This is a genomic window from Variovorax boronicumulans (assembly GCF_029892485.1).
GTDB lineage: Bacteria > Pseudomonadota > Gammaproteobacteria > Burkholderiales > Burkholderiaceae_C > Variovorax > Variovorax boronicumulans_B.
In genome coordinates this window covers 452993-544095 of record NZ_JARXVG010000003.1, presented here as the reverse complement: position 1 = coordinate 544095, position 91103 = coordinate 452993, and the positions used below count along the sequence as shown (strand labels likewise).

The following is a 91103-nucleotide window of genomic DNA, read 5'->3' as shown; positions in this document are numbered from 1 at the left end:
GGGTCGCAGACAGTGGGGTCGCCTTTCTTTTGCCTACTTTTCTTTGGCGAAGCAAAGAAAAGTAGGTCGCCCGCCGGGGCGAGACCCGGCCTCGGAAAACAAAACAAATCAATGCGAACGAAGCCCAGCAGCCCGCTTCTCCCCACGCGCCAAAGCCAACTCCTCCACAGCCATCCCCAAAGCCCGAACCCCAGCCGGAATCTGCGAAGCAGCAATAGAAGACAACCGCAGCCGAAAGAACGGACAAGGATACGGAGGCCGAGCAAAGAACACGTCACCCGCCTCGATCAGCACCCCGTGGTTGCGAGCCATAAGAGAAAGCTCGTTCGCATCGACCCAAGTAGGCGCCTGCACCCAGATCGAAGCCCCCCCAGAAGGCAACCGAAACTCGAAATCCGGCAAATGATCCCGCAGCGCCTGCGCAGCAATAGCCAACCTCTCCTGCATCGCATGATTCACCCGCCGCGCATGCGACTCGTGATGCCCCAACGAAAGAAACAACGCATACGCATGCTGCAGGAACGCACTCGGATGCCGCACCATCGCATGCCGGATCAGCCGCAGTTCCTTGATCAACGCCCGAGGCGCCACGATGAACCCCAGCCGCAGCGCAGGCGACAGGCTCTTCGACACCGAGCCCACGTAGATCACCCGCCCCGTCTTGTCGAGGCTCTTCAACGCAGGCATCGGCGCCCCTTCGTACAGGTTCTCCGCCTCGTAGTCGTCTTCGATGATCACGAAGTCCTGCAGCTCGGCCTTGCGCAGCAGCCACTGCCGCCGCTCCAGGCTCAGCGTCGCGGTGGTCGGACTCTGGTGCGAGGGCGTGACGAACATGTAGTCGGCCGCGGGCAACGCATCGACCACGAGGCCGTCTTCATCGACATCCACCTCCACCCACTTGGGCTGCCGCAATGAGAAGCTGTTGCGCGCATGCGGATGCCCGGGCTCTTCGAGACCGACGCGCGTCTGCTCGTCGAACAACGCCTCGGCCAGCAGGTAGTAGGCGTGCTGCGCGCCCATGGTGACGAGGATCTCTTCCTTCAGCGCGAACACGCCGCGCCGGGGCAGGAGGCGGGTGCGGATCTGCTCGATGAGGTCGGGCACGTCGTCGGTCTCGAAGTCCGGCGTCCAGTGCGGCAGCTGCGAGCGGGCCAGGCTGCGCGCGCAGCATTCGCGGAAGTCTTCGGTCGGAAAAAGCTGCGGGTCGTAGTTGCCGTAGACAAAGGGGTAGGGGTAGTCGCGCCATCGGTCGGGCTTGGAGAGCGTGGGCTTGTCGACCAGCGAGCGCAGCACGCGGCCCGGCCAGTCGGGCGGCTGGCTCGCCTGCCCGCTGCGGCCGACCAGCGGCTCCGCATGCACGGCGGACAAGGGGCGCGCATCGAGCGCCACGAACACGCCGCTGCGCGGACGCGCTTCCAGAAAGCCTTCGTCGATCAGTTGCAGGTACGCCGAGGTGACGGTGTTGCGGCTCAGCCCGAGCAGCGCCGCCAGTTCGCGCGACGAGGGCAGCGGCGCGCCGGGCGCCAGGTGCTCTTCGAGGATCGCCTGCACCACGGCGGTTCGCAGGCGCGCCTGCAATGGCAGTGCCGGCTGGTCGGGCAACGCGAACAGCTGCGCCCACTGGGTGGATCGCGGATTCGGGGGCATGGTGCGCCGCAGTTTAGGGCAGGCATCCGCCGGCGTGGCGCTTTGACGGCCTTCTGGCTCGGTCGAATCCCCCCATCTGGACCTATCGCGCCGGCACCCCGCTGCCTAGGCTTGTGCCATTCATTTTTCCGCCCGGAGCTCCCGCGTGACCGACCCGTCTTCCCCTTCAGTGACCACCGACACCCTCGCCGCCTTCAGCGACGCCTGGAACCGCCACGACATCGATGCGCTGATGGGCTTCATGACGCCGGACTGCATCTTCCAGACCGCCGCCGGCCCCGATGCCTGCGGCACGCGCCACACCGGCACCGAGGCCGTGCGCAAGGCCTTCGCGGGCGCGTGGCAGGCGGTGCCCGATGCGCAGTGGGTCAACGGCCGGCACTTCGTGCACGGCGACTTCGGCACCTCGCAATGGACCTTCACCGGCACCGCCGCCGACGGCAGCCGCATCGAGACCGACGGCATCGACGTCTTCACCTTCAGGGACGGAAAGATCCACCTGAAGAACGTGTTCCGCAAGGCCCGGCCGAACCTGCCCGCGGCGAATGCGGCCTAGGCGATACGGCCTTTCTCCTTCACCTGGAGCGCTCTCATGACCAATGCAGCAGGGACCGCCCGATTCACTTCTTCATCTTCCGCCGCCAGCGCCGCATCGATCGACGGCGCCGCCCCCATGCAACCGCCGCAATCCCCTTTTCGCCCCTACGACCCGCAATACGACCCGCTGCTCGCATCCGACCCGGGCGCCGGCCGCGCCTACGCGCCCACGTGGTGGGTGGCGAGCGCGGGCACGCCGCCGGAGGACGACGGCCCGCTGCTGAACGACATCGACGTGGACGTGGCGATCATCGGCTCGGGCGCCACGGGCATGGCGACCGCGCTGTACCTGGCGCAGGAGCACGGCATCCAGGCCACGGTGCTCGAGGCCAACCAGGCCGCCTGGGGGTGTTCGAGCCGCAGCGGCGGGCAAGGCCAGAACGCAAGCGGGCGGCTCAAGCGCTCTCAGTGGATCGAACGCTGGGGCCTGGACACCGCGAAGAAACTCGATGCGGAAATCCGCAGCGGCTTCGAGAACTTTCGCCACCTCACCACGCAGATCGACTGCGATGCCTTCGACGGCGGCCACCTCTACCTGGCACACCGGCCCGAGAAGCTCGTGGGCTTGGAGGCCGAGGCCCGGCTGATGCGCGAGACCTTCGGCTACGCCACGCGGATGATGGGCACCGAGGAACTGCGGCGCGACTACTGCGACGAACGCGAAGCCAAGGGCGCGATGTTCGAGGCCGAGGGCATCGGCATCCATCCGCTGAAGTTCACCTTCGGGCTCCTGCGCCGCGCGCGCGCGCTGGGGGTGACGGTGCACACATCGAGCCCGGTGCAGGGCTGGCACACCATCGACGGCATACACCACCTGCAGACGCCGGCCGGCACGGTGCGCGCGCGCCGCGTGGCGGTGTGCACAGGCGGCTATACGGGGCAGGCGCTCAGCCCGATGCTCAAGAACCGGATCATGCCGATCCTCTCGAACTCGGTGGTGACGCGGCCGCTCAGCGATGCGGAGCTGGCGGCGACCAATTTCAGGTCGCACACCTTCCTGACCGACACGCGCACGCTGCGCTTCTACTACCGGCTGCTCAAGGGCAACCGGCTGCAGATCGGCAGCCGCAGCGCGGTGAGCGGCGCCGATGCCGAGCACCCGGTGCACCTGAAGCTGCTCACCGATGCGATCGCGCGCAAGTTTCCGCCGCTCGCGGGCATCCGCATCGACTACTCGTGGTGGGGCTGGGTCGACATGAGCCACGACATGATGCCGCGCATCACGCAGCCCGATGCGGACAAGAAGATCTGGTACGCGGTGGGCTACGGCGGCAACGGCGTGTCGTTCTCGACCTGGGCCGGCAAGCGGCTGGCCGAGCGCCTGGCGGGCAAGGACGCGGGCAAGGACGTGCTCGAGCTGCCGATCTACCGCTCGCCGCTGCCGTTCCCGAACGTGATGGGGCTGGTCGAGTCGCGCGCGTTCGCGCCGTTCCGGCGCATCGGGCAGCGCGCGCTTTACAAGTGGTATTGGCTGCGCGACGAGAAGTAGTTGATTGAAGGCACCGGCCGTGTCGTGTTGCAATCCGGTGCATGACGACGACCTCTTCTTCTTCTCTCCTCATCCGCCCACCGGTACCCGAAGACTACGCAGGCTGGAAGCCGCTCTGGGACGGCTACAACGCCTTCTACGGCCGCGAGGGCGAAACCGCGTTGCCCGATGCGATCACGCAGGTCACATGGCAGCGCTTCTTCGATGCCTACGAACCGCTGCATGCGCTGGTCGCGGAGCGCGATGGCCAGCTCGTGGGGCTGGCGCACTACCTCTTTCACCGAAGCACCACGCGCATCGAGCCGACCTGCTACCTGTCGGACCTGTTCACGCTGTCATCGGAGCGCGGCCAGGGCGTGGGCCGCCAGTTGATCCAGGGCGTGTACGCGCATGCGCAGCGCGTGGGCGGCCACCGCGTCTACTGGCAGACGCATGTGACCAATACGGCGGGGCGCACGCTCTACGACAAGGTGGCCACGCACGACGGGTTCATCGTGTACGGCACGTTGGTCTGAAGGCTAGGACAGCGATGAAGCCGCCTGCAGCATCGCGCCCATCTTCTCGTGGATCAGGTTCACGGCCTTCAGGGGCCGCAGCATCACCTTGAACTCGGTGATCAGGCCTGCGTCGTTCCACTTGATCATGTCGACGCCGTTGACCGAGATGCCGTCGATCTCGACCTCGAATTCGAGCACCGCATCGCGCTCGCCCTTGAGCTCGCGCACATAGCGGAAGCTGTCGTTGAAGAAGACATGGAAGGCCGCGCCCAGGTACTTTGCGGTGATGGCCTTGCCCAACTGCGGCTTGTGCACCACGGGCGAGAGGAAGACGGCGTCGTCGTCCAGCAAATCGTCCAGGCCTTTGGCGTCGTGCGCCTTGACGAGCCGGTGCCAGGTGGCGAGGGTGTCGATCGACATCAGGGGTCTCCTCAAGCGGTGGTGCGCAAGAGTCTAGCCGCCACGCCGGATCAGTACTTGATGTTGACCCCGGCCTTCACCCCGTTGTTGGCCTTGCCGTCGGAAGACACCCCGCCCGTGAGCGACACGTTGCCGCCCGTGCTGGCGCCCAGCGAGTACACCGGCTTGGGCATGGAGGTGTCGGTGCCGATGTACGTGCCGCTGCCGTCGGGCCGCTGCACGCCGACGGTCGCACCCTTGGTGTAGGCCGAGGTTTCGGTCGAGTTGACGTTGGGCGCCACGTAGACGGTGCCCTTCTCGCTGCTTTCGATGGGCACCTTCACGGGTTCGGCCGTGGCGAAGGAACACCACGCGGCCACGCTCACGCCTACAAGGATCAGTTTGTTCATGCCGCGATCCTGGGGCCAAGCCGCGCGGTGCATGTAGGACGGGAGGAAGCATGCCCGCCGGAGGAAGGGGCCGATGTCGCCCGGCGGCGGTGTAGCCTCGGCGCCCATGGATTCCCTGATCGCCGCCTCCGCCCGCGCCCTGGCCGCCGGCGATGCGCTCGGCGCCCTCAAGCGGGTCGCGCTGCGCGACGATCCGCCGGCGCTGGCTTTGCGCGGCATTGCCATGGCCCAGCTCGGCGAACACCCGCGCGCCCGCGAACTGCTGCGGCGCGCGGCGCGCGGATTCGGCACGCACGAAGAACTGGCACGTGCGCGCTGCGTCGTCGCGGAGGCGGAAGTTGCGATGGCCATGCGCGACCTCGGCGGTTCGCCGCGCGCGCTCGCGGCCGCTGCGGCCACGCTCGAAGCGCATGACGATCTCGCCAACGCGTTGCAGGCGCGGCTGATCGCGGCGCGCAGGCTTCTGCTGCTCGGGCGCCTCGACGAGGCCGCTGCTGCGCTGGCGCTGCTCGATGGACACGCGCTGTCGCCGCCACTCGCCGCCGTGGCCCACCTCACCGCCGCCGAGTTGGCATTGCGCTCGCTGCGCGTCGGCCCTGCGCGCGCATCGCTGGCCCGCGCCCACGAGGCCGCCGGGCGCGCCCGCGTGCCGGCGCTCGCGGCCGAGGTGGAAGAGGCGCAGGCCGCACTCGACCGCCCCGCCGCACGGCGGCTCTTTCCCGGTGGCGAAACGTCGCTGGGCCTGGACGAGGTGGCCGCGCTCCTCGCCTCGGACGCGCTGGTGGTCGATGCGTGCCGCCGCGGCGTGGGGGCCGGCGATGCGTGGCGACCGCTCGCGCGCCGGCCGGTGCTCTTCGCGCTGGCGCGTGCGCTCGCGGAGGCCTGGCCCGGCGATGTCGAGCGCGAAGCCCTGATCGCCAGCGCCTTCAACACCCGCCACCCCGACGAGACACTGCGCGCGCGCCTGCGCGTCGAGATCGGCCGGCTGCGCGCGCTCGTTGCGGCAGAGGCCGGCATCGAGGCCACCGCGCGCGGCTTCGCCCTCAAGCCGCGCGACGGGCGCGAGGTGGTCGTGCTGGCGCCGCCCATCGACGGCGACCAGGCCTCGCTGGTGGCGCTGCTGTCCGACGGCGCGGCCTGGTCGACTTCGGCCCTCGCGCTCGCGCTGGGCGCCAGCCAGCGCACCGTGCAGCGCGCACTGGCTGAGCTGGAGTCCGAGGGACGCGTGCGCGCCATCGGGCGGGCGCGGGCGCAGCGCTGGCTCGCGCCACCGCTCGCGGGATTCACGACGATCTTGTTACTCCCCGCCGCGCTGCCGATTGAATAGAGTTGTCTCCAAGGCGCCGATCCGCGGTGCCTCCCCACAAGGAGCCAACGATGACCAGCAAGACAGACAGCCAGCCCGCCTCGCGCATCGCCGAGATCGTGCGCGAGTACGGTCCCTTCGACGGCGTCGACAAGGTCGGCGGCCTGACGCACGACGGCCAGCGCGTGTGGGCCGCCACAGGGGCCCGGCTGATCGCCTTCGACCCCGGGAGCGGCGAGCACACCCGCACGCTGGACCGCGCCGCCGACGCCGGGACCGCCTTCGACGGCAAGCACCTCTACCAGATTGCCGAGGAGCGCATCGACAAGATCGACCCCGCGACCGGCGACGTGCTGGCGTCGATTCCCGCACCCGGCCACGGCGCCGACTCGGGCCTCACCTGGGCCGAGGGCAGCCTGTGGGTGGGCCAGTACCGCGACCGCAAGATCCACCAGATCGACCCCGCCACCGGCGCGGTGCTGCGCACCATCGAGTCGAACCGCTTCGTCACCGGCGTGACCTGGGTCGACGGCGAGTTGTGGCACGCCACCTGGGAAGGCGACGAGAGCGAGCTGCGCCATATCGACCCCGAGAGCGGCGCCGTGCTCGACCGGCTGGAAATGCCACGCGGCGTGCACATCAGCGGGCTCGAGTCCGACGGGGCCGACCTCTTCTATTGCGGTGGCGGCAACAGCGGAAAAGTCCGCGCCGTGCGACGCCCCAGAGCCGCGCGGGCCTGAGCCCAGCACCCTCGGTGCGCAGGGCAGCGATGCCTTCGCGCTGACAACCCCCTTTCGGTCTGTCGACCGGAGACGAGCGCGCCGACCGCCCGGCGGGTGGCGCCGCGCATGGAAGAACCTCGAACGGCCCATTGGGCCAAGGAGAAATGCATGACCACCACAACCGCCGCCGCAGAAACAGGCACCCTCAAGAACCACCCCGTCGTGTCGAAGGACCGATGGCTCGTCCAGCGCAAGGCGCTGCTGGCGCGCGAGAAAGAGCTGACGCACCTGCGCGACCAGATCGCCAGCGAGCGCCGCGCATTGCCGTGGACGCGCATCGCGAAGGGCTACACCTTCGACGCCCCCGAGGGCCGGCGCACGCTCGCCGATCTTTTCGAAGGCCGCCGCCAGCTGGTGGTGCAGCACTTCATGCTCGGCCCGGAATGGGAACAAGGCTGCCCGAGCTGCTCGTTCATGGCCGACCACATCGAAGGCATGCAGGTGCACCTGGCGAACCGCGACATCACGATGCTGGTCGTCTCGCGCGCGCCGCTGGCCGAGATCGAGCGCTTTCGCCAGCGCATGGGCTGGCGCTTCAAGTGGGTGTCGGCGCACGACAACGACTTCAACTACGACTTCGCCGTGAGCTTCAAGCCGGACGAGTGGGCCGAGGGCCAGGGCGAGGTCTACTACAACTACAGCGTGCGGCCCTTCCCGGCGCAAGAGGCGCCCGGCGTGAGCGTGTTCTGCAAGGACGACGCAGGCGAGGTCTTCCACACCTACTCGACCTACGAGCGCGGCGTCGAAGTGATGATGGGCACCTACAACCTGCTGGACCTCACACCCAAGGGGCGCGACGAGCACAACCCGGTGTATGCGATGGACTGGGTGCGGCACCACGACCGCTACGAACCCGCGCCGGATGTTGCGAAGGCGGCAACGGGTTCTTGCTGCCACGGCGGCGACTGAACGCGCGGGAATGTCATGGCAGACACAGCCTTTTGGCCATGGCTCGCCGTCGCGGGGGTCGGCGCACTTCACGGGCTGAACCCTGCGACCGGCTGGATGCTGGCCGCCGCGTGGGGCGTGCGTTCCGGTGATCGGGCACATGCGCTGCGGGCCCTGATGCCGATTGCGGTCGGGCATGTGGCATCGATTGCGCTAGTCGCTGGGACAGTGGCTTTCGGCCTCTCGATGGATCGCCTGGCGGTGCAGGTGCTCGCGGCCGTGCTGTTCGTCGCTGTCGCGGTGCTTCACCTGTGCGGCCGCACGCCCAAGGCTGCGCATGCGCCGACAGGGCACGCCGGGCTCGCGCTCTGGTCTTTCATGATGTCCACCGCGCACGGTGCAGGGCTGATGCTGGTCCCGGCGCTGATCCCGCTGTGCACGGGCGATGGGCCGGGCCGGGAGGTCACCGCATCGGGGTCATTGATGCTGGCGCTTGCGGCGGTGGGTATTCACACGGCAGCGATGCTCGCCGTGACGGGCCTGATCGCCAGCGGGGTTTGCCGGGGCTTCGACGTGGGCGCCGGCTGGCTTCAGCGATTCATGCCGCCTTCGGCTCCGGCAATATCGCTGTCAACGCAAAGTCGATCAGCCGCAGCCACGTCTCTTCGAGCCCCATGATGTTGTAGTGGTCCGACGCGGGCACGGTCTCCACGGACACCGGCGTCGGCCATGCCGCGATGAGCTTCTGCGAGCGCTCGGGCAGCACCACGTCGTCGCGCTCGGCCAGCAGCACCTGGGTCTTCGCCGCGACTTCCACGCAATGCGTGAGGGAGTCGAAGCGGTTGCGCAGCAGCAGCGACAACGGCACGAGCGGGAAGCGCTTCTTCGCCACTTCCAGCATCGAGTCGTAGGGCGTCACCAGTTGCAGGCTGGCGAACTCCTGCCGCGCCACGAGCTGGATGGCCACTCCCGTGCCCAGGCTGCGGCCGACCACGTGCAGGCGCGCATTCGGGAAGGCCCGGCGCAGGTGCTTTGCGAACTGGGCGCCGTCCTCGACTGAGGCGATCTCCGACGGGTGCCCCTCCGAGTCGGCGACGCCCCGGTAGTTAATCGCGGCGAAGCCGAAGCCTTCCGGCAGCCAGTGCAGCGCCTGCGCGGTGGCGCGAACGTCTTCGCTGCGGCCGGCGAAATAGATGAACAGGTCGCGCACCGCGTCCTCGCCCTGCGGGTGATAGACATACCCGCGGACCATGCCGCCCGGCACCGTGTGCGAGTAGGTGGAAAAGTCGTCCGACAGATGAACGACGGGGTGCTTGCGGGCGTTGAAGAGGATGTGTCCCTGGCGTGTTGCAAGGAGGGTCCAGTAGGCTGCGAGGCTGCCGATGGCAGCCGCCGAAGCGGAGAGCGCAATGCGGGCGACTTTGGATGACAAGATTGATTTCCCTGAGCGGAGGCAAGGCACCAGTGTATGAAAGCCCTCCAGTTTCGCCTCGTTCCTCGGTGTCCTTGTGTCAGGAATTAGTGCCCCGGTGGGTGAGTCGGGTTCTTCTTTCGCGCGCTGGAGGCGCCGGTGACTACTCCGCCGCCTTGCCCCGCAGCTGCGTCTTGAAGCCGCGGTTGTTCTCGAAGGCCACGTCCACCCGCTGCCCGTCGAATCGCAGGGTGTACATCGTCACCTCGTCTTCGCCCAGCACGCGCGAGTCGATGCGAAAGCTCTGCGCGTCGAGCCAGGTGCCCTTGACGGCAACCGGCGCGTTGGTGGCCTTGTCGTTGATGCGGTACAGGCCATCGAGCCCGATCGGTCCGGTGAAAGGCGGCGCGGCCGCGCCGGCATCGCGGCCGTCGAACACGATCTCGTAGCTCGGCGTGGCCGCCTTCAGGTCGAGCATCAGGCGACTCACGCCCAACGCATTGCGATCGAACTGCCAGGCCTTGCCGGAAATCGCTGCCGCCAGCTCGGGCGTGGGACCGACGGCACTGGGCTTCTCGACGGATGCATCGCGAATGCGATCGGCCAGTTGCGCCTGTGCAGCGGTGTCCGCGGGCAGTGGCTCGGCCGAGCGCGCGGCCGCGGTGATCGTGTCGATGAGCGGCACCATCCGGAAGTTCTGCCGGCTCGTGGTCACGGCGACCACGTCGACCTCGGGCAGCACGATGATCAGTTGCCGGTTGTAGCCCGCCGCAATGTAGGCGCGCTTCTCCGGAATGGTCCACCAGCCATTGGCGTAGCTGTGGGCCGGCGTCGCGCCGAAGCCCATGTCGACCGATGCCTTGAACACCTGCTCCACCCATTCGGCAGGCAGCAGCTGCCGGCCTGCCCACTGGCCCTTGCGCAGGTAGAGGTAGCCGATCTTCGCCATGTCGCGCGGCTGCAGGTAGAGGCCGAAGCCGCCGGCCTCGATGCCCTGCGGGTCCTTGATCCAGCGCACGTCGGCAATGCCCAGCGGCTCGAACAGGCGCTTGTGCGCATAGGCCAGCGTGCTGCCGCCGGTCTTCTTCGCGACGATGGCCGACAGCAGGTGCGAGTTGCCGCTGTTGTAGTTGAAGCCGCTGCCGGGCGCCTGCGCCATCGGGCGGTCGAGCACGAAGCCCTGCCAGTCGCGGCTGCGGCGCATCTGGATCAGGCTTTCGGGCACGCTGGCGTCGAGCTTCTCTTTCCAGTCGAGGCCGGAGGTCTGGTCGAGCAGGTGGCCGAGGGTGATCGACTTCTTGGCTGCATCGGCGTTGGCCACCGTGCGATCGGAAAAGAACTCGAGCATGGGCTGGTTGCGCGAGGCCAGCAGGCCGTCTTGAATTGCCATGCCGGTGAGCGTTCCGACGACGGCCTTGGTGACGGAGTTGACCGCATGCTTGAGGCCTGCGCGGTACGGCGCGTAATAGGCCTCGGCGACAAGCTTGCCGTGGCGCGTGATGAGGATGCTGTCCAGGCCGTTTGCCTCGCCACGTTCGACCAGCCTGGCGAGCGCCGCCGAGTCCATGCCTTGTGCTTCGGGCGTGCTGGCGGCCCAGCCTGCGGTGGGCTCGTCGGCCAGCGCGGCCTTCAGCGGCAGGGCTGCGAGCAGCAAGGCGGTTGCGAGGTGGGCCAGTGAAGAAACTGTCTTTCCGTGCACGCGCATCGCCGGTCTCCGCAGTTGTTTGGCGCCGATCATATCGACGCGCTACCTGCCCGGCCTCTCGGCCATCGCCATGCGCGCGGCCGCGCCCGATCAATGCCGCGATTCGTTGCAGCGCCTCAGTTCGGTGCAAGCGGCGTCGAACTGCACGTAGTACGCATCGATGAACGCTTCCTCGTCCGCCGCCATGTCGAGCAGCGCCGAGAGCACGCCGATTTTTTGTGCGCGGGCAAAGGCCGCAAGGTCTTCGATCGCGGTCTCGTGCACGTCTTCCAGCGCATCGAGAGAACCCGCGTTCTTCACGGCGTAGTCGAGGGCCCACATGCAATAGATCGCATGCTCGGAGGCCGAGAGCGAGGCCTCGCCTTGCTCCGTTCTCTTCTCGATGATTTCGTCACCCGCCTCCAGCAACCAGGTTTCCATATCGTCCATATCGTCCGCAGCGCTCATGGCCTCATTTGTCCTTCTTGTCGATGGCCAGGGACAGCGCCATGCCCAGCGCGAGCCCCATGCCGATTTCCATGCCGATGTTGTCCATCACCAGACCGATGGCAACGCCCCCGACCAAGCCCGTGCCGATGCCCAGGCTCTTGGGTTTCACCGACGCAGTTTATTCACTGGCGCCGCGCGAAAAACGTATTCTTTGGCAACAGACCTCCGTCGCAAAGGGCCATGACGCGCCGACAGCGTCCTAGAGCTCCTGCTCGGGAATGAACGGCGCGAGCAGGCGCAACCGCAGGCGCTGCCACGCGGTGGTTTCGGGCGGCACGTCGTACACCGTCTGCTTGCCGTCGTCGTCTTGCTCGACCCATTCGACCTTGTGGCCATCGGCGCCCAGGCGCAGCGTGTAGCCGCTGCCCGCATCGGCAAAGCTGTCGAGCTGCCGCGCCATTTCCTCGCTCTGGATGATGATGCCCAGTTCGGTGTTGAGCTTCGCCGAACGCGGGTCGAGATTCATCGAGCCGAGGAACACCTCCTTGTGATCGAGGATCGCGTTCTTCATGTGCAGCGCGCCGGTGCGGTGCCCGAAGATGCCGAGCTTGCGGCGCTTGACGCTCAGCGACGGGCTGATCTCGTAGATGGTGACGCCCGCGGCCAGCAGCGCCTTGATGTGCGGCCAGTAGCCCACATAGACCCAGGGCTCGTCGGTCGATGCCAGCGAGTTGGTCACCAGCTCCACGCCGAGGCCGGCCTTGCGCGCCCGCACCAGGTTGGACACCGCGTCCTCGCTCGGCACGAAATACGGCGACACCAGCTTGATGTTCCTGTCGGCCCCCATGAGCCACTGGATCACGCCTTCGGTGACGGTGCCCTTGATCGAGCCTTCGCGTTCGTTCAGCCCTTGTGTCTTCGAGAGCGGATCGAACAGCACCCGCGCGTTGGCCCACAGCAGCGGGCTCAGCTGGGCCTTCGCCAGCTTGAACGGAAGGTTGAGCATGGGCACGAACTCGAGCGGCACCAGCGCCGGATCGCCCGCACTCGGATGCAGCGGCTTGCCGTCCTGCGGCATCTCGGTGGCTTCGGGGGGTCTGGCGGTCGCGGTCTGGCGCTCGAAGTTGTCTTGCAGCTGCGTGCGGTTCAACGTGCTGTGCGCGATGCGCTCCAGCGGATACACGACCTCGCTGTTCCAGTAGTGGTCGAACTCGGCGGACAGCTCGCGCACCACCGGCCCGGCCACGAAGGTGTCCATGTCGATGAAGTTGCTGCCCTCGGCATTCATCACGTACTCGTCGGCCATGTTGCGGCCGCCGGTCACGGCCGCCGCGTTGTCCGCGACGAAGAGCTTGTTGTGCATGCGCCGGTTCACGCGGCGAAACTCCAGGCCGGAACTGATGAAGCGGGTGGCCTGGCTGCCGCGGCCACCCGGAAACGGGTTGAACAGGCGCACCTCGACGTTGGGATAGCTGGCAAGGCCCAGCAGCAGATCGTCTTCGCCGGAGGTGTAGAGGTCGTCGACCAGCAGGCGCACGCGAACGCCGCGCGCTGCCGCGTCGCGCATCGCGCGCATCAGGGTGCGGCCAGTGTTGTCGCCCTGCAGCAGGTAGTACTGGAGGTCGAGGCTGCGAGTGGCGAGTTTCGTCAGCGCGATGCGCGTGGCGAAGGAATTGGGTCCGTACGGCTGCAGGCGGAAACCCGAGCGGCCATCGGTGGGGAGCACTTTTGCGTGATGGCGGCCAGCGGCGTCTGTGCGTAGTCGCCGATGGCGGTGGTCGGCGGTGTGGAGGTCTGCGGAGGCAGGCTGGAGCACGCTGCAAGCACGACCGCGAAGACCAGGGCCACGGTCGAACGAAGCACCGACCGGGCGTGAATTCGCGACAGAGCCGATGCGCGGCCACGAGCGAGGAAATCCGGAAGCATCTTGATCGCCATACTTTTTCCTTTCCCGTGCCGGAATCGCGAACTACGCGGCCGTCTCGAAGAAGGCGAGCTTTCGAGTCCGGGGCAATGCCTTGACCTTGAGTTCCGCCCGCAATGCAGCCCCCTTGTCAGGATAGACGCGGGCGGCAAGCACGCGCAACGGTGGACGCGCACGCGTGAACTTCGCGCCCAGCCCGAAGACATGCTGGAAGAAGCGCTGCTCCACATCGATCGCGATGCCCGCGTAGTACACGCCGCCTTCGCACTCCAGCAGATAGAGCCAATACGGCACGGGCGTGGGTGCGGGCTGAGGGTCTGGCAAGGTTCGGGGCACGGCCGGATTGTGCAGCGACAATCTTGGCATGGCTCAAGGCAAACGCATCTCGGCAGACATCGACAGCGACGCCCTCCAGGCGATCAGGCACATGGGCGCACAGGCCAAGCTGGCGCGCACGCGTGCCGGCGAAGGCCAGTCGGCCGCCGCCGCACGACTGGGCGTGCACGTGCAGACGATCGCGCGGATCGAATCGGGCGAGCCGGGCGTTGCCATCGGGCACGTGCTGGGCATGCTGGCGCTCTATGGCATCGGGACGAAGCTGCTGCTGGCGGACGGCGACCTGCCCGCACCGTGAGCTCGCGGGGGAAGTCTCAGGCCTCGCCGCAGAGCGCTCCCGTCACTGCCGAATGCTAGGCTCGCGCTCCTGCATACACACACCAGCATGGGAGTTCGAACATGGGCACGTGGTCTACCGAAAGCTTTGGCAATGACGATGCATTGGATTGGTTCGGCGAATTGCAGGAAGCCCCGAGCGCCCTGCCCTTCATCCAGGAAACGCTGACTTCGGGCTCGACGGAAAGCGTCATCGCCGCCGGTGCGGTTCTGGCATTGCTCGACGGAAAAGACAGCGCCGACGTTCATCCGGACGTCATCGCCTGGTGCGCTGGAAAGGAAACACCGCCGGCCTCGCTGAAGCAAGCCGCCATCGATGCGATCCAGGCCGTCATCGACGACCCGGAAGCGGATGGGCACGACACCTGGGCGGAGTTGGGCGAAGACGATGAAGACTATCTTGCGTGGCTCTCGAGCCTGAAGAGCATTCAGGCCCGGCTTCGGTAGGGGCCCGCTCGTCCGGCCCGATTCACGACGATCTTGTTACTCCCTCCTCGCGCCCCCGCTCGAATAGATTGGCCATCACGCCACACGGCACCAGGCCAAGGCGACCACGGCCATGAAAGGACAAGACACATGAACCAGGCTTACACCGGCGGTTGCGCATGCGGCGCGATCCGCTTCGAGGTATCGGGCGAGCCGATCTTCCAGAACCACTGCCAGTGCCGCGACTGCCAGCGCAAGAGCGGCACCGGCCACGGCTCTTACCTCACCTTCGCTCGCGGCGGCGTGAAGCACAGCGGCGAGGCGACGCTGTGGGACATGGTGGGCGACAGCGGCAACGTCAAGACCCGCGCGTTCTGCCCGACCTGCGGGTCGCCCGTGTACATGACCTTCGCCGCGATGCCCGACGTGTTCACCGTGCATGCCGCGAGCCTGGACGACCCCGGGCGCTATCGGCCCCAGGCCGTCACCTACGGCGTGCACGGGCATGCATGGGATTTTCTGGACCCGGCACTGCCGAAGTTCGACCGGATGCCACCGATGTGAAGTTGCCCCGGTATGCCTGCGTTGTCGAGCGCGGCATATCGATCGCACGCAGCGGCGCCCATCGGTCGACCTTCACGGCCAGCCATGAAATGGCAAATCCCATGCTTCTTTCTGGGTGTGTTCAGGCCATCGGCTTGGCGGTGGGGTCGCTGTCGTTCGCAAGTTGCGCTTCGATGGCCGCCTTGTCGATGACGGACCAGACGTTCGCAATCCTTTCATCGAGGAATTCATAGAACACGTTCTCGGTGAAAAAGATTCTTCGGCCGTTCACGGGCAGCCCGAGAAACACGCCTTTCGGGGAGCAGTCGAACTGCAGCCGGCTGGCGATATGCGGCGGCTCGGCGACGAGCAACCGGATGTCGAAGTGCAGATCGGGGATCTCGTCGCAGTCTCTCTCCAGCATCTCGCGATAGCCGGACAGGCCGATGCGCCGGCCGTTGTAGTGGGCCTCGGCGTGAACGAAGCTGCCAAGACTCGGCCAATCCCGCGCGTTCAGGCAGGCGATGTAGCTTCGGTAGATGCTGGGCAGGTCGGACCCGGTCATGGCGATTCCTTTCTCGAGCGGGTGTTCGGCACGGCAAAAGAATGGCCGATTGCGGCCGCCGCGGCAAGTGCATCGGCCAGCCGCACGTCGGCGCGCGTTGCCCGATGCGGCATACTCCCACCCCCCAAACCCGCCACGAACCCACCCGCATGGACAAGGAAGTCGACCCCCACGTACTCACCGTCATCGATGAGATGCGACTCTCAGGACCCCGGCTCACGCCGGTCGAGATCGTCGCCAAGATGGGGGTGTTCGACGCGCGGGACAAGCCGTTCGACCAGGCCTGGCTGGCGACCGGCGACAACGTGATCGCCACCATCTGGGCGGAGTACGTGAGCATCGGCGCCGGCGGCCGCTGGTTCTGCCTCGAATCGCTCGATACGCAGCTTCGCGCCGGCGGCGGCGCACGCACCGCCTTCCAGGTGCAGCGCGCCAAGGATCGCCTCGCCCTGCTCAAGCGGACCTTCGACGCAGGCCAGGGCTTCCGCGCCGTGCTGCAGACCAACCGGGTCGCCATTGCCGAACTGGAAAGCAACAAGGCCGCGAAGGTGTCCACCCGCGTGCGCGACGACGCCGAATGGCACGTTGCCAGCTGGGAGCCCGAGCAGCAACTCGCGGTGCTGGTCCGCGGCCCGCGCGGCTGGGTTCCCGATGAGGCGGAGGTGAAGGCGGCCATGGCGAAGGGCAGCGTGCCGGTCGTGGCCGAGGCCGAGCCGGACGTCGCGGCGCCTCCTGCGCCGGCTTCGAGCGAAGAGGTCCAGGCCGCAGCCATGGACTACGTGATGCGCCACTTCAAGGGCTACGGCTACAACGCCGAAGACCTGACAGGCAAGAACATCGGCTACAGCGTCGAGGTGTCGAATGCAAAGGGCGCAACGCTGCTGCGCGTGGTGGTGAAAGGCACCTCCACCGGGTCACCCAGGTTCCAGCTCACGAGCGAAGAACAGGCCTGCTCGGTGCGCGAGCCGCTCTGGCGGCTGCTGGTGGTCGCCGATGCGGGCACCCCGATTGCGCAGCACAAGATCTACAAGCCTTCGGAAATGAGCCAGGCGCCTGGGTTCGAGGCGTTGGGTTAGACGTTCTCAGAGCGTCTCCCAGACCTGCACCAGCCCCAGCAGGTGCACAAGGCCGAACACGAGGCAGATGGCCGAGCTCCACACCCAGAAGGCGCTCAGGCGCCGCCGGTCGAACACGAACAGTGCCACGGCCACGAGCCCGCGCAACAGGTAGACGGCGGTGATCGCGGGCAGCACGAAAACCAGCAATGGCAGCGGCTGCAAAACCCCAGCACCGGAGAGCGCATAGGCGGCCCAGGTCGCCAGCACGCCCGCGATCAGCAGCGTGAGGACGGGCGGATACCAGTGCCCGGCCGCCGCGCCCGCAGCCATGCGCTCGCCCGCTCCGAAGAACCGGTACCACGCAGGCCCGCCGAAGATGACGCAGATGTGCAGCAGCGCGGCGATGGCGCTAAGCGCTGCGCCGACGATCAGAAAGATGTTGGGCGTCATGTGGGATTTCCGATGTGTTCGCGTGCACGCACGGTATCGCGTGTCGGGCCGAAGGCGCCGAAATGCACCGGCAGGCCGCCGAGTTCTTCGACGTGCTCTACCCACGCCTGCGCGGTGGCGACAGGGTGCGGCTCATAAAGCGGCTGCGCGGCTTGCAGCAATTGGGTCAATGCGTGCTGATGGTCGAGATCTGGCGCGTCACTGACCGGCAGTGATGCGACGCTGGCGCCGCCGATGGTGCGGTAGCCGGTGCACCAGCGCAGGTCCGCGCCCTCGACGGCATCGAGGTGACTCACCACCAGTCCGTCCAGCGATCCGGCCGCAGCGAGCGCATAACGCAGCAGCACCGCATCGGGATGCCCGCGGCGGAACGCGCCCTGCCAGCCTTCGTCTGCGTTGTGCGGTTCGGCGAATCGCGCATCGAGTGCCCGGTCGTGCGTGGGCAGCGGACCAGGGCCGTGGCGCGTGAGATAGCTGCGCAGCACGCCGAGGTGCTGCACAGTCGCGTTGATGCCCGCGTCATGCAGCACGGCTTCGACAGCGGCTGTGGAAATGGTGCTCCACGTGGTGTGCGGATGAAAGCCGCGCCATTCGTCGAGCAACACGCCTTGCGCGCCTTCGAACAGCACGGTGCCGGGCCGCGCGAGCCTTGCAGCGATGGCATCGGCGCTTGCGGGCGGCGACAGGCGGACACAAGGCTCTGCGACGTCGAGCCAGCGCCCGGCGAGCGAGTCGTCATCGAGCAACGCCAGCTCCTGCGCGGCCTCGGGATGCAATGGCGCCATGTTCGCGAACTCGCGACGCAGTGCCGTGCGCGAAGCCTCCAGCTTTTCCAGCGCACGCGCGCGATGCGGCAGGTCGCCGTAGCGCAGGGCATCGCCGGGCGCAGCCAGCGCCTGCCGCACCGTCTCGCCGACGCCCACCCCGCAGCTGCCATGCGCCGCCGCGCCCCTCGCCCATTCGCGCAGCCGGCCCGCAGCCTGATGGAACGGCGTGGTCACGCGGCAGCGCGCATCGATCAACAAACGCGCAAACGCATCGGCCACGCCCACGCGGCGCAGCGCCTCTTCCTCGACACGCAGCGCCGTCGGATGCACCACCACCGGGCTCGCAAGCACCGTCGCCACGCCCGCACGAAAACTGCCGGCACCGAATTGCGAGAAGGTGTGGTGCCGCCCATCGGCCAGCACCACGTTGTGGCCGGCCTGCGCGCCGCCGTTGAAGCGCACCACCGTGTGCGCCTGCCACGCGCCGCACAGGTGATCGGTGAAGAGGCCCTTGCCGCAGTCCCCGAAGCCCAGGCCCAGCAGCGAGACGTAGCGCGTGGCCGCGGTGGTGGTCACACGCCGTTCAGCCGAAGAGCCGCTTCCACCACGAAGACCGCGGCCCGCTCGCGGCCGGTGGCGCGCGGCGCGGCGCGGTCGGGTCGAGCAGCGCGGCATACGCATCGAGCGCGTGCAGCACACCACCGACACGCTCCTTGGCCATGCCGGTCGCGCTCATCACCCTGGCAAGGCCATCGAGGTTGGGCACGGCCTTCTCGGTCAGCGCGACGATGCCAGCCGCCACGGCGCAGGCGTCGTCGGGCGAGTCCATGCAGATGACGTGATCGCCAAGCAGTTCGCGCCAGCGCGGCTCGCAGCGGCGGCGGCGCTGGGCGTCGGGAATCAGAAAGAACAGGTTCGTGGTCTCGGCCGCGGCGGCGATGACTTCCTCGATGGGAATGTCCTCGTCGAGCTTCTCGCCGATGAGGCCTTCGATCTGGTGGCGCGAGACGGCGGGGTACGGCAGCTCGTCGCCGGTCACGAACAGGTAGCCGCGCTTCTTGCGCTTGACCCAGCAGTCCATGTCGGTGTGCTGCGCCATCACGTAGAAGGCCAGCTCGTAGCTCTCTTCGCCGCTGCCGCCCCCACCGCCTTCGAGGTAGCTCCAGGTAAGCCACTGGTCCATGAGGTTGGCGGTCGATTCGAACTGTCCCACCTGCAGCGGCGCGCGGTCAGAAGTCGCGTCGCCGATGGCCATGAACATGAGCTGGGGATCGGCCACGCCGCAGTCCGTCAGCAGCTTCATGAAGGTGGGCAGCTCGCGGCGCGCGAGGGTCTGCGGAATGTCGCCCATCGAGCCGGTGACATCGAGCGCGAACACGATGCCCAGCGAATTGGGATGGTCCGCGTTGTCGCGCGATTCGCGCACCTTCAGGCCGTGCGGGTTCATCAGCGCATGCGTGGCCGTTTGCGTGAACACCTCGGCGCCGGGCTTGGCGGCGCGGTCGGCGATCAGCGCCGTGTGGGCGGCGTGCGAGTAGTTTCCGTAACCCATGAATGGCTCCTTGGCGTGTCAGGCGCCGACGCGCGGCGCGGGATCGAAGTGAACGAACTGCGGTGCGCCGAAGGCTTCGCGCGATGCAGCAGAGAGGGCCTGCTCGATGCCCTGCGCGCCGAGGCGTTCGCAGAAAGCAGTGTCTTCGCTGCACTGGCGCAGCAATGCGGCGAGCGGCGCGGGCGTGCGCGCGCCGAAGCCAGGGTCACCGGCCGCGCCGCCGTGCAGCACTGCGCGCACGGTCCAGGCGGTCTGCGCGAGGTCACGCGCCGCGGCGGCGGCATGCGCGAAGCCCGAGGCCTGCCGCGCCTGCGACCAGCCGATGATCAGCACGCCATGGTCGCGCGGATGCACGAGCGCATGCGCGGGCGAAAGATCGCGGTGCGCCCATCCTGCCCCGTGCACGAAGGCCAGCACCTCGAGCATGCGGCGCCAGATCCAGACGGCGTGGCGCGCGTCGATGCCTTGCGGGTTGGCTTGCTGCACGTCCTGCAGGCTGCCCCAGAAACCGGTCGGATGACGCAGCACCAAGGCCTGTCGCTTGCCGTCGCCAAGGCCTTCGGCGATGCCCGTGCCCAGCGGCTGCGGCAGGCGGCGCGTGAAGTAGGCGGCGCCCGGAATGGACAGGCTTTGGAGTGCCTGCAGCACCGCACCCTCGCGCAACAACACATCGTTGTCCGATGCCTCGCGCGCGAGCTTCAAGGTGACGCGTTCAGGCACTGCGCCGAGCCGCTCGGCGAACAGCACTTCGCTGTGTTCGCCGATGCCCAGCGGCGCCAGCACGCGGTAGCGCGTGCCGCGCCATTGCACGATGCGCCCCCCGCCCACATCCGCATTGGCACGCCGCAAGGCCGCGCGGAAGCTCTCGCGCTCCACCGTTTCCTCGCCGCGCGTGATGGTGGCGCCGCAGTAGCTGCAGTTGACGGTGCGCCAGCGCGCGGCGCGCGGCAGGGGCGCGGAGCATTGGGGGCAGCTCAGTGCGAGCAACGACAGCATGGCCGTGCCCGGCTAGTCTTCGCTCGGCGCCGCGGGGTCGGGCAAAGCCAGCACGCGGTCGATGCGGCGGCCTTCGAGCGCGGCGATCTCGAAGATCCATCCCGCGCAATCGATGCGTTCGCTCACCGCAGGCAGGCGGCCCGACACCGACATCAGCAAGCCGGCCACCGTGTTGTAGCGGCCACGGTCCTCTTCGGGCAGCTCGCGGATGCCCAGGCGCGCGCGCAGCTCCGACACGGGCATCAGGCCATCGAGTTCCCACACGCCGTCGGGGCGCTCGCGCGCCCAGGCGTCGGTCTGCATGCCGGGCTGCAGTTCGCCGGTGATGGCTTCGAGCAGGTCGCGCGGGGTCATGAGGCCCTGCACCACGCCGTATTCGTCGACCACGAACACCAGGCGGCCGGCGCGGGCGCGGAACTGTTCGAGCAGCTCCATGCCGGTGAGCGTCTCGGGCACGAACACGGCGGGCGTGGCTTCCTGGCCGAGCACGCCCTTGTGGGCGGAACCCAGGCGCAACAGGTGCGCCACGCTGATCACGCCGACCACGTCGTCGAGCGAGTTGCGGCAGACCGGATACCACGAGTGCACGAGGTTGAGCGCCGCCGCATCCGCCACCTTCTGCAGGGCCTGCGACACGGTGTTGGAGGCGTCGAGCCATTCGATGTCGGCGCGCGGGATCATCAGTGACGAGAGGCGCCTGTCATCGAGGTGAAACACGTTGCGCACCATCTGGTGCTCGTGCTGCTCGATCACGCCGGCGTCCACGCCTTCTTCGAGGCTGGCGGAAATTTCTTCTTCGGTCACCGAGCGCGCCGCGTTGGCATCGATGCGCAGCACCTTGAGCATGGTGGCGGTGGCGCCGGCCAGCAGCCACACGAAGGGCTTGGCGCCCTTGGCCAGGCCGCGCATCGGGCGCGACACCCAGCGCGCCACCGGCTCGGGATACAGCTGGCCGATGCGCTTGGGCACCAGCTCGCCGAAGATGATGGTGAAGAAGGTGATGCAGGTCACCACCACCGCGGTGGAGACGATGCTGGCGGTGCCCGCGCCCGTGCCCATTTTTTCCATCCAGACGGCGAGCGGCGCGGCAAAGGCCGCTTCGCCCACGATGCCGCTCAGCATGCCGATCGAGGTGATGCCGATCTGCACCGTCGAGAGGAATTGCGTGGGCGACTCCATCAGCTTGAGCGCGGCGGCGGCGCCGGTGTCCCCCGTTTCGGCCAAGGCTGCGAGGCGTGCGCGCCGGCTGGTTGAAAGGGCCATTTCGGACATTGCGAACACCGCATTGAGGGTGGTCAGCAAGGCCAGCAGGAGGACATCCATGAACGGGGGGAGAGAATGAGGGAATGTCACTTTACTGTATCGGCGACGTGCAGGGCTGCGACCCTGCCCTCGGGCGGCTGCTCGGCGAGATCGATTTCTCCCCCAGCCGCGACACCCTCGTGCTGCTCGGCGACCTGGTCAACCGGGGCCCAGACTCGGCCGCCGTGCTGCGCCGCGTGCAGGGCTACGGCGCCTCGGCGCTGAGCCTCCTGGGCAACCACGACCTGCACCTTCTGGGCGTGGCGCACGGCGCGCGCAAGGCCGGCCGCAAGGACACGCTGGCGGACCTCCTGGCCGCGCCCGACAGCGAGGCCATGCTCGACTGGGTGCGAAACCAGCACATGGCGCTGCACATGCAGATCGGCCAGGGCGACAAGGCAGGCGACCTGCTGATGGTCCATGCCGGCGTGCTGCCGCAGTGGTCGGTCGGCGACACGCTCGCGCTGGCGTCGGAAGTCGAATCGGTGCTGCGCGGGCCTGCGCTCGGCGACTTCCTGCTCACCATGTACGGCGACGAACCGGCGCAGTGGAGCGACACGCTCACCGGCAGCGCGCGCCTGCGCGTGATCGTCAACGCGCTCACGCGCCTGCGCTACTGCACGCCCGTGGGCCAGATGGAATTCGAGACCAAGGACGGCGCGATCCCCGCGCCCGAGGGCCTCTTGCCGTGGTTCGACGTGCCGGGCCGAAAGACCGCCAGGGCCACCGTCGCCTTCGGCCACTGGTCCACGCTCGGCTGGCTGTCGCGGCCCGACCTGCTCTCGACCGACACCGGCTGCGTGTGGGGCGGGTGCCTGAGCGCGGTGCGCATCGGCGCGACGCTGGACGAGCGCGAGCTGATCCAGGTCAAGTGCGAAGCGGCGCAGAAGCCCGGCAAGCAGGCGTGACGGACGCCGCTTCCTCGGGGCTCAGAACCCGTGCGTCATCAGCGCGTAGACCGTCTGCACGCCGGTCACGTAGTTGCCCATGCGCAGGTTTTCGTTCGCGGCATGCTGGTTGTTGTCGGCGTTGACCAGCGGAATGATCGCAAAGGGCACCTGCAGCACGCGCACGATCTCCGCCGTCGGCACGGTGCCGCCCATCATGCGGATGCGCACCGGCGCGGGCGTGGCGCCGAAGGTGTCGGTCAGCGCCTTGTAGGCCCATTGCCCGATCGGTGAGTTGATCGGCGAGCCCGCCGCATCGGCGCCCTCGCTGCGGTAGGAGAAGCTCGCGATCTTGTCGTAGCGGGCGCGTTCCTCGTCCGTCGGCGCGCCCTTCACGAGGTGGTAGCCCTGCTTGACGATGTGCGCCTCGATCAGCTTGCCGAGGTAAGGCGCGTCGGAATCGGGCGTGGTGCGCAGGTCCATCTCGGCCTCGGCCTTGTCGGGTACGATATTCGCCACCTTGTCGCCCACTGCTGCCGAAGCCATGCCGCGCACGTTCAGCGAGGGGTACTGCATCGCCTCCTGGTAGTTGGCGCCGACCTTGTCGGTTTGCGCGATGCCCAGGCGCCGCTTGAGCGCCACCTCGTCGTCGGGCACGGCGGCCATGATCTTGCGGTCGGCCTCGCCGATCTTCACGCGGTCGTAGTAGCCCGGAACGGTCACCCGACCCGTGTCGTCCTTCATTGAGGCCAGCAGGCTGGCCAGCCGCTGGGCCGGGTTGGGTGCGTAGTTGCCGTAGTGCCCGCTGTGCAGCGGCACCTTGGCGCCGTATACCGTGAGCCGGGCATCGGCCGCGCCGCGGTTGCCGAACACCAGCGTGGGCCGGTTGGTCGCGTGCATGGGGCCGTCGTGGATCACGATGGCGTCGCTGCGCAGCAACTCGCGGTGCGCCTGCATGACCTGGCTGATCGAGGGCGACCCCTTTTCTTCCTCGCTGTCCAGGATCACCTTGACGTTGACCGCCGGCTGCCCGCCGCCAACCTTCAGCGCATCGATGGCGGCCAGCAGCATCATGATCGGGCCCTTGTCGTCGGCCGAGGCCCGGCCGAACACGCGCCACTCGGGGTCCAGCGGGCCGCTGAAAAGCGGGGCTGAATCGATCTCTTCCCAGTCGCCCTTGTCCGTCTTGCGCTTGAGCACGGGCGTCCACGGGCTCTTTTGCGCCCACTGCGCGGGAATCACGGGCTGGCCATCGAGGTGCATGTAGAACAGCACGGTCTTTCGGGCGGGATCGCTGCCCGGGAACTCGGCGTAGAGCATCGGCTTGCCGTTGTTGGGCAACTGCTGCGTCGTGAAGCCGCGCTTGCGGAAGGCCTGCTCCAGCCAGTCGACGTTCTTGCGGATGTCCTCCGGCACGGTGGCATCGTTGGGCAGGGCCAGCAGTTCGAAGTATTCGCGGTAGGTGGCCTGCGCATGCCGCTCGGCGAGGGCCGGCGAGAGTTCGGCGGCCTGCGCGAGGCCGTGGCCCAGGAAAAGAAAGGCCGCGGGCACCAGCGCGAACATGCGGTGGCCACGACGGATTGGACGAGGGGAAAGGGAGGGTGTGAAATCGATGGACATGGGTGGCAAAAGGGGGAAGAGCAGAACGGCGAAAAATGCGGGATGTCCGCCCAGCATAGAAAGCTGCGGGGATTTCAACAATCGCCGATTTCCTCAACCACTCGCATTTCCTGTGCCTGCGGCGGCCTCTCAGTTCGCGCGAGGCAGCCGGAACTTGTCCAACGCCATGCGCTGCCTGCCCTCTGCATCGAAATTCTCCGGCGCGAGCCAGCGATCGAACGCCTTGCGCAAAACAGGCCATTCGCTGTCGATGATCGCGAACCACGCTGCGTCGCGGCTGCGGCCCTTGTAGATGCTGTACTGCCGGAACAGGCCCTCGGCCTGGAAGCCCAGGCGGCCTGCCGCTCGCTTGGAGGGCTCGTTGAAGTTGTCGCACTTCCATTCGTAGCGCCGGTAGCCCAGCACCTCGAAGACGAGCTTCATCAGCAGGTACTGCGCCTCAGTGGACATCGGCGTGTGTTTCAGCAGCGGCGAGAAATTGACATGGCCGACCTCGATCACGCCGTTGGCGGCGTCGATGCGCATCAGCGACAGCGTGCCGACGGCCTGCCCGCTCTGCCTGTCGATGACGGCGAAGTGCAGCGGGTCGGTGCTTTGCGCAAGGCGCTCGACATGGGCGCGCATGGCGCTCAGGTCGGCGGGCCGCTCGACGCCCAGGTAGGTCCAGTCGCGGCCGTCGGGGGCCTGCGCGTAGGCGGCGTGCAGGTCGTCGGCGTGCTTCCCGGCGTTCACCGGCTCGAGCGTGCAGTAGCGGCCTTCGACGGGCTCGCGCGGCGGCAGCGGGCGGGCGCTCCATCCGGGCATGAGAGGGCCGAGGGACTGGCCGAATTCGTTGTGGCGGGCTGGCATGGAGTGAAGAGTCTTTCAGGCGCAAAGAGTCGGCGATGCCGGAGACCGGTAAAGTACGCCCGCCGTGGTGCCATGAAAAGCACCACGGCGTGTTCATTTCATGGTGCCACGCCCGACGCCATCGCCTCATGCCCAACCCGCCAGACCTCGCCGCATTGCTCGAATCCCCGCTCCAAAGGGACCGCGACGCCGGCTCCATGCAGCGCCAGCTGCACGAGCGCCTGAAGCGCGCCATCCTCGACGGCAGCCTCGCCCCGGGCAGCCGGCTGCCCGGCTCGCGCGCACTGGCCGAGGCGCTCGCCATCTCGCGCAACACCGTCACCGCCGCCTACGAGCACCTGGCCGCCGAAGGCTATGTGCAGCCCGACCGGCAGGGCACGCGGGTGACCGAGCTGTCGCCCCCGGCCCTGCCCCGACGCACGGGCAAGTCCGCCGGCATGCCTGCCACCGCGCTGCGCCTCGCCACGATCAAGCCCGGCACCGTGTTCACCGAGCCCGATGCCACCTTTCGCCCCGGCGTGCCCGCCCTGTCGCACTTTCCCGCGGCCGCCTGGCGGCGCGCGCTCGACCGCGCCATCCGCACCGCGAGCCCGGCGACGCTCGGCTATGGCGATCCGCTGGGCGAGCCCCAGCTGCGCGCGGCCATCGCGCGGCACCTGGCGATTGCGCGCGGCGTGCGGTGCACGCCGCGGCAGGTGGTCATCGCCGAGGGCGCGCAGGAAGCCATCTCGCTGTGCGTGCGGCTGCTCTCGAACCCGGGAGACATCGGCTGGATCGAAGATCCGGGCTATCGCGGCGCGAAGTCGGCCATGCGCGCCGGCGACATGCACATGGTCCCGATCCGCGTCGACGCCGAGGGCCTGTGCGCCAACGCGGACGACTGGCAGAAGCACCCGCCCCGCCTGATCTACACGACGCCCTCGCACCAGTACCCGGCCGGCGCGGTGCTGAGCATCGCGCGCCGTCTCGCGCTGATCGCAGAGGCCCGCCGGCACGGCGCCTGGATCATCGAAGACGACTACGACAGCGAGTTCCGCCACACCGGCGAGCCCATCGGCGCGATGCAGGGGCTGGTGCCCGATGCCCCCGTGCTCTACGTCGGCACCTTCAGCAAGACGATGTTCCCGTCGCTGCGGCTGGGTTTCATGGTGCTGCCCGAGCCTCTCATGGCGGCCGTGGAGGCGCCGCTGCACGAAATGCTGCGCGGCGGCCACCGCCACGAGCAGTTGGCGATGGCCGACTTCATCGAGAGCGGCCAGTTCAGCCGGCATCTGGGCCGCATGCGGCGCCTGTACCGCGACCGGCAGCAGGCGCTGCGGCTGGCGCTCGCGCGGCATCTGAAAGTGCCGCACGAGATCGACGGCGGCTACTGCGGCCTGCACCTGACCGTGCGGCTGCCGCCGCGCTTCGACGATCGCCAGATCGCCACCGATGCACTGCGCCACCATCTGGCGCCCGCGGCTCTGTCGGGCTTCGCCGTCGCGCCGCAGCCGACGGACAACGGGCTGGTGCTGGGCTACGGCAACACCTCGGCGGAGCGCTTCGAGCCGCTGGTCAAGCGCCTGTCGCAACTGGCGCGTGCCGCGGAACTCGGGGGCATCTGAGAAGGTGCGAACCTTCCGAGGGCGCTATTGCGGACTGCCGGCGTCCCAGCGCAAGAGTCCGAGCTCCATGGCCTTGTGGACCGCCTGCGTCCGGGAGTTGACGTCGAGCTTGCGGTAGATGCTCTTGATCTGCGTGTCGATGGTGTTGGCCGACCGGCTGAGCGCCTCGGCGATCCTGCGGTTGCTCGACCCTTGCGACACCAGCTGCAGCACCTGCAGCTCCCGTGGCGACAACGGCAGGCCCGCGGGCAACACGTTTTCTGCGTGCGGCCGGACCTCGATGGCGGCGGGCCGGGATTTCGCAGCCGCGGCGATCAGCGCGAGGATGCGGCGCGCGATGCGCGAGGCCCCTGGGGCACCGCCGCGCTCCATCGAAAACATCAGCACCGCCAGTTCGTCCTCGTTCGCCGCGTTGAAGAGATGACCGACAGCACCGGGGGAGATTTCGGGATCGGCTTTTCCTGTGGACATGGGCTACTCGCTCAAGAAATCGGATTCGTTCGGCCATGCGGCCGGGCGAAGACAAGCGTGGTGGCGCCGCTCCGGCAGGCTTGACCGTCCGTCTCACTTATTGAGAGAATTCCCGCGGTTTTGCGCCTTTTTTAACGGTTTTTTCCATTCATTGGCGTCGCGACCTCGCTGCGCATCCCGCCATCGCCCTCGCGACTTTCACCTCTCCAATGAACCTTCGCGCCCTTCGAGGCGACCCCCAGGCCGCGCCCGTGCACGGCGGCGTGGCGCGCAGCCACTTCAGCGTGCAGGGCGAGCCGCCGCACCGGCAGTTGCTGGCTTGGCGCGAGCGGGTGGGCCACGTGATCGACGTGCTGCCGTCGAAGGCCGACATCGAGAAGCCCTTCCGGGCGGAGATCGACCGCTACAAGGTCGACGGCCTCCTGTTCACCGATTGCCGCTCCGATGCGATGCTGCTCGAGCGCTCGCTGGCCCGCATCTCCACCGACAGCGTGCGCGACTACGTCTTCCACGTGTTCACCGAAGGCGGCGTCGAGGACATCGCGCTGCGCGCCTCGCCGCGCCACGCTGCCGCGTCCACCGCAATCTCCACCCCCACCACGAAGATCCTGGCGCTGGACATGAACCAGCCGGTGCGCATGCGGCGCAGCCACTGCCGGGTGCTCACCCTCTTCGTGCCGGGCGCGCTGGTGCAGGAAGTCTTTCCCGACCCCGAAGCCATCCACGGCCGCGCGATCCAGGACGCGACACCGCTCACCCGGCTGGCCCTGGAGCACGTGACGGCGCTGGGCGCCAACATCGGCGGCATGAGCGCCGCGGCGGCCGACAGTGCCGTGCGCACGGCTGCGCACCTCGTGGTCGCGGCCTTCGGCAAGCAGGCGGGCCTGAGCGGCAATGCGCGCTCGGCAGCGCGGGCGGCGTTGTTCGGCCGGGTGCGGCGCCATATCCAGGCCAACCTGCATCGCGCCGAGCTCACGCCCGAAGGGGTGATCAATGCGCTGCACCTGACGCGCCCGACCGTCTACCGCATGTTCCAGCACGAAGGCGGCCTGGGCGCCTACATCCGCCACCTGCGGCTGCGCCAGGCGGCCGACGAACTCGCCCGCTACCCGCACATGATGGTGACCGACGTGGCCTACGCGGTCGGCTTCAAGAGCGCGTCGGACTTCACCCGCGCGTTTCGCCGGGCCTACGGCATGGCGCCGCAGGAGTTCCGGGCGCTGTCGCAGACATTCCGGGCCGATCCCGCCCCAGGCATCGGCATCTCCTGACTAACCCGCGACGCCGAAACCGGTGTCGAAGGTGCCCTTCACATCGAGCGGCTGCTTGATGAGCCCCACATGACGATAGAAATCCGCCGTGCCCTGCTGGTCGGCGATGACCTTCGCGTCGATGGCCACCCACTTCTGCTGGCGGCGCTCGAACTGCAGCTTCGCCGCCTCGGGCGGAATGCCGATGATGCGGGCCAGCGCGGCCGAGTAGGCATCGACATTGCGGTACGACCAGAGCTGCGCCTTCACCACGCGCTGCAGAAAGTCCTGCAGCACCGGCCGCTTGGCGGCGATGGCCGCATCGGTCGCGGCAAGGTAGCTCAACCCCGGCAGCAGATCGCGCCCGCTCACGAGAACGCGTGCATGGTGGCTCACCTCGGCCAGCGCGGTGTAGGGCTCCCAGGTGGCCCAGGCATCGACCGAGCCCTGCGTGAGCGCGAGCTTGGCATCGGCCGGGGCGAGGAAGCGGATGTTCACCTCCTCGGGCTTGAGGCCCGCCGCGGTGATTGCCTTGAGCGTCACGTAGTGGCCGATGGAGCCGCGGTTGGTGGCGATGCTCCTGCCCTTGAGGTCGGCCGCGGTCTTGAGCGGCGAATCGGGGCGCACCAGCACGGCCGTGCCGTAGGAGTCTGAACGGTTCGCGCCGATGGCCTTGACGCGCGTGCCGGCGGCCAACGCGAAGATCAGCGGCGCATCGCCGATGGGCCCCGAATCGACCGCTGCCGCGTTCAACGCTTCGGCCAGCGGCGCGGCCGCGGGGAATTCGGACCACTGGATGTCGTAGCCGAGGCCTTCGAGTCCGTTGGCCGCTTCGAGCAGCGCGCGCAGCCCGCCCTTCTGGTCGCCGGCCTTGAGCACCGGGCGGCCCTGTGCGCGGGCTTGCAATGAGAAGGCCGGCACGGCAACGGCTGTGGCGGCGGCGAGGCCTTGAGTAAGAAGCTTGCGGCGTGAGAGGTCGAGGTGTGAGGTCATGGGTTCTCCGTGTTCGGTCGAGGTCAAGAAAAAAATCAGTGGATGAAGCCGCCCTTGACGAAGCGCACCGGCTCCGCGTCCATGCGGGCGATGAGTGCGCCGAGGCCGTCAGCGGGCAGTGCGGTGTTCTTCGCCGAGGCAGCGGGCGCGCGTTCGCTGCGGCACAGCAGGTCGTCGTCGGACCAGCCCGCCTTGCCGGGCTCGCCGCGTGCGCGCAGCCAGCCGTCGCGGTCGGCGATGAGTTGCGTGCCGGCGAGGCGGTCGGTGCCGGCGATCAGCGCCAGCGCCTCCCACGCGGCGGGCGAGTCGGCCATGCAGTCGGCAGCGGCCGGTGCGATCGTGGAGGAAGGCACGAGCAGCACGGTGACGAGGCGCGGGTCTTCCGTGGGTACGGCATTGCCCGCCACGATGCGCACGCGCTGCCCGCGCCAGCTCGCAAGCGGCCTTGGCGGCTGCGCGCCGCAGCGCACCGCCATGTCGGGCAAGCCGATGGGCTGCGCCCAGTTGCCGAGCGCGCGCAGGCTCTGGCCTGCGCCCTGCGCCTTCATGTAGTCGATCAGCGCCCAGGCATCGCCTTCGTCCAGCCGCGCTGCGAAGCCGGGCATCGTCGGCTGATGCTGCGCATCGCGCGTGCCGTGCAGGATGCGCCAGAGCAGGTCGCCATCGGCGCGCCGCCACAGCAGCGGGCCGCTGAGGTTCGGCGGCCACACCGCGAGCGAAGCGGCGAGCGGCCCTTCGCCCTTGCCGTCCGCGCCATGGCAGGCGACGCAGTTCTGCGCGTAGAGCACACGGCCTTTGGCAATGGAGGCGGCCGTGAAGCCTGTCGGCGACGACTGGAAGCTTGTCGGCGTCGCGGGCACCAGCACCACATGGGCGTCGGGCCACGGCGCTGCGATCAGCAACATAGGCACCAGTGCGAGCGCGTAGAAACGCCGACGCCGCCAGAGCAGTGCGACAAGCAATGCAAGGACGGCCAGGGCCACGCACACCAGCGTCCACGCGAGATTGCGCGCCTGCCCCAGGTCGATCAGCAGGTTTTCGCCCGACAGCCGGTGCGCCCACGGCCACGCCGGCTGGCCATGCACATGCGCCGCGAGTCCGAGCCCATCGAGCACCCGCAGCAGTTGCAGTTGCGCGCCCTGGAGCAGGCCGATCAGCAAGTTGAGCCAATCGGCCTCGGGCGTGCTGTTCATCTCACCACGTAGCGTCGAGCCCCAGGTGCCGGAGCGCTTCATGACGGAGTTCGGCCAGCCGCGCATGGCCGCGATGACGCGGATACGGCAGGTCGACCACGATCTCCGCCGCGATGCGCGCCGGCCGGTCGCTCAGCACGATCACGCGGTTGGCGAGGAACAGCGCTTCTTCCACGTCGTGCGTTACCAGCAGCGCCGAGAAGCCCGCGCGCTGCCACAGGTTGACCAGTTCGCTCTGCATCGCGATGCGCGTGAGCGAATCGAGCTTGCCGAGCGGTTCGTCGAGCACCAGCAGCTGCGGGTCGTTGACGAGAGCACGCGCCAGCGCCACGCGCTGCGCCATGCCGCCCGAGAGCTGGTGCGGAAAGGCCTTCGCAAAATCGGTGAGGCCCACGAGTTTCAGCGCCTCGTCGACCCGCCCGCGCTGCGCCTTGAGCACGCCGCGCGCCTGCAGGCCGAGCGCCACGTTGTCCCACACGCTGCGCCACGGATAGAGGGTCGGGTCCTGGAAGACGACGATGCGCGACGGGTCGGGCCGGGTGATCGGCACGCCGTCCTGCGTGATGCGGCCGGCGGTGGCGGGCTCCAGGCCCGCGACCAGCCGCAGCAAGGTCGACTTGCCGCAGCCGCTCGGGCCGAGCAGCGCGACGAACTCGCCGGGCTTCACCGTGAGGTCGATGTCGTCGAGCACCTGCAACGGGCCCGCCGGCACGTCGAACCAGTGGCTCACGCCGCGGATGTCGATGTGCGCGCCGGCCTGGCGCACGCCTGTTTCAGCAATCGCTACCACTTCACGGTTCCCTTCTGCCACGACAGCACGCGGTCGCGCACCTTGAAGAGCAGCGTGATCAGGCCCGAGCACAGCACGGCCATCACGATCAGCGCGGCGTACATGTTCGAGTACGAAGCCCAGCCCTGTGCCCACGACAGGTAGAAGCCCAGGCCCGCCTTCACGCCCATCATCTCGGCAGTCACGAGCACCGAAAACGCGGCGCCCAGCCCCATGAAGAGGCCCACGAACACCTGCGGCAGCGCGGCGGGAATCGCCACGCGCAGCACCAGGAAGCGCTCGCTCGCGCCCATGGTTCGCGCCACGTCGTAGTAGTTGCGGTTGACGCCGGCCACGCCCGACCAGGTGAGCACCGCCACCGGAAAGCCCGTGGCGAGCGCGATCAGGAACACCGCCGCCGCATAGCTCGACGGAAAGAAGAAGAACGCGAGCGGCAGCAGCGCCGATGCCGGCACCGGCCCCACGAAGCGCAGCACCGGATGCACCCAGTAGCCCGCGATGCGCGACCAGCCGATGGTCACGCCCGTGAGAAAGCCCGCGAGCGCGCCCAGCACGAAGCCGTGCGCGAGGAGGCGGGTCGAATGCAGCAGGCTTTCGCCGAGGCGGCGCCAATCGTCGATGTAGGTCTCGACCAGGCTTTGCGGCGGCGCGAAGAAAGGCGTGGGAAGCAATGCAAGCTTGGCCGTCGCGATCTCCCAGATGGCGAACAGCACCGGCAGCGCGACGAGCCACGGGCCCGCGGGCCGCAGCACGCGCGCCACACGGCCGGCGCGTGGACCTAGCAACGCAACGACCAGCAACAGCGCACCCACGGCGATGGCGGCGATGCCGAACTCGTCCGTGTACGCCCAGTCGCTGAAGCCCACCGCCTTGTTCGGCCAGTAGATCGTGAGCAGGCCCAGGGCGAGCCATGCAACCGTGGCGGCGAATCCGCTGCGCCATACGGGCAAGGTTGCCGAGGCGCGGGGCAGTGTCGTTGCGGGAACTGCTGCGCGCCCGGGCGCCGCAGCCCCCACCCTGGCCCTCCCCCGGAAGGGGAGGGAATCGAAACCCAAAGCGGGGTCGGGAGTGCTCATGCCAGTGGGTCGAACGAGACGTGATCGGCGAACTTCACCGGGTCGGTCGTCTTCTTGAGCACGCCGACGCCGCGGAAATCGCGTGCGTAGAACTCCACCTCGTCGCGCAAGTTCTTGCCCAGCGGATGGTGGTTGTGCGTGAGCGTGCCCAGCAGCGCGCGCAGGTCTTCGATCGGCACCTTGGGCGAGTACTTGGCGAAGAGCTTGGCCGATTCGTTCGGGTTCTCCGCCACGTAGGCCGACGCCTGCGCGATGGAACGCACGAGCGCCGCGACGGTCGGCTTGTCCTTGCGCACCAGTTCGCCGCGCGCGCCGACGATGCAGCAGACCTTGTCCTTGTATTCGCCCGAGAGGTTGCTCGCCACCTCGACGAATGCGCCCTTGTTGCGCTTCTCGATCAGGTAGACGTTCGGGTCGCCGTCGGCAATGGCGTGGATCTCGCCCTTCTGCACTGCGATGTCGAGCAGGTCGGCCGGGTACTGGCGCCAGGTGACGTCGCGGTCGGCATCGATGCCATTCTTGGCAAGCAGGATCGAGAAGAAATTCTTGCCCGGGCTCGCGATGTCCGACACGCCGATGATCTTGCCCTTCAGGCTCGCAAGGTTGGTCACGCCCGCGGCCTTGGCGCCCACCAGGCGCACGCAGCCGCCGTGCGAGCTGCCGACGATCTTCACGTCGAAGCCCGACTCCAGCGGCTTGAGCCAGCGGTGGATCATGCCCACCGCCGCGTCGGCCTTCGCGGTGGCGAGCGATTCGAGCAACTGGTCGGTAGAGCCGGTGTAGTTGATCAGCTCGACCTGCAGCCCGTTGCGCTCAAAGTAGCCGCGCTCCTGCGCCACTACCACCGGCGAGAGGCAGAACGCCGCGGCGTTCCATGCGAAGGTGAGCTTGCGCGCCTGCTGCGAGAACGCCTGCGAGGCGATCAGGCCGCCCGAGGCGACCACGGCGGCAGCGGCGCCTGTGCGCAGGACGCTGCGGCGTGAAAGGGATGCGGTCATCGACGACTCCGGTGGTTTTTCTTCATTCAGTCCAGCAGCTCGGGTTCCGCTTCCACAAGACCTTCGTAGAGGCTGTAGAAGGAATGGATGGCCCCCTCCGGGCCGCCGATCTGGCTGTGCGTGTGGCGCGCGGTTTCCTCGTCGATGGGCTGCGGCTTGCCGGCGGCTTCGGCGAGGAGTTGCGTGTGGCAGGCGTTGTCCAGCGCGATGTACCACCACGCGGCGGCCTCCACCGTCGGGCCCGCGGTCAGGATGCCGTGGTTCTTGAGGATCGCGCCCTTCTTGTCGCCCAGCGCCTGGGCGATGCGGTCGCCCTCGCTGGTGTCGACCACCATGCCGGTGAAGTCCTCGAACAGCGCCACGTCGTCATGGAACACGCAGCTGTCCTGCGTGATCGTGTCGAGCTTGCGGCCGAGCGTCGACCAGGCCTTGCCGTAGGTCGAGTGCGTGTGGGCGGCGGCGACGATCTTCGGGTTGTGCTCGTGGATCGCGGCGTGAATGGCGAAGGCGGCCTTGTTGAGCGGCCGGTCGCCGATCACCGTCTCGCCCTTCGCGTTGACCAGCAGCAGGTCGGACACCTTGATGCGCGAGAAATGAATGCCCAGCGGGTTGACCCAGAAGTGGTCGCTGAACTCGGGGTCGCGCGCGGTGATGTGGCCGGCCAGCCCCTGCGCGAAGCCGAAGCGCGCGAACAGGCGGAACGCGCCCGCCAGGCGCTCCTGCCGGTGGCGGCGCTCGGCCTGCACGCTGGTGCGCGGCGGGACCGGGTCGAACCAGTACTTCTGCTGCGGGTTCGGATTGAGCTTGAGCGGCTGGGGGGCGTTGCGGTCGATGGAAAGAACGGCGCTCATGGGGGATTCCTCGTATTCGGTTTCTGGTTTTGCTCCTTCCCCTTCTGGGGGAAGGCTGGGATGGGGGCACGCGCGGCCTTCAACGCTGCGCGGCGTTGAAGGCCGCTGCCCCCACCCCTGCCCTCCCCCGGAAGGGGAGGGAGAAAGTCGGGGTCAGGCCGCTTTTCGAACGGAAGCCGCGCGCTGTGCGACGAGTTCGCGCGTGCGCGGGATCAGCTCACGCCCGTAGTCCGTCGCGTCTTCCAGCGGATCGAAGCCACGAATGAGGAAGGTGGTCACGCCCAGGTCGTAGTAGTCGAGCAGCGCATCGGCCACCTGCTCGGGCGTGCCGACCAGTGCGGTGCTGTTCGAGCGGCCGCCGATTTCCTGCGCCACCGCAGTCCACAGGCGCTTGTCCACACGCGGACCCTTGTCGGCCGCGGCCAGCAGGCGCTTGGCACCTTCGCTCTGCTGCGGGCCGCCACGGTTGTAGCCCTGCACCACGCGCAGGCGTTTCGTCTCGGCCAGGATGTTCTCGGCGCGCGCCCATGCGGCCTCTTCGGTCTCCGCAAGGATCGGACGGAACGACACAGAGAAGCGCACGCTGCGCCCATGCTTGGCAGCTTCGGCACGCACGCGCGTCGTGAGTTCGCGCGCCTGGTCCAGCGATTCGCCCCACAGCGCGTACACATCGGCGTACTTGCCGGCGACCGGAATCGCAGCCTCCGATGCACCGCCGAAATACACCGGCACATGCGGCTTGCCGTTGCGCGTCTGCAGCGGCTTCACTTCGGAGAAGGCATTCACGGCACGGTAGTGCGCGCCCTCGTGGTCGAAGGGCTTGTCGGCGGTCCACACCTTGTGGAGCACCTCCAGGTATTCGTCGGTGCGGGCGTAGCGCTGGTCGTGGTCCAGCCAGTCGCCGTCGCGGCGCTGCTCTTCGTCGGAGCCGCCCGAGATGTAGTGCACGCCGAGCCGGCCGCCGCTGAACTGGTCGAGCGAGGCGAACTGCCGCGCCGCGAGCGTGGGTGCCACGAAGCCCGGGCGGTGCGCGAGCATGAAGTGAATGCGCTCGGTGACCGAGGCCGCGTACGCCACGGTGAGCGTGGCATCGGGGCCGGTCGAATGGTGCGGCACCAGCACACGGTCGAAGCCGGCGTTCTCGTGCGCCTGGGCGAAGGCGCGCACGTAGTCGCGGTCGATGGCCGGGCCCTTGGCGGCGTGGATCTCCGAGACCTTCTGGCCCTGGATCATGCCGATGAATTCAACGTCGTTCTGGGTGTTCTGGCTCATGGGAGTCCTTTGTTCGTTGTCGAGGCGTGGGGTTGATCAGGCGGCCGGCAGGCGCAGTGCGCTTTCGAAGCTGCGGTCCCACAGCGGCTTCACATCGGCGGGGCCATCGAGCACGCCGATCTTCAGGAAGGTGTCGGCCACGTCCTGGTGGCTGCGCACCACCGCATCGCTGACCGGGCCGAGGCTGTAGTCGCCGCTGCGGCGGTTGAAGAGTTCGACCAGGTCGCCGACCGGCACGCGCGTCTCGGCCGACTGCGCGCGCGCATAGGCCAGGAAGTTGCCGTTGACCCATGCGAACGAACGCTGAAAACGCTGCAGCAGGTCGCTCAGCGCCGCGCGGCGCAGCGCGTCGTCGAGCGCGCGAGGGTTGGCGTAGATCGGGAAGTTGCCAGAGAGGTAGCCCACGCCGGTCTTGATGACCCGCGCGCCGTACTGGGTGCGCGCGATCTGGCCGTTGTAGCCATAGATGGCCCAGGCATCGAGATCGCCGCGCGCGAAGGCCGAGAGGCCGTCGGAGGGCGTGAGGCTGATCGCCTGGATGTCGCTGAACGACAGCCCCACCTCGGCCAACTGCTTGGCCAGGTAGTAGTGGGAAGTGGTGGCCCGCACATAGCCCACGCGCTTGCCCTTGAAATCGGCGATGGTGCGGATCGGCGAGTCCTTGCGCGCGAGCGTGGCCTGGTTGTTCAGGTCTTCATGGGTCACGGCCACGAGCCGCACGCTGGATTTCTGGCGCGCCGCGAACACCGGCGGAATCTCGCTGCCCGAGCCCAGGTCGAGCGCATCGCCGTTGATGGCCTCGATGTGCAGCACGCCGTTGTTGAGCTCGCGCCAGTCGATCTTGTAGGGCGTGTCGGCCTGGCCCGCGGCCTGCAGCAGCGGGCGCCACATGCCCTTGTAGGTGCCCACGCGCAGGGTCACGCCCGAGAGATCGCGCGAGGGGGTTGCGGCCTGGGCGCTGGCACCCCAGCCGGCCGTGGCGGCTGCGCCCCATGCGGCGGCCGCCTGCAGCAGGCTGCGTCGATCGAGGGGGAAATCCGGTTTCATGCGTTCGTTCTTTCTTCTTCTCCGCCCACGGAAGTCACGGGACAGAGGCGAGACCGTACCGAGGCAGCCCGCAAAAGCGAACGCAGAAAAACGAGTTTGCATATGCAGGATGCGTCGTTTTCTGCCCGGCGCCGGGCGCGTACCGTGCGGGAACCATGAGTGCACTCCCCCTGCGCCGCCCGTCGGCCACGCCTGAAGAAATACCGTCAGCCACCGTCGATGCCGCGTTGCTGGCACGGCTGACGGCCCAGTTCGCGGCCACCGCGGCCGACCACGACCGCAGCGGCGCCTTCCCGCGAGAGAACTTCGAGGCGTTGCAGGCGCATGGCCTGATCGGCCTGGTGGCGCCCGCTGCCCACGGCGGCGGCAGCGCCACACTGGCGACGGCACGGCGCGTGATCGCGGCCGTGGCGCGCGGCGAGCCTGCCACCGCGCTGATCCTCACCATGACTTACCTGCAGCACCATGCGCTCACGCGCGGCGACAACCGCTGGCCGCCGCAACTGCGCGAACGCGTGTCGCGCGACGCGGTGGAGCGCGGCGCGCTCATCAACGCGCTGCGCGTGGAGCCCGCGCTGGGTTCGCCGGCCCGCGGCGGTTTGCCCTCTACCGTTGCACGGCGCGACGGCAACGGCTGGAAGATCGACGGCCACAAGCTCTACACCACCGGCATTGAAGGCCTCGCATGGCTCGCCGTGTGGGCCCGCACCGACGAAGCCACACCGCGCACCGGCGTGTTCCTGGTGCCCCGCAATGCCCCTGGCGTGCGCGTGATCGCCAGTTGGGACCACCTGGGCCTGCGCGCCTCGGGCAGCCACGAAGTGATCTTCGAGAACGTCGCCATCGACCTCGACCACGCGGTCGACCTGCGCGCGCCGGCCGACTGGGCGCCCGACGCCGGCAGCCAGACCGACATCGACGCGCACGCCACCCAGCAGGCCTGGATGACGGTGCTGCTCGGCAGCCTCTACGACGCGGTGGCACAGGCCGCGCGCGACTGGCTCGTGGGCTTCCTGAACCAGCGCGCGCCCGGCAGCCTGGGCGCACCGCTCGCCAGCCTGCCGCGCGTGCAGGAGCACGTCGGCGAGATCGAGGCGCTGCTGCGCACCAACCGCGTGCTGCTCGACGATGCGACCACGGCCGTCGACAACGGCCATGCACAGCCGGCCACCGACAGCGGCCTCCTCAAGTACACGGTGACGAACAACGCGATCCGCGTGGTCGAACTCGCGCTGCAGCTGAGCGGCAACCACGGCCTCACGCGGCAGAACCCGCTGGAGCGCCACTACCGCGACGTGCTGTGCAGCCGCATCCACACGCCGCAGAACGATGCGATCCTGGTCGGCGCGGGAAAGCGCGCGCTGCTGTCTTCTTCCGGAGTTGCCGCATGAGCGGTCCGCTGTTCTCCAGGACCTCGCGCCGCAGCTGGCTCAAGCAGGGCGCCGCGCTCTCGCTCGCGGCAACCGGTTCGCTGCGCGCCTGGGCGCAGCCGCAAGCCACGCTGATCCTCGGCGACCAGGCCGGCGGCCTGCGTTCGCTGTTCGAGGCGTCGAAGGCGCTCGAGGGCGCGCCGTTCGCCTATCGCTGGGCCAACTTCCAGGGCGCCGCGCCGCTGTTCGAGGCGCAACGCAGCGCCGCCGTCGACACCGCGATGGCCGGCGACCTGCCGGTGCTCGCCGCGGCCGTCGGCAAGACGCCGCTCAAGATCGTCGCCACGCGCGTCGGCAAGGCCGATTCGCTGGGCATCGTGGTGCAGCCCGATTCGCCACTGCGCAGCGTGAGCGACCTGCGCGGCAAGACGGTGATCGTCTCGTCCGCGCGCGGCAGCATCTCGCAGTACCAGCTCTACGGCGCGCTCGAAGAAGCCGGCGTGCCGCGCAGCGAGGTGACGGTGAAGTTCGTTCTGCCAACCGATGCGGCGGCTGCCTTCGCCTCGAAGCAGATCGATGCCTGGGCGATCTTCGATCCGTACTACGCGATCGCGCTGCAGCAGGGCGGGCGCATCCTGCGCGACGGGCGCGGCATCAATACCGCGCTGGGCTTCATCACCGCGAGCGAGCATTCGCTGGCCGATCCGGCCCGGCGCGCGGCGATCGTGCAATTCCTCGACCGGCTGGGCCGCGCGGGCGACTGGGCGCTGGCGAATCCCGAGGCCTATGCGCAGGCCTACAGCCAGCTCACGCGGCTGCCGATCGAGTCGGCGCGCATCATCACCGCGCGTGCGTCGGTGGCGGGCCGGCCGGTGAGCGAGGCGGACATCGTCGCGCTGCAGGCCGTGGCCGACCGTTCGGCGCGGGACGGCATCCTGCCGGTGCGCGTGGACGTGCGCGCCATCACCGACACGCAACTCTGGAAGCGCCCCGCGTGATCGCGCCGCTGCGCGACTTCGTCGGCGCTTTCGGCCGGCTGCTCGACAGCGCGCCCGATGAGCCCCGCATCCTTCGTGAAGGCGGCGCGCTGCTGCGCACGCTGGTCGCGCGCGACGACTGGCTGCCCGATGCCTTCGCCCAGCCCGACCCGGCGCGCTACCAGCAGTTCCTGCTGCATGCCGACAGCACCGAACGCTTTTCGGTCGCGAGCTTCGTCTGGGGGCCCGGGCAGGCCACGCCGATCCACGACCACACGGTGTGGGGCCTGATCGGCATGCTGCGCGGCGCGGAATACAGCCAGGGCCATGTGCTCGACGCCAATGGCCGCGCGCAACCGCAGGGCGATGCGGTGCGGCTCGATGCCGGCGACGTGGAGGCGGTGTCGCCCACCGTCGGCGACCTGCACCGCGTGCACAACGCGCATGCGGACCGCGTGTCGATCAGCATCCACGTCTACGGCGCCAACATCGGCGCGGTACGGCGGCATACTTACCCGGCCGAGGGCGGGCGCAAGCCTTTTGTCTCGGGCTACTCCAACACGCTGCTTCCCAACCTCTGGGACCGCTCCGAAGAACTCAGAGCTACATCCGCATGACGACCGCTGCTTTCCCCCTCCTGCCTTTTGCCGCCGTGCGCGAACGACTCATTGCGCGCGAAGAGACGGCGCTGCTCGACGTGCGCGAGGAAGACCCGTTCGCGCAGGAGCATCCGCTGTGGGCCGCGAACCTGCCGCTCTCGAAGATCGAGATCGAGGCCTGGCGGCGCATTCCGCGACTGGACACTTTCATCGTGCTGTATGGCGCGCATGGCGGCACCGACCTCGCCCCGCTCGCCGCGCGCACCTTCGCTGCGCTGGGCTACACGAACGTGCACCTGCTCGAAGGCGGCCTCGAAGGCTGGCGCGCGGCGGGCGGCGAGCTGTTCCGCGACGTGAACGTGCCGAGCAAGTCCTTCGGCGAGCTGGTCGAGCACGAGCGGCACACGCCATCGCTCTCCGCGCCCGAGGTGAAGGCGCTGGTGGAAGCCAAGGCCAACGTGGTGGTGCTGGATGCGCGCCGCTTCGACGAATACCAGACGATGAGCATCCCCTCGGCCACCAGCGTGCCCGGCGCGGAGCTGGTGCTGCGGGTGCGCGAGCTCGCGCCCGATCCGTCGACGCAGGTGATCGTCAATTGCGCGGGGCGCACGCGCAGCATCATCGGCACGCAGTCGCTGGTGAATGCGGGCATTCCGAACCCGGTGGCTGCGTTGCGCAACGGCACCATCGGCTGGAAGCTCGCGGGGCAGGTGCTGGACCACGGGGCGGACCGGCAGGCGCCGGCTGCGGTGTCCGATGCGCACCGCGCGCAGGCAGAGGCCGACGCGCGCCGCGTGGCCGACAAGGCGGGCGTGCGCCGCATCCCGCTCGATGCGTTGCAGACGCTCGAAGCGCCGCACCGCACCGTCTACCGATTCGACGTGCGCACCCCCGAGGAATATGCAGCGGGCCACCTGCCCGGCTTCGCGAGCGCGCCCGGCGGACAGCTGGTGCAGGAGACCGACCACCAGGTGCCGGTGCGCGGCGCGCGCATCGTGCTGGCGGACGACGATGGCGTGCGCGCTTCGATGAGCGCATCGTGGCTCGCGCAAATGGGGTGGGAGGTCTATGTGCCCGATGCGGTGCCATCCGCTTCCGCGTTCACGGAGACAGTGGCGCCCTCGCCCGCCTACCCGCCGGTTGCAGCGGCGGTCGGAGAGATCGCGCCCAAGGCACTCGCCGAGTTGCTGAAGCAGCCCGGCACCGCCGTGCTCGACGTGACCACCAGCGCCAACTATGTGAAGCGCCACATCCCCGGCGCCTGGTACGTCATTCGCGCACAACTCGCCGGCGCCATCGATGCAGTCGTTCCCGCGTCCCAGCGCTATGTGCTGACGTGCGGCAGCAGCCTGCTCGCGCGCTATGCCGCAGCCGACCTGCGCACGCTGCTCGATGCGCGCGGGCAGCGCGATGTCGAGGTGCTGGTGCTGACCGGCGGCAACACGGCATGGTTTGCCGCGGGCCTGGAAGCGGAAACCGGCGAAACGCGCCTCGCGACGGCACGCACCGACCGCTATCGCCGCCCCTATGAAGGCACCGATGCGCCCGCGGAAGCCATGCAGGCTTATCTGGATTGGGAGTACGGCCTGGTCGCGCAACTGGGGCGCGACGGCACGCATCATTTCAAGGTGATCTGAGAAAGCGTCTTGAAAGGATGACAACACGCCCGTGACACTGTTTCGCGGGCGTAAAGGCCGTCATCCGGGGGCTCTGCAGGGCGTTGGTTGTGCACATCCACAACAACTCGTCCGAAGAAGCACTGCCCCATGAAATTTCCTGTTCTCGCTCTGTCGGCCGCTGCGCTCGCAGCCGCACTTACCGGTTGCGTGGTCGCACCGGCCCAACCCGTCTACTCGGCGCCTCCAGGCGTGGCCTATATGGCACCGACGTATGTTTCGCCAGGGGTTGGTTTCGTATGGGCGTACCACCCGCGCTATGGCTGGGGTTGGCACCATCCGCAGTACGGATGGCACCGCGGCTGGAGGTGAGCAAGGTCCGGCGAGGCCGGATCAGCTCGGCTCGGCCGACTTGAACAGCGCCGCGACCTTGCGCTTGCTCTTGATGTTGCTCGAGATGCCGCGCGCGGGCGCGGCCTTGGCGGCGGCTTCCCAGGCTGGCGTTGCGTCGGCCTGGCCCGGCTCGTAGGGCTTGTCGAAGAACGGATCGCGCGGTGCCGAAGGCGCACGGTGCGGGCGTCCGCCGCCGCCGGTGCTACGGCGGGGAGCGTCGGCACCGAAGCTGCTGCTGCTGCGCTCGCGCGGCTGGTCGAGCACATCGCGTGCGTCGCCGGCTTCGCCTTCTTCGCGCCAGTGGCGGCGCCCGTCGTTGATGCGGCCGCGCGGACGGTCTTCTTCGAACTCGACGGGTTCTAGCTCGATCTTCTTCTTGATCAGCTTCTCGATGTCGGCCACCAGGCGGGCATCGTTGCCGCCGCTGGCAAAGCTCACGGCCAGGCCCGAGGCGCCGGCACGGCCGGTGCGGCCGATGCGGTGAACGTAGTCTTCGGCGTTGAACGGAATGTCGAAGTTGAAGACGGCGGGCACGTCCTTGATGTCGAGGCCCCGGGCCGCGACGTCGGTGCACACCAGCAGGTCGACTTCGCCGGCCTTGAAAGAGGCGAGCGCCTTCAGGCGTTCATCCTGGCTCTTGTCGCCGTGCAATGCGGTGGTACGCAGACCGTCGCGCTCCAGCGAGCGTGCGAGGCGCGCGCAGCCGAGCTTGCTGTTGACGAACACGAAGGCCTGCGTGATGCCGCGCTGCGTGACGATCTGCTTGAGCGCACGGCGCTTGTCGTCGTCGGAGACGCTGTAGAAATGCTGCTCGACCGTGGAGGCCGTTTCGTTCGGCCGCGCCACTTCGATGGTGACCGGGTTCTGCAGGTAGCTGCCGGCCAGCCGCTTGATTTCGGGCGAGAACGTGGCCGAGAACAGGAGCGTGGTGCGCTGCTTGGGCAGGTAGCTCAGGATGCGCTGCAGGTCGGGCAGGAAGCCGATGTCCAGCATGCGGTCGGCTTCGTCGAGCACCACGTATTCGACCTGGTTGAGCACCGCGTTCTTGGCTTCGATGTGATCGAGCAGGCGACCCGGCGTGGCCACCAGCACTTCGACGCCCCTCTTCAGTTCCAGCGTCTGCGGCTTCATGTCGATGCCGCCGAACACCACCGTGCTGCGCAGGTTGGTGTACTTGGCGTACAGCTTGACCTGTTGCGCGACCTGGTCGGCCAGTTCACGCGTGGGCAGCAAAACCAGCGCACGCACCGGATGCCGCGCGGGCGAGGTGGAGGCGTTTTCGTGCTTGAGCATGCGCTGCAGCAGGGGGAGCGAGAACGCCGCCGTCTTGCCGGTGCCGGTCTGCGCGGCGCCCATCACATCCTGGCCCGAAAGCACGACCGGAATGGCCTGCTCCTGGATCGGTGTCATGGTCTCGTAGCCCATTTCGGCTACGGCGCGGGCCAGCGGTTCTGCCAGCGAAAGATTGGAGAAGGAGCTTGTCATTGAGCCCGCTATTGTCGCATCGCCGCAAAAAACGGCAGTGACGGCGCCGTGACAACGTCCGCGCCGGCTGTATTGCTATTTATTCAATAGCACCAAAGGCAACAAACACGGGCCCTGTGAGCCCATGCGGCTCAAAGATTGCGCGCGTTGAAGGTGTCGCAGGACTTCATGTCGCCGCTCTGATAACCCGCGCCGAACCACTTCTGGCGCTGCGCACTGGAGCCGTGGGTGAAGCTGTCGGGCACCACCGCGCGGCCTGCGGAACGCTGCAGGGCGTCGTCGCCGATCTTCTGCGCAGCGTTCATGGCGGCCTCGATGTCGCCCGGGTCGAGCCACTTCTTCGATTCCTGCGAATGGTGCGCCCACACGCCTGCAAAGCAGTCGGCCTGCAGCTCGACGCGCACGCTCACCGCGTTGTTCTGCGACTGGCTCAACCGGCCGCGCATGCCGTCGACCTTGGCGGTGATGCCCAGTTCGTCCTGCACGTGATGGCCGACCTCGTGCGCGATGACGTAGGCCTGCGCAAATTCGCCCGGTGCGCCGAGCTGGTTCTTGAGCGTTTCGTAGAAGCCGAGGTCGATGTAGACCTTCTTGTCGCCCGGGCAGTAGAACGGGCCCATGGCCGATTGCCCCGTGCCGCAGGCCGTGGGCGTGGCGCCGCGGAACAGCACGAGCCGGGGCGCCTGGTAGCTGCCGCCGTTCTGCCGGAAGATGTCGGTCCACACCACTTCGGTGTTCTTGAGCACGGTCGAGACGAAGGCTGCCTCGCGGTCGCCCGAGGGCGGCTTGGGCGCCGGGCCTTGAGGCGCCTGCTGCACCTGGGCCGGACCGCCACCACCGCTGAGCAGGCTCAGCACGGTGAGCGGGTTGATGCCGAAGACCCAGCCTGCGATCAACGCAACCGCGATGGTGCCGATGCCGATGCTGCGGCCGCCGATGAAGCCGCCTCCGCCGCCGCCACCGCCCTCACCGCGGCGATCCTCGACGTTGTCCGATTGTTCGTTGCCTTCCCATCTCATCGCAGTCTCCTTCCCGGCATGCACAACTGTTGCCGGATGGTGGCTGGATGGTACTTGGCCCCAGGCCGCCCGGGGTAACCGGGCGTCAGTGCCCGGCCCGCCGGCGCGTCAGGTTTTCGGCAGAGTGACGCCGCGCTGGCCCTGGTACTTGCCGCCGCGGTCCTTGTAGCTGGTCTCGCAGACTTCGTCGCTTTCGAAGAACAGCACCTGCGCGCAACCCTCGCCCGCATAGATCTTGGCGGGCAGCGGCGTGGTGTTGCTGAATTCCAGCGTCACATAGCCTTCCCATTCGGGCTCGAACGGCGTCACGTTGACGATGATCCCGCAGCGCGCGTACGTGCTCTTGCCGAGGCAGATGGTCAGCACGTTGCGCGGGATGCGGAAGTACTCGACGGTGCGCGCCAGCGCGAAGCTGTTGGGCGGGATGATGCAGTAGTCGCCGTGCATGTCGACGAAGCTCTTCTCGTCGAAGTTCTTCGGGTCCACCACGGTGCTGTGGATGTTAGTGAAGACCTTGAATTCAGGCGCGCAACGGATGTCGTAGCCGTAGCTCGAGGTGCCGTAGCTGATGATCTTGTGACCTGAAGCCTCGCGCACCTGACCGGGCTCGAAGGGCTCGATCATGCCGGTCTGTTCGGCCATGCGCCGGATCCATTTGTCGCTCTTGATGCTCATATGCGCTCGCTGCTGCTGCGGGGGAATCGGGGCCGAATTGTGGCATGGGCGCCCTGTGTGCCCTCCCCCCGGCGCAGTTCAGCCCGCCTGCGAGATCACCGTGCGCTCGACCAGCCTGTCATCGCCCAGCACGATCATCGCGAAGAGCAATTCCTCCAGCGTGTTCGCCAGCTTCGTCTTGCGCGCCAGAAGCGGCGTGGCCGACGGATTCAGCACCAGGAAGTCGGCTTCGCAGCCCGGCTGCAAGTTGCCGACCACGCCATCGAGCCCCAGCGAACGCGCCGCGCCGCCGGTGTGGTGCCACCACAGCCGCGAGGGCGGGATGCTCAGGCCGGTCTTGGTCTGGCCCTCGCGGCCCACGTAGTAGGCGGCCAGCATGGTGTGGAAGGGGCTGAAGCTGGTGCCGCCGCCCACGTCGCTCGCCAGGCCATAGGGCGACTCGATGCGGTCGGCCGCGCCGAAATCGAAGAAGCCGCTGCCCAGGAACAGGTTGCTCGTCGGGCTCACGGCCGCGGCCGTTTTCGTCTCGCGCATCAGGCGGCGGTCTTCGTCGTCGATGTAGATGCAGTGCGCGTACACGGCGCGCTCGCGCATCAGGCCGAAGCCGGCGTACACGTCCAGGTACGAACGCGACTTCGGATACAGCTCCCGCGCCCACTGCACCTCGTCGCGGTTCTCGGCCACGTGCGACTGGATCCAGGTGTCACCGTACTTCGCGGCCAGCTCGCCGGCACCGCGCATCTGTGCATCGGTGCTGGTGGGCGCGAAGCGCGGCGTGATGGCGTAGCCCAGGCGGTCGACGTTGTGCCACTTGCGGATCAGCGACTCGGTATCGACGAGGCTCTGCTCGGTCTCATCGCGCACGCCGTCGGGCGAGTTGCGATCCTGCAGCACCTTGCCGGTGATCATGCGCAGCTGGCGGCGCTGCGCGCTCTCGAAGAAGGCATCGACCGAGGCCACGTGCGAGGTCGCGAAGGTGAGCGAGGTGGTCACGCCGTTGCGCAGCAGCTCGTCGAAGAACACATCGGCCACTTCGCTCGAATGCGCGGGGTCGACGAACTTGCTTTCGGCCGGGAAGGTGTAGTTCTCGAGCCAGGGCAGGAGGCCCGGCGCGGGAGCGCCGATGATGTCGGTCTGCGGAAAGTGGATGTGCATGTCCACGAAGCCCGGCGCGAGGATGCGGCCCGGCAGGTGGGTCAGGTCGGCATCGGGATGGCGCGGCGACACGGCGGCGTGGCTGCCGGCATCGACGACGCGCTGACGGCCGGCGTTGTCGGGGGCGACGACCAGCAGGCCGTCTTCATCGAAAACGGGCAGGCCGGCGTCGTCGAATCGCAGGAGGGAGGCGCGGTAGGCTTTTTTCATCGTGGCTGCGGAGGGTAATCCAGCCCCGCGCCGCCGCAATTTCCATGCGCGTATGAGTGCTATATGCGGAATGCACTCCCCACCGCGCGATCAGTCCTTCGGCAAAGCGCGCGACTGGATATCGAAGGGCACGCCGCGCGGCACGGCTGCGTCGTCGTCTTTGTGCTTGAGCAGCAGCGCGTACTTCGACTCGATGAAATAGACGCGGTCGCCCAGCACCGCCCCCGACGACGGGTCGTTGAGCCCGGCCACCACCGTCTGCAGACCGAGCTTCGTGCCATCGATGCGCGCCACCGTGACCTGCCCGCCGTACGGCCCGTCGCCGAAAGCATTGCTCTCGAACAGCACCAGCCGCCCGGGCTTCCAGGCGCGGATCGCGTCGACGTTCTTCATCACGCGCGGCGCCTCGATGCGCGTGACCTCGCCGGCCCGGCCATCCGCGTTCAACCCGATGCGCAGCAGATGCGACGCCGCCGCCACGAGGCTGACGTAGACGTCGCGCCCGCCATCGATGGCGATGCCGTTCAGCCCCCTGTAGGGCCCTTCGCCGGCGAACGCCGCGTCTTCCTTCCACACCGCGAGCGCGGCCGCGCCCGGCGCGAGCCGCAACACGCGTGGATGGAAGGAGTCGGTCACGTAGATGTTGCCGTGCGCGTCCTGTGCCAGGTCGTTGCAGTAGCCCGCATCGGGCATCGCGTAGCTTGCGCGCGGCGCGCCGGTGGCGAGGTCGTAGCGCTTGAGCGCGCTCGGCGCCTGCGGCACGGTGGTGAAGCCGCTGTTGCCCGAACAGACCCACAGGGCCTGATGTTTCGCATCGACCAGCACGCCCTGCCCGTTCGCGAGGCCATCGGCACCGGGCTTCACCAGCACCTCGGCCTTCGGCGCAGCACCCGGCTTCAACCGGGCGACCGCGCCCTGGCGCCAGCTGCCGACGTAGAACGCGCCGTCCGGCCCGATGGCGACGCTCTCCGGATACCAGTCCTCGGGCAGCGCCTGCACGGCCGGCGGTGCGGCGGCCGCCGCCGTCGCGGCGAGCGCGAGCAAGGCGCCGGCGAATCGTGTGCGCCTGCTCATTGCCACACGCGAAACACGCGCCCCGTCAGCGGTCCTTCGATGCTGCGCACATAAGCCAGCGCCACGCGCGCGGCAGGTACGGTTTCGACGCCCGGAAAGAGCGCGCCATATGCAGCCAACGATTCGGTCAGCAGCGTCGGACTCACCGCGTTGATGCGAAGGCCCCGTGGCAGCTCGATCGCCGCAGCCTTCACGAAACCCTCGAGGCCCGCATTCGCTGCCGCCGCATTGCTTCCCCCGCGAACCGGGTCTTCGGCCGCCACGCCCGTGGTCAGCGTGATCGAGCCGCCATCGGCCAGCATGTGTTGTCCCAGCAGCGCAAGCCGCACTTGGCCGAGCAGCTTGTCTTGCAGCCCGATGTTGAAATCGGCCGGTCGCGTTTCAGCGAGCGGCCCGAAGAACAGGCCACCCGCCGCCGAGACGATCGCATCGACACACCCCACCGCCGCATACAGCGCTTCGACGCTCGCATCGCTCGTGATGTCGACCTGCAGGTCACCGCGCATACGCCCTGCCCGCACTACTTCATGCCCGCGCTCGGCCAGCACTCCGGCTACTGCACTGCCTATGGCACCGGTAGCGCCCACAACAAGAATCTTCATGACAGCCTCTTTCAATGAATCGGAAGCGCCATTGTTTTGCGAACGGATAGTTTGATAAATTGCCATCCGGTTCGGCAATTCGAAACTCTGGGTTCTTAATATGGACAAGCTGCGCGCCATGGAAGTCTTCGTCGCGACGGTCGATGCGGGCAGCTTTGCGGCGGCAGCCGAGGCGCTCGATCTCTCGGCCGTGATGGTCGGCAAGCACATCCGCGCGCTCGAAGACCAGTTGGGCGCGCGCCTGCTGGAGCGCACCACGCGGCGCCATGCGCTCACCGAAATCGGTGCGGCCTACCTGGAGCGCTGCCGCGACGTGCTCGCGAGCGTGCACACCGCCGATGGCGTGGCCGAGTCGCTGCGCGCCATGCCGCAAGGTGTGCTGCGCGTCACGGCGCCGGTGGCCTACGGCGCGCACCGGCTCACCCCGGTGATCGGCGACTACATCGCGGCGTATCCGCAGGTGAAGGTGGACCTGGTGCTCAACGATCGCGTGGTCGATCTGGCCGAAGAGGGTTTCGACTGCGGCATCCGATCGGGCGCGGCGGTCGATGAACGCCTCATCGCGCGGCCGCTCGCCCTGGCGCGCATGTTCGCGGTCGCGAGCCCCGCATGGGTCGCGCGCCACGGCCAGCCGAAGCACCCGTCGGACCTCGAGGCTTTTCCGCTGCTGGGCTTCGCCACCTGGGGCCCGGACCATTCATGGCGCTTCACGCGCGACGGCCAGACGGTGCATGTGCCCGTGCGCGGCCCGCTCACCACCAACAACGGGCAGGCGTTGCTGGCGGCCGCGATGGCCGGCGTGGGGGTGATCGTGCAGGCCGATGCGCTGCTCGGCCCCGCCCTGGCCTCGGGCCAGGTGGTTCAGCTGCTTCCGGAGTGGGAACTGCCGACGCGCCAGGTGCACATCATGCGATTGCCCGAGGCGCGGCCGAGCGCCAAGCTGCGCACCTTCGTCGACTTCGTGGTCGAGCGGCTGGGTTGATCAGCGCGTCACGCGGCCCTGCACGCCATCGACCAGCCAGTTCATCTTGAGAATCTGCTCGTCGCTCAGTTGCGCACCCTTGGCGATCACGACGTGGCCCTCGTTGTCGCGCACATCGGCCGCCACCGCGCGAAACGGCTGCAGCTTGCCGGCCGCGATGTCCTGCTGCCGTGTCAGCACTTCCTGCTGCACGGCCTTGGGCACCTTGGTGCCGAAGTCGCCGACGCGGATCATTCCTTCCTTCACGCCGCCCCAGAGGTTGGCGCTCTTCCAGCTGCCGTCGAGCACCGCCTTCGCGCGCTGCGTGTAGTAGCCACCCCACTGGTGGGTGACCGCGACGATCTGCGCATCGGGCGCGATCTTGCGCATGTCGGAGTGGTACGCAATGGCCATCTTGCCGCGCTCCTGCGCCGCGGCCATCACCGCCGTGGAGCCGGTGTGGAAGGCGACGACGTCGGCGTTCTGGTTGAAGAGCGCCATTGCCGCGTCGCGCTCCTTGGGCGGATCGAACCACTCGTTGAGCCACACCACGACCACCTTCGCATTCGGGTTCACCGAGCGCATGCCAAGCGTGAACGCGTTGATGCCCTGCAGCACCTCGGGAATCGGAAAGCCCGCCACATAGCCCGCGACATTCGTCTTCGTCATGCGCCCTGCCGCGATGCCCGCGAGATAGCGGCCTTCGTAGTAGCGCGCATTAGCCGTTGCCACATTCGGCGTCTGCTTGTAGCCGGTGATCGACTCGAACTTCACATCGGGAAAATCGCGCGCCACCTTGAGCGTCGGCTCCATGTAGCCGAAGCTGGGCGTGAAGATCAGCTGGTTGCCCTGCTGCGCGAGGTCGCGGATCACGCGCTCGGCATCGGCGCCTTCGGCCACGTTCTCGACGAAGGTGGTCTTCACCTTCGCACCGAGCGCCGCATCGACGGCCTTGCGGCCCTCCTCATGCTGGCGCACCCAGCCGGCATCGGTGACCGGCGCGACGTAGACGAAGCCGATCTTCAGCGGCGCCTTCGGTGCCTGCGGTTGCGAAAAAGCGGGAGATAGAAAACAGGCGGCTGCCCACGCCAGAACGGCGCGGCCCGCGAGGTTTTTGTACATGGTGGTCCTCTACATGGCCCCGGAAAAGCAAAAACCCGCAGCCGGCCGGGACGCCCAGCTGCGGGGTGCGGATTTTAGGGCAGGCCCTGGCGCGAGGCGTTTCTCAGTGCAGCGGCGACGCATCGACCTGCACATGCTGCCGCACAGCCTCCAGCAGCAGCGTGGCCAGCCGGCCCACGGGCGCTTCGGCGTTGGCCTGCGCGCGATAGAGCGCCATCGACATCTGGGGCAGTGCCGGCAGGCCGATCGCCGTGCGGTCGATGGCACGCACATGCGAGGGCAGCCCAAAAGGTGTGCGCACGGTCAGGCCGAGGCCCGCCGAGCTGGCCGCCCACAGGGCCGCGAGGCTGGCGCTCGTGAACGCGTGGCGCCACGGCACGCCGGCGCGGTCGAGCGCCTTGGTGACGATGTCGCGCAGCGGGCACGGCGCGTCGAGCAGCACCAGCGGCAGCGGCTCCTTGGACTTGCGCGCGCCGCGACTTCCGCCTTCGCGGCGCTCTCGCTCCTTCCACCAGGCCGCATCGAGCGCGCCGCCGGATGCGGGGCCGATCCATTGCAGCGGCAGGCGCGCCACGCGCTCGGCATGCAACGACGGCGGCTGATCGCCTGCGTCCCACGCCAGAGCGAGGTCCAACTGCCCGAGTTCCAGCCGCTCGCGCAACTCGCTGCTGCGCGCCACGCAGGCCTCGATGCGCACCTTGGGATGCGCGCGCGCAAAGCGTCCGAGCACCGCGGGCAGCAGCGTCTCGCCGAAGTCTTCCTGCAGGCCGAGCCGCACCCAGCCCTGCAGGTCGGCGCCGCGCATGGCGGCGCTCGCCTCTTCGTTGAGTTCGAGCATGCGGTGGGCGTAGGCCAGCAGGGTTTCGCCGGCGTCGGTGAGCTCCAGCCCGCGGCCGGCCTTGCGGAACAGCACGGTGCCGGCCTGCGCCTCCAGCTTCTTGAGTTGCGCGCTCACCGCGGAGGTCGAGCGGCCCAGCCGGTCGGCGGCCCGGGCATAGCTGCCGAGCGCGATGCCGGTGGAAAAGCTGCGCAGCACGTCGAGATCGAACATCACCTGGGACATGGATTCATCCTTTTCTGATCGTCCTGTTTTTCTGGACGGTTCACTCATTATTTTCTGATTTTCAAAACCTTGGCAACGACGGAGACTTCGCCGCACCATGACCCATTCGCCTCTTTCCCCTTCGTACTCGCCCCGCCACCGCTGGAAGGTGCTGGCCGCGGGCGTCGCCGCCAACGCGGCGTTCTCTGTGGCTTTCAGCGGCATCCCGATGACCGCCGTGCTGATGCGCACCGGCTACCAGCTGGACAACGCGACGCTCGGCCTCGTGCTCGGCCTCATGGGCCTGGGCATCGCGGTGAGCGAACTGCCATGGGGCTTGCTGACCGACCGCTGGGGTGATCGGCCAGTGCTGCTGATCGGGCTCGGCAGCACCGCGATCGCGCTCGTGGCAATGGCGCTCCGGGCCGCGCCGAGCGGGCAGCACATCCCCGGGCTCGGCTGGCTCGCCGCGGGCCTGCTGCTGGTCGGCCTGCTGGGCGGCAGCGTCAACGGTGCGAGCGGCCGTGCGGTGATGACGTGGTTCGAAGCAGGCGAACGCGGGCTCGCAATGAGCATCCGCCAGACCGCCGTGCCATTGGGTGGCGGCATCGGGGCGCTGGTGCTGCCGTTCGTCGCACTGCACTTCGGCTTTGCCGCGCTCTACGGCCTGCTGGCGCTGCTGTGCGCACTGAGTGCATTGATGAGCTGGGCGTGGGTGCACGAGCCGCCGATCGCGCCGCGCACCAAGGCCAACGTCGCCGAAGCGGCGATCGCATCGAAGACCGGCCCGCTGCGCGATGCGCGTGTCTGGCGCATCGTGCTGGGCATCGGCATTCTTTGCGCGCCGCAGTTCGCGGTGCTGTCCTTCGGCACGGTCTTCCTACACGACTTCGGCCATGCGGGCCTCGCGACGATCACCGCCACCATGGTCTTCACGCAGGTGGGCGCGATGGCGATGCGCGTGTGGAGCGGCCGCTGGACCGACCGCCGCCGCAACCGCCCGGCCTACCTGCGCGCCTGCAGCGCACTCAGCGTGGCGCTGTTCGCCGCGCTCGCGGTGCTGGTGATGGCCGCGGGCACGCACACCGCCGATTCATTGGCGCTGCGCATCGCGCTGGTGGTGTTGCTGGGAGTGAGCGGCGTCTGCGTATCGGCCTGGCACGGCGTGGCCTACACCGAGCTCGCCACGCTGGCCGGCGCGGCGCGCGCCGGCACCGCGCTGGGCATGGCGAACACCAGCGTGTTCCTGGTGTGCTTCGTCACGCCCTTTTCCATTCCGCACCTGCTCGCACTGCAGGGCTGGCCGATGGTGTGGCTTGCGGCCAGCGCCTGTGCGCTGGTGGCGATGCCGCTGCTGGTGCCGCGGCAGGCCGCTGCCGATCAGAAAGTCGCGAAGACGGCGTTGAGCCGGTCCACGTAGGCGCGCTTGGCGGCGGTGTCGATGAAGCTGCCTTCGAAGCTGTTGGCCGCGAGCTGCCAGGCGTGCCGCACGCCGAGGCCGGTGGCGGCGAAGGTCTGCGTGAAGTTCTGGTTCATGTAGCCGCCGAAGTAGGCAGGGTCGTCCGAGTTGACCGTGGCGACCAGCCCCGCATCGAGCAACGCGCCGAGGTTGTGCTGCGCGAGGTCCGGGAACACGCAGAGCTTGAGGTTCGACAGCGGGCACACGGTGAGCGGAATGCGGTCTTGCGCGAGCCGCTTCATCAGCGCCGGGTCTTTGGCGCTCTGCACGCCGTGGTCGACGCGCTCGACCTTGAGCACATCGAGCGCGCTCCACACGTACTCGGGCGGGCCCTCTTCCCCGGCATGCGCGACCAGGCGCAGGCCCAGCTCGCGGCAGCGTGCGAACACGCGGGCGAATTTCTCGGGCGGATGGCCGACCTCGCTCGAATCGAGGCCGACGCCGATGAACTTGTCGCGGAACGGCAGCGCCTGCTCCAGCGTTTCGAAAGCCTCTTCTTCGCTCAGATGGCGCAGGAAGCACAGGATGAGCGATGCGCTCACGCCCAGCCTGGGCTGCGCATCGACGCACGCGCGGTGCAGGCCGTCGATCACCGTTTCCATCAGCACGCCGCGCGCGGTGTGCGTCTGCGGGTCGAAGAACATCTCGGTGTGCACCACGTTGTCGGCCGCGGCGCGTTCGAGATAAGCCCAGGCCATGTCGTAAAAGTCCTGCTCCTTCAGCAGCACGCTGGCGCCGGCGTAGTAGATGTCCAGAAAGCTCTGCAGGTTGGTGAAGGCGTAGGCGCGGCGCAGGTCCTCGACGCTGGCATACGGAATGGCCACGCCGTTGCGCTGTGCGAGCGCGAAGATCAGCTCGGGTTCGAGCGAGCCTTCGATGTGCATGTGCAGCTCGGCCTTGGGCATGGCGCGCAGCAGCTCGGGGAGGCGGTCGGCGGGGATCTGGTCGAAACGGTTGTCGTAGGCGGGGCGGAAGTCGGTCATGGCGTGGGCGTCTGCGTTGTGATCCCGCACAGCATAAGCGCAGCCGTCGCGCAGCCATCGCCCGAAGGCGCCCTACGCCGGATCGGGAAAACGGCTACTTGCGCTTCTCCCCTGGAACGCCTACCTTGGCGAACTGCGCCAGCTCCTTGGTTGCGATGCACTACGCAGGTCAATGAATCCACCAGGTTCCAGAAAATTCCGTATTGGCTTGCACACACGCCTGAGCCTTGGCGTTGCCGCCGTGGTGCTGGCAGCCACATTCGCCGTAGCCACCGTTGCACTGCAATTCGTCAAGACCAGCATGCGGGAGTCGATTGCCAAGGACGAGTTCGCGCGCGTCTCGGCCCTGGCGGATGCGGTAGACCAAAAGTTCGTCAGCCGGCGCACGCTGCTCAAGACCTTCGGCGACAGCGCGGAGGCGCTGCAGCTGCCGGATGCGGCGCCGTTGCAGGCCTTCCTGGAGCGCCACAAGTCCTTGCGCGAGGCGTTCGACAACGTGTCCTTCATCGACATGCAAGGCAACCTGGTGGCCAACCTCAACGGCGCCGACCCGATCGGCCGGGTGAATCTCAAGGATCGCGCGTATTTCCAGGACACGGTGGCCGCCAAGGCGGGCGTGACCTCGCAGCCCTACCGCAACCGGATCAACGGCCTGGCGCAGGTGGCGATCACCGAGCCGGTCCTGGACGAAGAGGGCCAGGTGCAGTTCGTGATCAGCGGCTCCATCAACCTGAAGGACCGCAACATCCTCGGTGAGTTGGCCGGCGTGAGGTTCGGCGACACCGGATACCTGTTCATCACCACGACGGACGGCGTCGTGATCGACCATCCGCGCGAAGAGCGGGGTTCCAATGCAGCGAGCCCGGACACGGCGCGCAACCCCGAGATCGAACGCGCGATCGCGGGCTTCGAAGGTGCGACCGAGGGCGTCAACCGCGCGGGCGTGCACGGCCTCTATGCCTTCAGGCGCTTGCGGCAGGCCGACTGGATCATGGGCGCCATGTATCCGCGCGACGAGGCGTTTGCGCACGTCGATGCCATCGAGCGCGCGGCCTGGGCGGGGGCTCTCGTGCTCGCGCTGCTGGCCGGGGCGATCGCGCTGGCCGTCGTGCGGCGGCAGCTCAAGCCCGTCACGGCGTTGCACCGGCACATGCTGGACGCGCAGGCCGCACCGGCCGAGGTGGCGGCGCTGCGCAAATACACCAACGATGAAATCGGCGACCTGTCGCGCACCTTCGACCGCCTGATGCGGCAGCGGCAGGCGAGCGAGAAGTTCCTGCGCGACATCACCGACAACCTCCCCGCCATGGTCTCGCATGCCGATGCGCAGGGCCGCTACACCTTCGTGAACGCCCGCCTGTGCGAGAAGCTGGGCCAGGGCGCGGCGCAGCTCATCGGGCAGCCGGTGCAGAGCATGAACAGCCCCGGCGACGATGCGGCCCTTGCAGCGGGCCTCCAGCGCGTGGCGGCGGGCAAGCCGGTCACCTTCGAGCGGCGCGATGCGTCGGGGCCCGATGGGCAGGAGCACTTCTTCCAGACCGACCTGATCCCCGACCTCGACCAGGCCGGGCAGTACCGCGGCTACTACGCCATGACCTTCGACGTGACGGAGCACAAGCGCACCGAGGCCAGCCTGGCGCACAGCGAGGCAAAGGTCCGCACCATCGCGGACAACATTCCGGCACTGGTGTCGCACGTCGATGCGTCGTTGCACTACACCTTCGTGAACGCCCACATCAAGGCGCTGCACCGGAAGGATTCGATGGTCGGCCAGTCGATGCCCGAGGTGCGCGGGCCGACGGATTTCGCCGTCGTCGAGCCCTGGATCCGGCGCGCCCTGGCGGGCGAGACGGTGGTCATCGAGAAGAACGGCGACCCGGCGCTCGGCGTCGGCGACCGCACCTACAAGGCCCACTACATTCCCGACCAGGACGCGAGCGGCGCGGTGCAGGGCGTCTTCGCGATGACCTTCGACATCACCGACGAAGTGAACGTGCGCAAGGCCCTGACCGAGCAGCAGAAGCGGCTGCGCGACGTGACCGACAGCATTCCCGCCCTGGTCGGCTATTTCGACAGCGAGGAGAACTGCCTCTACGCCAACAACCGCGCGCGGCAGTGGGCGGACCATGGCGACCGTCCGCTGGACGGCGTCACGCTGCGGTCGGCCCTGGGCGAATCGATGTACAGGCAGCACGCGCCGTACATCCCCGTGGTGCTCGCGGGCAAGCAGGTGCGCTTTCCCGTTCATGCGCCGCTGCATGGCAGGGACGGCTACTTCCAGGCGCACCTGATACCGGACAAGGACCTCGCGGGCCGCGTGCTGGGGTTCTACCTCATGACCTTCAACATCACGGCGCTGAAGCAGGCGGAGCTGCAGCGCACCGAGAGCGAGGAACGTCTGCGCACCATCACCGACAACCTGCCCGCGCTCATCACCTACATCGATCGCGAGGAGAAAGTGGCCTTCGCCAACGGCACCTACCGAGAGTGGCTCGATGTCGAGCCCGCGGAGCTTCTGGGCCGCCACATCAGCGAAGTGGCTGGCTTCGAGTTCTATTCCATGCGCAAGGGCATGATCGCGCGGGCGCTGGGCGGTGAGCGGGTCGAGTTCGATGCAGAGACCAAGACAAAGGATCAGGTTCGGGTGACCCGCACGAGCTACGTGCCCGACAAGGCGGCGGATGGAACGACCCGCGGCATCTTCTCGCTGAGCCTCGACATCACCGCGCTGAAGGCCGTGGAGAACCAGCTGATCGAACTGGCCCGGCTCGACACGCTCACGGGCCTGCCGAACCGGCTCGCCTTGAACGAGCTCCTGCCCGCGGCGATCCTGCGCGCGCAGCGCACGGGAAGCGCGATGGCCCTGATGTTCCTGGACATCGACGCATTCAAGTCCATCAACGACACCCTGGGCCATGCGAGCGGCGACAGCGTGCTGACCGAATACGCCGACCGGCTGCGGGCCAGCGTGCGAAGCACCGACACCGTGGCGCGGCTTGCGGGGGACGAGTTCATCGTCGTGCTGGAGAACCTGCATGCGCGGGAGGCGGCGGCGGCCGTGGCGCAGAAGATCCTCGATCGGGTCCGCGCTCCCGCGTTCCGCATCGACGGCCGGTCGCTGCGGGTCACGACCAGCATCGGCGTGGTATTTCGCGAAGGGGACATTGCCTCCTTCACTGCCGAGGAATTGCTGGCCCGTGCGGACAGCGCGCTCTATGCGGCAAAGTCGGCGGGGAGGAACAGGTTCGAGTTTTCCGTCTGATTCATCGCCTGCATTCCGCGGCTCCGGCCGCAGCGCGTTCCACGCCATCGGGCGCCGGAACAGAACCGCCAGAACAAGAGGAACCATTGCATGACATCCACCGAAGTCACCACACCCGAACAACTGCTGACCGAACTCGCCGCCCAGAGCCGCATGCCGATCGCGCGCATCGGCCAGGCGCTGATGTCGCTGGGCATGATCACCGACGAGCAGCTGCGCACCGCGCTCGCGCAGCAGCAGCTCACTCCCCAGGTGCCCCTGGGCGAAACGCTGGTGCGCATGGGCTTGGTCAGCCGCGCCCAGCTGCAGACGGCGCTGGTGCACAAGATGGGCTACCCGCTGGTGAACCTGCACCTGTTCGCGCCGGCCGCGGAGGCCCTGCGCAAGATCGGCCACGCCGCGGCCCAGCGGCTCCAGGTGATGCCGCTGATGCTGCACGAGGGGCGCCTGGTCGTCGCATTGGACGACCCCGCCAGCCGGCACGCCGCGATCGACGAGGTGGAGTTCATCGCCCAGGTGAAGGTGATTCCGGTCCTCGGCAAATGCCTCGACCTGGACGGCGTGCTGCAACGAGCCTACGAGAAACTCGGCGAGCCCGCGGCGGCGCGCTCGGCCAGCCTCGATCCGATGCGGCCGCTGGAGTTCGACATGGCCGGCACCAGCGAGCTGCTCGAAACGCTCGAGAAGGAGGGCCGCTCGGTCGCCGCCAGCACCGAGGCGCCGATCGAGCAATCGGACAACTCGCTCGTGCGCATGATCAACAGCATGATCCTGGAAGCGCACCGCGAGGGCGCATCGGACATCCACATCGAAAGCTCGCCAGGCAACGACAAGACCCGCATCCGGTTTCGCCGCGATGGGCGGCTCTACACCTACCTGGAGCTTCCCTCCAGCTACCGCAACGCGGTGGTCGCGCGCATCAAGATCATGTGCGACCTGGACATCAGCGAGAAGCGCAAGCCGCAGGACGGCAAGATCAACTTCGGCAAGTACTCGCCGCAGCACCGCATCGAGCTGCGCGTGGCCACCATCCCGACCAACAACGGCCTCGAGGACGTGGTCATGCGCATCCTTGCGTCCGCCAAGCCCATTCCGATGAGCCAGCTGGGCCTGTCGCCGCGCAATCTCGCGCAGCTCACCCAGGCCATCGAGCGCCCCTACGGCATGGTGCTGTGCGTGGGGCCGACGGGTTCGGGCAAGACCACCACGCTGCATTCGGCGCTGATGCACATCAACACGCCCGAGCGAAAGATCTGGACCGCGGAAGACCCCATCGAGATCACGCAGGCGGGCCTGCGGCAAGTGCAGGTCAACCCCCGCATCGACTGGACCTTTGCCAAGGCGCTGCGGGCCTTCGTGCGCGCCGATCCCGATGTGATCATGGTGGGCGAAATCCGCGACGCGGAGACCGCCGGAACCGCCATCGAGGCCTCATTGACCGGCCACCTCGTGCTCTCGACCCTGCACACCAACAGCGCCCCCGAGACCGTGACCCGCCTGCTGGACATGGGCATGGACCCCTTCAATTTCGCCGACTCGCTGCTGGCGGTGCTGGCGCAGCGGCTGGTGCGGCGCCTGTGCAGCCAGTGCACCACCAGCGCGCCCGCGAGCCCGGAAAAGGTCGAGGAACTGCTGGCCGACTACATGCACGCCTTCGGCGCGGAGTCCCCCCCCGCCGAGCGCAAGGCCGTGCACGACGACTGGATCGCACGCCATGGGCACGACGGCCGGCTGCACACCTTCACCAGCACCGGATGCCCGCATTGCGGGGACACCGGCTTCAAGGGCCGCGTCGGCATCCACGAGCTGATGGTGATGTCCAAGACCCTTCGCCGCCTGGTGCAGGGCGGCGCGCGCGCCGAGGAACTGCAGCAGGCGGCGCTGCGCGAAGGCATGCGCACGCTGCGTCAGGACGGCATCGAGAAGGTGCTGGCCGGACAGACGAGCATCGAGGAAGTCCGCGCGACCAGCAATGTGTGAGTGACCGGGTGAGCGGGACCGGCGGGGCGCACCCGCCGCGTCAGGCGGTGCCCCACGCCACGGCCGGCAATGCGGCAATGGCGGGCTTCGCGAAGAAGTAGCCCTGGAACAGATCCACACCCAGCGCGTGGAGCGCCTCGACTTCTTCCGACACCTCGACGCCTTCGGCCACCACCCGGATGTTCAGCTCTGCGCAGGTGCCGACGAAGCCCTTCACGATGGCCAGGCGGACCGGGTCGGCGTGGATGTTGCGCACCAGGCTCATGTCGATCTTGACCACATCGGGCTGGAAGCCCGCGAGCAGCTCGAAGCCCGCGTAGGCGGCCCCGAAATCGTCGATGGCCGAGGTGAAGCCGTGGTGCCTGAAGGACTTGAAGACGGCCGCAAGGCCGGGCAGGTCGGTCACCCGCTCGCCCTCGGTGACTTCGAACATCAGGCGATTCACCGGGAAATTGCAGTGATCCGCGGCGGCCATGGCCGTGCGAAAGCACTGGGACTGCCCGGCAACGTCGTTGGGCAGCACGTTGAGGCTGAGCCTGGACCCCATGCCAAGGGCCGCGGCCATCTCGATGGCCTTGACCCGGCAGGCCTCGTGAAAGGCAAAGCGCTGGGAGGCATCCACACCGGCGAGCACCTCGCCGGCGCCTTGCCCCGAGAGGCCTCGCACCAGGGCCTCATGCGCGAAAACCTCGTGCCGCGCGAGGTCGACAATCGGCTGGAACGCCATGGTGAACGCCGAACCGAAGCCGGGAAAGCAGGCATCGGCCAGGGTTTGGGTGGTCACGGACATGGGCCTCGCGGGTTGGCGGGAAGGTTTTTTCGGGGGGAGATGCAGCGCGATGACTGTAAGCGCTTTTTGGGTCCCGGTCGCCCTCTCGCTGGCGCCCACCGCCCGGCGTCGTGGCGTTCCTGAAACGAAAGGCCCCTTTGCTCGGCGCCTGGCCGCGCCATGAGCCGCGAAACCAGCCCCCGCCGACGCGGCGACCGGGATCAATCGACCCGGATGTTCCGCGCCCTCACCAACGCACTCACCCGGCCTGTCTCGTCCTGCACGAACTTCGAGAACGCCTCGGGCGTGGAGCCCGCGGGCTCCAGCCCCAGTTGCAGCAACTTCTGCTTCACCGCGGGATCGTTGACCGCCGCCTGCACCGCCTTGCCCAACCGCTGCACGACGTCGGGCGGCGTGCCCCTGGGCAGGAACACGCCGTTCCACTCGACCACGTTGTAGCCCGCGAGGCCCGACTCGGCGAGCGTCGGTGTGTCGGGCAGCCCGGGCACCCGCTTCGCGGAACTCACGGCCAGCGCGCGCAGCTTGCCCGACTTGACGTAGCCCAGCGTCGAAGCCACGTTGCCGAAGTACGCCGAGACCTGCTCGCCCATCACGTCGGTCAGCGCGGGCGCGCCGCCCTTGTACGGCACGTGCATCAGGTTGACCTTGGCCTGTTCGTTCAGCGCCTCCCCCGCCAGGTGCGAGCCGGTGCCGCCGCCGGCCGATGCGAAGCTCAGCTTGCCGGGGTTCTTGCGCGCGAAGTCCAGGAACTCCGCGACCGTCCTGTACGGCGCGGTGGCGGGCACGACGAGGATCTGCGGCGCGGTGGCCACCAGCGACACGGGAATGAAGTCCCTGGCCGCATCGAACTGCAGCTTGCGCAGCGACGGATTGACCGAGAAGGCCGAGGCGTCGTAGAGCACGGTGTAGCCGTCGGCCGGTGCCTTTGCCACGTTGTCTTCGCCGATCACGCCACCGGCGCCCGGCTTGTTGTCGATGACGATCTGCTGGCCCAGCGCGATGCTCATCTGCTGCGCGACCACGCGCGCGGTGTTGTCCGCGCCGCCGCCCGCGGCATACGGCACCACCATGCGGATCGGCTTGTCGGGCCATGCGGCCCAGCCCAGCAGTGGAAGGCAGGCGGCAAGGGCGGCGATCGATTTCAGGGCGTGTCTCTTCTTCATTCGGATGTCTCGGGTGTCGTCGTTTCAGGAAAGCCGTAGAGCAGCGCCGGGTTCTCCACGAGCACGCGGCGGCGCGTGGTTTCGTCGGGCACCCACGTGCCCAGCAGGTCGAACAGCACCGCGTCGTCGGGCTTGGCCGCCGGCTCGGTGGGATGCGGCCAGTCGCTGCCCCACACCACGCGCTCGGGGGCCTGGCGAACCCAGGCCTGCGCGACGGCTGCGGTATCGGCATAGGCGCCGGCGGCGCCTGTCTTCGAATCGAGGTAGGGGCCGGAGAGCTTCACCCACGTGCGGCCGTTATCGCGCAGCCGGCTCACCACATCGAACGCGGGATGCGAGAGCGCATCGGGCAACGGCAGGCGCGCGAGATGGTCGAAGACGATCGTGCACGGCAGCCGCGCGAGCAGGTCCGCGTGCGCTGCGATCTGGTCTGCGCTCCAGTGCAGTTGCACATGCCAGTCGAACGCATGCACGCGCTGCGCGAGCGGCTCGACCATCGAGAAATCGGTCGCCGCATTGGCCGGCGTGTAGAGCGTGAAGCGGATGCCGCGAATGCCGCCTGCGTGCAGCCGCTCGAGTTCGGCGTTGCTCACATCGGGGCGGACCACCGCGATGCCACGCGTGTTCGCGGCGCCGAGTACGCGAATCGCGTCCAGCGTCACGCTGTTGTCGGTGCCATGCACGCGCGGCTGCACGACGACCGTGCGCTGCGTGCCGATGCGTTGCTGCAGCAGGCGGTAGTCGCCGGCCGTGGCGTTGTCGACCATCGCATCGGCCGAGCCGTGCAGCGCGAAGCGGCGGTCGTAGACGTGCATGTGCGCGTCGCACGCGCCCGCCGGCGCCGCGCTGGTGGGTTTGCGCGTGCCGCTGCTGTGGGGGTAGACGACGTCCATTCGGCGTCAGTCTGCCGCGTTCGTGGCTCTGAGCACCCGGCCCGTGTGCTGCCCCAACGTCGGCGCGGCAAAGGGCTCGGGGCCCGGCGTGCGGCCGAACTGCACCGCACGCGTGAATCCTCGGTACGAGCCAAGCGTGGGATGCGCGAAGTTCGCGACCATGTCCTCGGCCAGCACCTGCTCGTTGTCGAACATGTCCTCGACCGTGCGGGCCGCCGCGCAGGGCACCTCTTCGCCGAACAGTTCTTCCCATTCGAGCGCGGTGCGCGCAGCCAGCGCCTCGCGCAGGCGCGGAACGATCTCGGCGAAATGCTGCGCGCGCTTGCGCACCGAGTCGTAGCGCTCGTCGGCCGCGAGCTCGGTCAGGCCCACCTTGGCGCACAGCGCCTGCCAGAAGTGCGGCGTGTTGGCCGAGATGTAGATGTGGCCTTCGCGCGTCGGATGCAGGCCGGTGATGCCGCCCGAGCGCATGTCGCGCCCCACATCCTTCGGCTCGCCCTCGGCCCACACCATGCGCGCCGATTGCATCGTGAGCGCGGAGCGCAGCAGCGACACGCCGACGAACTGGCCCTCCCCGCTCTTCTCGCGCTCGTACAGCGCCGAGGCCACGCCGGCGGCCACCAGTGCGGCTGCGTAGTAGTCGACCACCGAGCCGTAGATGATCTCGGGCGGCTCGCCGCGCTTGCCCTGCAGTGCGCACATGCCGGTCATGCTCTGCAGCACCTGGTCGTAGCCCGCCTTCTCGCGCAGCGGACCGGTCTCGCCATAGCCCGTGAGGCTGCAGTAGATGAGCCGCGGATTGATCGCCTTCAGCTGGTCGTACGCAATGCCCAGCCGCGGCGGCACGCTGGGCCGGAAGTTGTGCACCAGCACGTCGGCGGTGCGCACCAGCGCCATCAGCGCGGCAAGGTCTTGCACATTTTTCAGGTCGAGCACCACGCCGAGCTTGCTGCGGTTCACGCCGATGAAGGCGCGGCTCTCGGCCTCGAGCGTCGAGGGGTACTTGCGCAGGTTGTCGCCCGTCGGCGGTTCGATCTTGATGACCTCGGCGCCCTGGTCGGCCAGCAGCGAACAGCCGTAGGGGCCCGCGATGTAGGCGCTCAGGTCGAGCACGCGCACGCCGCTGAGCGGCCCCGCGGGGCCGTTGCGCGCGGGCAGGCGTGTGTCGTCGTGCGGGGCGTCGAGACTCATGGATCGTTCTTTCTTCTTCAATGCTCAGTCGGCGGTGATGTTCTGCTGCTTGGCCAGCTTCTTCCAGCGCTCCACGTCTTCGGCGATGACCGTGCCGAACTGCGCGGGCGTGAGCGGCGTGGCAATGGCGCCTTCGCGCAGGAAGTTGGCCGTGATCTCGGGCTTGGCCAGGATCTTGTTGACCGTCGCATTGAGCTTGGCGACCACCTCGGGCGGCGTGCCCGCGGGTGCCAGCAGGCCCCACCAGAGCTCGAATTCGTAGCCGGGCACGGCGGTGGAAAGCGGCGTGAGGTCCGGCGCGATCGGGCTCGGCTTGAGGCTGGTGATGCCGACCGCGCGCAGCTTGCCGGCACGCACCATCGGCAGCAGCGACGGCCCGCTCGAAATCAACAGCTGCGTCTGGTTGCCCACGAGGTCGGTCACGGCCGGGCCCATTCCCTTGTAGGGAATGTGCGCGATCTGCAGGTCGCCCACCTTGGCCTTGAGCAGCTCGGTGCCGAACTGGTTGACGCTGCCCGTGCCGGACGACGCATAGTTGTACTGCCCCGGCTTCGCCTTGATGGCCGCGATGAGCTCGGCCGGCGTCTTGGCCGGAAACTCGTTGTTCACCGCGACGATGAACGGCCCCTTGGCGAACATGGCGATGGGCGCGAAGCCCTTGACCGGATCGAACGGCAGCTTCGACTGCACGGCCGCATTGGTCGTCATGCTCGACGACACCGCCATCAGCGTGTAGCCGTCGGGCGTGGCCCTGGCGACCTGCCCGGTGCCGGTGTTGCCGCTCGCGCCGGGGCGGTTGTCGATGATCACCGGTTGCTTGAGTTCATCGCCCAGCTCCTTGGCCACCTGCCGCGCAAAGGTGTCGTTCGAGCCGCCTGCCGGATAGGGCACGACGATGGTGATGGTCTTGGCCGGATACGCGGCCTGCGCGAATGCGCTGCCGCTCACGAAGCAACCGCTGGCGACGGTCGCCACAACAAGCGTGCGCAGGCGAAACAACGGGGAAATCTTCATCTGTCTTGTCTCCTGATTTTTTTTAAAGGAAGCGGAACGCTCAGCCCGGCAACAGCCCCAGGCTGCGCGCGCTCGCGACGATGGCGCGTGCGCGGATCACGAAAGGGATGTCGATCATTTTTCCGTCGACCACGTAGGCGCCCACGCCCTTGGCATCGGCGTCGCGGGCGGCCTCGACCACCTTGCAGGCGTGAGTGATTTCTTCGTCGGTGGGCCGAAACACCTCGTTGACGATCGCGATCTGGCTCGGGTGGATGCAGGTCTTGCCGAGATAGCCGAGGTTGCGCGACAGCATGGCCTCGGCGCGGAACCCTTCGGCATCGCGGATGTCCGCGAACGCGCCGTCGTAGGCGTAGACGCCCGCCTCGCCCGCGGCAATGCGCATCGCGAACATCGCCTGCTGGATCGCGGCCGGCTCGCGACGCGCGATGCCCAGCGGTTCGAACAAATCGCCCAGCCCCAGCTGCAGACCCGCCACGCGCGGATGCGCCATCGCAAGCTGCGCGGCGGTGCGCAGTGCCGAAGGCGCCTCGATGTTCAGCAGCAGGCCGATGGGCGTGCGCACACCGTTGGCCTGCTCGGCGCGCTCGATGGCCTCGACCGCGGCACGCACATGCGCCGGGCTCTCGGGCTTGGGAATGTTGACGAGGTGCACGCCGGGTTGGGCAACCGCCGCAATGTCGTCCGCGAAATGCGGCGTGTCCATCGCGTTGACGCGAACGATCACGGTCTTGCCCGATGCGGCCGGCTCGCCGCTCTGCAGCAGTCGGCGAACGGCATCGCGGGCCTCGCCCTTGCGAGGCTCGGACACCGCATCTTCCAGGTCGAAACACACGCCATCGGCCGCACCGCCCAGGGCCTTGGCGAACAACTCGGGGCGCGTTCCGGGAACGAACAGTTTGCTTCTCATGCGCCGCAGTGTGCGCAGCGCATGAGAAAAGAAAAACACATGCTTTCTATGATCAGTTCATAGAAAATCTATCTTCATGGAAACCGCCTACCTGCAAAGCTTTCTCCTGGTGGTGGAGTCGGGCTCGATGTCCGAAGCGGCACGCCGGCTCGACCTGACACCCGCGGCCGTGGCACAGCAGATACGCACGCTGGAGCGCGAGCTCAACGCGCCGCTGCTGGCGCGCGCGGGCCGCACGGTGCAGCCGACCGAGGCGGGCCACCTGCTGGTGCAGCGTGCGCGCAACCTGCTGCGCGAGGTGGGCGATATCAAGACGCTGTTGAACAGCGACGCGGCCGGCGGCGAGCTGCTCATCGGCACCATCAACACGGCCATCCACAGCCTGCTGCCCGACATCCTCGCGCGCTTCGTGAAGACGCATCCAGGGGTGAAGGTGTTCCTGCAATCGGGCACGACGGCCACGCTTCACAAGGCGGTGCAGCAGGGCGAGCTCGATGCGGCCGTGTGCCTCTATCCACCGTATGCACTCGCCAAGACCTTCGACTGGTCGCTGCTGCGCGAGGAACCGCTGGTGCTGCTGGCGCCCAGCCGGCTCGCCAGGCGCGATCCGCACGAGTTGCTGCGAACCTCGCCGCTCATCCGCTACGACCGCGCGCTCGGCGGCGGCAAGCAGGCCGACCGGTACCTGCGCACCGCGGGCATCGTGCCGCAGGAACGCTTCGAGCTCAGTTCGCTGCTGGCGATCGCGATGATGGTCGACCGGGGGCTGGGCGTTTCGCTGGTGCCCGACATCGCATCGCCGCTGCTCGAAGGGCAGCGCGTCGCGAAGATTGCGCTGCCGCTGCCTTCGGAGCCGCGGCGCTTCGGCATCCTGTGGCTGCGCGCCTCGCCCCGGCAGCGGCTGATACGGGGGTTCGTCGACAGCGCGGAGATCGTCGTTGCGGGGAAGCGGTCAAGGCCTCGCTGAAACGCTCCCGAGGATAAAAAAAGGGCCGCCCTGGGCGACCCTCCGTGTCCGCATGGCCGGGGCGATTACTTCTTGTCGCCGCCCGGCACCTTGCCTTCGACGCCCTTGACGTAGAAGTTGATGCCCGTCAGGAACTTGTCGTCGGCCACCGCGTCCTTGGCGACCACTTCCTTGCCGTCCTGGCCGAGGATCGGGCCCTTCCAGATCACGAAGCTGCCGTCCTTCAGGCCCTTCTTCACTTCCTCGACCTTGGCCTTGGTTTCGGCCGGCACGTCCTCGGCGATCGAGACGAGGTCGATGGCGCCTTCCTTCACGCCCCACCAGGCCTGGCCGGTCGCCCACTTGCCGTCCAGCGCGTCCTGCGTGGCCTTGATGTAGTACGGCGCCCAGTTGATGGTGGCCGAGCCCAGGTGGGCCTTGGGGCCGTAGGCGGTCATGTCCGAATCCCAGCCGAAGGCGCGCTTGCCCTTCTCTTGTGCGGTCTTGAGCACGGCGGGCGAGTCGGTGTTCTGGAACAGCACGTCGGCGCCGCCGTTGATGAGCGCAGTGGCCGCTTCGGTTTCCTTCGGCGGGCTGAACCATTCGTTGACCCACACGACCTTGGTGGTGATCTTCGGGTTGACCGACTGCGCGCCCAGCGTGAAGCTGTTGATGTTGCGCAGCACTTCGGGAATCGGCACCGAGCCGACCACGCCCAGCGTGTTGCTCTTGGTCATGGCACCGGCAATGACGCCGGCCATGTAAGCGCCTTCATAGGTGCGGCTGTCGTAGGTGCGCATGTTGTCGGCCGTCTTGTAGCCGGTGGCATGCTCGAACTTCACGTCCTTGCTGTCGGTCGCGACCTTGAGCATGGGCTCCATGTAGCCGAAGGTGGTGCCGAAGATCAGCTTGTTGCCCTGGCCGACCATGTCGCGGAACACGCGCTCGGCATCGGCGCCTTCGGGCACGCTTTCCACGAAGGTGGTCTTGATCTTGTCGCCGAATTCCTTCTCGAGCGCCTTGCGGCCGTTGTCGTGCGCGAAGGTCCAGCCGCCGTCGCCCACCGGGCCGATGTATGCGAATGCGATGTTGAGCGGCGCGGCCGGGGCCGGTGCGGCTGCAGCGGGGGCCGGAGCAGGCGCGGGGGCCGCGGCCGGTGCTGCCGCTTCTTCTTTCTTGCCGCAGCCGATCAGGGCCGCCGAAGCGACCGCAGTGAGGGCAGCCAGCTTGAGCAGGGAGCGCTTGTTCAGATCATTCATTGTCGGAAATCCTCGGTAAGGACAGGTTGGCGGGAAAACGAAAAACGCGATTATGAGCCGGGGTAGAACGGTTTCCCTATGGAAGCCGGCATGTTGATGCGAATGAACGCCGGGTTGCGCGAGATCAGCGCCAGCACCACGATGGGCGCGATGTACTGCAGCATGCTGAGGAACTGGGGCGGTACGTCGACGCCGCTGCTCTGCAGGTGGAAGCCCAGCATCGAGACGCCGCCGAAGAGATAGGCGCCCAGCAGCACGCGAATCGGCCGCCAGGTGGCGAAGGTGGTGAGCGCCAATGCGATCCAGCCGCGGCCCGCCACCATGCCTTCGACCCACAGGGGCGTGTAGACGGTAGAGAGGTACGCACCCGCCAGCCCGCAGAGCGCGCCGCCCGCAATCACCGCCATGAAGCGGATGCGCCGCACCGGATAGCCGAGCGCATGCGCCGACTCGGGCGATTCGCCCACCGAGCGCAGCACGAGGCCCGCGCGCGTGCGGTACAGGAACCAGATGAGTCCGAAGGTCAGCACCACCGCGAAATACACCATCGGGTGATGGCGAAAGAGTGCGGGGCCGACGAGCGGAATGTCGGCCAGAACGGGAATCGCGTAGCTCGCGCTTTCCGGCAGCTTGGCTTGCACGAAGTTGATGCCCGCAAAGGCCGAGAAGCCCACGCCGAAGAGACTGAGCGCGAGACCGGTCGCGTACTGGTTGGTGTTGAGCCAGATCACCAGCACGCCGAAGAAGGCCGCGAGCACGGCGCCCGCCGCCATGCCGGCCAGAAAGCCGAGCCAGGGGTTGCCGGTGATCACCACCGTCGCAAAGCCGGCGATGGCGGCGCAAAGCATCATGCCCTCGGCGCCGAGGTTGACAATGCCGGCCTTCTCGTTGATCAGGAGGCCCAGCGCCGCGATCGCGAGCACGGTGCCCGCGCTCAATGTCGAGCCGAGGAGGAGTGCGTAGCTGTCCATGTCAGTGGCTCCAGCGCTGGTGGATGTTGTTGTTCGAGTGGGTACGTTCGGGGCGCGTGCACAGGCCACCGGGTACTCCCCTCCGCGAATGTCCCCCGGCTTCGCCTCCTCCTTGATTTCGCTGCGGGGAGCACCCGATGCCCTGTGCACCTGGGCACGCTGCTGGTGTGCGACGGTTCATTCAGAGCGCTCCTTCGGTCGGGCGCGCAACAGGCGCGGTCAGCGGCGTGCTGGCTTGCAGCGAACTCGTGCTCAGGACGGCTTTCGCGGCTGCCTTGCGGCGGACGCGGTAGGCGATGAGCGTGTCGCAGGCCAGCAGCGTGAACAGCAGCAGCCCCTGGAACACGCCGGTCAGTGACTTCGGCAAACCGAGGCGCGATTGCGCCAGTTCGCCGCCGATATAGAACATGCTCATGAGAATGGCCGAGAACACCATGCCCACCGGATGCAGCCGCCCCACGAAAGCCACGATGATGGCCGCGAAGCCGTAGCCCGCCGGCACATAGGGCGTGAGCTGCCCGAGCGGCCCCGCCACTTCGAGCGCGCCGGCCAGGCCCGCCGCACCGCCCGAGGTGAGCAGCGCGATCCACACCGCGCGCCGTGCCGAGAAGCCGGCATAGCGCGCCGCCGCCGGCGCGAGTCCGCCGACCTGCTGCGCGAAGCCCGCGCGCGTGCGGAACAGGAACACCCACAGCGCGCCCACGCCCACCAGCGCAATGATCAACCCGATGCTCACGCGCGAGCCCTTGAAGAGCCGCGGAATCTGCGTGACGGCCTCGAAGGTCTTCGACTGCGGGAAGTTGTAGCCGTTCGGGTCCTTCCACGGGCCGAAGACCATGTAGCTCAGCAGCAGCGTGGCCACGTACACCAGCATCAGGCTCACGAGGATTTCGTTGGCGTTGAACTTGTCGCGCAGGAACGCCACGATGCCCGCCCACACCATGCCGCCGAGCGTGCCCGCGACGAGGATGGCCACGACGATCCACGAACCCGTGTTCTTGTCGGCCAGCAGCGCCACGCCGCCCGCGACGATGGCGCCGAACACGAACTGCCCTTCGGCGCCGATGTTCCACACGTTGGAGCGAAAGCACACTGCGAGGCCCAGCGCAATGATGAGCAGCGGCGTCGCCTTGATCATCAGTTCGCCGAGCGCGTAGCCGTTCTTGATGGGCTCGTAGAAGAACACCATCAGGCCCTTGACCGGGTCCTTGCCGAGCGCGGCGAACAGCGCCACGCCGATCAGCACCGTGATGAGCAACGCCAGGATGGGCGAGGCAAAGGTCCAGAAGCGCGAAAGCTCCGGGCGGGGTTCGAGCTTAAGCATGGGCGGCCTCCCCGGCCTTGTGTTCTTGCCAGAGGCCGCTCATCCATTCGCCGATCTGCGGCAGCGTGGCCGCGGCGCGGTCGATGGAGGGCGAGAGCCGGCCCTTGGCGATCACGTGCAGGCGGTCGCTGATGTCGAACAGCTCGTCGAGCTCCTCGCTCACCACCAGCACCGCGCAGCCGGCATCGCGCAGCGCGAGGATTTCGCCGCGGATGAGTGCGGCCGCGCCCACGTCCACGCCCCAGGTCGGCTGAGAGACGATGAAGAGCTTGGGGTTGGCGTCGATCTCGCGGCCGACGATGAATTTCTGCAGATTGCCACCCGAGAGCGAACGCGCCGCCGCGCGCGGCCCGCCGGCCTTGACGTTGAAGCGCTCGATGATCGATTTGGCGTGCTTCTCCAGCGTCGAGGTGCTGATCCATCCGCCCTTGCCCACCGCATTGCTGCGCGTGAGCAGCAGGTTGTGCGCGAGGCCCAGCGTGGGCACCGCGCCGCGGCCGAGGCGCTCCTCGGGCACGAAGTGCAGCCCCAATGCGCGGCGCGCGCGCGGCCTGAGCCGGCCGGTGGGCTTGTCGAACACCTGGACCATCGAAGCATCGGCGCGCACGTCTTCGCCCGAGAGCGTGTAGAGCAGTTCCTTCTGGCCGTTGCCCGAGACGCCCGCAATGCCGACCACTTCGCCCGCGCGCACGTCGAACGAGATGGCGTCGAGGTCGACGCCGAACTGGTCTTCGCGCGCCAGCGTCAGTCCCTTCACGCGCAGCGCCACCGCGCCCGCATGCACCGGGCGGTGCTGCAGCGCCGGCGGCTCGCTGCCGATCATCAGGCGCGAGAGCGAGGCGTTGCTTTCGTTCTGCGGATTGCACACGCCCGTGACCTTGCCGCCGCGCAGCACGGTGCAAGCCGTGCACAGCTCGCGGATCTCATGCAGCTTGTGGCTGATGTAGAGGATGCTGCAGCCCTCGGAAGCCAGCTTGTTGAGCACCGTGAAGAGCTTGATGACCGCCTGCGGCGTGAGCACCGAGGTCGGCTCGTCCAGGATCAGCAGCTTGGGGTTGGTGAGCAGCGCGCGGATGATTTCCACCCGCTGCATCTCGCCGACCGACAGCGTGTGCACCGGGCGCGAGGGATCGATGTCAAGGCCGTATTCGCTGGCCTTGGCGGTGATGCTGCGGGCCACCTCGACCAGCTGCAGTGACTTGTCCAGGCCCAGCCACACGTTCTCGGCCACGGTGAGCGTGTCGAACAGGCTGAAGTGCTGGAACACCATGCTGATGCCCAGCGCCCTCGCCTGCTGGGGGTTGCGCAGGGTGACGGCCTGGCCGTCGAAGGTGACGGTGCCTTCGTCGGGCTTGACCGAGCCGTAGATGATCTTCATCAACGTCGATTTGCCCGCGCCGTTCTCGCCGAGAACGGCATGGATTTCGCCGGGAGCCACGGCCAGCGAGATGTCGCTGTTGGCCACCACCGCGGGATACCGCTTGGTGATGTGCGCGAGCTGGAGTCTGGGGGTTGTCATGCCGGGTTTCGTGGGTTTGTCTCGTTCAACAGCAACAAAGCGGGAACAGCTATCAGTTTAAGAGCACTGACGGCTGTTACCGCGACCATCGGCGCCCGACGGCGCTGCAAGTTCAGTGTCCGCCGATGTAGGCGAACTTGAACAGGAAGATCGCCGCGATCACCCACACCATCGCATGCACTTCCCGTGCCCGGCCGGTGCACAGCTTCAGCACCGCGTAGGTGATGAAGCCGAAGGCCAGGCCGTTGGCGATCGAGTAGGTGAAGGGCATGGCCAGCGCGGTCACCGCGGCGGGAATGACCTCGGTGGTGTCTTCCCAGTCGAGTTCGACCAGGTCGCGCAGCATCAGGCAGCCCACGAAGAGCAGCGCCGGTGCGGTGGCGTAGGCCGGCACCGAGCCCGCGAGCGGCGAGATCATCAGGCAGGCCAGGAACATCACCGCCACCACCACGGCCGTGAGCCCGGTGCGGCCGCCGGCCTGCACGCCGGCCGCGCTTTCCACGTACGCGGTGGTGCTCGAGGTGCCGAGCAGCGAGCCCGCAAAGATGGCGCCGCTGTCGGCCAGCAGCGCCTTGTTCATGCGTTCCATCTTGCCGGGCACCAGGAGCCCCGCGCGCTTGGCCACGCCCATCAGCGTGCCGGTGGCGTCGAACATCTCGACCAGGAAGAACACCAGCACCACATTCAGGATGCCGCCCTTGAGCGCACCGAGGATGTCCAGCTGCATGAAGGTGGGTGCGATCGATGGCGGCGCATCGAACACGCCATGGAACTTGTTGCCGCCGAAGAAGAACGACAGCACCGTCACCAGCATGATCCCGATCAGGATCGCCCCTCGCACCTTCAAGCGGTCGAGCGTCACGATGACCAGGAAGCCCAGCGTGGCCAGCACCACCGGCGGCGAGTGCAGGTCGCCCAGCGTGACGAAGGTGGCGGGCGATGCGGCGACGACACCCGCGCTCTTGAGCGCGATGAGCGCGAGGAACATGCCGATGCCCACCGTGATCGCCGTTCGCAGCGACTGCGGTATGCCCGCGATGAACAGTTCCCGCAACCCGGTGACGGTGACGATGAGGAACAGGCACCCCGAGATGAACACCGCCCCCAGCGCGACCTGCCATGTGTAGCCCATGCCCAGCACCACCACGTAGGCGAAGTAGGCGTTCAGGCCCATGCCCGGCGCCATGGCGATCGGGTAGTTGGCGTACAGGCCCATGATCAGCGTGCCCAGTGCCGCGATCAGGCAGGTGGCCACGAAGACCGCACCCTTGGGCATGCCCGCATCGCCGAGGATCGTGGGGTTCACGAAGATGATGTAGGCCATCGTGAGGAAGGTGGTGAGCCCCGCGATGACCTCGGTGCGCACCGTGGTGTTGTGCGCACTGAGCTTGAACATGCGCTCAAGCAGGCCCGAGCCGCTTGCGCTGCCCACAGCCGCACGCGGACGCGCGGACTCGACATGCCCCGGGATGCGGGGCTCGGCGCCTTTGGGCGCCTGTTCCAACGTACTCATTTCGCTTGTCTCCAGCTGTTGTAGTGGCGGTTTCATCGTTGCCCCGCTCACGACGCCGGCGCGAACGGGGGTTTCTCAGGGGTCCGGTCTTTCAGGGGTGGCGGGCAGGCGGGATGCGCCAGGTATCGCGGAAGACGCAGGCCGCAGCGAGGCCGCCACGTCCTTGATGCATTCGCGGAGCCACCGCGCCGAGCTCGACGAATGGGTGCGTTCGTGCCAGAGCTGGTAGTACATGAGGCGCGGCAGCGCCACCGGGCAATCGAGGATCTTCACCGGCAGCCGCGCGGCGAAACGCTCGCAGTACTGGCGGCCGGTGGTGAGCACCAGCAGGCTCGAGGCCACCATGTCGGGGATCAGGCTGAAGTGCGCGCAGCGCGCGGTGATGTTCCGCTGCCGGCCCAGCTCGTCGAGCATCTGGTCGATGATGCCGCGCCCCCCGGGGTGCATGGGGGTCGGCGCGATGTGCTCGGCCGCGAGCCAGGTCTCCAGGTCCCAGCCGCGGCGCACCGCCGGATGGTCCTGGTTGACCAGCGACACCACCTCGTCGCCGAAGAGCCGCGCCATGTGCAGGTCTTCCGGGGGCTTGAGCCAATTGCCGATCACCAGGTCGACCTGGCCGAGCGCGAGATGCCCGTGGTAGTCCGAGTCGGGCGAGAGCGCGTGGATCTCGATCTGGCAGAGCGGCGCCTCGCGCTTCACATGCGCCACCAGCATCGGCAGGAAGAGCGGGTCCATGTAGTCGCTCGCCGCGATGCGGAAGGTGGTGGCCGCCGATTGCGGCTCGAAGCCGCGCGCATCGGAGAACAGCATCTCGGCCGCACGCAGGATGCTGGCCGCGGGCTCGATCATCCGCAGCCCCGCATCGGTGGGCACCATGCCCGAGCCCGAGCGCACCAGCAGCGGGTCGCCCGAGAGTTCGCGCAGGCGCTTGAGCGCAGCCGAGACGGCCGGCTGGTACATCCCCAGGCGTATGGCGGCGCGCGAGACGCTGCGGTCGGTCAGCACGGTGTGCAAAACCCTGATGAGGTGCAGGTCGATCTTGTCGAAAAGCGCTTGGTCTCTCATGGCTGTTCACACCTTTGTTGTCTGTGCGAACAGTTATACAGCGCAGCATTTGGCGAGACCGGGTGGAGGAGTGAAGCTCGGACCGTGCGAGCACGGCCCGTTTTCATTCGACCGATGCGGATTCCACCGTCTGCACGGCGGTGATGGCACGAAGAATCGATTCGCTCGTGGCCGGTGCCTTCAGCGGCGGATCGGTCCGGTGGCCACCGGCCGCCGACACCGCATCGCGGATCGCAAAGAACACCGAGAACGGCAGCAGCAGCGGCGGCTCGCCCACGGCCTTGCTGCGGTGGATCGAGTCCTCGAAGTTCTGGCCTTCGAACAGGCGCACGTTGAAGACGGGCGGGCAGTCGTTGGCAGTCGGAATCTTGTAGGTGCTGGGCGCATGCGTGGTGAGCTTGCCGCTTTGCGGATGCCACACCAGCTCCTCGGTGGTGAGCCAGCCCATGCCCTGGATGAAGGCGCCCTCGACCTGGCCGATGTCCACGGCGGGGTTCAGCGACTTGCCCGCGTCGTGCAGGATGTCGGCGCGCAGCAGCTTCCATTCGCCGGTGAGCGTGTCCACGACCACTTCGCTCACCGCCGCGCCGTAGGCGTAGTAGTAGAACGGGCGGCCCTGCATCTTGTCCTTGTCCCAGCTCAGGCCCGGCGTGGCGTAGAAGCCGTCTGACCAGAGCTGCTTGCGGTCGAGGTACGCCTCGCCGACCACGGTGCTGAAGGCCAGCGAGCGGCCGTTGACTTCGACCTTGTCGTTGGCAAAGCGCACCTCGCTCGCCTTGCCGCCATGGCGTTCGGCGGCGCTCTCTGCGAGGCGCTCGCGGATCTGGCGCGCCGCGTCCTGCGCGGCCTTGCCGTTCAGGTCGGCGCCGGTCGATGCGGCGGTGGCCGAGGTGTTCGCCACCTTGGTCGTGTCGGTCGCGGTGACACGCACGCGCTCGAAGCTCACGCCCAATTCGTGCGCCACCACCTGGGCCACCTTGGTGTTCAGGCCCTGCCCCATCTCGGTTCCGCCGTGGTTCACCAGGATCGAGCCGTCGGTGTACACATGCACCAGCGCGCCGGCCTGGTTGAAGTGCTTCACGTTGAAAGAGATGCCGAACTTGAGCGGCGCCAGCGCCAGGCCGCGCTTGAGCACCACGCTCTTCGCGTTGAACGCCGCGATGTCTTCGCGCCGCGCGCGGTAGTCGCTGCTGGCCTCCAGCTCGGCCACGAGTTCATGGACGATGTTGTCGGTCACGGTCTGGCGGTACGGCGTGACGTTGTTCTCCGCCTTGCCGTAGAAGTTGACGCGCCGTACGTCGAGCGGGTCGCGCTTCAATTCACGCGCGACCGAGTCCATGATGTTCTCGATGGCAATCGCGCCCTGCGGCCCGCCGAAGCCGCGGAACGCGGTGTTGCTCTGCGTGTTGGTCTTGCCCGAGAAGCCGTGCATCGCCACGTTGGGCAGCCAGTAGGCGTTGTCGAAGTGACAGAGCGCGCGCGTCATCACCGGGCCCGAGAGGTCGGCCGAGTGGCCGGCGCGCGAGACCATGGTGATCTCCGCGCCGAGGATGCGGCCTTCGTCGTCGTAACCCACGTCGTACTCGTACCAGAAGCAATGGCGGCGGCCGGTGATCATGAAGTCGTCGTCGCGGTCCAGGCGCAGCTTCACGGGGCGCTGCAGCTGCCGCGCCGCGATGGCCGCCACGCACGCGAACAGCGCCGACTGCGATTCCTTGCCGCCGAAGCCGCCGCCCATGCGCCGGCATTCGACATGCACCTCGTTCGACTGCAGGTGCAGCGCATGCGCCACCAGGTGCTGCATCTCGCTCGGGTGCTGCGTGGAGCAGTGGATGTGCAGCGCGCCGCCTTCCTTCGGAATGGCGTAGCTGATCTGGCCTTCGAGGTAGAACTGCTCCTGCCCGCCCACGTCGAGCGTGGCACTGTGGCGATGCGGCGCCTTGGCGATGGCGGCGCGCACAGCGGCCTCGTCGCCTTCGTTGGCGCTGCCGCCGCTGCGCACGATGTGCATCGGCGGCACCACGTACTGACCGCGCGCATGCGCATCCTGCGGCGTGACAACGGGCGGCTGCGCCTCGATCGTCATCGCGTCCTTGGCCTTGGCGGCGGCACGGCGCGCAGCCTCGCGCGTTTCGGCGATCACCGCGAACACGGGCTGGCCGAGGTAACGGATCTCGCCGCCATCGTTCACGGGCAGCAGGATCGGGTCGTCGTGAACGATCGAGCCGCAATCGTTGGTGCCGGGAATGTCGTCGGCCGTCAGCACCGCGACCACGCCGGGCATCGCGCGGATCACGTCCAGCGACAGCGCGGTGACGCGGCCGTTCGCAACGGGCGAGAGCCCGAGCGCGCAATGCAACGTGCCGGTGAGCTCGGGAATGTCGTCGATGTAGGTCGCTTCACCCGCCACGTGCAGGTGCGCCGACTCGTGCGGCCGGCTGATGCCGACGCGCGCGCCGAGGTCGTGCGCGACCGCTTCGGCCGCGGGGTCGATCCGCGCGGCGGTGTTCTTCAGGTAATCGGCAAAGGCCTCGGCGGGCTGCAGCAGGCGGGCGTCGATGGGCTTGTTCATGGTCAGACTCCTTCCGCCTGCGCTTTGGCAGAGGCATGAGGCATCACGCTCCAGACGCTGGTTTCTTCGAGCGAAAGCGCGTCTTCGGTGCGGGTTTCGAGCCAGAGGCGCTGGATCAGGTTCTGCGCCACCTGCAGCCGGTAGTCGGCCGAGGCGCGCATGTCCGACAGGGGCTTGAAGTCCTGCGCCAGCGCGAGCTTGGCGGTGGCAACGCTCGATTGCGTCCAGGGCTTGCCGACGAGGGCGGCTTCCGCGTTCGCCGCGCGCTTGACGGTCGCGGCCATGCCGCCGAAGGCCAGGCGCACAGCCTTCACCGTGTCGCCGCCCTCCTCCAGTTCGATCGCGAAGCCCGCGCACAGCGCAGAGATGTCGCAATCGAAACGCTTGCTGATCTTGTAGGCACGCACCTGGCGGCGCATGGCAGCCAGCGGAATCGCCAGCCCCTGCACGAACTCGCCGGGCTGCAGCTGGTTCTTCATGTAGTCGATGTAGAAGTCGGGCAGCGGCATGCGGCGCACCACATCGCCGCGGCGCAGCTCGATCTGCGCATCGAGCGACATCAGCACCGGCGGCGAATCGCCGATGGGCGAGCCGTTGGCCACGTTGCCGCCCATGGTGCCCGCGTGGCGGATGGGCGGGGAAGCGAAGCGCAGCCACACGTCCTGCAGGCTGGGCACGCGCTGCACGAGCGCTTCGAAGGCGGATTCGAGCGAGGCGCCAGCGCCGATGTAGAGCTCACCGCCTTCGTCGTTCTCGCGCGTTTCGATGGTCTTCATCTCGGCCACGTCGCCCACATAGATGATGTCGCCGAGGTCGCGGAACTGCTTGTTGACCCAGAGGCCGACGTCGGTGGAGCCGGCGAGCAGCTGGGCGCGCGGCTTCTGCTCGCGCAGTGCGGCAAGCTGGGCAATGGTCTTGGGGGCGTGGAAGTGGTCCATGCGGGCGCCGAGCGGCGCCGCATAGTCGAGCCCGTCGTTCTGCAGCGCGGTGAGCGCGGCCACCACGGGCCGGGTGTCGAGCCGCACGCTCGGCAGGTCGAACATGCGCTGGCCCGCATCGAGGATCGGCCGGTAGCCGGTGCAGCGGCAGAGGTTGCCCGAGAGGTCGTCGGCCAGTTGCTGGCGCGTGGGCTGCGTGCCCTCGGCCTGGTGATGCTCGTAGGTGGACCACAGCGACATCACGAAGCCCGGCGTGCAGAAGCCGCACTGGGAGCCGTGGCAGTCGACCATCGCCTGCTGCACCGGATGCAGCGTCTGGACGGGGTGCTTCTTGTCCGGCGACGGCGGGGCGGCGCACTGGGCCTTCAGGTCTTCGACCGTGAAGAGCGCTTTGCCGTGCAGCGTGGGGAGAAACTGGATGCAGGCGTTGACCGTCTGCAGTTGCAGCCCGCCGACCGCGCCGGGGGCGTTGGCGTCGGTCGCCAGCTCGCCGATCACCACCGTGCAGGCGCCGCAGTCGCCCTCGTTGCAGCCTTCCTTGGTGCCGGTGCAGTGCGCGTCCTCGCGCAGCCAGTCGAGCACCGAGCGCGTCGGGTGCACGCCGCTCACGTCGACGATCTTGCCGCGATGGAAAAAACGGACGGGCTGGATGTTGTTTGGCTCTGTACTCATGCTCTTCGGGTTCGTGGGCGGCTCGGTGTTTCCGGCCAAGCCTGGACGTTAGTCGCTTGGGCCGCAAGCCACATACCGCGGGAGCCATATTGCGTATGTGGGCGCGGGTATGCGACCTAGGGGGAAACCCTGGAGAGAGCGAGCAATTCCCGGGCCATGGGCGCAGCTCGCCCCCTGCGCCGTATCAGGTCGGCTCGGGCACCGCCGCCGCTGTCGCCTTCGGCTGTGCGTACCGCCACGCGATCAGCGTGCCGATGCCCAGGAAGACCGCGGCGATGAAGAAGGGCGCGCCCGGCAGGTGCACCGGCGCGTCTTCGCCGATGAAATAGCCGAAGCTGCTGGCGAACATCGCGGGCCCGACGATGCCGGCCACTGACACCAGACTTGTCAGCGCGCCCTGGATGCGGCCTTGCTCGGCGGCGCCGACCTGCCGGGTGACCAGCGCCTGCGCCGCCGGCCCGGCGAACGCCAGCAAGGTGCCGAATGGCAGCGCGGCCAGAAGGACCCAGCCGGCATCGGCCAAGCCGTAGACGACGAAGCCGAGCACGCCGAAACCCATGCCAAACAGCAAGGCGCGGCGCTCGCCGAAGCGCTTCACGCCCGGCCCGATCAGCAGCGCATTGACCAGCACGCTGAGCACGCCCACCGCGCCGAGCACCCAGCCCACGGCGTCTTCCTTCCAGTGATACCGGTAGTCGGCGAACAGCACGAACACGCTGGGATAGACGTACTGGGCCAGGTTCACGAGGAAGATCACCGCCGCCAGCCCGAACACCTGCGGATAGCGCCTGAGCAGCACCAGCGAGCCGACCGGGTTGGCATGCGACCAGTCGAACTTGCGGCTGCGCCGCTCGGGCGGCAGCGATTCGGGCAACACGAACCATCCGTAGCAGAAGCTGAGCAGCGTCAAGCCGGCCGCGAACCAGAACGGCAGGCGCGGATCGATGTGGCTCAGCTGCCCGCCGAGCACCGGCCCGAACACCAGGCCCATGCCGAAGGCCGCGCCCACGATGCCGTAGCTGCGGGCGCGCTCCTCCGGCGGCGTCACATCGGCGATGTAGGCATTGGCGATGGTGAAGCTGGCCGAGAACACGCCGGACACCACCCTGCCGACGAACAGCCACGGCAGGCTGTTGGCCAAGGCCATGAACACGAAATCCGCGCCCAGCCCGAGGCATGACAGAAGGATCACCGGCCGCCGCCCGAAGCGGTCGGACAACGCGCCCTGGATCGGCGAGCTCACGAACTGGATCGCCGCGAACGCGGTGCCGAACACCGCGATCCAGTACGCCGCCGTCACCGTGCTGCCGCCGGCCAACCGCTCCACCAGGTGCGGCAGGCCGGGCAGGATCAGGCCGAACGCCATGAAATCGATCAGCACGGTCACGAAGATGAAGGCGAGCGCGGCGCGGCGCACGCGCGGCGCTGGAAGGGTCGAGTTCAATCGCTGCGGCTCATCAGGTATTTGCCCACGCGCGGATGCGCCTCGGCGAGGCCCCCGAGCCGACCGAACAGGCCATCGAAGCAGCCGAGCACCAGCGCGACGGTCTTCTTCAGCCGGTCGCGCTCGAACATCAGCATGGGCAGGATCTGCTTGAGCGTGTAGACGTTGATGAACAGGATCGCGGGGAAGGCGCGCACATGCGCCCGCGAGAGGTCCAGCGCATTGCGCGCGATGTAGTAGCGCCGCGCAGCCGGATAGTTGATGAAATGGATCTTCCAGCCGAACAGCGACCTGGCCTGGATATCGCCGATCTGGTGCCGCAGCACGACGTGCGGATTCAGGTAGAGCGGCACTTCGCGGCCCAGGGCGCGCATGCAGTAGTCGGTGTCCACATGGTCGATCACGTAACGCTCGTCGAAGCGGCCGACCTTGGCCCAGGCGCCGCGCGAAATCAGGGAGCCCGAGGAAATCATGAAGGCGCAGCGCACCAGCGGTTCGGTGAAAAGCTGCCGCAGGTCGAACTGATAGACACGCTTGCCCTGGAGGCCGAACTGCGGGATCAGCGCGTCCAGGTTCGTGTCGTGGACGAGCGGGCCGATCAGGAAGGCCGCGCCCTCCTCGCCCTCGCCTTTCCGCTCCCGGGCCACCATCGCAGCCTGGCACATGGCGTCGAAGTAGCCGGGCGGCAGCTTGGAATCCTGGTCGAGCAGGAAGAAGAGTTCTGCGCCCCGCGCTTCGAGTTCGACGATGCCGCAGTTGAAGGCGCCTGCGATGCCACCGCGGTTGCCGTTGTGCAGCACGGAGACGCCCGCATCGACGAACGCCCGATGCCAGTCGCCCCTTTGCGGCGTGTTGTCGACCACGCAGAGGTGCGGGCACGAGGCGGCCAGCGAATGCAGGTTCGCCACTTGCTCGCCGGTCGGGAAATAGGTGACGACGACGGCACCGAACGGGATGGACATCCTCGGCGTCAGCCGGCCGCCGTGGCCGCCACCAGCGAGCGCGGCCGCATGTCCTGCCAGTTCGCCTCGATGTAGGCGCTGCAGGCGTCGCGGTCGGTCGGCGCCAGCGCCACCTGCCAGCCGGGGGGCACGGCGATGAAGGCGGGCCACAGCGAATGCTGGCCCTCGTCGTTCACCAGCACCTGGAAGCTGGCGTTCTTGTCGTCGAACGGGTTGCTCATCTCGAATTTCCTTGTTGTCTTGTGAGGTTCAGGCTCAAGCCATTTCCGCGGGTGCGGCGGTTTGCAGAAGTGCCTCGAGGGCGCCTGCGATGTCGGTCAGCGCGCGATGGCACGCGAAGTCCTCGCGCAACACCGCCGCGCGCTGGCGATAGATGGAGTTGCCCAGCACCTTGCGCACCGCGTCGCCGACCTGGCGGGCGCTCGGCTGGCCGGTGGCGAGATTGATGCCCGCGCCCGACCAGGCCACGCGCGCGGCGATCTCGGGCTTCTCTTCGGAGGTGCCGGCGACCACCAGCGGCACGCCGAGGCTCAGCGCATGGTTGACCGAGCCGTAGCCGCCGTTAGTGACCATCGCGTGCAGCTTGGGCAGCAGCCGGTCGTAGGGCAGGAACGGCACGACGCGGGCATTGGCGGGCAGGTTCGCGGTCAGGGCGGGCGGCACCGGGCCGCCGGTGGTGGCGATGACGAGGATGTTCTTGTCGCCGGCCAGCGCCTGCAGCGTCGGGCCGATCAGTTGCGACGGGTTCTGGTTGGCCAGCGTGCCCTGCGTGACCAGCACGACCGAGCGGCCGTCGTCCAGTTCGTGCCACCAGTCGGGCGGCGTGAAGTCGCGGCTCGCGGGCGAGAGCAGCGGGCCGACGAAGTGCACCGAGGCCGGCAGGTCGCTGCGCGGGTACTCGAACGACGGCGCCGTGAGCTGCAGGTACAGATCGGGCAGCTTCACCATCGCATCGACGAAGAAATCGGGCAGCGCGGGCAGGCCCGAGCGCGCGAGCAGCGTGTCGAAGTAGCGCTGCACCTCGCCGAACATCGCCTGCTTGAGGTTGGCGTTCATCGCCTTGTTGCGCACCCGCCCTTCCGGCGTGGAAGACGGCGGCAGCGCGGTGCCGAAGAAGGCGGTGTCGCAGCTGGAGAGCGGCAGCGCCGAGATGCCGATGCCGACGATGGCCGGGCGGTCTTCACGCTCCTTGCCCAGCAGCAGCGGGAAGGTGCCGCAGAACATCGTGTCGACCAGGATGGCGTCGGCTTCGAAGTCTTCCAGTATCGAACGCAGGCCCGCGTGCTGCGCGGCCATGGCGTCGGCGAAGAAGTGCTTCAGGCCGAAGCACATCTGCGCATGCGCGGACGTGATGCGCTGGCGCTCGGGAAAGCGCTTGTCGAGGTCGCGGTAGTCGAAGTCGATCGCGCGCTCGAAGGGCGTGAAGCTCGCGCCGGTCGCCTCAGACTGCGCCTTGAACTGGCTCGCGGTGTGCACCCGCACCTCGTGCCCCTGCTTCACCAGATGCTGCGCGATGGCCAGCATCGGCAGGACATGGCCCGGCAAGGCGGTTGCTGCGATCAGATAGCGTGCCATTCGGTTTGCTCCTATGAAGTGGTGATTTCCAGGACACGGCGCGCCTTGGTGGCTATGCCCAGATCGACGAAGTAGCGCTGCAGCAGGTCGCGGTCCACCGGGCGGATCGGCGCGCCGATGGCTTCGAGCTGCGCATGCGTGGCCGCGCCGCTCACCTGCGGCGGCGTGGCCGTGGTGTCGTACCGGTCGAGGATGGCGAGCACGGCGGCCAGGTCGCGGTCTTGCGCGACGGCGAGCCTTTCATGCGCGCGCTGCAGCCAGGGCTCCAGTCCGACCGGCTCCAGCCGCATGCCCATGCGCTCGAAGACGTGCGGAATGTCGCGCACCCGCAGCGCCGCCTGGCTCATCAGGTGGAACACCTGGCCCCATGAGGCCTGCTGCCCCGCGAGGCCGAGGATGGCGCGCGCCACGTCGTCCACCGGCGTGAGGTTCAGCGGCAGGTCCATGTCGGGAATCGCTTCCAGGTCGGCATAGAGATGCGCCACGCGCCAGATCAGGTCGTCGGCATTGCAGATCGCGTGCGTGTGGTCGCCTGTGACCGCGCCGAGCCGGTAGATCGCGACCGGCATGCCGCGAGCCTGCGCCTCGCGGGCCAGCGCATCGCCGACCCACTTGCTCTGGCTGTAGCCGTCGACCAGCCCGCTCCACGAGGCCAGCGCCGATTGCTCGGTGATGGTGTCTTCCTTGTTGTTCTGGTCGATCACCGCGAGCGTGGAGACGTAATGCATGCTCTTCGCGCGGCCTTGCGCCGTCCATTCGAGCAGCGTGACCACGCTGTCGACGTTCGCGGGCTTGAGGCTCGCATAGGGGTGCAAAAAGTCGACCTGTGCAGCGCAGTGGTAGATGGCATCGCAACCGTCGCGCACCAGTTGCACGGCGGCGTCATCGAGGCCCAGGCGCGGCTTGCCGAGGTCGCCGGTCACGACCTTGATGCGCGCGTCGTCCCAGATCGCACTCAGCTGCCGCTGGGCGAGCGTGCGCTTGAGGCGCTGCTCGCCGGCCTGCTCGTCGGGCGCGCGCACGTGGCAGACCACGCAGGCGGTGGTGTCGCGCAGCAGCGCAGCCAGCAGATGGCTGCCGACGAAGCCGGTCGCGCCGGTGAGGAACACGCGCCGCGGTGCGAGCTTCGGCGCCGTGGCCTGCGGGCGGATATGCGCGGGCAGGTCGAGTTCGCGCGACAGGTCCAGCGCCTCGGCCGTGCCGCCGGCGTTGTCGAGCCAGGCGGCCAGGTCGGCGATCGTCGGGCGGTTGTAGACCTCGGCATGCGGGAAGTCCGCGCGCACCTGCTGGCGGATGCGCATGCCCAGCTGGATGGCCATGAGCGAATGCCCGCCGATCTCGAAGAAGTTGTCGTGGATGCCGACGCGCTCCAGGTGCAGCGTCTCGGACCAGAGGCCCGCGAGCAGCTTCTCGGTCGGCGTGCGGGGCTCCACGTATTGCGCAGCGGGCTGCTGGTCGGGCACCGGCAGCGCCTTCTTGTCGAGCTTGCCGCTCTGCGTGAGCGGCAGCGACGGCAGATGCACGAAGGCCGAGGGCACCATGTAGTCGGGCATGGCCTGCGCCATGTGGGCGCGCAGCTCGGTCGGCTGAGGGTCGGAAGCCGCGACGAAGTAGGCGACGAGACGCTTCTCGCCGGGTGTGTCCTCGCGGGCGATCACGGCCGCCTGCGTGATCAACGGGTGCTTGAGCAGCACCGATTCGATCTCGCCCGGCTCGATGCGGAAGCCGCGGATCTTCACCTGCTGGTCAGCGCGCCCAAGGAAATCGAGCGTGCCGTCGGCGCGCCAGCGCGCGAGGTCGCCGCTGCGGTACATGCGGCTGCCGGGCGCGCCGTGCGGGTCGGCGATGAAGCGCTCGGCGCTCAATGCCGGCCGGTTGAGATAACCGCGCGCCACACCACTGCCGGCGATATAGAGCTCGCCCGCGACGCCCGGCGGCACCGGCTGCAGGGCGCTGTCGAGCACATACATCCGCGTGTTCCAGATCGGCTGGCCGATGGAGGGGAGTTCCTCAGCCGTCATCGGCGCGCTCATGCTTGCGCAGATGGTGATCTCGGTCGGGCCGTAGGCGTTGATCATGCGGCGGCTTTGCGACCACTTCGCCGCCAACGCGGCAGTGCAGGCATCGCCGCCGACCACCAGCGTCTGCAGGTGCGGGAACTCGCCATGCGGCAACGTTGCAAGCGCGGCAGGCGGAATCAGCGCGTGGCTCACCGCCTGCTTCTCGAGCAGGTCGGCCAGGTCGGTGCCGAGCAGTTGCTCCGGCCCCGGCACCACCAGCGCGGCGCCGGCGCAAAAGGCCATCAACTGGTCCATCACGGAAGCGTCGAAACCGCTGGAGGAGAACTGCAGCACGCGCGAGTCGTGGTCGATGACAAGTCGCTCCGCCATCGCCGTGCCCAGGCTGCTCAGGCCCGCATGCGGCACCACCACGCCCTTGGGCACGCCGGTGGAGCCGGAGGTGTAGATGACGTAGGCGGCATCCTGGGCGTGGGACGTTTGGGCGAACGGAGCGTCCGACTGGATCGCCAGCGCGGCGACCATGCTGTCGCTGTCGAGCGCGATGCAGTGGGGGATGCCGGCCAGCTCGGGCAGCAGCGCATCGTGGGTCAGCACCGCTGCAGGCGCAGCCTCCTCGAACACGAAGGCGCTGCGCGCCGCCATGTGGTTCGGATCGATGGGCAAGTAGGCCGCACCGGCCTTCACGATGGCCAGGTGCGCCACGATGAGGTCGAGCGAACGCGGCAGCACTGTCGCAACGATGGCGCCAGCGCCGATGCCCTGTGCGCGCAGCAGGTGCGAGAGCCGGTTGGCGCGTGCATCGAGTTCGGCATAGCTCACGGTCGCGTCGTCGAGCACCACCGCGTCTGCATGCGGGCGCTCCGCGGCGTGCGCCGCCACCATGGCAGCGAACGAGAGCGGCGCGAGATCGCGCGTGCGGCCGCTCCAGTCGGACAGCAGGCGGTCGGTTTCTTCGGCGCTCAGGATGGCGAGGCCGCTCACCGCATCGTCGGGCGCTTCGCAGGCCTCTTCGAGCAAACGCACCAGCCGCGCGCCCATGGCCTCGACGGTGCTGCGCTCGAACAGGTCGGTGCTGTACTGAATGCCGCCGGCGATGCCGCCCGGCAAGCCATCGGCACCGCGCTGCTCGCCGAGGATGAACGACAGGTCGAACTTCGCGGTGTCGATGGCCACCGGCTGCGGCGTGATCGACAGGCCCGGCAGGCTGAACGACAGGCGGCTGGTGTTCTGGAAGCCCAGCATCACCTGGAACAGCGGCAGGTTGGCGCGCGAACGGCCCGGGCGCAGCAGCTCCACGAGGCGGTCGTACGGAAACTCCTGGTTCGCATAGGCCGCGAGGTTGGTGGCGCGCACGCGCGAGACCAGCTCGCGCAGGCTCGGCTGGCCCGAGGTGTCGGTGCGCAGCACCAGGGTGTTGACGAAGCAGCCGATGAGCTCGTCCAGCGCGTGGTCGCTGCGACCTGCAACCGGGCTGCCGATGACGATGTCGTCGCCCGCGCCGAGCCGGCTCAGGAGGCCCGCGAGTGCGGCCTGCAGCACCATGAAGACGCTGGCCTGGCTGTCACGCGCCAGTTGCAGGATGCGTTCGTGCACGTGGGCCGGAATCTGCAGCGGAACCACGTCGCCGCGGTAGGTGGGCACGAGCGGGCGGGCGTGGTCGACGGGCAAGGCCAATTGCTCGGGCAGGTCGCTCAACGAGGAACGCCAGAACTCGCGCTGGCGGCCGGCCATGCTGTCGGCATCGTCTTCGCTGCCCAGCAGCTCCTGCTGCCACAGCGCGTAGTCGGCGTATTGCAGCGGCAGCGGCTCCCAGCCTGGCGCCTTGCCTTCGCAGCGCGCGGCGTAGGCCACGCTGAGGTCGCGCGCCAGCGGCAGCAGCGAGGCGCCGTCGCCGGCGATGTGGTGCGTGAGCAGCAGCAGCACGTGCTCGTCGGCCGCGAGCTTGAACAGGTAGACGCGCAGCGGCGCTGCGTTGCCGAGGTCGAAGGCGTGGCCCGCTGCGGCATGAAGCTGCGCCGCGATTTCTTCTTCGCTGCTGTCGGCTTCGATCACCGCCGGGCAGGCATTCGCGCCGTCGAGGATGTGCTGGTACGGCAGCCCGTCTTCGTTCGGATAGACCGTGCGCAGGCTCTCGTGCCGTTGCACCAGATCGTCGAGCGCCGCATGCAGCGCGGCGCGATCGAGCACGCCCGACAGGCGCAGCGCGAGCGGCATGTTGTAGGCCGGGTTCGCGCCTTCGAGCTGGTTCATCAGCCACAGGCGCCGCTGCGCGAAGGACAGCGGAATGCGCGCGGGGCGCGGCATCGGCACGAGGCTGGGGCGTGCGACCGATTCCTGGTCGAGCAGTTCGGCGAGACCGGCGATGGTGGAGACCTGGAACAGCGTGTCGACCGGCAGGTCGATCATGAACTGCTGCCGGATCATCGACATGAGCTGCACGATCATCAGCGAGTGGCCGCCGAGCTCGAAGAAGTTGTCGTTGACGCCGACGCGCGGCAGGTGCAGCGTCTCGGCCCAGAGACCGGCGAGGATCCTTTCGGTCGGCGTGCGCGGTGCGGCGTACGGCGTGGCGGCCTGCACTTCGGGTGGCGGCAGCGCCTTGCGGTCGAGCTTGCCGCTCGGGCCCAGCGGCAGCGACGGGAGACTGACGAAGGCCGACGGGACCATGTACTCGGGCAGCGATTGCGCGAGGTGCGTGCGCAGTTCGGCCGATTGCGGATCGGCAGCGTCCGTCGCAACGACGTAGGCCACGAGACGCTTTTCGCCCGGTACGTCTTCGCGCGCCACCACGGCGGCCTGCGCGACTTGCGGATGCTGCAGCAGCGCCGACTCGATCTCGCCCGGCTCGATGCGCAGGCCGCGGATCTTCACCTGCTGGTCGGCGCGGCCCAGGAAGTCGAGGCTGCCGTCCTTGCGCCAGCGTGCGAGGTCGCCGGTGCGGTACATGCGGCTGCCGGGTGCGCCGTAGGGGTTGGCGATGAAACGCTCGGCGCTCAACAACGGGCGCTTGTGGTAGCCGCGTGCGAGGCCGACGCCCGCGATGTACAGCTCGCCGGTCACGCCGGCCGGCACGGGCTGCATGCCGCTGTCGAGCACGTGCATCTGCGTGTTCCAGATCGGGCGGCCGATGGGAACGCTCGAGGCTTCTGCGTCGTCCGTGCGCTCGCACTCCCACGAGGTGACGTCGACCGCGGCCTCGGTCGGACCGTAGAGGTTGTGCAGTTCGCACGAGAGGCGCTGCTGGAACTGCGATTGCAACGCGTGCGACAGGGCCTCGCCGCTGCAGATCACGCGGCGCAGCGTGGTGCATGCGCCAGCCGTGGGCTCGAGCAGGAAGACCTCGAGCATCGATGGCACGAAGTGGACCGTGGTGATGCCCTCTTCCGCGATCAGGCTCGCGAGGTACGCCGCATCCTTGTGGCCGCCCGGTTTTGCGAGCACCAGCGTGGCACCGTCGATGAGCGGCCAGAAGAATTCCCACACCGACACGTCGAAGCTCGACGGCGTCTTCTGCAGCACGCGGTCGTCGGCCTGGAGGCCGTAGCGGTCCTGCATCCAGCGCAGGCGATTGACGATGGCACGGTGCGACACGACCGCGCCCTTGGGCGTACCGGTCGAGCCCGAGGTGTAGATCACGTAGGCCGGATGCGAAGGGTCGATCGCGATGCAGGGATCGGTGTCGTCGCAACTCGCCAGATCCGCAATCGTTTGCGCTACATCGAGCAGCAATGCAGGGGCGGCTGCCGGCAGCGACTCCGCGAGTGCTTCGGTGGTGACAAGGCACACCGGCTGCGCATCGCCGAGCATGAAGGCGATGCGGTCCTGCGGGAAGTCCGGGTCGACCGGCAGGTAGGCCGCGCCGGTCTTCAGCGTGGCAAGCAAGGCGACCATCAGGTCCATCGAACGCGGGATCGCGAGCGCCACGGTGCGCTCCGGGCCTGCGCCGCGTGCGCGCAGGAGGTGCGCGAGACGGTTGGCGCGGCGGTTGAGTTCGTCGTTGCGCATCGCTTCGCCATCGAAACGCAAGGCGATGGCCTGCGGATTGGCTGCGAGTTGCGTTTCGATCAGCGCGGTGAGATGGGTGTCGGGCACCGCATGCGCCGTGTCGTTCCACGTCACCAGCAGTTGCTCGCGCTCTTCGGCGCCGAGCAGGTCGATCTGGCCGATGGCCTGCGAGGGCAGCCGGATCACGGCATCGAGGAAGGCGAGCACCCGGCGCTGGTGATCGGCCAGTTCCTCTGCCGTGTGCACCGCGGGGTTGGCGTCGAAGTCGATCTGCAGGTCCTGTCCGTTGCCGCGCTCGTACAGGAAGATGCCGAGGTCCTCGGCCGTGCCGTTCGAGAGGTTGCGCGGTTTGGCGGCGTGGCCGGCAAAACGGAAGTCGTAGTCGAAGGGCTCGACGTTGACCACGGTGGTGAAGAGCTGCCGGTTGTTCACCAGCATGTTGAGGTCGCTGCGCAGGTGCTCGTAGCGATACGACTGGTGCCGCAGGATCTGCCGCATCTGCCGGCCCACTTCGCGGATGAGTTCCGGAATCGGCAGGTCCGCGCGCATCGCAAGGCGCAGCGGCAGCGCATTGGCCACCATCGCCGGCACGCGGCGCATGCGGTCGTTGTGGCGCGCGGTAACGGGGATGCCGATCACCATGTCCTCGATGCCGGTCGCGCGGTACAGGTAGGCCGCGGTGGTGGCGATGAGGATCTGCGGCAGCGTGGTGCCGATCTCCTGCGCGATGGCCTGCAGGGCCTGCACGCTGGCCGCGGGCAGGTGCACCGTCTGGCGCAGCAAGCCGCCGACGTTGACCGAGCGATGCGAGGCCAGGCTCAGCGGATCGGGCGCATCGCCGAAGCGCTCGGTCCAGTACTGGCGGTCGCGCGGAAAGCGGCCGGACCCGCGGTAGGCGTGGTCTTCCTCGGCCAGTTGCGCGATGGGTGCGAGGCGCGATTCTTCGGGCACCGCGGCGCTGCCGGTGGCCATGGCGGTGTAGACATCCGCGAAGCGGCGCGCAATCAGGCCGCCGCCGAAACCGTCGAGCACGATGTGATGGCTGCGGTGGTACCAGATGTGCCGATCGGGCGCGAGGCGGATCAGCGCCGAGAGCCACAGCTGCCCGTGCGCGAGGTCGATGTTGCGGGCGTAGTCGGCGCGCATCCAGCGCTCGGCTTCGGCGTGCGGGTCGCTTTCGGCGCTCAAGTCGAGGTACGGAATCTCGCCGGTGAAGACGGGTGCGACGACCTGGCGCGGCCCCTGCTCGGTATCGACAAAACTCAGGCGTGTGGCTTCGGCTTCATCGGCCACCTGCCGCATGGCGGCGAGGAAAGTGGCGGGGTCGATCGGGCCGGCGATGTCGATGGCTTCGGCGAGGTTGAAATTGGTGTCGGGCGACGCGAACTTTGCGCCGAGCCACATCGCCATTTGTCCCGAAGTAAGGGGGGCGGTGCGGCCCAGATGATCGATGGTACTCATGCACTTCTCCAGGGTCTTGAATGAAATCGGCAACGATGCATGTGCGCCTGAAATGGACGCGTGGCTCACCCGCCGGTCAAGGAAAACGCTGGTGGTCCGCGGCAGCAGTTCGCTCACATCGCCAGACCAATGTACAAGTGGTTGCAATCATTTCAACGACGCTTTTTGGCGCGAAGATATTTCACGATCGCCTTTGAGCGCGAAAGATTTCATCCTGAAGTGGCGACCTGAATCGCGGTTTCCGGAATCGAAGGCTTTCATCGTATTTCGCGCGCCATTCGCCCCCGAATGATGTTGCGACGCAGCAACTTGGTATGAAGCTTGTAGGGGATTTTGGCGGCGTGATAAACGCGCGCACCCGACAACACATCGGACAAAAAAATACGCGCTCCACGGCGCGTACTTTGGTTGTCGAAAGACGTTTTTCCGCAGCGCCTCAGCGCACCAGGTCCCACCCCATCATCAACGCGGCCAGGCCCATCAGCGCGGTGCCGCCCCAGCCCAGCCAGCGCATGCGGCGCCCCGAAGTGAAGGCGCCCATCACCTTCTCGCGCGTCACCAGGACCATCATGGCCGCCATGATCGGCACGGCCACCACGCCGTTGATCACGGCGCTCCAGTAGAGCGCCTTCATCGGATCGATCGGGGTGAAGTCCAGTGCGGTGCCGACCAGCGTGGCGACCGCGATGATGGCGTAGAACTCCTTGGCCTCGCGCCAGTGGCGCTCCAGCCCCTCTTCCCATCCGAAGGCCTCGGCCACCGCATAGGCCGCCGACGAGGCGAGCACCGGAACGGCGAGCAAGCCAGTCGCGATGATGCCGCCTGCGAAGAGCCAGAACGCGAAGTCCCCGGCCAGCGGCCGCAGCGCCTCGGCCGCCTGCGCCGCCGAGGTCACGTCGTGCACGCCGGCCGCGAACAGCACCGAGGCCCCGACGACCATCACGAAGAAGGCGATGAGGTTGGAGAAGCTCATGCCCACCCAGGTGTCCAGGCGCACGCGCCGCAGGTCGCGGCGCACTTCATGGTCGGTGCCGCGCTGTCCGCCCTTCAGGCGCAGCTCCTCGACCTCCTGCGAGGCCTGCCAGAAGAACAGGTAGGGCGAGATGGTGGTGCCCAGCAGCGCGACGATCATCATCCAGTAGTCACCGCGCCATTGCAGCCGGGGCACGACCAGGTCATGCAGCACCCTTGCCCATTCCACCTGCACCACGAACACCGCCGCCACGTACGCGAACAGCGTGAGCGTCAGCCACTTGAGGATGTGCGCGAGCTTGCGGTACGGCACGAACACCTGCAGCAGCACCGTGACCACGCCGAACAGCAGCGAATGGATGTGCGCGCCGCCGCCCACCACGAGGTTCAATGCCTCGCCCATGGCGGAGATGTCGGCCGCGATGTTGATGGTGTTGGCCACCACCAGCAGCACCACCAGCACGAAGAGAAAACTGCGCGGCATGTGCTCGCGCAGGTTGGCCGCCACGCCTTTGCCGGTGACGCGGCCGATGCGCGCCGACACCAGCTGGATGGCCACCATGAAGGGCAGCGAGAGAAACACGGTCCAGAGCAGGCCGGTGCCGAACTGCGCCCCCGCCTGCGTGTACGTGGCGATGCCCGACGGATCGTCGTCCGCCGCGCCGGTGACGACACCGGGGCCCACGTGGCGCAGGAAAGAGGGAATGCGTTTCTTCATGACGGGCGCGATGCTCGCATGCCGAGCCTGACCACGGCATGAACGGACGGAACTTCTTTCATGGCCGTTCGGAAAAAAGTGCGGTGATCACCTGCCGCAGCCACCGATTGGCCGGATCGGCCTCGAAGCGCTTGCTCCAGTGCAGCGACACGCTGAAGTCGCGCAGCGGAAACGGCGGCTCGACGATGGCGTAGCCGCCCTCCTCCGCGAAGCCGCGCGCGATGTTGCGCGGCATCACCACCGCGAGATCGGTGGCGCGCACGATGGCCGGCAGCACCATGAAATGCTCGGTCGTCAGGCGCAGGCGGTCTTCGAGGTTCAGCAGCTGGAGGATGCGCAGCGTGTCGGCGTGCGTGCGCACCGCCACGTAGTCGAGCTCCTGCAGCGCCTCGAGCAGCGCCTGCCCGCTGCGTCGGCGCTTGACGAAGGGATGGCCCTTGCGCAGCAGCACGATGTAGCGGTCTTTCAGCAGCTGGGTGCGCTGGGTGTCCTTCACCCGGGGCAG

Annotated in this window: 80 protein-coding genes (1 of these 80 cut by a window edge); 24 read left to right on the top strand and 56 right to left on the bottom strand. The window is 68.0% G+C overall.

The genetic code is table 11. From position 1 onward, the window contains the following. Positions 1-108: 108 nt before the first annotated feature. Positions 109-1647, bottom strand: coding sequence for a PLP-dependent aminotransferase family protein (locus M2282_RS10435; RefSeq protein ID WP_280808700.1), 1539 nt, complete (start codon positions 1645-1647; stop codon positions 109-111). A gap of 145 nt (positions 1648-1792) precedes the next feature. On the opposite strand from M2282_RS10435, the gene M2282_RS10430 reads away from it, so the two are divergent. The 3 genes from M2282_RS10430 (at position 1793) to M2282_RS10420 (ending at position 4248) form a co-directional block, all read left to right on the top strand. After that, positions 1793-2203: a nuclear transport factor 2 family protein gene (locus M2282_RS10430; RefSeq protein ID WP_280808699.1), complete on the top strand. Its 411-nt coding sequence runs from the start codon at positions 1793-1795 to the stop codon at positions 2201-2203. A gap of 117 nt (positions 2204-2320) precedes the next feature. Then, on the top strand, positions 2321-3733 hold the full coding sequence (locus M2282_RS10425; RefSeq protein ID WP_280808722.1) for an NAD(P)/FAD-dependent oxidoreductase: 1413 nt from the start codon (positions 2321-2323) through the stop codon (positions 3731-3733). A 41-nt stretch (positions 3734-3774) separates the two neighbouring features. Continuing rightward, the gene (locus tag M2282_RS10420; RefSeq protein WP_280808698.1) at positions 3775-4248 is read left to right on the top strand and encodes a GNAT family N-acetyltransferase; all 474 of its coding nucleotides are present in this window, start codon (positions 3775-3777) and stop codon (positions 4246-4248) included. A gap of 3 nt (positions 4249-4251) precedes the next feature. Here the strand turns inward: M2282_RS10420 and M2282_RS10415 are convergent, their stop codons facing one another. Together M2282_RS10415 and M2282_RS10410 are read right to left on the bottom strand one after the other, a co-directional pair. Next, positions 4252-4650, bottom strand: coding sequence for a nuclear transport factor 2 family protein (locus tag M2282_RS10415; protein ID WP_280808697.1), 399 nt, complete (start codon positions 4648-4650; stop codon positions 4252-4254). Between the two features lie 50 nt (positions 4651-4700). Then, complete coding sequence (locus M2282_RS10410) at positions 4701-5039, bottom strand: hypothetical protein (RefSeq protein ID WP_280808696.1); 339 nt, start codon at positions 5037-5039, stop codon at positions 4701-4703. 106 nt (positions 5040-5145) lie between these two features. On the opposite strand from M2282_RS10410, the gene M2282_RS10405 reads away from it, so the two are divergent. From M2282_RS10405 to M2282_RS10390, 4 genes are all read left to right on the top strand, one after another. Next, positions 5146-6366 (top strand): helix-turn-helix domain-containing protein, encoded by a 1221-nt coding sequence (locus M2282_RS10405; RefSeq protein ID WP_280808695.1) that lies wholly within the window; start codon positions 5146-5148, stop codon positions 6364-6366. A gap of 50 nt (positions 6367-6416) precedes the next feature. Further along, complete coding sequence (locus tag M2282_RS10400; RefSeq protein ID WP_280808694.1) at positions 6417-7085, top strand: PQQ-binding-like beta-propeller repeat protein; 669 nt, start codon at positions 6417-6419, stop codon at positions 7083-7085. Positions 7086-7235: 150 nt separating this feature from the next. Further along, positions 7236-8036, top strand: a complete 801-nt coding sequence (locus M2282_RS10395) for a DUF899 domain-containing protein (RefSeq protein WP_280808693.1) — start codon at positions 7236-7238, stop codon at positions 8034-8036. A 15-nt stretch (positions 8037-8051) separates the two neighbouring features. After that, positions 8052-8693, top strand: a complete 642-nt coding sequence (locus M2282_RS10390) for a hypothetical protein (RefSeq protein ID WP_280808692.1) — start codon at positions 8052-8054, stop codon at positions 8691-8693. On the opposite strand, the gene M2282_RS10385 is transcribed toward M2282_RS10390, so the two are convergent. From M2282_RS10385 to M2282_RS10360, 6 genes are all read right to left on the bottom strand, one after another. Next, positions 8614-9447 carry an alpha/beta hydrolase gene (locus tag M2282_RS10385; protein WP_280808691.1) on the bottom strand — a complete coding sequence of 278 codons (834 nt, stop codon included), beginning with the start codon at positions 9445-9447 and terminating at the stop codon, positions 8614-8616. The genes M2282_RS10390 and M2282_RS10385 overlap by 80 nt on opposite strands. A gap of 142 nt (positions 9448-9589) precedes the next feature. Continuing rightward, positions 9590-11131, bottom strand: coding sequence for a serine hydrolase domain-containing protein (locus tag M2282_RS10380; RefSeq protein ID WP_280808690.1), 1542 nt, complete (start codon positions 11129-11131; stop codon positions 9590-9592). 90 nt (positions 11132-11221) lie between these two features. Then, positions 11222-11578, bottom strand: a complete 357-nt coding sequence (locus tag M2282_RS10375) for a hypothetical protein (protein WP_280808689.1) — start codon at positions 11576-11578, stop codon at positions 11222-11224. A gap of 4 nt (positions 11579-11582) precedes the next feature. Continuing rightward, positions 11583-11729 carry a hypothetical protein gene (locus M2282_RS10370; RefSeq protein ID WP_280808688.1) on the bottom strand — a complete coding sequence of 49 codons (147 nt, stop codon included), beginning with the start codon at positions 11727-11729 and terminating at the stop codon, positions 11583-11585. Between the two features lie 90 nt (positions 11730-11819). Continuing rightward, positions 11820-13286: a phospholipase D family protein gene (locus M2282_RS10365; RefSeq protein ID WP_280808687.1), complete on the bottom strand. Its 1467-nt coding sequence runs from the start codon at positions 13284-13286 to the stop codon at positions 11820-11822. A gap of 243 nt (positions 13287-13529) precedes the next feature. Next, complete coding sequence (locus tag M2282_RS10360; protein WP_280808686.1) at positions 13530-13820, bottom strand: GIY-YIG nuclease family protein; 291 nt, start codon at positions 13818-13820, stop codon at positions 13530-13532. A gap of 28 nt (positions 13821-13848) precedes the next feature. Here M2282_RS10360 and M2282_RS10355 point away from each other — a divergent pair, with 28 nt between their 5' ends. The 3 genes from M2282_RS10355 (at position 13849) to M2282_RS10345 (ending at position 15146) form a co-directional block, all read left to right on the top strand. Further along, a complete protein-coding gene (locus M2282_RS10355; protein WP_280808685.1) occupies positions 13849-14118 on the top strand; it encodes a helix-turn-helix transcriptional regulator in 270 nt (89 codons plus the stop codon). Between the two features lie 101 nt (positions 14119-14219). Then, positions 14220-14603 carry a DUF4259 domain-containing protein gene (locus tag M2282_RS10350; protein WP_280808684.1) on the top strand — a complete coding sequence of 128 codons (384 nt, stop codon included), beginning with the start codon at positions 14220-14222 and terminating at the stop codon, positions 14601-14603. Between the two features lie 129 nt (positions 14604-14732). Continuing rightward, a complete protein-coding gene (locus M2282_RS10345) occupies positions 14733-15146 on the top strand; it encodes a GFA family protein (RefSeq protein ID WP_280808683.1) in 414 nt (137 codons plus the stop codon). 121 nt (positions 15147-15267) lie between these two features. On the opposite strand, the gene M2282_RS10340 is transcribed toward M2282_RS10345, so the two are convergent. Continuing rightward, the gene (locus tag M2282_RS10340) at positions 15268-15690 is read right to left on the bottom strand and encodes an ester cyclase (RefSeq protein ID WP_280808682.1); all 423 of its coding nucleotides are present in this window, start codon (positions 15688-15690) and stop codon (positions 15268-15270) included. A gap of 149 nt (positions 15691-15839) precedes the next feature. On the opposite strand from M2282_RS10340, the gene M2282_RS10335 reads away from it, so the two are divergent. Then, positions 15840-16766: a hypothetical protein gene (locus tag M2282_RS10335; protein ID WP_280808681.1), complete on the top strand. Its 927-nt coding sequence runs from the start codon at positions 15840-15842 to the stop codon at positions 16764-16766. Between the two features lie 6 nt (positions 16767-16772). Here M2282_RS10335 and M2282_RS10330 read toward each other — a convergent pair whose 3' ends face one another. The 5 genes from M2282_RS10330 to M2282_RS10310 are packed head-to-tail and all read right to left on the bottom strand — an operon-like array spanning position 16773 to position 21836. Then, complete coding sequence (locus tag M2282_RS10330; protein WP_280808680.1) at positions 16773-17198, bottom strand: hypothetical protein; 426 nt, start codon at positions 17196-17198, stop codon at positions 16773-16775. After that, positions 17195-18541 carry an adenylosuccinate synthetase gene (locus M2282_RS10325; RefSeq protein WP_280808679.1) on the bottom strand — a complete coding sequence of 449 codons (1347 nt, stop codon included), beginning with the start codon at positions 18539-18541 and terminating at the stop codon, positions 17195-17197. Before M2282_RS10325 ends, M2282_RS10330 begins: the two co-directional genes overlap by 4 nt. 7 nt (positions 18542-18548) lie before the next feature. Then, entirely contained in the window at positions 18549-19517 is a 969-nt protein-coding gene (locus tag M2282_RS10320; protein ID WP_280808678.1) for a VWA domain-containing protein, read from the bottom strand. Positions 19518-19535: 18 nt separating this feature from the next. Further along, on the bottom strand, positions 19536-20513 hold the full coding sequence (locus M2282_RS10315) for a protein kinase family protein (protein WP_280808677.1): 978 nt from the start codon (positions 20511-20513) through the stop codon (positions 19536-19538). Positions 20514-20525: 12 nt separating this feature from the next. Next, entirely contained in the window at positions 20526-21836 is a 1311-nt protein-coding gene (locus tag M2282_RS10310) for a hemolysin family protein (protein WP_280808676.1), read from the bottom strand. Positions 21837-21859: 23 nt separating this feature from the next. Between M2282_RS10310 and M2282_RS10305 the strand changes: the two genes are divergently transcribed. Further along, positions 21860-22723 carry a symmetrical bis(5'-nucleosyl)-tetraphosphatase gene (locus M2282_RS10305; protein ID WP_280808675.1) on the top strand — a complete coding sequence of 288 codons (864 nt, stop codon included), beginning with the start codon at positions 21860-21862 and terminating at the stop codon, positions 22721-22723. A 21-nt stretch (positions 22724-22744) separates the two neighbouring features. Here the strand turns inward: M2282_RS10305 and M2282_RS10300 are convergent, their stop codons facing one another. Both M2282_RS10300 and M2282_RS10295 read right to left on the bottom strand, forming a co-directional pair. Further along, complete coding sequence (locus M2282_RS10300; protein WP_280808674.1) at positions 22745-24322, bottom strand: M20/M25/M40 family metallo-hydrolase; 1578 nt, start codon at positions 24320-24322, stop codon at positions 22745-22747. A 129-nt stretch (positions 24323-24451) separates the two neighbouring features. Continuing rightward, positions 24452-25171 (bottom strand): GNAT family N-acetyltransferase, encoded by a 720-nt coding sequence (locus tag M2282_RS10295; protein ID WP_280808673.1) that lies wholly within the window; start codon positions 25169-25171, stop codon positions 24452-24454. A 128-nt stretch (positions 25172-25299) separates the two neighbouring features. On the opposite strand from M2282_RS10295, the gene M2282_RS10290 reads away from it, so the two are divergent. Continuing rightward, positions 25300-26775, top strand: a complete 1476-nt coding sequence (locus tag M2282_RS10290; protein WP_280808672.1) for a PLP-dependent aminotransferase family protein — start codon at positions 25300-25302, stop codon at positions 26773-26775. 24 nt (positions 26776-26799) lie between these two features. On the opposite strand, the gene M2282_RS10285 is transcribed toward M2282_RS10290, so the two are convergent. Further along, positions 26800-27246 (bottom strand): response regulator transcription factor, encoded by a 447-nt coding sequence (locus M2282_RS10285; RefSeq protein ID WP_280808671.1) that lies wholly within the window; start codon positions 27244-27246, stop codon positions 26800-26802. A 209-nt stretch (positions 27247-27455) separates the two neighbouring features. Here M2282_RS10285 and M2282_RS10280 point away from each other — a divergent pair, with 209 nt between their 5' ends. Then, positions 27456-28517 carry an AraC family transcriptional regulator gene (locus M2282_RS10280; RefSeq protein WP_280808670.1) on the top strand — a complete coding sequence of 354 codons (1062 nt, stop codon included), beginning with the start codon at positions 27456-27458 and terminating at the stop codon, positions 28515-28517. Here M2282_RS10280 and M2282_RS10275 read toward each other — a convergent pair whose 3' ends face one another. The 8 genes from M2282_RS10275 to M2282_RS10240 form a co-directional block, all read right to left on the bottom strand. Further along, positions 28518-29489 (bottom strand): ABC transporter substrate-binding protein, encoded by a 972-nt coding sequence (locus tag M2282_RS10275; protein WP_280808669.1) that lies wholly within the window; start codon positions 29487-29489, stop codon positions 28518-28520. Between the two features lie 35 nt (positions 29490-29524). After that, a complete protein-coding gene (locus M2282_RS10270) occupies positions 29525-30682 on the bottom strand; it encodes a c-type cytochrome (RefSeq protein WP_280808721.1) in 1158 nt (385 codons plus the stop codon). Between the two features lies 1 nt (position 30683). Next, complete coding sequence (locus tag M2282_RS10265; protein ID WP_206174825.1) at positions 30684-31472, bottom strand: ABC transporter ATP-binding protein; 789 nt, start codon at positions 31470-31472, stop codon at positions 30684-30686. Further along, complete coding sequence (locus tag M2282_RS10260) at positions 31466-32548, bottom strand: ABC transporter permease (RefSeq protein ID WP_280808668.1); 1083 nt, start codon at positions 32546-32548, stop codon at positions 31466-31468. Before M2282_RS10260 ends, M2282_RS10265 begins: the two co-directional genes overlap by 7 nt. Next, complete coding sequence (locus M2282_RS10255) at positions 32545-33546, bottom strand: ABC transporter substrate-binding protein (protein WP_280808667.1); 1002 nt, start codon at positions 33544-33546, stop codon at positions 32545-32547. The genes M2282_RS10260 and M2282_RS10255 overlap by 4 nt, the downstream gene beginning before the upstream one ends. 26 nt (positions 33547-33572) lie before the next feature. Next, positions 33573-34397, bottom strand: a complete 825-nt coding sequence (locus M2282_RS10250) for a class II aldolase/adducin family protein (protein WP_280808666.1) — start codon at positions 34395-34397, stop codon at positions 33573-33575. Positions 34398-34550: 153 nt separating this feature from the next. Then, positions 34551-35669, bottom strand: a complete 1119-nt coding sequence (locus M2282_RS10245) for an LLM class flavin-dependent oxidoreductase (protein WP_280808665.1) — start codon at positions 35667-35669, stop codon at positions 34551-34553. 36 nt (positions 35670-35705) lie between these two features. Next, entirely contained in the window at positions 35706-36716 is a 1011-nt protein-coding gene (locus M2282_RS10240) for an ABC transporter substrate-binding protein (RefSeq protein WP_280808664.1), read from the bottom strand. A gap of 155 nt (positions 36717-36871) precedes the next feature. Between M2282_RS10240 and M2282_RS10235 the strand changes: the two genes are divergently transcribed. From M2282_RS10235 to M2282_RS10215, 5 genes are all read left to right on the top strand, one after another. Further along, the gene (locus M2282_RS10235; RefSeq protein ID WP_280808663.1) at positions 36872-38107 is read left to right on the top strand and encodes an acyl-CoA dehydrogenase family protein; all 1236 of its coding nucleotides are present in this window, start codon (positions 36872-36874) and stop codon (positions 38105-38107) included. After that, a complete protein-coding gene (locus M2282_RS10230; protein WP_280808662.1) occupies positions 38104-39084 on the top strand; it encodes an ABC transporter substrate-binding protein in 981 nt (326 codons plus the stop codon). Before M2282_RS10235 ends, M2282_RS10230 begins: the two co-directional genes overlap by 4 nt. Then, the gene (locus tag M2282_RS10225; RefSeq protein ID WP_280808661.1) at positions 39081-39680 is read left to right on the top strand and encodes a cysteine dioxygenase; all 600 of its coding nucleotides are present in this window, start codon (positions 39081-39083) and stop codon (positions 39678-39680) included. Before M2282_RS10230 ends, M2282_RS10225 begins: the two co-directional genes overlap by 4 nt. Beyond that, positions 39677-41299 carry a rhodanese-related sulfurtransferase gene (locus M2282_RS10220; protein ID WP_280808660.1) on the top strand — a complete coding sequence of 541 codons (1623 nt, stop codon included), beginning with the start codon at positions 39677-39679 and terminating at the stop codon, positions 41297-41299. The genes M2282_RS10225 and M2282_RS10220 overlap by 4 nt, the downstream gene beginning before the upstream one ends. A gap of 129 nt (positions 41300-41428) precedes the next feature. After that, a complete protein-coding gene (locus M2282_RS10215) occupies positions 41429-41650 on the top strand; it encodes a hypothetical protein (RefSeq protein WP_280808659.1) in 222 nt (73 codons plus the stop codon). 21 nt (positions 41651-41671) lie between these two features. Here M2282_RS10215 and M2282_RS10210 read toward each other — a convergent pair whose 3' ends face one another. The 6 genes from M2282_RS10210 to M2282_RS10185 all read right to left on the bottom strand — a co-directional run bounded on the left by M2282_RS10210 (position 41672) and on the right by M2282_RS10185 (position 47891). Continuing rightward, positions 41672-43156, bottom strand: a complete 1485-nt coding sequence (locus M2282_RS10210) for a DEAD/DEAH box helicase (protein ID WP_280808658.1) — start codon at positions 43154-43156, stop codon at positions 41672-41674. Between the two features lie 131 nt (positions 43157-43287). Then, complete coding sequence (gene ypfJ, locus M2282_RS10205; RefSeq protein ID WP_280808657.1) at positions 43288-44175, bottom strand: KPN_02809 family neutral zinc metallopeptidase; 888 nt, start codon at positions 44173-44175, stop codon at positions 43288-43290. Between the two features lie 108 nt (positions 44176-44283). Beyond that, complete coding sequence (gene dcd, locus M2282_RS10200) at positions 44284-44850, bottom strand: dCTP deaminase (protein WP_013542862.1); 567 nt, start codon at positions 44848-44850, stop codon at positions 44284-44286. A gap of 78 nt (positions 44851-44928) precedes the next feature. Then, entirely contained in the window at positions 44929-46215 is a 1287-nt protein-coding gene (guaD, locus tag M2282_RS10195) for a guanine deaminase (protein ID WP_280808656.1), read from the bottom strand. 90 nt (positions 46216-46305) lie between these two features. Then, positions 46306-47289, bottom strand: coding sequence for an SMP-30/gluconolactonase/LRE family protein (locus M2282_RS10190; RefSeq protein WP_280808655.1), 984 nt, complete (start codon positions 47287-47289; stop codon positions 46306-46308). Then, a complete protein-coding gene (locus M2282_RS10185; protein ID WP_280808720.1) occupies positions 47286-47891 on the bottom strand; it encodes a short chain dehydrogenase in 606 nt (201 codons plus the stop codon). The genes M2282_RS10190 and M2282_RS10185 overlap by 4 nt, the downstream gene beginning before the upstream one ends. Positions 47892-48009: 118 nt before the next feature. Between M2282_RS10185 and M2282_RS10180 the strand changes: the two genes are divergently transcribed. Then, a complete protein-coding gene (locus M2282_RS10180; protein ID WP_280808654.1) occupies positions 48010-48873 on the top strand; it encodes a LysR family transcriptional regulator in 864 nt (287 codons plus the stop codon). Here M2282_RS10180 and M2282_RS10175 read toward each other — a convergent pair whose 3' ends face one another. Then, complete coding sequence (locus tag M2282_RS10175; protein ID WP_280808653.1) at positions 48874-49974, bottom strand: BMP family ABC transporter substrate-binding protein; 1101 nt, start codon at positions 49972-49974, stop codon at positions 48874-48876. 103 nt (positions 49975-50077) lie between these two features. After that, complete coding sequence (locus tag M2282_RS10170; RefSeq protein ID WP_280808652.1) at positions 50078-51037, bottom strand: LysR substrate-binding domain-containing protein; 960 nt, start codon at positions 51035-51037, stop codon at positions 50078-50080. Between the two features lie 97 nt (positions 51038-51134). Here M2282_RS10170 and M2282_RS10165 point away from each other — a divergent pair, with 97 nt between their 5' ends. After that, positions 51135-52436: an MFS transporter gene (locus M2282_RS10165; RefSeq protein ID WP_280808651.1), complete on the top strand. Its 1302-nt coding sequence runs from the start codon at positions 51135-51137 to the stop codon at positions 52434-52436. On the opposite strand, the gene M2282_RS10160 is transcribed toward M2282_RS10165, so the two are convergent. After that, entirely contained in the window at positions 52397-53458 is a 1062-nt protein-coding gene (locus tag M2282_RS10160; protein ID WP_280808650.1) for an adenosine deaminase, read from the bottom strand. The genes M2282_RS10165 and M2282_RS10160 overlap by 40 nt on opposite strands. Positions 53459-53630: 172 nt before the next feature. On the opposite strand from M2282_RS10160, the gene M2282_RS10155 reads away from it, so the two are divergent. Together M2282_RS10155 and M2282_RS10150 are read left to right on the top strand one after the other, a co-directional pair. Beyond that, positions 53631-56720 (top strand): PAS domain-containing protein, encoded by a 3090-nt coding sequence (locus tag M2282_RS10155; RefSeq protein WP_432422886.1) that lies wholly within the window; start codon positions 53631-53633, stop codon positions 56718-56720. A gap of 90 nt (positions 56721-56810) precedes the next feature. Further along, positions 56811-58700, top strand: a complete 1890-nt coding sequence (locus M2282_RS10150; protein WP_280808648.1) for a GspE/PulE family protein — start codon at positions 56811-56813, stop codon at positions 58698-58700. Between the two features lie 40 nt (positions 58701-58740). Here the strand turns inward: M2282_RS10150 and M2282_RS10145 are convergent, their stop codons facing one another. The 6 genes from M2282_RS10145 to M2282_RS10120 all read right to left on the bottom strand — a co-directional run bounded on the left by M2282_RS10145 (position 58741) and on the right by M2282_RS10120 (position 64661). Continuing rightward, positions 58741-59490 (bottom strand): EAL domain-containing protein, encoded by a 750-nt coding sequence (locus M2282_RS10145; protein ID WP_280808647.1) that lies wholly within the window; start codon positions 59488-59490, stop codon positions 58741-58743. A 200-nt stretch (positions 59491-59690) separates the two neighbouring features. Then, the gene (locus tag M2282_RS10140; protein WP_280808646.1) at positions 59691-60653 is read right to left on the bottom strand and encodes a tripartite tricarboxylate transporter substrate binding protein; all 963 of its coding nucleotides are present in this window, start codon (positions 60651-60653) and stop codon (positions 59691-59693) included. Beyond that, entirely contained in the window at positions 60650-61546 is an 897-nt protein-coding gene (locus tag M2282_RS10135; RefSeq protein ID WP_280808645.1) for an amidohydrolase family protein, read from the bottom strand. The genes M2282_RS10140 and M2282_RS10135 overlap by 4 nt, the downstream gene beginning before the upstream one ends. 6 nt (positions 61547-61552) lie before the next feature. Beyond that, positions 61553-62737, bottom strand: coding sequence for a CoA transferase (locus M2282_RS10130; RefSeq protein WP_280808644.1), 1185 nt, complete (start codon positions 62735-62737; stop codon positions 61553-61555). Between the two features lie 24 nt (positions 62738-62761). Continuing rightward, entirely contained in the window at positions 62762-63751 is a 990-nt protein-coding gene (locus tag M2282_RS10125; RefSeq protein ID WP_280808643.1) for a tripartite tricarboxylate transporter substrate binding protein, read from the bottom strand. Between the two features lie 40 nt (positions 63752-63791). Then, a complete protein-coding gene (locus M2282_RS10120) occupies positions 63792-64661 on the bottom strand; it encodes an HpcH/HpaI aldolase/citrate lyase family protein (RefSeq protein WP_280808642.1) in 870 nt (289 codons plus the stop codon). Positions 64662-64737: 76 nt separating this feature from the next. Here M2282_RS10120 and M2282_RS10115 point away from each other — a divergent pair, with 76 nt between their 5' ends. Further along, the gene (locus M2282_RS10115; protein ID WP_280808641.1) at positions 64738-65628 is read left to right on the top strand and encodes a LysR substrate-binding domain-containing protein; all 891 of its coding nucleotides are present in this window, start codon (positions 64738-64740) and stop codon (positions 65626-65628) included. Between the two features lie 65 nt (positions 65629-65693). Here M2282_RS10115 and M2282_RS10110 read toward each other — a convergent pair whose 3' ends face one another. From M2282_RS10110 to M2282_RS10040, 15 genes are all read right to left on the bottom strand, one after another. Continuing rightward, positions 65694-66866, bottom strand: coding sequence for a BMP family ABC transporter substrate-binding protein (locus tag M2282_RS10110; protein WP_280808640.1), 1173 nt, complete (start codon positions 66864-66866; stop codon positions 65694-65696). A 50-nt stretch (positions 66867-66916) separates the two neighbouring features. Continuing rightward, entirely contained in the window at positions 66917-67837 is a 921-nt protein-coding gene (locus M2282_RS10105) for an ABC transporter permease (protein ID WP_280808639.1), read from the bottom strand. Positions 67838-68018: 181 nt separating this feature from the next. After that, positions 68019-69161, bottom strand: a complete 1143-nt coding sequence (locus tag M2282_RS10100; protein WP_280808638.1) for an ABC transporter permease — start codon at positions 69159-69161, stop codon at positions 68019-68021. After that, entirely contained in the window at positions 69154-70680 is a 1527-nt protein-coding gene (locus M2282_RS10095) for an ABC transporter ATP-binding protein (RefSeq protein ID WP_280808637.1), read from the bottom strand. Before M2282_RS10095 ends, M2282_RS10100 begins: the two co-directional genes overlap by 8 nt. A gap of 112 nt (positions 70681-70792) precedes the next feature. Beyond that, positions 70793-72193, bottom strand: a complete 1401-nt coding sequence (locus tag M2282_RS10090) for an NCS2 family permease (protein WP_280808636.1) — start codon at positions 72191-72193, stop codon at positions 70793-70795. Between the two features lie 75 nt (positions 72194-72268). Next, on the bottom strand, positions 72269-73258 hold the full coding sequence (locus M2282_RS10085) for a LysR family transcriptional regulator (RefSeq protein ID WP_280808635.1): 990 nt from the start codon (positions 73256-73258) through the stop codon (positions 72269-72271). A gap of 103 nt (positions 73259-73361) precedes the next feature. Further along, positions 73362-75830 (bottom strand): xanthine dehydrogenase molybdopterin binding subunit, encoded by a 2469-nt coding sequence (xdhB, locus tag M2282_RS10080; RefSeq protein ID WP_280808634.1) that lies wholly within the window; start codon positions 75828-75830, stop codon positions 73362-73364. 2 nt (positions 75831-75832) lie between these two features. Next, positions 75833-77440 carry a xanthine dehydrogenase small subunit gene (gene xdhA / locus M2282_RS10075; RefSeq protein ID WP_280808633.1) on the bottom strand — a complete coding sequence of 536 codons (1608 nt, stop codon included), beginning with the start codon at positions 77438-77440 and terminating at the stop codon, positions 75833-75835. 184 nt (positions 77441-77624) lie between these two features. After that, the gene (locus M2282_RS10070) at positions 77625-78884 is read right to left on the bottom strand and encodes a TCR/Tet family MFS transporter (protein WP_280808632.1); all 1260 of its coding nucleotides are present in this window, start codon (positions 78882-78884) and stop codon (positions 77625-77627) included. Beyond that, the gene (locus M2282_RS10065; RefSeq protein WP_280808631.1) at positions 78881-79846 is read right to left on the bottom strand and encodes a glycosyltransferase family 2 protein; all 966 of its coding nucleotides are present in this window, start codon (positions 79844-79846) and stop codon (positions 78881-78883) included. The genes M2282_RS10070 and M2282_RS10065 overlap by 4 nt, the downstream gene beginning before the upstream one ends. 8 nt (positions 79847-79854) lie before the next feature. After that, positions 79855-80067: an MbtH family protein gene (locus M2282_RS10060; RefSeq protein WP_280808630.1), complete on the bottom strand. Its 213-nt coding sequence runs from the start codon at positions 80065-80067 to the stop codon at positions 79855-79857. A 34-nt stretch (positions 80068-80101) separates the two neighbouring features. Further along, complete coding sequence (locus tag M2282_RS10055; protein WP_280808629.1) at positions 80102-81421, bottom strand: glycosyltransferase; 1320 nt, start codon at positions 81419-81421, stop codon at positions 80102-80104. An 11-nt stretch (positions 81422-81432) separates the two neighbouring features. Beyond that, complete coding sequence (locus tag M2282_RS10050; RefSeq protein WP_280808628.1) at positions 81433-88908, bottom strand: non-ribosomal peptide synthetase; 7476 nt, start codon at positions 88906-88908, stop codon at positions 81433-81435. Between the two features lie 436 nt (positions 88909-89344). Beyond that, on the bottom strand, positions 89345-90598 hold the full coding sequence (locus tag M2282_RS10045; protein ID WP_280808627.1) for an Nramp family divalent metal transporter: 1254 nt from the start codon (positions 90596-90598) through the stop codon (positions 89345-89347). A 58-nt stretch (positions 90599-90656) separates the two neighbouring features. After that, positions 90657-91103: the end of a LysR family transcriptional regulator gene (locus M2282_RS10040; protein WP_280808626.1), read on the bottom strand. Its footprint extends 468 nt past the window's final position; only the last 447 of its 915 coding nucleotides appear in the window; its start codon lies beyond the right edge, outside the window; it ends in the stop codon at positions 90657-90659.

Excerpts from the sequence above, each read along its gene's own strand:
- M2282_RS10435 (WP_280808700.1), bottom strand. The coding sequence starts at position 1,647 with ATGCCCCCGAATCCGCGATCCACCCAGTGGGCGCAGCTGTTCGCGTTG.
- M2282_RS10425 (WP_280808722.1), top strand. The coding sequence starts at position 2,321 with ATGCAACCGCCGCAATCCCCTTTTCGCCCCTACGACCCGCAATACGAC.
- M2282_RS10420 (WP_280808698.1), top strand. The coding sequence starts at position 3,775 with ATGACGACGACCTCTTCTTCTTCTCTCCTCATCCGCCCACCGGTACCC.
- M2282_RS10415 (WP_280808697.1), bottom strand. The coding sequence starts at position 4,650 with ATGTCGATCGACACCCTCGCCACCTGGCACCGGCTCGTCAAGGCGCAC.
- M2282_RS10410 (WP_280808696.1), bottom strand. The coding sequence starts at position 5,039 with ATGAACAAACTGATCCTTGTAGGCGTGAGCGTGGCCGCGTGGTGTTCC.
- M2282_RS10405 (WP_280808695.1), top strand. The coding sequence starts at position 5,146 with ATGGATTCCCTGATCGCCGCCTCCGCCCGCGCCCTGGCCGCCGGCGAT.
- M2282_RS10400 (WP_280808694.1), top strand. The coding sequence starts at position 6,417 with ATGACCAGCAAGACAGACAGCCAGCCCGCCTCGCGCATCGCCGAGATC.
- M2282_RS10395 (WP_280808693.1), top strand. The coding sequence starts at position 7,236 with ATGACCACCACAACCGCCGCCGCAGAAACAGGCACCCTCAAGAACCAC.
- M2282_RS10390 (WP_280808692.1), top strand. The coding sequence starts at position 8,052 with ATGGCAGACACAGCCTTTTGGCCATGGCTCGCCGTCGCGGGGGTCGGC.
- M2282_RS10380 (WP_280808690.1), bottom strand. The coding sequence starts at position 11,131 with ATGCGCGTGCACGGAAAGACAGTTTCTTCACTGGCCCACCTCGCAACC.
- M2282_RS10375 (WP_280808689.1), bottom strand. The coding sequence starts at position 11,578 with ATGAGCGCTGCGGACGATATGGACGATATGGAAACCTGGTTGCTGGAG.
- M2282_RS10355 (WP_280808685.1), top strand. The coding sequence starts at position 13,849 with ATGGCTCAAGGCAAACGCATCTCGGCAGACATCGACAGCGACGCCCTC.
- M2282_RS10350 (WP_280808684.1), top strand. The coding sequence starts at position 14,220 with ATGGGCACGTGGTCTACCGAAAGCTTTGGCAATGACGATGCATTGGAT.
- M2282_RS10345 (WP_280808683.1), top strand. The coding sequence starts at position 14,733 with ATGAACCAGGCTTACACCGGCGGTTGCGCATGCGGCGCGATCCGCTTC.
- M2282_RS10340 (WP_280808682.1), bottom strand. The coding sequence starts at position 15,690 with ATGACCGGGTCCGACCTGCCCAGCATCTACCGAAGCTACATCGCCTGC.
- M2282_RS10335 (WP_280808681.1), top strand. The coding sequence starts at position 15,840 with ATGGACAAGGAAGTCGACCCCCACGTACTCACCGTCATCGATGAGATG.
- M2282_RS10330 (WP_280808680.1), bottom strand. The coding sequence starts at position 17,198 with ATGACGCCCAACATCTTTCTGATCGTCGGCGCAGCGCTTAGCGCCATC.
- M2282_RS10320 (WP_280808678.1), bottom strand. The coding sequence starts at position 19,517 with ATGGGTTACGGAAACTACTCGCACGCCGCCCACACGGCGCTGATCGCC.
- M2282_RS10315 (WP_280808677.1), bottom strand. The coding sequence starts at position 20,513 with ATGCTGTCGTTGCTCGCACTGAGCTGCCCCCAATGCTCCGCGCCCCTG.
- M2282_RS10310 (WP_280808676.1), bottom strand. The coding sequence starts at position 21,836 with ATGGATGTCCTCCTGCTGGCCTTGCTGACCACCCTCAATGCGGTGTTC.
- M2282_RS10305 (WP_280808675.1), top strand. The coding sequence starts at position 21,860 with ATGTCACTTTACTGTATCGGCGACGTGCAGGGCTGCGACCCTGCCCTC.
- M2282_RS10300 (WP_280808674.1), bottom strand. The coding sequence starts at position 24,322 with ATGTCCATCGATTTCACACCCTCCCTTTCCCCTCGTCCAATCCGTCGT.
- M2282_RS10295 (WP_280808673.1), bottom strand. The coding sequence starts at position 25,171 with ATGCCAGCCCGCCACAACGAATTCGGCCAGTCCCTCGGCCCTCTCATG.
- M2282_RS10290 (WP_280808672.1), top strand. The coding sequence starts at position 25,300 with ATGCCCAACCCGCCAGACCTCGCCGCATTGCTCGAATCCCCGCTCCAA.
- M2282_RS10285 (WP_280808671.1), bottom strand. The coding sequence starts at position 27,246 with ATGTCCACAGGAAAAGCCGATCCCGAAATCTCCCCCGGTGCTGTCGGT.
- M2282_RS10280 (WP_280808670.1), top strand. The coding sequence starts at position 27,456 with ATGAACCTTCGCGCCCTTCGAGGCGACCCCCAGGCCGCGCCCGTGCAC.
- M2282_RS10275 (WP_280808669.1), bottom strand. The coding sequence starts at position 29,489 with ATGACCTCACACCTCGACCTCTCACGCCGCAAGCTTCTTACTCAAGGC.
- M2282_RS10270 (WP_280808721.1), bottom strand. The coding sequence starts at position 30,682 with ATGAACAGCACGCCCGAGGCCGATTGGCTCAACTTGCTGATCGGCCTG.
- M2282_RS10260 (WP_280808668.1), bottom strand. The coding sequence starts at position 32,548 with ATGAGCACTCCCGACCCCGCTTTGGGTTTCGATTCCCTCCCCTTCCGG.
- M2282_RS10255 (WP_280808667.1), bottom strand. The coding sequence starts at position 33,546 with ATGACCGCATCCCTTTCACGCCGCAGCGTCCTGCGCACAGGCGCCGCT.
- M2282_RS10250 (WP_280808666.1), bottom strand. The coding sequence starts at position 34,397 with ATGAGCGCCGTTCTTTCCATCGACCGCAACGCCCCCCAGCCGCTCAAG.
- M2282_RS10245 (WP_280808665.1), bottom strand. The coding sequence starts at position 35,669 with ATGAGCCAGAACACCCAGAACGACGTTGAATTCATCGGCATGATCCAG.
- M2282_RS10240 (WP_280808664.1), bottom strand. The coding sequence starts at position 36,716 with ATGAAACCGGATTTCCCCCTCGATCGACGCAGCCTGCTGCAGGCGGCC.
- M2282_RS10235 (WP_280808663.1), top strand. The coding sequence starts at position 36,872 with ATGAGTGCACTCCCCCTGCGCCGCCCGTCGGCCACGCCTGAAGAAATA.
- M2282_RS10230 (WP_280808662.1), top strand. The coding sequence starts at position 38,104 with ATGAGCGGTCCGCTGTTCTCCAGGACCTCGCGCCGCAGCTGGCTCAAG.
- M2282_RS10220 (WP_280808660.1), top strand. The coding sequence starts at position 39,677 with ATGACGACCGCTGCTTTCCCCCTCCTGCCTTTTGCCGCCGTGCGCGAA.
- M2282_RS10215 (WP_280808659.1), top strand. The coding sequence starts at position 41,429 with ATGAAATTTCCTGTTCTCGCTCTGTCGGCCGCTGCGCTCGCAGCCGCA.
- M2282_RS10210 (WP_280808658.1), bottom strand. The coding sequence starts at position 43,156 with ATGACAAGCTCCTTCTCCAATCTTTCGCTGGCAGAACCGCTGGCCCGC.
- ypfJ (WP_280808657.1), bottom strand. The coding sequence starts at position 44,175 with ATGAGATGGGAAGGCAACGAACAATCGGACAACGTCGAGGATCGCCGC.
- dcd (WP_013542862.1), bottom strand. The coding sequence starts at position 44,850 with ATGAGCATCAAGAGCGACAAATGGATCCGGCGCATGGCCGAACAGACC.
- guaD (WP_280808656.1), bottom strand. The coding sequence starts at position 46,215 with ATGAAAAAAGCCTACCGCGCCTCCCTCCTGCGATTCGACGACGCCGGC.
- M2282_RS10190 (WP_280808655.1), bottom strand. The coding sequence starts at position 47,289 with ATGAGCAGGCGCACACGATTCGCCGGCGCCTTGCTCGCGCTCGCCGCG.
- M2282_RS10185 (WP_280808720.1), bottom strand. The coding sequence starts at position 47,891 with ATGAAGATTCTTGTTGTGGGCGCTACCGGTGCCATAGGCAGTGCAGTA.
- M2282_RS10180 (WP_280808654.1), top strand. The coding sequence starts at position 48,010 with ATGGAAGTCTTCGTCGCGACGGTCGATGCGGGCAGCTTTGCGGCGGCA.
- M2282_RS10175 (WP_280808653.1), bottom strand. The coding sequence starts at position 49,974 with ATGTACAAAAACCTCGCGGGCCGCGCCGTTCTGGCGTGGGCAGCCGCC.
- M2282_RS10170 (WP_280808652.1), bottom strand. The coding sequence starts at position 51,037 with ATGTCCCAGGTGATGTTCGATCTCGACGTGCTGCGCAGCTTTTCCACC.
- M2282_RS10165 (WP_280808651.1), top strand. The coding sequence starts at position 51,135 with ATGACCCATTCGCCTCTTTCCCCTTCGTACTCGCCCCGCCACCGCTGG.
- M2282_RS10160 (WP_280808650.1), bottom strand. The coding sequence starts at position 53,458 with ATGACCGACTTCCGCCCCGCCTACGACAACCGTTTCGACCAGATCCCC.
- M2282_RS10155 (WP_432422886.1), top strand. The coding sequence starts at position 53,631 with ATGAATCCACCAGGTTCCAGAAAATTCCGTATTGGCTTGCACACACGC.
- M2282_RS10150 (WP_280808648.1), top strand. The coding sequence starts at position 56,811 with ATGACATCCACCGAAGTCACCACACCCGAACAACTGCTGACCGAACTC.
- M2282_RS10145 (WP_280808647.1), bottom strand. The coding sequence starts at position 59,490 with ATGTCCGTGACCACCCAAACCCTGGCCGATGCCTGCTTTCCCGGCTTC.
- M2282_RS10140 (WP_280808646.1), bottom strand. The coding sequence starts at position 60,653 with ATGAAGAAGAGACACGCCCTGAAATCGATCGCCGCCCTTGCCGCCTGC.
- M2282_RS10135 (WP_280808645.1), bottom strand. The coding sequence starts at position 61,546 with ATGGACGTCGTCTACCCCCACAGCAGCGGCACGCGCAAACCCACCAGC.
- M2282_RS10130 (WP_280808644.1), bottom strand. The coding sequence starts at position 62,737 with ATGAGTCTCGACGCCCCGCACGACGACACACGCCTGCCCGCGCGCAAC.
- M2282_RS10125 (WP_280808643.1), bottom strand. The coding sequence starts at position 63,751 with ATGAAGATTTCCCCGTTGTTTCGCCTGCGCACGCTTGTTGTGGCGACC.
- M2282_RS10120 (WP_280808642.1), bottom strand. The coding sequence starts at position 64,661 with ATGAGAAGCAAACTGTTCGTTCCCGGAACGCGCCCCGAGTTGTTCGCC.
- M2282_RS10115 (WP_280808641.1), top strand. The coding sequence starts at position 64,738 with ATGGAAACCGCCTACCTGCAAAGCTTTCTCCTGGTGGTGGAGTCGGGC.
- M2282_RS10110 (WP_280808640.1), bottom strand. The coding sequence starts at position 66,866 with ATGAATGATCTGAACAAGCGCTCCCTGCTCAAGCTGGCTGCCCTCACT.
- M2282_RS10105 (WP_280808639.1), bottom strand. The coding sequence starts at position 67,837 with ATGGACAGCTACGCACTCCTCCTCGGCTCGACATTGAGCGCGGGCACC.
- M2282_RS10100 (WP_280808638.1), bottom strand. The coding sequence starts at position 69,161 with ATGCTTAAGCTCGAACCCCGCCCGGAGCTTTCGCGCTTCTGGACCTTT.
- M2282_RS10095 (WP_280808637.1), bottom strand. The coding sequence starts at position 70,680 with ATGACAACCCCCAGACTCCAGCTCGCGCACATCACCAAGCGGTATCCC.
- M2282_RS10090 (WP_280808636.1), bottom strand. The coding sequence starts at position 72,193 with ATGAGTACGTTGGAACAGGCGCCCAAAGGCGCCGAGCCCCGCATCCCG.
- M2282_RS10085 (WP_280808635.1), bottom strand. The coding sequence starts at position 73,258 with ATGAGAGACCAAGCGCTTTTCGACAAGATCGACCTGCACCTCATCAGG.
- xdhB (WP_280808634.1), bottom strand. The coding sequence starts at position 75,830 with ATGAACAAGCCCATCGACGCCCGCCTGCTGCAGCCCGCCGAGGCCTTT.
- xdhA (WP_280808633.1), bottom strand. The coding sequence starts at position 77,440 with ATGAGTACAGAGCCAAACAACATCCAGCCCGTCCGTTTTTTCCATCGC.
- M2282_RS10065 (WP_280808631.1), bottom strand. The coding sequence starts at position 79,846 with ATGTCCATCCCGTTCGGTGCCGTCGTCGTCACCTATTTCCCGACCGGC.
- M2282_RS10060 (WP_280808630.1), bottom strand. The coding sequence starts at position 80,067 with ATGAGCAACCCGTTCGACGACAAGAACGCCAGCTTCCAGGTGCTGGTG.
- M2282_RS10055 (WP_280808629.1), bottom strand. The coding sequence starts at position 81,421 with ATGGCACGCTATCTGATCGCAGCAACCGCCTTGCCGGGCCATGTCCTG.
- M2282_RS10050 (WP_280808628.1), bottom strand. The coding sequence starts at position 88,908 with ATGAGTACCATCGATCATCTGGGCCGCACCGCCCCCCTTACTTCGGGA.
- M2282_RS10045 (WP_280808627.1), bottom strand. The coding sequence starts at position 90,598 with ATGAAGAAACGCATTCCCTCTTTCCTGCGCCACGTGGGCCCCGGTGTC.